The organism is Flavicella sp. IMCC45537, assembly GCF_057197705.1.
In genome coordinates, this window is the sequence record NZ_CM170067.1 from 1095755 (window position 1) to 1211097 (window position 115343).

Consider the following 115343-nt stretch of genomic DNA (forward strand, 5'->3'; position numbering starts at 1 on the left):
TAATTCCACTATAGAAAGACTTAACGCTAATCATCGCACTTCTTTTAAAATGTCTTCTAGACGCACAATTAATTTAAGTAACAGTTTTCAACAAACTAACTCCTTTTTAGCAAATCAGGATATCAAACTATTATCTACTTCTTTTGCTAATAACAGATTTAACATCACTAAGAAAACAAAACTCGGATCAGTACAAAACGGTTTATTTTATGATTTAAGAGACTATGCGACCTACAAATTTAAAACCAGGGGGTATGAACATAGATTTTCCATATACAAACCCGAACATAACTTACAAACATCTTTTAACTTTAGATTTGGTCTAACACAAGAAATTCTAGCTACTCCTACTGATAATTTATTTAATTTCGATTTTACGACATTAACGCGATATAAAATTTGGAATTTTACTTTCAAATACAATTATGGATTTACCTCAATTAATCCTAATCAAAATGTTGCTTTACTTACCAAAATTCCACAATTAATACGTGGATCTGTCCAAAACCAATATACATTTAAAAATAGACGCTTTATTTTAGAAACAAATACAAGTTATACTTATAGAAATACTGCAAATAACAACTCATTCGGGATCAGTCCAAGTTTATACTACTTTTCAAAAACTAACTGGAGATTTAGTTTTACATCTAGTTATTTTTATAATAGTTCCGACTATAGTTTTATCAATTTTGAACAACAACAATACTCAACTGCAAATATTGGTAAAACTCAATCGTCTAACTTCACCCTAGGGATGGGGATTAGAAAAGAATTTGGTATACCTATACCCTTTGCTAAAAAGCATACGGTTAATGTACCTTTTATAGCTTTTCAAGACAGCAACGGTAATGGTATCAAAGAATATGACGAAGTTATATTAGACAACATCGTAGTATCACTAGGAACTAAAGAAGTTATTACTAACCCAAGAGGAATCGCTAAAATTAACAAAGTCCCACTTGCAAAATACAAATTTAACGTTTTAGCATTGGAAGACTTAAAAGGCTGGTTTCCACAAGTTAATGATTCAATTAATATCGATAGTGAAGATGTTGTTTTTATACCTTATTCAAGGGGAGTTAAATTATATGGTGATGTTATCATTGACCGTCAAAAAATTGCCATCACAGATGAACAACCTATGGATTTATCTAGAATTAAAATAACAGCTACAAAAGAAAAAACTTACAGTACGTTAACTGATAGTAAGGGACATTTCGAATTTTATCTTCCAAATGGTGAATATACACTTACTATGGATGATTCAATACTTAGCAGTAAACTAAGATTGTCAAGAAACAATATACCAATTGTATTAAATAATAACCAAGACGGTTATTATACATCGTTTTATATTTTAGAAAAACGTAGAAAAGTTATTATACGTGATTTTTCTAAAAAGAAAAAGTAGCAAATTCTTCTTTACGGTCTGATTTAAGTACCTTTGCATTCTCAAAATAATGACTATGCGTTTACACAGAAATTTAGTATTCACAGTTATCGATTCATTAAATGCCATATTTAACGAAGGTATATACGCTGATAAAGCAGTTGAAGCTGCACTTAAAAAAGACCCGAGATGGGGAGCTAGAGATAGAAAATTTGTTGCAGAAACTATTTATGAAATTGTCAGATGGAAGCGTCTTTATAATGAAGTTGCTGAAACTAAAGATCATTACTCTAGAGAAAACCTTTGGAAACTTTTTACTGTTTGGGCGGTTCTTAGAGGTATAGAATTACCTGATTGGAAATACTTTACTAATGCGCCTGTTAGACGTATCAAAGGCAGATTTGATGAAGTACAATCAATACGTAAAATAAAAGAATCTATACCTGACTGGTTAGACGAATTAGGTGTTCAAGAGTTAGGGAAAAATTGGGATAAAGAAATTAAAGCCTTAAACATCCAAGCTCCCGTTGTTCTTCGTGCCAATACATTGAGAGGGTCTCGTCAAAACTTAGAAAGAACATTAAATGACAATGAAGTTGAAACTACTGTCGATCCTAAATATAAAGACGCTTTAATTCTTAAAGAACGAAAAAATGTTTTTAGAACCGACGCTTTTAAAAGTGGTTTATTTGAAGTTCAAGATGCCTCTTCACAACTCGTAGCTGAATATCTCGAAGTTAAACCGGGAATGCGGGTTATTGATACTTGTGCCGGAGCAGGAGGTAAAACATTGCATCTTGCTGCACTTATGGAAAACAAAGGCTCTATTGTAGCAATGGATATCTATGGTGGGAAATTAAAAGAGCTTAAAAGACGTGCCAAACGTGCTGGTGCACACAATATAACACCAAAACAAATAGAAGGTACCAAAACCATTAAAAAACTCCATAATAGCGCGGATAGAGTTTTAATTGATGCGCCTTGCTCAGGATTAGGGGTTCTTAAAAGAAACCCAGATGCCAAATGGAAATTACAACCAGAGTTTATCGAGAACATCAAACGTACACAAGAAGAAATCCTTGCCAACTATTCAAAATTAGTTAAAAAAGGTGGTAAGTTAGTTTATGCAACTTGTTCTATTTTACCATCTGAAAACGAAAACCAAGTAAAGAAATTCCTTTCTAACAATGATGAATTTGTATTCATAAAGGATAACAAAGTTCTACCTTCAGAAAGTGGTTTTGACGGTTTCTATATGGCTCTGTTGGAAAGAAAACAATAAGCTTTAGTCATTTATAATTCATTAAATCCCTCTTATTAGATAATAAGAGGGATTTTTTTATAGGATTGTATTGTTTCAATATCAGCTTTCGTGTATACATTGTTCAATAGTATCGATGCAGTAAAAAGTATTTTAAGTTTATCACAAAAAAAAACCTCAATCATTTTACTGATTGAGGTTTCAAAAAAAGGCGGTGACATACTCTCCCACCGGTTAGGCAGTACCATCTGCGCTGATAGGTTTAACTTCTCTGTTCGGAATGGGAAGAGGTGAGCCCTATCGCAATAACCACCTTAAGGTCTTTGCTAGTCTAATTTCTTAAACCAGTATTTAATAATTAACATATTGAAATGCATCACAGATGCCATAAATATAATATTCAAATTAGAAGTGCTATAATATTTGGAGTAATAGAATGTATAAAGAGTTTCCCTCCCGCTAGTTGCCTAGCGGAAGTTCTTTGTACAAAAGCCTATGGGTTATTAGTACTACTTGGCTATGACATTACTGCCTTTACACCTATAGCCTATCAACGTGGTAATCTTCCACGACCCTTTAAAGAAATCTCATCTTGTGGTGGGTTTCGCGCTTATATGCTTTCAGCGCTTATCCCTTCCCAACGTAGCTACTCTGCAATGCCCTTAGCAGAACAACAGATACACCAGAGGTTAGTCCAACTCGGTCCTCTCGTACTAGAGTCAGATCCACGCAAATTTCTAACGCCCGCTACAGATAGAGACCGAACTGTCTCACGACGTTCTGAACCCAGCTCGCGTGCCACTTTAATGGGCGAACAGCCCAACCCTTGGGACCTTCTCCAGCCCCAGGATGTGACGAGCCGACATCGAGGTGCCAAACCCCCCCGTCGATGTGAGCTCTTGGGGGAGATCAGCCTGTTATCCCCGGAGTACCTTTTATCCTTTGAGCGATGGCCCTTCCATGCGGAACCACCGGATCACTATGCTCTTGTTTCCAACCTGATCGACTTGTTAGTCTCGCAGTCAAGCACCCTTATGCCATTGCACTCTACGCACGGTTACCAAGCGTGCTGAGGGTACCTTTAGAAGCCTCCGTTACTCTTTTGGAGGCGACCACCCCAGTCAAACTACCCACCAAGCACTGTCCCCTTCGCAGGGTTAGGCTCTAGACAAGCAAAGGGTGGTATTTCAAGGACGACTAACATACGCCTGGCGACGCATGATCGATGTCTCCCACCTATCCTACACATTACTTATCCAAAGTCAATACTAAGCTATAGTAAAGGTTCACGGGGTCTTTTCGTCCCGTAGCGGGTAATCGGCATCTTCACCGATACTACAATTTCACCGAGCTCATGGCTGAGACAGTGTCCAGATCGTTGCACCATTCGTGCAGGTCGGAACTTACCCGACAAGGAATTTCGCTACCTTAGGACCGTTATAGTTACGGCCGCCGTTTACTGGGGCTTCATTTGAGAGCTTCGCCGAAGCTAACTCCTCCACTTAACCTTCCAGCACCGGGCAGGTGTCAGGCCCTATACATCAACTTTCGTTTTAGCAGAGCCCTGTGTTTTTGATAAACAGTCGCCTGGACCTATTCACTGCGGCCCATCATAGATGGGCGCCCCTTCTCCCGAAGTTACGGGGCGATTTTGCCTAGTTCCTTAGCCATGAATCACTCGAGCACCTTAGAATTCTCTTCCCAACCACCTGTGTCGGTTTAGGGTACGGGCTGCTTCACTCGCTTTTCTTGGAACTCGCTTCGCTGTATTATCACCTTGACCGAAGTCTCAGTGTACTATCGGGGTGTTACCACTCCCTTCAACGTACTATTCTGTCAGTACGCAACAACTATACGAATCCGTCACTTTTAACGTGAGCAGGTACTGGAATATTAACCAGTTGTCCATCGACTACCCCTTTCGGGTTCGCCTTAGGTCCCGACTAACCCTCAGCTGATTAGCATCGCTGAGGAAACCTTGGTCTTTCGGTGGGCGGGTTTCTCACCCGCCTTATCGTTACTTATGCCTACATTTTCTTTTCTAGACGCTCCAGCATTCCTTACAGAACACCTTCAACGCAACTAGAATGCTCCCCTACCACTTATGATAAATCATAAATCCATAGCTTCGGTAATATACTTATGCCCGATTATTATCCATGCTCGATCGCTCGACTAGTGAGCTGTTACGCACTCTTTAAATGAATGGCTGCTTCCAAGCCAACATCCTAGCTGTCTATGCAATCGAACCTCGTTAGTTCAACTTAGTATATATTTGGGGACCTTAGCTGATGGTCTGGGTTCTTTCCCTCTCGGACATGGACCTTAGCACCCATGCCCTCACTGCTGTGTATATTTATTAGCATTCGGAGTTTGTCAGGAATTGGTAGGCGGTGAAGCCCCCGCATCCAATCAGTAGCTCTACCTCTAATAAACTAAACCACAACGCTGCACCTAAATGCATTTCGGGGAGTACGAGCTATTTCCTGGTTTGATTGGCCTTTCACCCCTACCCACAGGTCATCCCAAGACTTTTCAACGTCAACGGGTTCGGTCCTCCACTGTATGTTACTACAGCTTCAACCTGCCCATGGGTAGATCACCAGGTTTCGCGTCTACTACTACTAACTATACGCCCTATTCAGACTCGCTTTCGCTACGGCTGCGTGACTGAATCACTTAACCTTGCTAGAAACAGTAACTCGTAGGCTCATTATGCAAAAGGCACGCCGTCACACAGTAAATGTGCTTCGACCGCTTGTAGGCGTACGGTTTCAGGATCTCTTTCACTCCCTTACTTAGGGTTCTTTTCACCTTTCCCTCACGGTACTAGTTCACTATCGGTCTCTCAGGAGTATTTAGCCTTACCGGATGGTCCCGGTGGATTCATACAGGATTACTCGTGTCCCGCACTACTCAGGATACCACTATCAATAATTAATCTTACCCGTACGGGGCTATCACCCTCTATGGCCAAACTTTCCAGTTTGTTCTGATTCAATTAACATCAAATGTCGTGGTCCTACAACCCCAAACTTGCCGAAACAAGATTGGTTTGGGCTAATCCGCGTTCGCTCGCCACTACTAACGGAATCACTATTGTTTTCTCTTCCTCCGGTTACTTAGATGTTTCAGTTCACCGGGTTCGCCCTCCTTGCGGAGTAACATGTCTTCAACATGCTGGGTTGTCCCATTCGGAAATCTTCGGATCAATTCTTATGTGCAAATCCCCGAAGCTTATCGCAGCTTATCGCGTCCTTCATCGCCTCTGAGAGCCTAGGCATCCGCCATACGCCCTTACTTAGCTTTTTGTACTTTTTGCTCTTTTATTCTATTATTTGTATCATGTAATTAGTAGCAGGAAATAAGTATTAATACTTATCCCAAACTAAATACCTTCTACGGTTTGCATGCTATGCATGCCTCTATTTGTATTATAGCTCGTTATTAATTTTAGTTTTTCTAAAATATAACTTCTAATATCATACGATATCAGTATTTCAATATGTCAATGAACTCTTTGCAATAAACAATTCTCAAATAACAAATAACAATTATAAAATTGCTAATTGTCAACTGATAATTGTCAATTGACTTTTGTGGAGAATATCGGAGTCGAACCGATGACCTCCTGCGTGCAAGGCAGGCGCTCTAGCCAGCTGAGCTAATCCCCCAAAATTACTAGTAGCTAGTATTGGGTAGTTAGTCGTTAGACTTCTAACGAATACTCAACTTCTAAAATTTCCTATATGTTATATACCTAACTCTTTTTTAAAAAAGTAGTCTCGGGCAGACTCGAACTGCCGACCTCTACATTATCAGTGTAGCGCTCTAACCAGCTGAGCTACGAGACTCTGTTTCTTTTAGTCTTGTATATAATATAAAATTGAACAGCAATTAAAGAATTAAACAATTCTTAATTTTCATAACCTAACATCTCTTTCTCTAGAAAGGAGGTGTTCCAGCCGCACCTTCCGGTACGGCTACCTTGTTACGACTTAGCCCTAGTTACCAGTTTTACCCTAGGCGGCTCCTTGCGGTGACCGACTTCAGGCACTCCCAGCTTCCATGGCTTGACGGGCGGTGTGTACAAGGCCCGGGAACGTATTCACCGCATCATGGCTGATATGCGATTACTAGCGATTCCAGCTTCACGGAGTCGAGTTGCAGACTCCGATCCGAACTGTGATATGGTTTGTAGATTCGCTCCCTGTCGCCAGGTGGCTGCTCTCTGTCCATACCATTGTAGCACGTGTGTAGCCCAGGACGTAAGGGCCGTGATGATTTGACGTCATCCCCACCTTCCTCACGGTTTGCACCGGCAGTCTCTTTAGAGTCCTCAGCTTAACCTGTTAGCAACTAAAAATAGGGGTTGCGCTCGTTATAGGACTTAACCTGACACCTCACGGCACGAGCTGACGACAACCATGCAGCACCTTGTAAGAAGTCCGAAGAAATAAGTATCTCTACCTAATGCATCCTACATTTAAGCCCTGGTAAGGTTCCTCGCGTATCATCGAATTAAACCACATGCTCCACCGCTTGTGCGGGCCCCCGTCAATTCCTTTGAGTTTCAATCTTGCGACCGTACTCCCCAGGTGGGACACTTATCACTTTCGCTTAGTCACTGAGATAAATCCCAACAACTAGTGTCCATCGTTTACGGCGTGGACTACCGGGGTATCTAATCCCGTTCGCTCCCCACGCTTTCGTCCATCAGTGTCAGTATACTCGTAGTAGACTGCCTTCGCAATCGGTATTCTGTGTAATATCTATGCATTTCACCGCTACACTACACATTCTATCTACTTCCAAGTAACTCAAGACTAACAGTATCAAAGGCAGTTCCATAGTTGAGCTATGGGATTTCACCTCTGACTTATTAGTCCACCTACGGACCCTTTAAACCCAATGATTCCGGATAACGCTCGGACCCTCCGTATTACCGCGGCTGCTGGCACGGAGTTAGCCGGTCCTTATTCATATAGTACCGTCAAGCTCTTACACGTAAGAGTGTTTCTTCCTATATAAAAGAAGTTTACAACCCATAGGGCAGTCTTCCTTCACGCGGCATGGCTGGATCAGAGTTGCCTCCATTGTCCAATATTCCTCACTGCTGCCTCCCGTAGGAGTCTGGTCCGTGTCTCAGTACCAGTGTGGGGGATCTCCCTCTCAGGACCCCTACCTATCGATGTCTTGGTAAGCCGTTACCTTACCAACTAACTAATAGGACGCATAGTCATCTTGTACCCATAAATGTTTAATAATTAAATGATGCCATTCAATTATACTATGAGGTATTAATCCAAATTTCTCTGGGCTATCCCTCTGTACAAGGTAGATTCTATACGCGTTACGCACCCGTGCGCCGGTCGTCAGCAGAAAAGCAAGCTTCTCCCTGTTACCCCTCGACTTGCATGTGTTAAGCCTGCCGCTAGCGTTCATCCTGAGCCAGGATCAAACTCTTCATCGTTATTTTTTTTAGTCACCGAAGTGACTTATTTTTATACGATACTAGCTTACTCTAATCAGAATTCGTGTTACTAAAAACACGTAATTTAATCTTTAATTTTACGCTGTCAATTTCAATATTTTCAATGAACGTCAGATCATAGATCTGGTTTGTTTCTTTTTTTACTAACAACGCTTGGCGTGTTAGCGGCTGCAAATCTAAAACCTTTTTTCGTTATAAAAAAATAAAATTTAATTTATTTTTTAAAACTCTTAATCCTAAATTTTACCAGCATTTTAAAGAACTCCTTGCCTTCCAAAACAACAATAGCTGTTTTCCTTAGCGGATGCAAAACTAGATCTTTTTATCGTTACAACAATGAAAAAAATCGCTTTTTTTGAAATTATTTTATTCCCTAAACCTACACCCCTTAAAACATGCGTTTTAAAACAAAATCTTTTTTACATAAATAGAAACAATACTTGAAACTATAGCCAATTCAACCAATAGTATCAGCATGTAAACCCAGAAAAACGCAAACATGAAACTTCACAAAAAAATCCACCCTTTATTACAAAAAGTGGATTGCATCTATTTTTTTAAATTTCTTACACCTAGATTTTAATTTTATTGTTTTGAAAAATTAAACCCGTAAAGAATAAAGCCTTTTTCTTTCTCCTTATTTGCGGGCAAATCTTTATTGTAAAAAAACTGAACAAGGTTATTACCCTCTACAAAATATTTTTTATCAATAGCTATTGAAAACAACTGAGGTTTATTCATAACTGTATTTTTCTTCAATTTCAATCTAAACTTTCTATTTAAAATCATCGCCGCTTCCTGGTCACTGTCTATATTTTCGGATACCAAATTAATTTTTAAGTTTTTTTTGTCATTAATATATACATTGTATTCTGCTGAAAAGTGAGCAACATCACTCTTACCAAGATCTTCTACAATTACTTGATATCTGGGGACTTTTTTAGATTTATCCCAAGCAAAAACCTGTACTCCCCCATCAATAGTTCCATTTTTATGATACCTCATATGACTGAAAACCCATTTCCTGGCTTTATCAGAAGTCAATTTATTCCTAAAATAGGATTGATCTGCTAATAACCAACCTCGATCATTCTCTTTATAAAGCTTTTTAATGGTATTCATATTTCTACCTAATTCTGAATACTTATTACTTATAGGGTAATTTTTAAATTGCTTCGCTTTCCTATCATAATACACTTGTCGAAACTGAATTACACTATCCCCTAAATAATGCTTCCCTGAATTTACATGCGTTGCAAAAACAACATCTCCCTCCTTTTTAAAATGATTTACATAGGTTGACGCATATTTATAATCCATAAAATACCATTGCGACAATCGTTTATCCACCAAATTTCCAGATTTTAATTTTACCGTAACTAGACTGTAAATCTCTCTGTACTTTACCTGACTTAGAAATAGTATCACAACAAAGAAGGTCATTGATAAAAACCCTTTGTTCGTTTTTAATATTTCAAACTTAGACGAAATAAAAAAACAAAACTCGTACACAAATACCCCAATAAACAAATGAACTAAAGGCAATAAGTAAACAAAGTACCTAGGTGCAAAAGCCTCTCTAAACACAAAACTCATCAATATAAATGGGACGAAAAAAAATGAAGACAAGTACAAGGTAGATTTAAATTTCTTAATAAATCCCCAAACAACACCTATTGCTGCAAACACTAAAAGAACGATCCCAACTTCATACAGCAATACATCCTTATATACACCAAAGACCTTATAAGGAGAAGTTTCCCATAAATAGCCCAACCTTGCAAGATCTGGCACTATCCAATCAACAATTTCTTGATGTAATAATAAATTAAGAACAGATCTCGTAAAATTTAAAAATGCCGGACTAACAAGCAACAGCAAAATAACAAAGAGAGAAAATAAGCCTACATAACGATATTTTATAACGTTCTTCTCTGATTTTACAAAATAGGTTTTTAGCCCCATGACCCCTAAATAAAAAGACAATGCAAAAAGTGAGACAAAGACCAATTGATGGCTTAAAAAAGCAAGCGTAAATGAAATTATTACATAGATTAAAGAGGGTACATCAATATTTAACTTCCTCAAATACTTGTTTTTTGTGGTAAGTCCTTTCGGCTCTATAAACAAGTACAAACACAACAAAAACCAAAGAAAGAAAAATTCGAAAAACGAATAATTACGAAGCACCCTACTCCAATAAATCAAAATCAATGAGGATACATTTAAAAATGCAGCTATGACTCCTACATATTTATTATACACTTTTTTCCCTAAACGATAAACCATATAAACACTAAGGGAGCCAAAAATAACGCTTGGCAAGCGAGCTACTATTACAGAGGTAGAGATAAATTTGAAAAGAGGTAATAATATGAGCGTATACAAAACTCCATTATTGTCCCCTGGAAACAAATTACCAGTTCCCTTTAAAAATTTCAATGCCGTATTATAAAATACAAATTCATCCCCCCAAATTGCCAAATCTGCAACAAACAAATACCTCAATAAAAATCCTGCTGCCAGCAATACTGCTATTATTCGACTTTCTTGCTTTTGAAAAACTCTCATTAAACCATTTATTTGATTGTGAAGTGCGAAAGTATTATAATATTTCTAAAACAAAAAAGTCCGAGTTTATAAAACCCGGACTTGTGTTTAGAGTTCGTTACAACTTTAGTGCTGTATCATTATTCTTTTAACGGTCCTCTTATTTGATTTTGATATAACCTCAACAAAATACACTCCAGTATTTAAATCACTTACATCAATTGGAGCAAAATATTGATTGCTATTTAGAACAACTGAACCTGCAGAGTTCATAATTCGAACAGACAAAACCGACTCTGAACTTTCAATAAATAGAAAATCACTAACAGGATTTGGAAACATTTTTATTGAAAAAACATCTGTATCCAACTCATTTTTCAAAACTTTCGCAGTTTTACTTAAGGTAGAACTGGTAGTTAATATAAATTTATCCATATTCCATTGCCAATTATCCGTTCCTGAAGCAATAATTTTCAAAACATGTTGTCCTGAGGACAAATAGACGCTATCTTCCGCCTTTAATCTTTGAAAACTTCCCCAAGAACCAACATTTATAACAGCGTCTTTACTTATCAAAACGCCATCTACATAAATACTTATTTCAGCATTTGACATCGGAGTTGCAACATCATATAATATATGATATACAGCAGCTTCATCAATCATTGCATTATATATAGCTTCGTCATTTTTATTTACATAATTCACCAACGTTTCTGCTTTATTCATTCCAAAAGGCACCAAACCATCATTAAAAGTTCCTGTAGTTGAAGAAAAACTCTCTGCCTCAATTACAATCTCTGCAGAAACAGGAGCCGATATGCCACCAATTTTATTTAAAACGATTTTATCTAGATTCCATTGCCAACTATTACTCCCAGAGGCAACTATTTTTACCTGATGTACGCCTGCTGTTAATGAAATATTATTTGCACCTTGCAAATCTTGATAATCACTCCAAGAACCATTATTCAACACAGTATCAACATTAAGCAAAATACCATCCACATACATAGAAACCTCAGCATTATTTTGAGGTGTTGCTATTTTATAAATAACACTGTACTCACCAGCCACAGAAACATTCAAATTATACTCTGTATAATCTTGTGCATTTACAAAATTTATAATTGAACTTCCTCTATTTACGCCATAAGGCACTGAGCCATCATTAAAGGTTCCTCCCGTAGTAACAAAGGACTCTGCTTCTAAAACTAAACTCTCAGCATCACCGTTTGCAACAGTAATGGTACTTGTTGACATAAAACCACCATCAGTACTTTTTACGGTTATAACTGCAGTACCTATTGAGTTAGCCGAAACAACACCGCTTTGATTAACAGAGGCAATTATTGGATTACTAGAAGTAAATGTCATCGTTTTATCCGCTGCACTTGAAGGACTCACAGCTCCTGTTAGATACCCTTGATTTCCTGGCTCTAAACTTAACGTAGCCGGACTTACAGAAACCCCCGTTACGGATTCGGTAGCAACAGGTTTATAAACACGTACCCAATCCACCTTCATTTCATTTTTACTCGTATTATTTAAATCTTGTGTAGTTGGAGCATGGTCATTCGCTAACCAAGATTGGGATTCAAAATTTATAATGATATCCATTTCCTTATTAAACCCAGTTCCATTCTGATAATTTCCAGGATCGATAACATTAATTCCATTAGAAGCATTGTTCGCCGCCTGTAATTTGGAAAAATCATATGTTGTAGATGTTCCATGAACGGTAACATCTGAATAGCCATTTACCTCTGTGGGTCTTCCACCAATATTCGCTCCCCACTGATCCGTCGTTCCTGCTGGATTTATTGAATTATAATAGGTATACTTCCAAGTACCATTAAAATTAGTAGCAATCGCATTTTGATACATTACTCTAACAATCTCTCCATCAATATAGTATTCAAAATGATTTGGAGTTATCCAGTACACACCTAATCGAAGATACCTTCTGTTACCACCATTCCAAGCCCAAGCTCCCCATCCTCCTGAGGCATCAGAAACTCTTGAGTCTGGCCACCAGCTATTTATATCTCTAGGCTGATAATCATGAAAGGGGTTTCTAATAAATGAATGATGACTGATATGAGTAAATTGTCTAAACCAGGGTGTACTACCATAATTTTCTATTATATCAATTTCTTGAGTGTCATCTGGACTTAATAACCAAAAACATGAAGCTAAGTTGATGTTTGCGACACTAATTGCAGACTCTACAAAAACAGGATATTTAACTCTATTATTTGAAGTGACACAACCTAAGTTCACTCCCTCATATTCTTTACCCATTTTAAAAGCTTCTGTTGCTCCTGGATACGGGTATTGAGGATTTGATTGGTTATTTTTATCCCATCTCGAACCACGTAAAACTAGATTATCTCCATCTACTTTTACATGATCATTTTTCCAATATGTCACTCCTGGTCCATCCCATTGATTGTGGTAAAAATTATACCATTTGTTACTTCCAAAATTCGTCTGATAATTAACAGCATCGAAGCTATAATTAAAATCATCTGATACATTTTCTTGGAGACTCCATGTTTTTCCGGAACCAGCATTGGCAGGAACTACAATCCCAGACCATTCCTGAGATTGAACGGAAAATACGACGCTAAAAAATAAGGCTGAAAGAATTGTGTTTTTAAAGTACCTATATTTAAGATTGTCTAAAATAATTGATTCGGTTGTTTTTTTCATTTTTTCAATAATTTGGTTAGTTTAGTTACCAACAAAACTATATCAAATTTTATCTTGTTTATATGCTATTTTAACCCTTTGCTAGACAAGACATAAATGTCTAGTTAAAATCCCCTATAAAACATGCGCCGAATAAGATGATGTCAAGTTTTTATAAAAACTTGACATCACAAAATCAATAAAGCATCTCCACTGAAAAGAACAACATCTGAATAATGGCACATAAAATTTCATCATAAAAAAAGCCCGAGATTATATCTCGGACTTAAGATTAAAAAGGAATATTTTGTACTAGGATACATTATTCTTTAATCAAATAGTACCTTTTTTGAAATCGTCCCCGAATTAGTAGTTGCAACAACAATATATACTTTTGCTTTGTCAAAGTTAAATTCAAATTTTTCGTTTGACTCAACCACCTTAGATGCTATTAATCTCCCCAATAGATCAGTTATTCTAATATCACCTGAATTACCATCAATACGAACACATTCGTTCGACACAACAAGAGAGTTCTTATTTAATTCAACATTTCTAACGGAAGCCGTTTCCGGTAAACTTTTCGTTAACACATAATCGTCTACATAGAATATAGTCCTATTCGCACCATCATTCGTAACGGTCAACCTTAAATAAACTGTCCCTCCTCCAGTATCATCAGAGATAAACAGAGGTGTTGTTATTTCTACCCAATCGGATGCATTAGTTACATTTGTTGTGATTCCAGTAGCTACTTTAACATTATCTACAAACAACTCTGCAGTAAAATCTGCGGCAGGTGACTCATCCGCCACCTTCACCCAAATACTCCCTTGGTATTCCATTGATACCGCCTCTCTAACATATCGATAATTAGGATTTTGTTGAAAATATGGAGATACAGATGTAGTCGTACATTTAATAGAGTTATTACCATTCCTTTTTACCGATGTTTCTCTCTCCATGGGATTGATTCCGCTTTTCTGATAAATTTGAGTTTGCGGTGTTGTCTTACTGTTCCCCATAAAGTCAATTTCCATATCACCGTTTACTGTTAATGGGTTTTGAACAAGTTCAGCAGTATCATAATGAATAATATCGTTAGCAATAGGGTTATCTATTTGAACACGCACACTTTCTTCTGAAACAGGTGTATATTTTGTCATTAATACTTTATGCCAAGAGTTTATATACTCCGCATTACTCCAAACCATTGCCGAACCTCCAGCAATATTTGAAGTACCGTCAGAACTCACTAGTCTGAGAGCAGTTCTATCATTGAGTGCAGTTGGTTTTACCCACACTGTAAAATAAGTAGCCAAGCTAGTTGATAAAACACTTACAGTTTCGTTTAACAATTCACTATTTGGACTTCCTGCACTGCTCGTAAAAAGTACACCATTAGCCCCAGTATAAGCATCACCATCAGCTGAAGTTCCCAAATTGACATTCCAATTTGTAGGTACCCCACCTGAACTTGTTTCAAAATCTTGATTTAACAAAACGTGATTCGTTTGTGCACCAATATATACTGGTATTAAAATCATTAATAGTTTAAAGAGTAATTTTGTTCTCATAATTAATAGTTTAATTAGTTAAAGAACAATTTTACTTACATCAACCTAAGAATCGATAAATATAGACTCTACAATAAATTGACAAAAATCTTTTAATTGTATTACCAAAAACAATCAACTCTAGACACAGCCCCTACAGAAAACAACCCAAAACACTATATATCAGTCAATTTCACTTTTTTTAGTTTTTAAAATTTCATCTTAAAAAAAAGCCTAGGTTTAACACCTAGGCTTATATAATCATTTTTATTTCCTTTTCACTTACTCAAGAACTCCCATTTTACCAGATTGATAATCCAGCATGGCTTGATGAATTTCTTCCTGGGTATTCATTACAAACGGACCATATGTGGCTACCTTTTCTTTCAAAGGCTCTCCCGTCAAAATAATAAATTCGCTTTTACTATTTGCTACTATAGAAATACCTTCTCCTTCTCCAATAAATGTAAGCATTCGATTTGCCTCTTCATTTAAAGGCTCCGAACCATTTACTGTAAGTTGACCACTAATCAAGTAAATAAGAGCATCGTGACCTGTTTCTATCTCAATTTCTTTTTGAGCCTGCTCATCCGCATAACCCCACAACATATTTATTGGCTTTTGAGTTTCAATTTTCCCCGTTTTCCCTTCAAAACTTCCTGCAACCACTTTTAAAATCAACTTCTTATCAGCACTTCTAACCGATGGCATATCTTCTCCTTTCACATGTTGATACGCTGGATCCATCATTTTATGAGAAGCTGGCAAGTTTAACCACAATTGAATACCTTCCAATTTACCTCCTTTCGCAACAAATTCTTTGGTTGGCCCTTCTGCATGAATGATTCCCTTTCCCGCAGTTGTCCATTGCACATCTCCACCAACTACAACACTATTATTCCCTAAAGAATCCCTATGAAGTTGCTCTCCTTGAATCAGGAAGGTTATCGGTTCAAAACCTCTATGCGGGTGAGGCCCTAAATCAAACGGATTGCTTTCTGGGCTTATATCATAAGGTCCGTAATGATGTAACAAAATAAACGGATCTACATCATTAATTTGAAAACTTGGCAAGGGCTGTCTTAATCGTATTGGCCCCATGTTTACAAAATTGCTTTTACTTTTTGCTTTTATATTTTTAAGTTTCATGTCTATATTTTTATAATTGATTCTTAAATATGTCTCTCTATGACATCATATTTCTCTTAAAAACCGCAAATTCTACCTAATCTTATCTAATAACAGATTGAGTTGTTCTGCCTCAGCATCTGTTAATTTATTCATTGTTTCTCCCACTCCATCCATTTTTATATCCTGTAACATTTTCAATCCTAAATCCGCGATCTGAACGTAAACAACACGTCTATCATTTTCACAACGTACACGTTCTATCAGATTCTTTGCACAAAGCTTATCCATCAACCTTGTTGTATTCGGAGATTTTTCAATCATCCTATCCTTTACGGTCTGTACTGTTACCTTTCCTTTTGCTCCACGTAATATTCTTAATATATTATATTGCTGAACACTAATTTTAAAAGGCTTTAATACAAGGTTTGATTTCCCCTCAATCCAATTGGCAGTGTATTTAATATTAATCAAAGCCTTTACATGTTCTGACGGAAAAGTAGAGTTAATATCTTTAGCTAAATCTCCCATATAATTTTAAATTGCGTTTTGAAATTTTGTTATTTCTTTTTCTAAGGCTTCTTTCAGTTCCACATTCACAACCTCACCTTCTTTAAAGTTTTCAAAGAAAGACGGAAAAGCCATACTTCCTGTAACTTTCGCTCCTAAATGAGGAAAACTGTTTACTGCGATTTGTAAAACCGTTTGTCCACCTCTACCTCCTGGAGAAGTAGCCAATAACAGTACTGGTTTTTCTCTCCATACCTTACCATTAATTCTACTCAACCAATCGAAAGCATTCTTAAATGCTGCTGAATAAGCACCGTTATGTTCTGCAAGTGAAACAACAAAACCATCAGCCCAATCAAAAACACCACTCAACCTTTTGGCTTCTTCATGTATTCCATTCTCTGTCTCTAAATCTATTCCATATAATGGCAAATTAAATTCATTAAGATCTACAATGGTAAGTACAACTTCTTCTAATTGTTCCGCCGCATATGTTGCCAATGTTTTATTTATTGAGTTTTTACTGTTGCTTCCTCCTATTACTATGATATTTTTCATCTTTTAATTTTTTATCGTTCTTATTATTTCTGTGGGGGTATTCACCATTTGTGCTACGGGACAACTTTTAGCCCGTTCCTTAAGTGCCATTAATTGTTCATGAGAAATTTTATTTTCTATTGAAATTTCTTCATGAATCTTCTTTACAATTCCCTTTTGCGTCAGTTTCGTTTCCTCTGTAACCTCCACAATAATCTCTCCCAAATCCCACTCCATTTTATCGGCATAAGTTCTAAGTGTGATGGCGACACATCCTCCAATTGCAGCTAAAAAAAACTCAACTGGTGTAGGCCCCGTCCCACTACCTCCTTTTAATTTTGGTGTGTCAATTTCATAAGAAAAGTTACTACTACGAACTTTGGCCATAAAGTTCTCGGTACTTAGCGAAACTTTAGAACTTGGTTTTACTTTCATTAAGCCAATCTTTTTCTAAAAACATAAGAAACAATCAAAAAAATCATAGCCATCAAAGCTCCATAATGCTCACCATCTCCAATAGAAACGTGCGCACTAAAGGCTAATAAAAAATTAAAAAAGAAACCTGTGTATGCCCACTCCTTCACTGTTTCCCATTTTGTCAAGGTAATCACAGCAATTCCTGATAACTTAAAAAAGGCCAATGGATAAATAATGTATGTTGGAAAACCTAAATTCAAAAAAGTTTCACTAATCATTGCATTGTTAAAGACATACATCCCAGACGACATTAACATCATTAAAGACAATAAACCCGTTGCAACCCAAAAAATAATTTTATTCGTTTTCATATTATAAAGTTTTAATTACAGTGCAAATGTAATAAAAATATTTTTATTTACCATGGTAAATAAAACCAAGGTATATAAAAAATGATAATTAACTACATTTTTGTACTTTAGCCGCGCAAAAATCAGCAATACTAATGGATATAAAATTCAACGCAAACGAAGATTCTAACAGACTTCTTTCAACAGATTTAAAGAAAAAACTTTTAAAAGTTTATGAAGGTGGTGGAAAAAAACGTATTGCTAAAATTCATGCAAAAGGAAAACTTACTGCACGTGAACGCATTAGCTACTTATTAGATAATGATGCGAATGCAATAGAGATTGGAGCTTTTGTTGGTGAAGATATGTACGAAGAACACGGCGGATGTCCGTCTGGAGGTGTAGTAGTAAAAATCGGGAAAATAAAAGGGATGCAATGCATCGTAGTTGCAAATGACGCTTCTGTAAAAGCTGGGGCTTGGTTCCCTATTACTGCTAAGAAAAACTTACGTGCACAAGAAATTGCCATGGAAAATAAAATTCCTATTATCTACTTGGTTGACAGCGCTGGGGTATACCTTCCTTTACAAGATGAAATTTTCCCTGATAAAGAACACTTTGGACGAATTTTCAGAAACAATGCTATTATGAGCAGTATGGGTATTACTCAAATTTCTGCGGTAATGGGAAGTTGTGTTGCTGGAGGAGCCTACTTACCAATTATGAGTGATGAAGCCTTGATTGTTAACAAAACGGGAAGTATTTTTTTAGCAGGTAGCTATCTTGTAAAAGCAGCTATTGGTGAAAGTATTGACAATGAAACTTTAGGAGGAGCAACTACTCATTGTGAGATTTCAGGTGTTACCGATTACAAATCTAAAGACGATAAAGACGCCTTGGATACCATCAAAAACATCATTGACAAAATAGGAAGCTCAGAAAAAGCAGGTTATAATAGAAAAGAAGCGCTATTACCGAAGGAAAATCAAGAGGATATATTTGGTATTTTACCAAAATCAAGAGCGGACCAATATGATATGAATGAGATTATCAAAAGATTGGTTGATAACTCTGAATTTGAGCCTTACAAAGAAGAATTTGGTAAAACCATTATTTGTGGATATGCACGTATTGACGGATGGGCTGTTGGAATTGTAGCAAACCAGAGAAAAGTTGTAAAAACTGCAAAGAAAGAAATGCAGTTTGGTGGAGTGATCTATTCAGATAGTGCTACTAAAGCAACTCGTTTTATTTCTAACTGCAACCAGAAAAAAATCCCACTAGTCTTTTTACAAGATGTTACAGGGTTTATGGTTGGTAGTAAATCTGAGCACGGAGGGATTATAAAAGATGGTGCAAAAATGGTAAATGCAGTAAGTAACTCTGTAGTACCTAAATTTACTGTGGTAATTGGTAACTCTTACGGAGCAGGAAACTATGCCATGTGCGGTAAAGCCTATGATCCTAGATTAATTTGTGCTTGGCCAAGTGCAAGACTAGCGGTAATGGGAGGAACACAAGCTGCTAAAGTATTATTACAAATGGAAACAGCTTCACTTAAAAGTCAAGGAGAAGTAATTACTCCTGAACGTGAGGCTGAAATACTAAAATCTATTGAGGAAAAATATGACAAACAAACATCTCCATATTATGCAGCCGCAAGGCTCTGGACAGATGGAGTCATCAACCCATTAGACACCAGAAAATGGATTAGTACAGGAATCGATATAGCAAATAACGCACCTATTGAAAAACAATTTAATCTTGGTGTTATTCAAGCTTAAATTGGTTTGAAAACAAAATTAAAAAAGGTCAATACTAAAAAGTATTGACCTTTTTTTATTCCCTCAAAATAAAAACATCATAAGATAGTTTCCATAAATACCCTAATAATAGTTTACAGATTATGATATGCATCATAAAAATAATAAAGACTCAGTTTTATTTTTGAAGTCGAATATTTTGTAAATTCGAATCACAAAACACACAACGGATGAGTAAAGCTATTTATATTGCTACGATAGAGTCACACACTGGAAAATCACTAGTTTCGCTGGGACTTTTAAGAATGATGTTAACGAAATCGATTAAGGTAGGATATTTTAGACCTATCATTAACGATACTGAAAGTGGACATTTCGACAACCACACTAAAACCGCTATTAATTTTTTCAATTTAGATTTAAAATTATCTGACTGCTATGCCTACAAGCAAAGTGAAGTTTTGAAATTATTAAGCAAAGGAAAGGTTGACGAAGTTATCCAAACGGTGATTGAAAAATATAAAAACCTAGAAGAACGGTTTGATTATGTACTTGTAGAGGGAACTGATTTCTCTGAAGAGGGTAGTTTTCTAGAACTCGATCTTAATCTTGCAATTGCTAAAAACCTTGGAATACCTTGTGTTATTGTGGGATCTGGAAAAAACAAAACCACGGATGAGTTTATCAACAGTATGGAAATCACTTACAAAGCTTTCAAAAGAAAAGAGGTGGATATACTTGGTTTGATTGCAAATAAAGTTAAACTTGATGATAGAGATTTAGTTGCTACAGAACTTCAAAAAGTAATCCCAACCGAGATCCAAATAGATGTAATCCCTGAAAGTCTTTATTTAGAAAACCCAACGGTAAAAGAAATTAATGAAGCCCTTGAAGGAAAGGTTTTATTTGGTGAACAATTTATTGACAATACCATTGGTAGCTTTAGTTCAGGTGCTATGCAGCTGAGAAACTACTTGACCCGTATTAAGGAAAACGCTTTGGTGGTAACACCAGGAGATAGAGCCGATATTATTTTAGGAGCATTGCAAGCAAATGCATCCTCTAACTACCCAAAAATTGCAGGACTTATTTTAACGGGTGGTTTGTTGCCTGAAGCATCGATCCTCAAATTGATTGAAGGAGTGCAATCTACCGTTCCAATTATCTCTGTTCAAGGAGGTACTTTTAGCACTACAAATAAAATTGGAGCCGTAAAGTCAAAAATATATTCAACCAATTCAAAAAAAATATTGCTAGCATTAGATACTTTTGATTCTTATGTAAATGCAGAGGGAATAGCCAATATTCTTACACAATATAACTCAGAAAGAATTACTCCGAACATGTTTCAGTACAACCTGATGCAAAGAGCAAAACTAAACAGAAAACATATTGTGTTACCAGAAGGAAATGACGATAGAATAATACAAGCAGCTGCTCGTTTACAATTATTAGATATTGTTGACCTTACTATTTTAGGAGACAAAAGCACCATCCAATTAAAATGTGACCAATTAGGACTTCAAATAGATTTGGATAAAATCAATATTCTAAACCCTGAAGATTCAATTAACAACAAAGAATTCTCTCAAACTTTATATGAAGCCCGCAAACATAAAGGCATGACGGAAACAACGGCCAATGACCTTGTTAAAGATGTATCATATTACGGAACCATTATGGTTATGAAAGGAATGGCAGATGGAATGGTTTCTGGTGCAGCACATACCACTCAGCACACCATAAAACCTTCGCTTCAACTCATAAAAACAAAACCAGGAGTATCCGTGGTATCCTCTGTCTTCTTTATGTGTTTACCTGATCGTGTTTCTGTTATGGGAGATTGCGCTGTAAATCCAAACCCGAATGCAGAACAATTGGCTGAAATCGCTATTAGTTCTGCTCAATCCTCAGAAGCTTTCGGAATCAATGCAAGAGTAGCAATGCTATCTTACTCTTCTGGAAGTTCTGGAAAAGGAGAACAAGTTGAAAAAGTTAGACTTGCAACTGAAATCGTATCTAAAAAACATCCTGAATTAAAAATTGAAGGACCTATACAATACGATGCCGCTGTTGATATGAACGTTGCAAAAAGCAAAATGCCGGATTCAAAGGTAGCCGGACAAGCTTCGGTACTAATTTTCCCAGATCTAAACACTGGTAATAACACCTATAAGGCAATACAAAGAGAAACAGGTGCATTGGCAATTGGACCTATGCTGCAAGGGCTTAACAAACCTGTTAACGATTTGAGTAGAGGATGTACAGTTGATGATATTTTTAACACTGTTTTACTAACCGCAATACAAGCAAACCAAGAATCATAATGAATATATTAGTACTGAATGCAGGATCTTCATCGTTAAAATACCAATTGATTTCAATGCCTTCTCAGCAAGTAAAGTGTGTTGGTTTGGTAGAAAGGATTGGAATGGATGATGCAATTTTCACACATGAAAAAGAAAACCAGAAACATAATGAAGTCTGCCCTATTCCTGATCACTCCATCGCATTAAAAAAAGTGGAAGCTGCGTTAATGCATACCGATTATGGAGTGTTAAAAAATGTTGATGAAATTGATGCTGTTGGTCACAGAGTTGTTCATGGAGGAAGTAAATTTGCAAATACCGTTATTGCAACTGAAGAAGCTAAAAAAAATATCAAAGAATTGTTTGCCCTCGCTCCTTTACACAACCCTGCTAACTTAACAGGAATTGAAGTAGCGGAGCATATTTTTACGAACGCAACGCAAACTGTAGTTTTTGACACAGCCTTTTTCCAAACAATGCCCCAAGAAGCATATCAGTATGCTATTCCAAAAAAATATCTAGAGGAAGATCAAATTAGAGCCTATGGTTTTCATGGAACAAGTCATAAGTATGTTTCTGAACAAGCGATTGAGCATTTAGGAGAAAACTCTAAGAACATAATTACCATACATTTAGGAAATGGTTGTAGTATATCAGCAATTAAAGATGGTAAATGTATTGAGCACTCCTTGGGGTTAGGGCCTACAAGTGGTTTGGTAATGGGAACGAGAGCTGGAGATGTGGATTTATCCGTTGTAATACACTTACAAAAGAAGTTTGGAAAAACAGCAGATGAAGTAAACCATATTCTACAAAAAGAATCTGGAATGAAAGGTTTAACTGGCCATTCTGACCTAAGAGATATAGGAAACTTAGCTGCTGAAGGAAATGAAGATTGTATCAATGCCTTGAATTTAGCAGCTCATCGAATTAAAAAGTATATCGGTTCCTATACAGCAATATTAAATGGTCTTGATGCAATTGTTTTTACAGCAGGTATTGGAGAAAACTCAAGTTTAATGCGTGAATTGAGCTGTAAAGGAATGGATTATTTAGGAATTGAACTCGACACAGATAAAAACAATACACGCGCTAAAGGAATTCGAGAAATTCAAAATACTAAAAGCAAGGTTAAAGTCTTAATCATTCCTACCAATGAGGAAATTGAAATAGCAAAACAAACCTACGAACTATTACAGAATTAAAACATTTTACTCCACAAAATCATTCAAATGGAAATTACATCATTCAACAACGAATTAGAATTTGAAGACAAAGTTAAAACGAAAGTAATTTTAGAAACTGACTTTTCTAAAGAGATTCGTATTCTAATGAAGAAAGGCCAGGTTATGAAAGAACACAAAACCAAATTTCCAATTATTGTGCATGTCCTTGAGGGATTGGTTGATTTTGGAGTAAAAGGAAAAGTACATTCCTTTAATTCAGGGGCTATCATCAGTCTTGAAGCTAATGTACCGCACGATTTATTCGCTCAAGAAAATAGTATTGTTCGATTGACATTATCAAAGCAAGATACTATCGATAGAGTTGAGCAGGTTATTCATGGAGTTGAAACAAAATAGATCATGAAAGCAATTGAGTCAAGAAAAGATATAGCATTATTGGTACATAACTTTTATGATAAAATTAGAACCGAAGCAACCTTAGGTCCAATCTTTAACAAGCATATCCCTGAGAATAGTTGGCCAGAACACTTAGAAAAACTTACTGATTTTTGGGAAACAAATCTATTTGGTATTCCAAAATTCAAAGGAAGTCCGACCATGAAACATATCAATGTTGACAAAAACTTACACCACAAAGTAGATCAAGTTCATTTTGGGTTGTGGTTGCAACTTTGGTTTGAAACTATAGACGAGCTCTACTCAGGCGATTTAGCAACCAAAGCAAAGGAAGTGTCCAGACGTATGGCTCATGGTCAATTTATGGCTATTTGGAATCATAGACCGAAATAATTTTATAGAAGTATTCTACTTGAAATAAAAGTATTTGTAGAAATTTTCTCCCCTCCTAACCTATAATAATTGACAACCATCAAGTATAAATAAAAGTTGTAAACTAGGGCAGTAATTTTTACATTTGCTTCACAAATTTTAACAGAAGTAAATTACATTTAGAAATGGGTAGAGCATTTGAATTCCGTAAAGCAAGAAAAATGAAACGTTGGTCAGCAATGGCCAAAACTTTTACACGTATTGGAAAAGATATCGTGATGGCTGTAAAGGAAGGTGGACCAAACCCTGACACCAACTCTAGATTAAGAGCTGTAATGCAAAATGCAAAGGCAGCAAATATGCCTAAGGACAATGTAGAACGTGCTATTAAGAAAGCAACAGATAAAGACACAGCTAATTACAAAGAAGTTTTGTTTGAAGGTTACGCACCTCATGGAATTGCAATTGTTTGCGAAACGGCAACCGATAATAACAACAGAACGGTAGCCAATGTACGTGCCGCATTTAATAAATGTAATGGTACTTTTGGAACTTCTGGGTCTGTAATTTTTATGTTTGACCATACTTGTAACTTTAGAATAAAATCTGAAGGTATTGATATTGATTTAGAAGAGTTAGAATTAGAATTAATGGACTTTGATGTAGAAGAAGTATTCCAAGATGAAGACGGAATCTTAATATATGGTCCGTTTGAACAATTTGGTGCCATTCAAGGATACCTTGAAGAACATAACTTAGAAATACTTTCTTCTGGTTTTGAGCGAATCCCGACTACAACTAAAAAATTGGGAGAAGCTGAACAAGCAGAAGTAGAAAAATTATTAGAAAAATTAGAAGAAGATGATGATGTTCAAAATGTCTATCATTCTTTAGAGATGTAAAATACTTCTATCAAGATAAAAAAACCGCTTTTCAAAAAAAAGCGGTTTTTTTATGGGTAAAATTCGTCAAATATTGACTCATTTCCGTCAAACTAAAATTTATACTCCAAAAAAAATGTAGTTTTACCCAACTACTATTTTAACGGCATTATTTGTATGAAAAAAATACTTTTTACACTACTACTTCCAATTCTTTTTGCTTTTACAACATTCATGAATAATGACAACCCTGAACAACCTTTATTGCTCAGAGAACCTTATTTACAAATGGTAAGAGAAAAATCCACAACAATTACATGGAAAACAAATAATATTGCGGAGAACTGCTATGTTGAAATACATAAAGAAAAATCGGATAAGACAATACGAGTATCAGGATCACTGAGTCTGCATGAAAATAATAAGTTTAATGAAGTCGTACTTGACAAACTCAAACCAAACACAAAATATTATTACAGTATTTACTCTAACGGTTTTAAACTAGCTAGTGGTGAAGATTATTATTTCATCACAAACCCAAAAGGGAAAAAAAATGCATTTAGCTTCTATGCATTAGGTGATATTGGAGCCAAATTACCTCAAAGTTTTGCAGACGAGCCTGCGAAGCGTATTGAAAATTTAAAAAACAAACCTAATTTTGGATTGGGGTTAGGAGATATCGTATATGCAAAAGGAGAAAGTAAATTTTACGACAAACAATTGTTTGAGCCATTTCAAGAAGTCTTCAAAAATATTCCGTTTTATCCAGTCCCTGGGAATCATGATTGGTATTCGGACCCAGAACACAATTTTGAAAAAGAATGGTCATTACCAAATAACGAACATTATTATAGTTTCTCATATTCTAATGCACTTTTTATTGGTCTAGATTCCTCTAAAGGAGAGTTCTACAATTACAAAGAGCAAATAAAATGGCTACAAAAAACACTAGAATCTAATAAGGGAAAATTTGATTGGACCATCGTCTATTTACATCACAATGGAAAAACATGCTCGTACAAACCCAACTATGAGTCTGTCATTTCTATATACAAGATTCTAGCAGATTACAATGTAGATATACTTTTAAACGGACATGCGCATACCTATGAGAGATTGAAGCCTTATAATGAAAACGGCGACATAGATCCTGAAATTAAGAATCAATCCTCTTACAAAAAATTAGACAAAAGCTTTATTTCTATTACCGTGGGAGCAGGTGGAAAATTGAATAAAAAATGGAGTCCTGATCCAAGTGACACAAAAAACTGTGAAGATGGAAGCATCGTAGCACATTTTGAACATGTACCTAGTTTTTCTTTAATTTCCATCGATGGAAAGATATTAAAATTTGAAGGTATCAACTCTATTAGCGGTAAAAGTTTTGACAGCTTTATCATCACCAAATAATTATAGTAACAAGTCTAAACAAGCAGTATACAATTCTTTTTTATCTATTTTTGATTTTATCCATGCATAAAAACAAAGAATAAAAACATCTTCTGTTTTGGTATCTTGGTTTATCAAATCATTCACTTTTCCCTTAAAAGAGTCATTTTCGACACAGGAGTTATCTTTGTAATAAACAGTAATCAATTTGACAAATTCAAGAACCCGATCCTCATTTTTATTTTTGAGTAAACTTTTATGTTTTTTTCTAAAACTCATTAATCTTACTTGAAACAGATCGTAAGAATCCTGTTCTAGAAGCAACAATAGTTCAATTAAATTTTTCTGAATAACCCAAAGAGTCCCTACTTTTTGAGTATACCAAACATCACTATGATAAAATTCCGAATAAACTCTGTAAGCCTCAAGAATTTCTCCTTTAAAAAATAAAACAACAACTCTTGCTAGTAATAGATCATAATATTCTTCTGTTTTAGAAATTTCCTTAGGCAAATCATCTAAAGTGATTAATGCCACGTCTATTCTATTTGAAAAAAGTGCTATTAAAATTTTCAATAACTTATATCTTAAAACAAAATGATTGTAATACCCCCCTTTCTTTAGCAACATATGAGCGTGCATTTCCTCCAAATATTTATTGGAAGCCTCAAAATTTCTCGTCCTAAAATTAAAGTTTGCCAAATAGAATAACAACTGTATTTTTTCGGGAAGATAACGCTCTACTTCTATATGTTTTTTCTCTATTTCAGCCATCATGTTCTCTACATAAGACCATAATTTGATGTGTTTACCCGTGACATGAGCCACTGTATTGAACACCTCTATAATCTTTATCAATGCTGCAAAGTGCAATCCATTAGAAGCAGTAATGGCAAATTTCTCTAAATTATATTCTAAGACTTCTTCGGGGCTTGCAGTAGTATTTTCCAACTCGAATTGAATTGTTGCATAAAACAATTGCAAATTCTCTTGCTGCTGTAACTGCAATTTATTTTTCTCAAAATCCTGTTTCACTTCGGAAAAATGATACACCTTGGATTTATGTAAATTTTGCATTTTAAGCAGATATATCTCATGTAACAACAGAAAGAGGTCATGCTTCTGAGCTTTTAATTCAGCCTTTTTTAAGGTCTTAAATGCAAGTTCAGTTCTTTTACATAAAAAAAAGTACTTACTAGCTTCCAACAGTTTTGAAACAAAAGTTTCATTGGAATTTCCCTTAGAGAAATTATCACTTGCAATAAACTCAATCAAAGAATCATGTAGTCTTTTACTTATGGCGTGATAAGCACCTTTGTTAGATGCACCATAAAGAGCAATATCCATAGATTTGTCCTCTTTACCATGTGATAACATTAAAAACAATTCTATATTCTTAACATCTCCCCTTCTGTTCTTTTTCTTTAGAATCGATAGAAACTCTTTTTTTTGATCTAAAGAAAATGTGTCAATAATGGTTTTATTTACATTCATTATATCGTAAGTTTAAGAAATATAAACATACTAAAATAGATCAATATAAATATTTTTAAACATATTAAATCGTAAGTTTTTCACCTAAATAGAATTTACAATTCATTAAATGTCAGGCATCTTTGCATCAGTATTAACAACCTAATAAAATAATATGCAATTTTTAAATGTCATTTGGCCTGCTGTTTATGTGAGTCAAACCTTTCTAGAGTTTTGGTTTATCATAATTGGAACCATTGCTATCGAACTCATCACAATTAAATATTTTTTAAAAACTTCGTGGATAAACTCGTTTTTTATATCATTTATAGGAAATCTAGTTTCTGGAATCATTGGAACATTTATTATGACCTTTGGTATGCTTCTATGGCATTTGGTAGCCGACACACTTTTTTTCAAAGGATCTTTTAACTCTATTAACTGGATCATGACTTTTGTTTTAATGTGTTTTGGAAGTGTAATTATTGAAGCTTTTGCCGTAAAATTTATTCTTAAAAAAAATATCAAAAAAATTTTCATTCCACTTTTTATTGGAAACCTCATCAGCTACATTTTTATAGCTGTTATTATGTAAACAAACATCGCAACACGTTCTCATTCAAAACAACAAGAGAAAATAAACAAACAACTATTAACGAAAAACATCAATTATTATGGACTATAATTTTAAAAGTGACGTAACAGAAGAAAATTCATCAAATAAAAAAATAAAATCATCTAAAAAGGAAAGAACGCTGCAATTTGATCAAAAACCAACACCGGCATTTATCGGAGCATCTTGGTTCGCTCTATTAGCCGGAACTCTTGCCTACTGTATTGGTTTATGGAATTCCGACATGTTATTAAACGAACGTGGCTATTATTTTACCATTCTATTATTTGGATTATTCTCAGCCGTGTCGCTTCAAAAAAGTGTAAGAGACAAATTAGAAGGATTAAAAGTGACAGAAATGTACCATAATATAAGCTGGTTTTCTGCACTCTCCGCTCTTGTATTATTAACAATCGGACTTTGGAATGCAGATCTATTAGCTAGTGAAAAAGGATTTTATGCAATGTCATATCTACTAAGTTTATTTGCCGCGATAGCAGTTCAAAAAAACACCAGAGATAAGGCATATATAGAATCTCTAGAGTCTGAGAGTACTGACCAAAAGACAACTAGTTAATCTCACAGATCCAAAAATTTTCAAGCCACTTCAAAATAGAAGTGGCTTTTTATTTTAAAACAAATGCTCCATCTTTTTGTGTATCATGAAAAGTAATTCTATACTTTGAACAAGTTTTTTTCCATCTTTCTTTTAAATAGGGATAATTGGAGCCATCAGCAATAACCATGTTTGGTTTCACAAAATCTATACACCTTTCCAAATTTAATTTGGGTGAGTCTTTCAATACAAGGATTCCGTCAGTAAAATTTAAAACCTTGTAAACTGCGTTCGCATCAATGATCAATATCTTTTTATCTTGAAAAAAAATCACTGGTGGTACTTCTTTAAACAAGCTGTCCAAAGTTACCCCCGTTTTATTTACATAATATTGAACTAGCTTGTCTTCTTTTTCAATATCAGGACCATAAAAATTTAATCGCCCTCCTCTACTAATTGAGATACAGCTTTTTTTATACTGCTGATAGATAATCAACTCCTCTAAATTTTTACGTTGAAGCATTTCATAATATATGACACCCTGAAAAGCCAATACTGAAAACCCTAAAGCATATAAACGCTTTGTATTAATTTTATAAAACGTGCCCAAAGCCAAGAATAATATTACATATGAACTTAACAACATAGCACTTGAAAAATATATATTCTCTAACAACCATTTTTCTTGAACAGAAATCCATGCAATAAAATCGTTCAATAATTGCACAACACTGCTATATATGTGATAACATACGTCTATATCAATTCTAAAATAGGACAATAACAAAACAAAAAAGCCAAATGTTAAAACCAAACCTAAGGCTGGCAATACGACTAAATTTGAGATTATAAACAAACCGGGGAATTGATGAAAATAATACAAACTTAACGGCAACAAGCCCAATTGAGCACTCATAGAAACAGTCGACAGGTTCCATAAATATTTTATTACGCTGTTTTTTGGTTTCCATAGCCTAGAAATAATAGGCTGTAAAATGACAATCGAAAATACAGCTATATAACTCATTTTAAACCCAAGATCAAATAAATAAAAGGGATTTACCAAAACTAAAATTAAAGCAGAAGTAATAAGTGAATGAAAAACATTGCCTCTTCGGTTTATCACCCGGCCAAATGAAATAAATGAAAACATAACCACCGCTCTTACAATAGATGGAGACAAACCAGCTAAAAAGGCATAACTCCATAAAAGCAGAAATATTAAAACAAACTCTATTATTACACCATGTTTGATTCTTTTTAAGGGCTGAAATATAAAATATAACAACAGTACAATGATACCAATATGCAATCCACTAACTGCTAATATATGTATGACGCCAGCGTTTGCGTAATTCTTCTGTAATTCTGATGAAATGTATTGACGTTCTCCTAACAATAACGCCAAGGATACAGAAAGCACCTCTTTGTTCTTTATTTTTTGAGTCAAGGAACCTATCAGTTTATGCCGCAATTGAAATGCAATTCGTTTCAATGAAAATCGATATCCGTCTAACCGCTTCCATCTTCCGTGTTTTAGTGAAACTTGTCTTTTTATATTCTGTTTCTCTAAATATTTTTTATAATCAAAATCGTATGGATTTCTTTTAGATGAAACTACTTCAATTTTAGAATAACCTATGAGCTGATCTCCGATCAAAAACTGGAAGGTTTGATGCCTTTTTTCTACTCTAAGCAATATTTTTTCAGAGCCCCTATTTCTTTTAGGATTCTGATATAAGGCGATATAACTATATGAATAATCAGTTTCTTTTAAAACATCCTCAATAACTAGAGTGATCATTGTTTTAACCGTTTGCGATTCTTGAACAGGACTGTTTCTCAGATGTAAAGACAGCATGCCAAAGGTAAAAATCAACAAACAAAAGAAATATTGATAATACTTATATAGTCTCAGTCCAATGAGACAAAAAATGACTATCCAAAATAGAATAATTGTAGAATTAAACAAAGGGAAATAGTACTGAAATAATACTCCAGCACTATATAACACAAAAATATGTGTTGGGATAAAATGTAAAAAAGATTTCATAGCAACTTTAAGTTACTAAAAATAGTTTTGGACCAACAAAAAAGTCCCTGTAAAATTTACAGAGACTTTTTTTGACATTTAATTCTTTAGTAAAATCTATGAATTACAACAACTGAATTCCTTTATCAGAAATTTCAATTTTCTTTGCTTTATACAATCCACCAATAGCACTTTTGAAAGATTTTTTACTCATTTTAAAATGATACTTGATATCTTCTGGACTACTTTTATCATTATAACCAATAAATCCACCATCTAAACTTTGTAATTTCTCTAAAATTACAGTTTCATTCGGACCAATTTTATTTAAAAATCCAATAGGCTGCAATGAAACATCAATCCCTCCATCTTCTCTAAGTTTTTTTATGTATCCAACTACCTTCTGGCCTTCTCTAACACGTTTAAAAACTTCGTTCTTATATAATAAGCCCTCGTACTCGTCATTTACCAAAACGCTGATTCCAACATTTGTAAAACGACCAATAACCAAGTCGACCTTTTCTCCTACTTCTAATTCCATTTCTTCTATTTTAAATTATTAAAATATTCTTTTAAAATTCTATCATTTATTTCTGAAGGTGTATGTATTTCTAACAATTTTGGTTGCTCAGAAACGTCATAAAATTCCTTCAAGGCTTCTTTTAAATTCTCTTCATCAGAAGCAGTACTATATGCTAAGCTATGCATTTTACACAAATACTCAGCTGTTAGTCCATGTGGAGTTTCAAAATAATCTAACGCTCCACTATTAGAAGGACCAGGAATAAATTTAAATATCCCTCCTCCATTATTATTTATAATTATTATTCTAAAACTTTTTGGAATATACTGATTCCATAAGGCATTACTATCATAAAAAAAACTAATATCTCCAGTAACAAAAACAACTTGTTCTTTGGTAGACATTGCCGCACCAATAGCGGTTGAAGTACTTCCATCAATCCCACTCGTTCCTCTATTACAAAAAACTTTAAGAGAAGAATGTAAATCAAACAATTGACTATAGCGCACAATCGAACTATTACTCAATTGCAATTGAATAGATTTAGGAAAAGATTTCAATAACATATCGTGAACCATAAAATCAGAGTATGGAATCTGGTTTAAATACTCCTCATGTTTTATGCTATTTCGCTTATTTACTCGCATCCAATCATGATGAAAAGAACTTTCTTTCTCCTTTGTTAAAAAGAAAAATTGACTAAAAAATAATTGAGCAGAAATTTCAAAATGACGTGTCATACAATGAAAAGAATCCAAAGCTCTTTTTTCGTTCACATGCCAATGCTCTTTAGGTTGGTATTTTCTAAAAAACTGTTTAATTCTTTTAGAAACTACTAGTCCACCTAGAGTAATCAAAATTTCTGGTTGCAATTTTTCGAAATCCTGTTCTTCTAAAGGAAATAATAACTGGTCTATAGAATTAAAAAAACGTTCATGTTTTATATTCGAAATAGTCTCAGTAAAAACCAATACAGACGGATCTTTCAATAAATGCTCCATTTGAACTTGCAATAAGTCATCTGGAAAATTACTTCCGATCAGAACTATCTTTTTCGAGGCACTATTCCATTTATCCGCATACAATTGTAACATGTCTACATCTAAAGGAGTCTCCTTTAAAAAACTTTTAGAAAAATCATAATGTTCAACTGTATCCAATGATAAAATAGTATCTACTGTTTCATACAGAGGTTCATCGAAAGGAATATTTATATGCACAGGTCCTTTATTCACAACCGCCTGAAATAAAGCATTTTTTATTTCTTCTGCATTGTGCTCCCTTTCACCAGTAATCAAATTCGCATTGTAAATAGCATGATTTTCAAATACATTCTTTTGACGAATTGTTTGACCATCTCCAATTTCTAACAAATTCTCAGGTCTATCTGCTGATAGAATTACCAAAGGAATATCACTATAAAATGCTTCGGAAATCGCTGGGTAATAATTTAATAAAGCGGAACCTGACGTGCAAACCAAAGCTACAGGCTTTCTTTTTTGTTGCGCCATTCCCAGTGCTACAAAAGCCGCACACCTTTCATCAACGATACTATAAGTTTTTATTTCAGGATGACTTGTAAAGCCAATCGTTAAAGGAGCATTCCTAGACCCTGGAGATATTACAACAGAATCAATGCCATTGGCAAGGCAAGATGCTATTACTAATTGAGCAAGATCATTTTTTGGGTATTTCATCTATTACAAAACCTAAAATTATTTTCAAGAAACTTGAACAAAACGCCCAAACAACTTAAAATTTTAAGTGTGTAAAATTACAAAATAGATTCCATTGTTTTACACTTTGCAACGGTTTCTTCCCATTCCTTCTCAGGGTTACTTTTATCTGTAATACCACCACCAACGTACAAACGAATAGTTTTTTTCTCCAGCAGTTCCATACAACGTAAGTTTACATATAAAGAAGACATTTGGTTTACATTCAATTCTCCAAAAAAACCTGTATAAAATGATCTATCAAATTTTTCTTCTTGAAGGATATAAGCTTTAGATTCTTCTCTAGGAAAACCACAGACTGCTGGCGTTGGGTGCAACACATTAATCAATTTAGAAACAGAATTTTCTTTATCAAATTGTCCTTGTATATCAGTTCTTAAATGCAACAAGGCACCTGCTTTTGCAGTATAGGTTTTAGAAACTTCTAAAGTACTGGTAACTGACTCTAAATTTGACAGTACATAATCCGTAACCAACTGCTGTTCTTCTAATTCTTTGCCGCCCCAAACAACATCAAGTGTATCAATATACCGCTGTGTCCCGGCCAAAGACATTGTTTTAAAATGAGTTTTTTTTGTTTCCAACAAAGTTTCTGGTGTTGCTCCGATCCACAAACCAACTTTAGGATGAAACCAAATATAACAAGTAGCATGCTTGTACTTTTGTACCAATCTTTCAAACACCTCAAAAACATCTATTTCTATATTCGAAACTTCTTTAGCTCTTGCAATCACAATTTTTGAAACATTAGAACTTTGAATTTTCTCTCTTGTTCGCGTTACAAAATCAATATGATTTTTTTTTACTTCTTCAGATTCTCCAACCCTAATAGCATTACCTTGGTAAGCTCTTTTATCAAATTTCACCTCAGCAGAAAACGACACTTCATTAGGGATCAATACTGTCTTTTCCTTAGCATCAAAAGGAGAAAAAACAAATCCTTCCTCAGAAAAATCTTTCACATAATGGAGCGTATCGTCCTCCTGAAAAAAACTATTAATTACTGATGAATTGGGTTTGTTATAACCTACAAAAGGCAATCCATTCTCGTATGCTTCTGCTAATTTTTTAAGCAGTAAATAAAATTGTATCAAGCTAGAATTCTTATTTTTTTGTTTTTGGTAAAACAATATTTGTTAGTTTACAAAACGAGACTAAATTATCCTCTTGGTCACGAATTTCTATTTTCCACAAATGTGTTGTTTTTCCTTTATGTAAAACACTTGCTTTGGCAGTTACAACTCCTGATCGCACACTTTTAAGATGATTTGCAGTAATCTCTATACCTCTCACCTCAAAGGAATTTGTATCAATCAATAAATGTGAAGCAGCACTTCCTACACTTTCTGCTAAAGCAGCTGTCGCCCCACCATGTAACAAACCTAACGGCTGATGAACTTTTGGTGTTACGGGCATGGTTGCAATCAAATAATCAGGACCAACATCTATATACTCAATCTCTAATGTTTCCATCAAAGTATTCTTAGTAATTTTATTCGCCAGCTCCAGCATTTTAGCACGATCCATACCTTAGTTTTTAGAGCATAAAAATACAATTTATGTTGCAATCTTATTTCATATCGGATGAATTATTTCATGAAATATTCTCTTTTATTTTTTGATTTGTACCTAGGGATAGCCTAATTTTGCAGTATCAAAAATGAAAAAATTATGATCTATAAAATTAGAGTTGTACTAGATGTAAAGGAAGATGTTATCAGAACTATTGCTATAGATTCTAAAAATACTCTTGAAGACCTACATAATACCATTGCCAATGTATTTGGTTTTAATGGTCAACAAATGGCGTCATTTTATAGAACTGATGATGACTGGAACCAAGGTGAAGAAATTCCATTAATTAATATGGATGATAATCAAGGTGCGCTATCTATGGCAACCACCACTATAGAACAAAACATAGAGGACGAAGGTGAAAAACTTATCTATGTTTATGACTTTTTAGAAATGTGGACTTTCTTTGTTGAGATAGTTGAAGTCTCTGATACTTCAGAAGATAAACTTCCTAAATTAGTCTTGACGATTGGTGATGTACCTGAAAAAGCACCAGAAAAAGAATTTACATCTGATAAAGAACCAGGATTTGATAATGACCCTTATGGATTAGAAGATGATTTTGACAACTTTGGAGAACATCAAAGTTTAGATGACTTAGATACCGATATCTATTAGTTAGATATTCCTCAAAATAAAAAGCGCCCAAAAACGATAGTTTTGGGCGCTTTTTATCTTATTCTAATTCTTAATGTATCAAAAAGTGATTCTCATTTTCATAATTCCTAACAACAAACTCAAAGGCAACGCCAAGTAAATCTCCCATACTTTTACATTTTTTGAATTTTACATCTTTGGTATACACCAACAAATCTGCTTTCAATTGCTCCACTTTTTCGGGCGTAGAAATTGCATTCTCAGACATACAATCTAATAAATGCAATACACGATCATGTACCCGTAAAATTCTTTTTGAAATAGCCGATCGTTCCTCAATTTTATACTGATTAATAGATTGTTCATGCAAATTTTCATGTACCATTTGCACAAACAAATTATTTTCTTTTAAAAACTGTGGCATGTATACCTTAAACTTACCCTCATAACACTGTTGGTCAAAATCTATTGCCCTAATTCTATACTGTACTTGATCAAAATCATGCGTTGGTACAATCACATAATTATAAGAACGCATATCTCCTAACAAACGAATAATACATCGTTCATTAAATTTTACAAATTCTTTAGAAAGTTGCTTCTGATCACGTGAAGAAAAATTCTTGTATCCCTCATTCATAAAAACATCTCCAGGAATCCCCTGAATATGCTCTTCTACAATCGTATCTTTGTATACTAAAAAATTAATCCTATCGGGAGATAAAAGATGTTCTAATTCCAACCCATAAACACGAGATGCATCTGCCTTTTTAATGTACATATACATATAGTTATCATTGAGGATGTTTCTTACTTTTACCCTAAAAGGTTTAGAGTTTCCAAAGGTGCAAAAATCTACAGCATCAATGTTCAAAAACGGTATAGAGTCTTCACTACCATCGGCATGCAGAATACTATAAATTCTTTTTAAACTTCTATCTATTTCCTCACGCTCAAATTCAGGATAATAAACCCGGATCCAAAAGGTATCTGCACCAGATTTATCATATACCTCAATTCCACCAGAATAACGCAACAAATCATCATACAACACAGGCATGTGTACGTTTCTACTATATTTTTTTAAATAATCTTTTAACTTATCACTGATCGGAAAACTCGGCTTCTTCTTAGAAATTAATTTTTCTTCCATAATTCTATAGTCTAATTCTTCTTGAAAAAAATCACAAGAAGCTACCACAAACTTACTCAAATAAAAGGACTTTTAAGTCTCTTTTAAATCAAAAAGATCTAAAAATATAGATGCTCTTAACTCTATCTTTAAATGGTCAATCTTTCAAAGATACTGGTTAGATTCAATTTTCAAGTGGACAAAATAAGAAAAGGCTCGAAATAAATTTCGAGCCTTTTTAACTGAGAGAAATAATTAATCTTGAATAACCTCTGTAAAAGATAATTCAAATTTTTGACCATATAATAATTCATATTCCTTTTCAAATTTCGCATATGTTAATTTTGCAGAACTATGCTTCCCCATAAGATTTTGCGCCTTACATTTAAAGGCCATGGCTTCTTCGTTGATAGAATCAAAATTAAAGACACAATCAGATAGCTTGATAATGAATTCCGGATCCTCCTTAATGTCAAAATTTTCTGCAAATGTAACTAACGCATCAATTATTGAATCTGAAACATAAGCTTTAAAATTATCTAACCATTCATAATTTACGTTTAATAAAAAAGGCCCTTTCTCTGTAATTTTCATCAAGTAATCAATATCATTTTTAGTTAGTTCTGATTTTGAAGAGGCCATGTTTACAACATCAAAATAATCACATTTGATATTATTATTTCTTTCGATTATTTTCCAATATCCTGTTTTTTTACTTAATTCATAGTCTCCTATCGAACTCAAAATCGTTCTTAGTTTTGCTACATTTACAGCCCTGTTATTTTGAGCACTCTTTGGAGATTTATCATACCATAATATTTCTACAATCTTTTCAGATGAAATTCCTTTATTATTCTTTACCGTAAATACCCATATAAGCAAAAACAACTCTTTTAGAAGTGGAGAAAATTTACTTGTTATATCATTAGACGATGCATCAAAAACCTGAAAGCCGCCAAATAATACAAAATCATACTCTGATAATTTTTCCTTACTTGAATCCTGTATTTTAATCCTCGTTTTGTTAACCGAATTTTCTATCTCAGTATTAGAGAAAGTCTCTTCTTTCGATAACGGTTCAGCATCTAATATTATGTTATTCTCCTTAAGCTTCATTTTTTTATTCTTCCAAAAATAAAACAATAAAATCATGGCAGTCAACAAAATGACGGCTAACGTAAAATACAAAATACTGAAGTTACTTTCATCTAGCTCTTCATTATTTTGCAAGGCTAATTTATTTGGAGGATAATTAATAGTATGTAAGCTATACTTCGTTTTCAAGGAATCCGTTATATAGGACTTAAAACCTAACAATTTTTTAGCCTTTTTTGAATAAAACAGCTTTGATTTCGATTTTACATCAATAAAACTATACGGAAGTTCTTGACCTAAGATCTCCAACTCTCCGTTAATTAAAGAACCTTTTATTAGCTGTAAATTTCCGATAAAACTATTTTTATCATAAACAAGTGCAAAAAAATCCTTCGTGTTTTTATCTATGTAAAAAGTATTCGAAACACTCATTCCATCAAAAAGTTCGGTAATTTTTTGTTTTTCAAACATTGCTTCATTTTCCAATGAATACCCAACTAAATCATAATAACTTTTGGGATTCATAACTTGATCTCCTGAAACACTTCCATAGCCTCCTAATAAATAAATAGAGTCATTTAAAACACCGATTCCTGCGAGGTATCTAGGTGTAAATAGCGAATCTCTTTTATTGAAACCAGACCATGTTTTAGTATCTATTTGATACTTAATTAAATCGTTCCTGTAGCGATATTGTCCATAACCTCCAAAAACATGTATTGAGTTATCCAATGCACTATAGTAACTATTGTGCTGTTGGTATTCTTTCTTATTGATATCAACTGTATCATCAAGGGGAAAATCTGGTTTCCAATCACCTGTGCTTGGATTTACAATATAAATTTTTCGTTCATCAATTGAGTAACAATATATTTTATTGTTTTTTATATTGTAAACGGCTTCAAAACTTTCTGAAAGAAATGGAGGTTTTGAAGAATAATTTATCTTTTTAAATTTATTTCCTTTTACATCATATATTCTCAATATATCTTGTTGCAATAAATAAACTTCTGACTTTAACTCATTATAGACACTTAAGACATAGCCGTCCACCTCTTGCTCTGCAATTTCCTTCCAATGATTGTGTAGATGAGCAATCCAATTAGGGTTTTTAAGTGTCGCTTTGTGATTGCTTATTTTATCATGAGCAATATTTCCATCATTTTCATCAAAAGGGAAAAACAATTGCAATTTACCATTCTCAAATATTTTTAAATCTCGAATGGACATGGACGGAATATCTGTGTTCGTAAATGAATTGTAATCAGTACCACCAAAGAAAATCTTAAAACGATCTACAGATTTAAAATTTACTCCATGCATCACATAAATATCGTCATATAAGTATAGAATGACCTCGTTTTTTGACAATAAAAATTTTACCCTAACATCAATCCATGTATCATCGATATATTTTTCTTGAAAAATAGATAAAACATTAGGTTTCTCGTTGTTATTACCTACTAAACTAAAGTTTATTCCTTTGTCTATATTATTAATTAAATCAAGATTATCACCTTCTTCATTTATCACCCTAAAAATATATCCAAAGCTGTTATTTTTAAGATTCAAGTTAAATTTCATCTCGAATTCATTGTCAAATGTTCTAAATCCATTAGGAAAAACATTTAAGCTTGTTCTTTCGTCCAAAATTACATCTTGACCTGAAAATTGAACACCGTAAGACTGTGAGCAAACTTCATTTAAACAAAATAAAACACTTAAAAATAATATTAATCGCAATTTTAAAATCATGGAAAAAATGGAATATAATTTACGCTTTATAATTAAGATATCTCTTAATTATTTTTAGCCTACTGTCTGACAGGCAATACAATTTTACAAATAAAAATTTACATTTTAACAAAAGTATTGTGTTTAGTTCTCTATCAATATCACAAAAAAAATAAACATTTCGATACGTGACAAGCATCTAAACGTTGCATTAGCACTAAATAAAACACTACCTTATTTCAAAGATAGTCAAATATCGATATGATAAAAAGCATCTTCTATTTTTCACTTCGAAAATAAAACTAATTTTTATCTAGAAATTGCAAAGTTTCAATCGTTTAAATAAAAATAAATAATTTTAAAAAGTTAAGTAGCCTCTCTAACTAAACACCTTTTCGTATAATTACTAAATGCCAAAATGAAAATATAAAACTTCAAAACCAATATCTATCATAAATGCACTAAACCGTAATTATTTTTAGTTAGGTATTATTTATTTACACTTTAAGCGACTTAATTTTTAAGGTATCTGATTTTAAACTCTTAAAATAGTTTAAATATACTTTTACAGAAAAAAAACCACAGTCCTTACAACTGTGGTTTTTAAACTAAACTAATTTATTATGAAGCTCTATGAGACAATAAACTTGATTGTTACCGACTCCCCATTAATATTTATTTTTAAAACATAAATACCTGCTAACATACTTGATGTATCTAAAGTATAGGCTCCGTTCATTTCAAAAGAAGTAATGTTTGTACCTAATAAATTATATACCTCTCCAGAAACAATACCTGGATACTCAAATTTCACATTACCATTCGATAAATTTTTCACTACGAAATTATTTAAAGCATCAATAACATTTACTGATAATGACGGTTGCGTTAACCCTGAATCCCAAGCTCCAACATCCTCACCATCTGAACCGTAATCAATTGGCGAATTACCTGAAGTAGCAATACCATATGTAACTGCTCCTAGCCCTTCACTTGGACTCCATGTTAACATTGAACTTGCCAAATCTGCTTCCAAATCAGAACCTATATCTGTTAGAGTGAAGTCAACAATCTTACGATAGCTACCTGAAAGTACATGTGTTACCGATGCTGAATTCCCTAATCCACCAAAAGCAATATCTGCTGATGTCGTTGCATTTGGAGATGTGTTTCCATATATCAAACTATTCGTAATACTAACAGTTCCAGTTGAATCTGTTCTAAATGCTGATCCCCTTTGCGAAAGCGTTGTAGTTATCGTATTTTCAAACATGGTTACATTTGTCATTGATAAATTACTGTCTCCAGTCGTATAAACTGCACCACCTTGACGATCTGCTGAATTATCGTAAAAAGTAGACCCCGTAATCGTAACGGAACCTGTAGAAGAATTTGAAATTGCACCACCAGTAGAAGTATCACTTGCATCTGTTGCACTGTTGCCTTTAAACACGCAATCTACAACAGTTACATTTGCTAGAGAACCAACATAAATGGCTCCTCCGCTTCCGTTAGCTGTGCTATTGCTGTCAAAAACACAATTTGTCAAAGACACCGTTGAATTAGTAATATAAATATTCCCATTTCCTGCCGAATTACTATTATTGGTAAAGGTACAATCCGTAAAACTAGTGTTTGACCCAGAACCAACAGTACTAAATAAGCCACCTCCATTACTAGCACCAGCAATATTGGTAAACTCCAAACCTGAGAATACCGATGTAGCCACGCTCGAACTATTCAGGTTAAATACTTTAATACCACCAGAATTAGAAATTACCCCCTGAACTCCGGAAACAACATCCACATCATCATGACTAATAAATGTTATTGTACCACTAGTATCATTTACATTCAATGAAGAAGCAACAGTTAGGGTACCACTAATGATAATCCTATCATTTTCAGCTAAAGTCCCTTTCGCCATTGTATAGGCTGCATCTAAAGTAGCTAGTGCATTGTCAATGTCTGCACCAGAATTTGAATCATTACCATCTGATTTTACATAAATATCAGCCGCCGCAACAACAGATGACACTAGTAGTGCAGCACTAAGTAAGAATACATTTTTAAATTGTGTAATTTTTTTCATGATTAATATTTTTTAATTAATAATTAGTAAAATTATGCCGCTAACTTAATTAAGTCTTATTATTATATTAATAGACTAGAAAAATTTAAAAAAATGTCTATTTTTTTTAAAATAAAAAATTAATGTCAGAATAACCTTTTCGATTAATTCTATCAAATAACTATAAATTAAGACAAAAAAGATGCATACTATGTATCACTCTTTATTGCATAGGGTTACTTGCGCAAGACCTCTTGAACCATACACACGGCGGGCATTAAGGTTGTTTCACCACAAAAGGAGATTCTTTCAAATTAAACAAATGGACTCATTGGGGAACAGGGCCAAAAGATTTAAATGCTGAAACACTTACCATAGATAGGTTTTCAAAATTAATAAAATATTTAACTAAAAAACTTTATGGCACTTGGCTAAACTTGTAAAAATGGTGAATCTGTAAAGTTATACTCCTCAAATGATTCTCAAACCATAGACCTTCATTTTAAATGGATGCAGACTTATGGTATCGATGGAGTTTTTTTACAACGATTATTAATGTCTTTAGAAAATCCTAAATTAAAAAATCACAGAGATAAAGTTTTAAAACATGTTTTAGCAATTTGGGAGCTTGGTTTCATTGACAGACCTTACACCGTAAGATATGTTACAGATGTTTTGGATTTATTCAAATCTAAAAATGGAAAAGGGAATAACAAAACTTATGTAATTTCTGGAGTCCTTTCATACAGGAGAACTCATATTAGAGATAGTGAATCAGAGCCTTATAGGAATAAACCATTAAGAGCATTTGATATGTTTCCCCCATGGTCTGTTGGGAGGTATAGAGACACTACATCTTATAAAAATTAGATCGAGTAAGTTACACTTCCTGATATTTGGAAACAAAAAAACGTTCCGCAATAGAGCAAATGCACTATTGCGGAACGTTTTTACATTTCTTTTTATTAGTACTTATTAAAGAATAAGAAGCTTGTGGGTTTTTTGATAGCCTTTGGTATTAATCTGAACCAAATACATACCAGAAGTAGCAACATTACTTAAATCAATTTGTTGAATGACTGAATTTATGTTATCCTTATTATATATTTCTCTACCATTTATATCATAAACTTTTAAAGAAACTTCTTTAAGATCATTTAAATAAATACTCACTACAGATTCAGTTGGGTTTGGTGCTATATAAGTTGCATTTAAAAGTTGTTCCTGTTTATCTGTATGCAGTGTACTCTCAGTAATTGAAACTGAAAATGACATATCATAGCTAGGGTAACTCAATCCACAAGATGTGCTAGTTTCTTCGTCTGTATAAGTTCTTAAATTCCCTATTATTTGGTCAGAATCACTATAGCGAACACGCCATTCTTCATCTAAATCAGAACTAATATTGATATAGTAATTGTGTTCCCCGTTTAAGTAAATTTGATTTGACAATAGGACTGTGTTATCTCCATCGGTAATGGATGAAATACTTTGATTAAGAAGCTCTGTTGCATAACAATCTGGACCATTTCTTATTGAAATTGTAAAGGAAGAATTTATTGTTGATGCTGAATCGAACGTTAACTCTGACAAAAATCCAGAACAATCTGGTTTGAAAGATTGACCCCATGAAACATTTGCCTTTGTTTGATTCGTCCCTGAGGATGAAACAACGCAATTTTCAGAGGGTTTTTCTGATGAAAGCAAAATATTGTAGTTATCAAATAAATGTTCTCCATGTGCTACCAAACCATGAGGTGTAAGATGAGATCCATCTGCTTTAGGAAAACCATACATTGAAGTAAACTTTATATTTACATCATTTTGCGCAATATTCTGGTGAGCATTATGAATCGCCGGATAATCAACGACATTTCTATGTTGTTCATCAACACCTAAAACTACGGGTAATACACTATTTCCAACAAAATTACGAATATTCAATATCAGTGAAGAAAGTCTTGTTTCATAATCTTCAGGGAAGGTATGAGCCTGAGCATCATGTTCTCCTTGAATCCAAACAAAAGCTTTAATATTAACCGTATGTCCTTCGGCTTCTAATTCATCAATAGCTTCAGTTAGTTTACTGATCATTCGATCATAATTCATTCCATCCCCAGGACCTTGCCAATCCTCATACAAACTTGATCCACCTTGTCCAAACTTAAAAATGGCCGGATTATAACCTGCTTGCTTGAGTTTTCGACTAAAGGTAACTTCAGGACCAAAATGCCCATCATCAAACAATCCTTCTTGAGCTTGCATAGTAACCCAACCATCAGTTGTAAACGGTTTATCCGGATTATTACTTCTCATTAGTGTCTGATTTAATCTGATTGAAGTATCTAAATTGTCCGGATCTGCAGGGTAAAACGCACCATCTCCTTTCCAGCCCATGGCATTTGATTGCCCAGCCCAAATATAAAGATCTATGTTTTCCTGAGAATTGGCAGAAACAATTATTCCGAAGAATAAAATTAATAATAGTAATGTCTTGCTTTTCATTTGAGAAATTGTTTTAGTTAAAAGTTTAAAGGTCATTAGAGAAATACTCTCATTAAATACATGCCCCATAAATTTGTTAGTATTGAAATACCATACCTGAGTTGTTAGAACCCATTATTTGTATTTTATTAAATATTAAAAAACTCTTTTTCATTTTTTTGCTTTTATTAATTGATGTATCCCATTTCTTCTTTTTCTTTGATTTCCTTCAAGTTCATTCTATCCAATTAATTGAATATGTCATCCTTAAAACTACAAAACACAGCTCTTTTTTTTTAAATTAACTCTCTGTTTTTCACTCCATTATAATGTTTTGATTTTTTATTTGCTAACCACTCTAATAAGCATTCCTTCAGTTCTTCTACTTTCTTCTCATATTGAGTTTTATTAGGGTTTTTCCCCAATAGATTATTCATCTCATACGGATCATCATTTAGGTTATACATCGCATTGATTACTTTGGATGAAACAGAATAGGGAATCATTAGTTTCCAATTATCTTTTACTATCATATAGTTTGGAGAAATATCTCCTCTATAATCCCATTCTGTAACCACATACTTTCCATGCTCCTTATCTTTATCTTCAATAATTCCTCTTAGGCTTTTTCCGTCAGATTTATATTCACCAGGAATGTTTAAATAATCCAAAATAGTAGGAAATAAATCAATAGTTGAAACATATTGATTCAATGATATTGCAGTTGAAATCGCCTCTTTATCTTTTATTATTAATGGGATATGAGACGATTCTTCATAAAACACATTTTTCTCTCTCATTCCATGGGCTCCCAACATTTCACCATGATCACTTGTAAAAATTATCAAAGTATTTTCTGTAAGGCCTTCTTCCTCTAATTTATTCAAGATTTTTCCGACCCAAATATCCATTTCTTTAACTAGTCCATAATAATTTGAAATCATATATTTTATTTTCTCCTGATCTGCAAACTGAGTTAAACTTTTTCTCCCATTCGCATTCGCATAAGGTGAGTTTTTCATATCATCATGAATACTTAACGGTGGAGCCATTTTCTTTGCTGGATACATTCCATAATAAGGCAATGATGGAAGCATAGGCGCATGAGGAAAATGAAACGAGCAGGTAATACTAAATGGCTTGTCTTTTAAACGTTCAATCGCATCAATCGTCTCCTTTCCGTAATATGCGGTAATTGTATGATCCTCAGGAATTACAGATTGCCCATGGTAATCAGGCTGAGTTAATTTTTGCTTCTCAGATCGAACCTCCTCGTAAGTTTTACCAAAATTCACATCTATTGGATCCGGAATATAGGGTCTTTTAGAGAATTTATCCATAAGTTGTCCTTTCTTCGGTTTTCTTTTAGGAAAGGCCTCATTCAAATAATCTTGGTACAAATAATTCTGACCACCATGATCGAACATCGATTTACCATTATCCGCTTTCTTTTTAGGATTCTTATACACTTTGGAATGAGTTGACATCGTATGCCATTTTCCATAGTATTCACATGTATATCCTTGCTCATCTAATATCTCATCGAAAGTTATAGAAGTCATTACTGGTGTTTCATTATAATGATACGTTTTATCATTTGTATTAACCCCAGTATTTTCAACAGTTTGACCTGTCAAAATAGAAGATCTAGCCGGTCCACATACAGCGCATGGGGTGTATGCATTCTTAAAGTAAGCACCTTCATTAGCCAATCTATCTAAATTTGGTGTTTCCAGAACTTCATTTCCAGCAATACTTAAAGCATCATACCTTTGTTGGTCGGTGATGATAAATAACAAGTTTTTCTTTTGTGCCTCACCGCTAAAACAACAAAGCCCTAAAGTCAAAAACAACAATTGATATTTAAAATTTCTCATAATTTATTTCTAATTTTATTAGATAAAGACTCAAGTATCTGAACTAATTAATTCTTAGCCTTTTTTGTTACTGCAGTCTCCATAGTTAATCTTTTCTTAGTTTCTCCTTAATCTTTTACTAAGCCAAAAGCATTTCACCTCTCTCATTTTTTGCATCCCTTACTATTGACTCAATATAATTCCATGTACCAAAGTATATTGCTTTTCTAACACCAGCATCTTTATGAACCTATAATCGACATTCATAATGTATAAAATGCCTTAAAACAGTCTTTTTAAAACTATAACTGTAAGCCGCATCTTCTTCTCTCCAATCCTTATCATTCCCGATATTTAGACTATTCATTTGAATTTATTTTGTTACTTCGTTTAGGCTGATACACTTTTACTCATCGATTTTCCATACCAGGCAATAAATACAAAACACAATAAAGGTAACACGAAAGAAAAATTCACTTCAGAAACCCCCATTATTTCCGTATCCGAAACACCTGATCCACCTGCATCAATAATTAGACCTTGCATTTTGGGCATTAATGCACCACCCACAATTGCCATCACTAAACCAGCAGAACCAACTTTGGACTGCTCTTCCGTCAAATTACCTAAAGCTATCCCATAAATAGTTGGGAACATCAATGACATAAAAAAGGAAACACCCACTAGACAATATAACCCATAGGCATTTTGGATAAAAACAGTCCCCAATAATGAAATCATTGCTAATACAGCAAAAGACATTAACAATCTTCCTGAATTCATAAACCTTAACATGTACGTACCAAAAGCTCTTCCTACTGTAAATAACACAAATGCAAACATTTGATAATATCCAGCTGTTACACTATCAATGCCTATTCCTTCAGCATATTGGTAAATATAAGTCCAACACATAATTTGTGCTCCTACATATAATATTTGTGAAACAACACCCAAAACATAAGACTTGTTTTCTCCAAGCGTAGCAAATGTTTCACCAATTTTTGGCATCGCTCCTTCTTCTTTAGATTGAGGCATTTTACTCATCAAAAACAACACAAAAACTCCCATAATCACTAAACCAAGTATCACATACGGATTTCTAATCACCAAAAGATCAGCTGTTTTTATCAATACTTTCGAAGCCTCTTCTAATGCAGAAAAATCCGCAATATCATCGGACTGTAAGTTTTTTAATACAAATTGTTGAGCAACAAACAAACCCGCAATCAACCCCACTGGATTAAAAGCCTGCGCTAAATTTAATCGTTGGGTTGCTGTTTCTTTTGCTCCCATTGCTAAGGCGTAAGGATTTGCAGCTGTTTCTAAAAAAGCCAATCCAAATGTTAATACATAAAGTCCCATACAAAAAAACCAAAATTCCTCCGAAATCGCAGCTGGATAAAACATAAGCGCACCGACAGAGTACAATCCAAGTCCAATTAGAATTCCCACTTTATAAGAATACTTTCTCATAAACATAGCAGCAGGCAAGGCCATACAAAAATAGCCTCCGTAGAATGCCATTTGAACCCATGCAGCTTCAGAATTTGATAATTCTAACACTTTTTTAAAAGCTTGTACCATGGGGTCCGTAACTGCATTCGCAAATCCCCATAGACCAAATAAAGATGTTACTAAGATAAAGGGAATAAGGTTTTCTCTTGAAACAACTGCTATTTTATTTTGTTTTTTCATTTACTTCTAGTTTAAGTCTTTGTTTGTTTTTTTTAACTCTACAAGATTAACAATTATGATTAATTTTTCATTAACATTGTCATAACCCCAAGTGTTAATGCACTGTTACCAAATAAAAAAAGAGGGACAAATCCCTCTTTTTTCCCTCTAACAGAATCGTCTTACTTCACTAACTTAAAACTAACGTAAAATCATTGTAGAGGCATTTCACTTTCCAGGGGTATCTCTTTCCTTAACATTTTGGCCGCTAAACCGGTTAACTTCAAATAGTGATCTGGAGCTACATCATCATTTCCTACAAAATAAGCATCTTTACTATTTGGAGGTTTGTTTAAAATAGGAATTATGGCAGTACCTTCATCCACTTCGTCAAACATACCAACAAATAACATCTCACCCCCAGCATTAATAGCATTGTAGATAAGATCCCAATAAAACTTACCGCCTAAACGGGGAATAGCTCCATAAGAGGTATGTTTTGCTAAACGTGGGTTCATCTTTGATAAATTACGCCAACTAAACCCTGCATACACTAAAGGCACATAGTCTACTTTATTTTCTTTGCACCATTTTATATCAGAAATTACATGGTCTCTATAACGAATTTCGTCTTGATGTAATAATGGGGTAAAGCGTTGAACCATCCAAGGTAAAACAATGTCTGCAGATTTTATAACATCATGTAAATATGGATCTGGCAAACAATCTTTATCCAATTCTCTAAAATACGTAGGTACACCTAACATTACAGAACATCCTCCGTATTCTGGATCATTCTTTAGAAAATCAATTAACCTATTAATTCCTATTTCACGAATATTATAAGGGCGATCAGGAAATCCTAAGCCCCAAATAGTTACTAATGGTTTACCATTGTGATGGATGTAATTCTCACTTGAGGTAACTTTTAAATTATCAACTAAATTTTTCCAATCCTCAATAACAACAGAACAATCTTCGCCATTTGCTTTTATACCAGAGAGGTCATACATGACACCAATCGCTCTATTATTATTTTCGGCTGCTGATACTGCATTCGCTAGAATAACATCATGGGATTTTTCAAGATTATGATGCTGCCTTGCAACTCCAAAAAAACGTTGCATAAACACACCATCAACACCATAATCTTTCATCCATTTAAAATGTAAATCTGTTGTACTTTTATCCACAGAACTAAACACTCTTGCTTTTGTACCATCAGGAAATTTAAACTTCGTTTCGTAAGTTTTTTCATATTGTGACACATCAGGCCAGAAGTCAATGGTATTATGTTCTTTATCAAATTTACCACCAGAACCGTAATGCCCCCATTTAGAATTTGCTTCATCCCCTGGTGCCCTAAACCAACCTTGATAACCAGCCATTACTAAGCCTTTATAGCTTGGAAACTTATAACTTCTAGCATGTTTACTTTGCCCATTTAATTGACTCGACAATAAGCACAATAATATGATGCCTGTTAAATATTTATTATTCATTTCTTATTTGTATTATTAAGTAATTCTGTGTTTATTTTTTAACCTTCAAACCAAACTCTCAAGAATAGACTTCCAATATTTATCCCTTTTATTTATTTCGAGGCAATAAATTGGTTTGTGTTTGATAGACTAATTATTATATACTTTTTATTCTAATGATGGAGGCACTTGACTTAAGGAGCTTCCCCAAGACTTATTGGCTTTATTACCCATCACCAATTCTAAAGTACCACCTTCCATAATATCAGAATGAGTAAACCAAGGCTTTTCCCAAGTTTTACCATTAAATTTTGCAGACTGAATGTATTTATTATCCGGTGCATAATTTGTTGCTTTTATGGTGAAATTTTCTCCGTTTTCTAAATGAATTATAGATTCTTCGAAAACTGGACTCCCAATCGTATATATAGCTAACCCAGGTGTTACTGGATAAAACCCTAACTGAGAGAATACGACAAAAGCAGTCATTCCTCCGCCATCTTCGTCTCCTGGAACTCCCATTAAGTCATCTCTAAACCATTGATTTAACAAAGTTCTAATTCGTTTTTGCGTTTTCCATGGCTGACCAGCATAATTATATAGATAAGGAATATGTAATGAAGGTTCATTTGCCATTGAAAATTGACCAACGTTACCTGTTTGATCAGGTAATTGAGCATAGAAACCAAATTTACTTCTACCTAAAGGCTCTGAAAATGTATTATTTAAATTTTCAATAAAAGATTCATTTCCTCCCATCAACTCAATTAAATCTTTTACATTGTGCTGTACATCCCATCGATAAGTCCAAGCATTGTTTTCTCCATAATACTTTCTTGCACCCATTCCTCCCGAAAACTTATAATCAAAAGGTTCAATAAAATTTCCCTTATTGTCTTTTGGATGGAAAAAACTGGTTTTATCATTGTATAAATTTCTATAGTTATAGGAATGTGCCTTGAAAGTTTGATATTCCTCAGCTTTCCCCAATTCTTTAGCTATTTGAGACAAACACCATTCATCATAAGAAGTACCTAAAGTTACTGCTACAGGTTGTCGACTTTCAAAGTGATGTACCTCTGGCACAGTTTCTTTTTCTCCATCATGAAGCGCAGGAAAATATCCTTTTTCTTTGTAAAACAAATCTATCTCTCCAGCCGGTAAACCAGACCAAGGAGCTAAAGTTTTTTCGTTAATTCCGTTTTTACAAGCTTCGTAAGCTTTTTCTAAATCAAAACCTCTTAACCCTTTTCTGTAAGCATCAATTACAGAGGCAACACCATGATTTGAATTCATTCGTCTACTATCTCCTGTAACTTCAGGAAAAGTTGGCATCCAAAAATTATCCATTTGTTCTGCCATAATGACAAAAGAATTAATAACATCTTCTTCTGTTTTAGGGTCTACCAAAATACGCAATGGGTGGTGGGCTCTATAAGAATCCCAAATCCAATCATCTGTATAGAAAGGACGGCCATTATCTTGATGAATGCTGTTATCAAAAGCACTGTAATATCGTCCATCTTCTGAAAGACATACGGGTCTTTCGTAAGTTCTGTATAAAGAGGTGTAAAAAACGCGCTGTTCAGCTTCACTTCCCCCTTCAACTTCTATTTTCCCTAAAGCATTATTCCAAATATTGCGTGCTGTATTTTGTAATGTTTTTAAGTCTTTTCCCTTAACTTCTCGCGATAAATTACGAGTTGCTTGTGCTTCATCAATAAATGAAATCCCATAACGTAGAGTTATTTTAGAAGTACCTTTTGGAAATTTCAAAACAAGACTTGCATTTTTACCTTTGATACTTGCTCCTTCCGATACTTTTCCTTCCTTCAAAACCGAAATCGTTTCTGGTTTTTCTTCAAACTCCATTGACAAAAATACCTTTGTTTCATTTTCAATAAGTTGAAACCCAGACAAACCTGAATCATTCCAAGATATAGCTCCATTTTTAGAATTTATTATCAAATAAGTATCTTCTTCTTTATTAAATACTAACGAATATATTGCTGATTGATGAGACAATCCAAAATTCACATCAATCTCATCATCATCCAAAAAAACATAGTAGGAATAGGGAGTCAATTTTTCATTATCATAACTATATTTCATTACAGATTTCATATCTTCAACCTTTCCTTGAAAAGGGCTTAGATTAAAAGCTGAGCTTCCTCTATGACTTGTTGTAATTAAGGGTAAACCATTCAATAAATCGCTAGTAAAATCCGAACGTTCTGGATATACGCGTAACATACTGTTGGGCAAATGCATTGTTGGAAAAGTTGGAACTAGTAAATGACTTATGTTACCCAAATAAGGGTTTACTAAGTCTATTGGTTTTGTTTTATTCTTATTCTGCTTCAAATCAGACAATCCATACCCTGATAAAATCATTATAATAAAGATTCCTATAAAAATTGAGTACTTAAATGTTTTATTCATTTGTTTAAATTAAATTATACGGTTTTGAATAAGCGTTTTAATTAAATCCTAATTCTCAATTTATTTTTAAAACAAAATATTCATATTAACTTTTTATAAATGTAAAAGCGAGTGATTAATGATTAAATAATAATTACTTAATTAAGTATTAATTTTAATTTCTTGGTCAACAAATAAAAAAAACAAAGTCAAAACACACATCTAACCTCTTAAAAAACAGAAATCTACCCCCATTCCTAAATCATAGATAAAATGGAATCGATAAATAGCTTTTTTTCATTCATACTTTTAAACATTGTTGATATTCTTTGTTCGACCAATCAATATTGCCTTAAATAATAATATGCAAAGTCATTGTTAGATTATTGCTATTTTGCTTTCAATTCCCCCCTTTTCAATTTCACTTTGCAAGTTATTTTTTAATAGCTATGAAAATTATACCGTTAGTTTTACAGTCTCTGACTTTGGTTTAAGAAAAAAATATTCTTATTAAATTTATCACTTATTGGAAGTTCCAATATTTTATCAAGTTCCTGAAGATCTAGAAAGTGCTTATAGTAATGTCTTAAGCTTTAAATAGTAAAAGCTAACAGTTGTGCAACATGATATTATAAATTGTTTTTATACAATCCGCGATAAATACTGGACAAAGGATGATTTAAGTAGTTCATCCTCTAATTATGTTTCTCTTGAATTTTAGCACATCATAAATACCTTCTAACGTACAAAAAACAGCATCGGGTGTAAAACCAAAATAGAATTATCAAAACAAATTCTAACGAAATTTCCCAATACACACGTTATCTTTCTCTTAACTCAAGAATTGTATAACTCTCTTCCATAGACTGTTAAGAATCTATTAACTAAAAATTAATGTATAAATCTTATCATTGTTAAAATAATAACACAAACAATATGAAACTAAACACATCAAAATTTATCGCATTTATAATATTTGTAATTGCTTTTTCATTTAGTACCATTGCACAAGAAAAAAAAGAGCCAAATTATGAAAAAAGGTTTGAACGTTGGGACAGTAATGGTGATGGAGTTATGACATTAGAAGAATTCAAATCAGTGAAAAGACAGAAGGAAATTCCTAATGACAGGTTAGAAAAACAATTTAACAGAATGGATAAAGACTCCAATGGCACGGTATCTTTAGAAGAAGCGATTGAAGCTTCTGAGGCTGCTGCAGAAAGAAAAAAGAAAAAAGAAAAATAGGCTTAAAAATCACTAAATAAAAAAAGCTCAAGTTTAAAACTTGAGCTTTTTTTATACCTATCTGTACGGAAGTCTGTAATTTTAAATTTAATTTACTTCTTTGTCCATTACAAAATCAATTAAATATTCCGTTTTCTTCTTTAAAATTCTATACAATGATCATAGCAAAAAGACTTTAGATAATACCTCCATGAGATTTTTTCAATAACGATAGATTTTTTTTGATCTCTAGAAGATTTATGAACAACTCTTGATATTTTAAATAACTTTATCTAATAATACATTTGAGGTTTTCCCCCATTTTTACTCTTCCAATACATGGTATCCTTCTCTATAATTAAATCAAGTGTATTCCTTGGTGTGGCAGATTCTCTGAACTCTTTCGGCGCCGCTTTTTTTAAATTATTTATAACCTCTTTATAATTTTCTTTAGTTGCTAAATTATACCACTCATTAGGATCTTTTTTTAATTCATAAAGTTCTTGCGTACCGTCGTTATAATGAATGTATCTCCAATCAGAATTAATAACAGAATAACTTCCTCTTATGTGGTAAGGAACAAACAAAGACCTATCCTTCATACTCTCTCCTCTTAAAGCCGGAACTAAAGACATACCATCCAAATTGTGTGACTTTGGTAAATTACAAAGTTCAGCAAATGTAGGGTATAAATCAATTAAGCCAGCTGTTGCATCAACATCAATATCTTTTTTTAAATCATTGCCAGCGAAAATAAAAGGAACATGCGATGTTTCATGCCATAAAGTATGCTTACCCCAATTTCCTTTTTCCCCATGATGATAACCTTGGTCACTCCAAACAACAACTATCGTATTATCTTTATAGGGGCTCTGCTCAAGTGAATCTAATATACGCCCCAGCATATCATCAGCATATGATACAGCTGCGAAATAGGCCCTATACGCCTCTTTCATTAAACCTAATTTAACTAGTTTATCGTGATGTTGCGCTTTTCTTTTTATTGCAGCATCTCTAATAGCAGGAGGTAAATCATCTAAATCATTTTCAAAAAATTCAGGGATCTCAATATTTTCCAAATCATACATATCAAAATATTTTTGTGGCACATAATTTGGGAAATGAGGTGTATACAAACCTATAGCAATAAAAAACGGATTTTCATGCTTTTTTCTAAGAAGGTCACAAACCCAATTAGTTCGCTTATTTTCTAACATTTGTTCACTAAGTTCGTTAGGGATAGGTGCCCACTCTAAAAAAGGACCACCTTTAATCTTTTTTCCTTGCTTTATATAGTAAGGGCTATAAGGAAAAGGTTCTGGAAATGGCAAGTCATTACCACGATATCCCATTTCATATCCTACTTCCTTAACTTCTTTGGTCCTGGTAAAATATTCATTCCATCCGCGTAAATCAACAAATCCCGCCCTGTGATGAAATAACTTACCCGCTCCATAAATATCATAGCCCCCCTTTTTAAAAGCTAAATGCAAAGGCAAAATATTTGGATAATCATAATGATATACTTCATTTTTATAACATCCCGTAGTAGATGATTGAAGTCCAGTCCAAATTGCAGTTCTAGAGGGCGCACAATAAGAATTTGGAGCATGTGAATTAGTAAAGTTAACCCCCGCATTTGCTAATCTATCTAAGTTCGGGGTTTTTAATTGTGTATATCCCAATGGGTTTATCCAATCATTTAAATCATCCAATGCCAGCATAATAACATTAGGCTGCTCTAATAATCCATTTTTTGTTATTGGCGAAGCTTCCGTATTTTTAATTTTTTTTTCTTGATTTGTAAAAAAGAACACTATTGAAGCAACAGCAAAAAGGGAAAGGATTAATACTCTTATTTTTATCATAGTTTTATTTAATATGTAAATGTTACAACTCCTTTTTATTCCATAAAAAAAGAGATAAAAACAAACGAGGTCTAATTGGAAAAACAGTAAACATTTTTAAAACTTCCAATTAAATTGACACAAATTATTAATTTCTTACTGGCATTTCATTAGAAAAAACAACCTCTCCTCTTAGTATTTTACCGGCCATACCTGTTAACCATAAAAAATGATCTGAAGGCACCCCCTCTTCTCTAGGAACAAACTTACTTTTCTCTCCAACAGGTACTTCCCTAGCTACTTTTATTATGGCAGTACCTTCATCAATTTCATCAAACATAGCTACATAAATCATTTCTGCACCGCTATTCATAGCTCCAGCTATTTGTTTCCAAAAGAATTTACCTTTATTTCTAGGTATGGAATTAAATTTAGCATTTGGTTTCATATTGTACCAAGAAAACCCGGGAAAAACGGTAGGTACATACGACACTTTGTGTTTTTTAGCCCATTCAACATCTCCAAGGATTACTTCTTTTCTAAACTTTTCATAACTTTTCTCATTATAACGTCCAACTAACCAAGGATGAATGATATCAGCTTGTTTTGCCAAGTCTAAAAGTTCAGGCTCACCAGATGTATCTCTTCCCAAAGTTCTCCAATAAGCAGGTAAACCCAAATGAATTGAACAGTTTCCATATTTAGGATCATTTTTAAAAAAATCCATCATTTTAGAAACCTCGGGAATATGACTGCTGTTTCTATCTTTGAAACCAACTCCCCACAAGGCTACCAAAGGTTTATCATTATGAAATAAATACGTTGTTTTATTTTTTTGATTCGTCAATTTAAGATCATCAACTAAATGTTTCCAATCTTTTAAAACCAGTTCATAGTTTTCGTCATCCATACCTCCAATATCATACATCAAACAAATAGCTATACCATATTTATTGGCCGCTTTGATGGCAGACTTAAGCACTTTATCATTGTGTTTTATTCTACCTTTTCGCGTCAATACCGAAAAAAACCTTTGAATAAATACACCATCAACACCGTATTCCTTCATCCATTTAAAGTGTAGGTCAACTGTACTTTCATCATATGAACTAAACACATAAGCAGGTGAACCATCTTCAAATTTAAACGCAGTCTTGTATTTCTTTTTGTATTCATCCATTTCTGGCCAAAAATCAATAGTGGTATAACCATCTTCAAATTTTCCTGATCTACTATAATGCGTCCACTTTCTATTTGCGCCATCAGTTGGAGTATTAAACCAACCCTGATAACCAGCCATAACAAGGCCTTTATAACTCATGAATTTACTTTTTTTAGCATGCTTTGTTTGAGCAAAGGAAAATGAACTTAATATTATTAGAACTAGGAAGAAAAGTATGTGTGATTTATTGTTTTTCATTGTTTCTATCTTTTAGGCTTTATAATAAGTTTTATTTATTGTTTGAGAATATTTTCAATCTGAAATAATTCATCAGTTTCAAAATTCAAATTATCTAATGATTTTAAATTATCTTCAAGTTGTTCCGTACTGCTTGCCCCCACCAAAACGGATGTCACTCGCTCATCTTTCAACAACCAAGAAATTGCCAATTGCGCAAGAGATTGATTCCTGTTTTTTGCAATTTTATTGAGTAGTTTTACTTTTTCAATTTTTTCAGGAGTAACTTCACCCGATTGCAAAAAACCAGTAGATTTGGCTGCTCTAGAGTTTTTCGGTATTCCATTTAAATACTTATTAGTTAATAGTCCTTGTGCAAGTGGTGAAAAAGGAATACAACCAATACCTTCATTCCCTAAAACATCCAGCAACCCATTTTCTACCCATCGTTCAAACATGGAATATTTGGGTTGATGTATCAAACAAGGAGTATCACTTTTTCTTAATAAATCCGATGCAGCTTTTGTTCTATCTGCCTCATAACTTGAAATACCAGTATATAAAGCTTTACCAGAATTTACAGAAGTTGATAATGCGCCCATTGTTTCTTCTAATGGTGTGTCATAATCTGGTCTATGTGAATAAAAGATATCTACATAATCCAAATCCATACGTTTTAAACTTTGGTCCAAACTCGCTATCAAATATTTCCTGGATCCCAAATCTCCATAAGGTCCTGGCCACATATCCCAACCAGCTTTAGTAGAAATAATCATTTCATCTCTGTGAGATTTAAAATCCATCTTAAGAATTTTACCAAAATTCTCTTCTGCAGATCCAGGAGGGGGACCATAATTGTTTGCTAAATCGAAATGGGTAATTCCTGAATCAAATGCTTTCCAAATTATTTTACGAAAATTCTCAAAAGTATCAACTCCTCCAAAATTATGCCATAAACCTAATGAAATGGCGGGCAAATTAATCCCACTTTTACCACTTCTACGATAAACCATGTTTGAATACCTACTCTCTTTTGCTTGAAAATGCATAATGCTTTTTATTTATATTAGTTCCATTGGTTCTATTTAGTAAACCAACAGTTGAAAAATTATTAAATCTTTGAACCTGTTTTTTCTTGCCATTCCTGAAAACAACTTTGCAACTCAGCAATTTTATTTTTGTATTTCTCCGACACAGGAACTAGCAAATTGTTTAGCTCATGTGGATCTTCATTAAGATTGTACAAGGCCATTTTCACATTTTTCCCGGTCGCATGTGGCAACATTAATTTCCATCCTCCTTTCAATACCATATGCGATGGTTTGGAGGTTAAATCGCTTAACCATTCAGTAACCACATAGGCGTTTTCATTATCACCATTTTCTATCAATCCACGTAAACTCTCTCCATCAGAAGGAACTTTATCCATGTTTAAATAATCCAAAATGGTAGCAAATAAATTCATATTTGAAGTAGGAGATTTAACCACTGTTCCCGGTTTTATTCTTCCAGGAAATCTAATCAACATGGGTATATGAGATGATTCTTCATAAAAATTAAATTTCCCAACCATACCATGGTTCCCAAGCATTTCTCCATGGTCACTTGTAAACACCACCAAAGTATTGTTACTTAAGCCCAATTCGTCTAATTTATTTAATATCAAACCAATCCAATCGTCGACTTCTTTTACAAGGGCGTAATATTCTGAAATAAAATATTTTATTTTTTCAGGATCTGAATACCCTTCTCTCGTTCTTTTCTTTGATTTGAAGTATGGGGAATTCAACATATCATCACTAATACTCTCTGGAGGAGTCATGTCCTTTACGGGAAACATTTCTGAATACTCTTTTGATGCCAAATAGGGAGGATGTGGATGATGAAACGAACAAGTTATACTAAAAGTTTTATCTTTTAAACGCTCCAATGCTTCTATGGTTTCACCTGCTTCAAATGCAGAAACATGATATTCTGGAGGAATAGTTGTAACCCCATGAATAGATGATTGCCCAACCTTTATATTATAATCTTTACCCTCTTTTTTTAGATTGTGCCTTACATCTAACGGATCTGGAGCATATGGACGAACCGTAAATGTATCCATTAATTGGTTTTCATTTGGTTTCTTTTTTGGGAAAAGAGGGTCTAAAAAATTAAGATACACTTGTTTTTGCCCTACTCCTAATTCTGATTTCGACTTACCAGCAACGGTAACAGAATTCTTATACACTTTTGCTCGAAAAGTTGGTGTATGCCACTTGCCATAATATTCACAATGATAACCGTTCTCATCTAAAATTTCATCAAAGGTTTTATTTGGCATAATACCTGTTTCTGGTCCAGAATAAGCCTCTCTATTTGATAATACCTTTGTATTTTCAACAGTCTGTCCGCTTAAAATTGATGCTCTTGCCGGTGAACATACCGCCATTTGAGTATGTGCATTTACAAAGTATACCCCTTCACGAGCTAATCTATCCAAGTTTGATGTTTTTAAAACTTTATTCCCAGCATAGCTCAACGCATCAAATCGCTGTTGATCTGTCATGATAAACAACAAATTTGGAGGTTTTTGCTTTTGGTTTTGTCCTAAACAAGCAAAAACATTACAGAATGTATAAAAAAGGACTAGAAATACCATTTGAAAATGGTTGCTTAAAAAACTAAATTTAAAATTATTCATATCATTATGTTTTAAACTTGTAAACTGGGTCAACATGCTTTATTTTACTTTAATAGATTGATTGCCTACAAAAGGATAGAAAAACACTTTTCAATACTTATAGAAAATAATTTTAAACTTCTCTGCTTTCCTATTATTTAATGATAGGTAATCTTACTGGCTAAAATAATGAGCTGTACTTAATTTAGGATTAATATTAGATTAACTAAAATTTCAAACCAGCATTACAATGTTTTCTTAAAAATTGAAAACTTTTTAGTAATTCGGATTTTTGCAACATCCCTTCAAATTCTTTTTTATCCAGTCCAACAACTGACTGCAAAGGAGTTTCAATATTTCCTACTCTAACCAATCTTAAAAATCCAACAATATCTTTAGGGGATAATTTAGGGAAACCGTGCCAAAATTCAGGTTTCAGATAAGGTATTGTAGTTGGTGAATTTGATATAGTTTCAACATGCAATGGTACATTTGGGCATAGTTTTGACATGGTTTTTGCATACATTTTATAATCCATCCCCCCCTCTCCTATTGCTTTACCTTGAAAAGTTGCTCCAGTTTTAGTTTCCCAAATAGCAACATCCCGAATACTTGTACATAAAATATTAGATCCCAGTATTTCTAAAGCTTCCATAGGATCTTCCATTGCCCATAAAGCATTGGCGGGATCAAAAAAAGCACCACAAATATCAGTACCTGTTTGATCGATGAGCTCTAATAATTCACTTGAGCGCAAATCTCCTGCATGATTTTCAAAGGCAAACTTAACGCCAGCATCTTTAGCCCTAGGAGCCACTTTTTTCATGAGTTTTACAACTCTTTCTATTTTAGCCTCTATACCTCCATCAATATAACGATCATTTATACTACCGATAGCACAACCAACGATAGGAGACCCTAATTCAGAAGCAACACGAACTCCTTCCTTAAGTAAGGCTTCAGGATTGCCATATTTTTTTGAAAATGAATTAGATGATTCACAAATACTACCAACACCAACATAAATACTTATGTCGTTTTCCTTTGCTCTTTTCTCTAAATCAACAAGATAAATACTTTCTAAATTATCAAATGAATGTAGTGTGTTAAATAAAACAGAATCAATATTTTGAGCAATAGCAAATGTAATAAATTGATCTGCGTTAAATTTTAGACTCCTTAATGAGTGATTACATATTCCTAAAGGAACTTTTTGGTTGCTATTTAAAATAGGAGTCCTAAATTTTGCAATTGCACCAACAGGCAAGGTATTTAACGCTAATAAACTTAATGCGGTATTTTTTGTAAACTCTCTTCTGTTCATAGTTTCAAAATTATTTTCTATATATGAATAATAGATTCTACTTTACTTAACAAAGACTTATTTAAAACCCATTATACCGTTATTTAGATTCCATTTGAAAAACTAAATTGCCACCACTCATAATCATATTATGTGTTATAATAAAGTCTTTAATTTTTTCACCATTAAAAAATACTGATTTTACATATTTGTTTTCAGCAGAGTTATTAATAGCAGTAACTTTTAATGTTTTACCATTATCAAGTTTTACAATAGCTTCATCAACTAATGGAGAGCCAATAGCATATTCTTTATCAGCAGGTGAAACTGGATAAAAACCAAGTGATGAAAAAATATACCATGCAGACATTTGTCCAAAGTCTTCATTATTAACCAAACCATCTGGTTTATCAGAGAAAAAATTAGTGGCTATTTGTCTAACCAATTCTTGAGTACGATGTGGAGCTCCCGCATATGTATAAAGGTATGGTGTATGATGACCAGGCTCATCACCAAAACCTAGTTTACCAATAAAACCTGAAATATCAGTATGCTTCTCTCCCGAAATAACAGTAGTATCCGTAAATATTTTATCTAACCATTTTACAAACTTATCTTTACCTCCTACCAACTCAATTAGGCCCTCCAAATCATGAGGTGCATAGGTTGAATACGCCCAAATATTACCTGAAATATAGGCACTTTTCAATCCCGTTTTTTCATCACCCCATTCTTTTAAATCTAATTCCATCCATTTACCATCTTCATATCGAGGCCACAGATACATTTTATCATTATTCCATAAATTGCGATATCCTTTAGATCTTTTTGAAAAATATTGATAATCCTCGATTTTCCCGAGTTTTTTAGAAACTTGTGCCAAAACATAATCATGATAATTATATTCTGTTGTTTTTGAAACCGCACATCCAATGTCTGCAGTTATAAAACCCTCGTTTTCAAGGTAACTATCCATTCCATTATTTTTCCCATAATTAGGACTAGCTCCAATTTTTGTAAAAGCAGCGTCATACATTGCAGCATATGCAGCTTCTATGTTTATTCCTTCAACATCTTTTAGTATCGCTTCCCCTAGAATAGCAATAGGAGAACGACCAATCATACAAAAATTATCAAACCCACCGCATTCCCAAATCGGCAAACTTACTTGGGCCTCAGTAAGTCGTGAAGCAATAGAATTTACAATTTCGGCATTTTTCTTATGTTCTACCAAGTTAAATAGCGGATGTAAAGCACGATATGTATCCCAAGTAGAAAGATTGCTGAATTGAGGTAAATCCGACTGTAACTCTTTAAATTCTACAATATATTTCCCATCAACATCCGATATTAAATTTGGACCAATAAAAGAATGATAAACAGCCGTGTAAAAAGTCCTCTTTTGAGATTCAGTTCCTTTTATTTCAAATTTTGACAACTTTTCTTTCCATAATCCTTGTGTTTCTTTTAAAACTTCCTCAAAATCTTTTCTAGTAGCCTCAGCATCAAAATTCTTTTTTGCGCCCTCATAGCTTATATATGATAAGGCTAATTTTACTTGAACTTGTTCTCCTTCCTCTAAATCATATGAAATAAAAGCCCTTGTACTTTTGTTGGTTGCCTTGTTGGCGTCAATTAAAATTTTATTGTTCACAACCAATCCTTTCGCTTTGAAAGGTTTAGAAAATTTTGAATAAAAAAATACAGTTCTCGACTCCGGACGTCCAGCTGCACCCGTAGATGCTTTCATCCCTCTAATTTCGGTATCTGATATAAACTCTATTTCAGCATTTTTAATATTTTCTCTAATGCTATGTGTAGGATCAATGATGATATGATTTTCGCCTTTCTTATTGAAAGTATATCGATGAAAACCAACTCGTTGGGAAGCTGTTAACTCTACCTTGATATCATAGTCGTCTAAAATTACGCTATAATATCCAGGTTTAGCATTTTCTCTTTCATGCGAAAATCTTGAACGATATGTTTTATCTGGTTCATTGGCATCCTCTCCTGGATTAACAATTAATTTGCCTGATGTTGGCATTATTAAAAAATCTCCAAATGCACCTAAACCAGGTCCGCTCAAATGATTATGAGCAAATCCTTTTATAATAGTATCGGTATAATGATAACCTGCAACCCAGTTTCTTCCAGGGTCATCATGTGATGGACTTAATTGAACCATACCAAAAGGGGTGGTAGCACCAGGAAATGTGTGTCCCCAACCATCAGTACCAATCATTGGATCTACATAATCAAAACTACTTAGCTTATTTTTATTATTAACTTTATCACTTGAATTCTTACAAGCCACAGCAAAAAATGATACTAATAAAACATAATGAATAAAACGAAAAATAACCATATCTATTTTTTTTCTAATAAAATCTTCATTTCATCAACAATATTTGAATATTCTTTATTCGCAGCCAAGTTATTATATTCTAGAGGGTCATTTTTTTGATCATATAGCTCTGTTCCTTTTTTGCCATTATCCCACTCTATATATCTCCATGATTTATTTTTAACCATACGTCCCATCATTTCCCCTCGTCTTGTTACGGCATATATTTGATCTTTAAATGGCTTTTCTGGATCTTGAAGTACTGGTGCAAAACTTTTACCTTCCAAATAATCTGGCGTATTTTTTAAGTTCAATATATCTGCAAGTGTTGGATAAATATCAATAAACTCAAACATTGCATCAGATTTTAGACCTTTTTTACCAACTGCATTTCCTGCTATAATAAAAGGTGCTCTAGTACCCTGCTCATAAACTGTTACTTTGTTCCACCACTTGTTTTCCCCTAAATGATAACCATGATCCCCAAAAAGAACAATAAGCGTATTGTCTAGCTGTCCTGTTTCTTTTAATGCCTCAATTACCCGTCCAACTTGTGCATCCATAAAAGTAGTGCACGCATAATAGGAACGTAAAAATTCACGTTTATCTTGTTCATCAAACTTATCAAACTCATTTGACCATGGTAACAAAGAATGATTATATGGTAATTCATATCCTTCTGGTAATTCTATAGGATCACAATCTTCTAAAGGATACATATCAAAATATTTTTTTGGAGCTACGTAAGGATCGTGAGGTTTTTTAAATCCTACTGCTAGGAAGAATGGTTTTTCTCTTTTTGTTTTAATAATCTCTACCGCTTTTTTAGCTATTTGTCCATCATCTTGGTCATCATCTGTACCTTCTGTTGCTTTCCAAAAACACCATGGCAGCTCCCCATCAGTTAAGTTGCGCTTTTCTCCCCTTTCGCCAATTTCAGTAGTTTTAAACTTATAATAGGCATCCCATGATTTAACATCTCCATGATCAGGCTTTTTATCGTGGAAGGTTTTACCAATACCAATGGTTTCATACCCGTTTTTCTTAAACAAATAAGGCAACGTGATTCTATCACCTAAAACAGATTGTAATGGTGTTTCATTATCTAAAACCCCTAAAGTTTCTGGGCGTAATCCTGTCATGAACGATCCTCTACTTGGACCACAAACGGCAAAATTACAATGCGCATTATTAAACTGAACACCTATTTTAGCTAAATTATCTATGTTTGGAGATTTTACCAAAGGATGTCCATACGTTCCCAAGGTTGGTTTTAAATCATCAACAATGATAAAGAGTACATTTTTATCTTTTCTCGCTTCTTCTGCTACTTTTGTTTTATCGATATTCTTGCATCCAAACGCTATTAGCAGAATTGTAATTGTTATAAATAGTTTTTCCATTTTTTTTATTAATGATTCTTAGATTTAATTTCTTGTTTATTATCTCCTAAAGTTGGTAAGCTTTTAAAAAATGCTTTATAATCTTGCATTAACTCATTTACTTTAGATGTATTTGTTTTTGCCAAATCTTCTGTCTCACTAGGATCTATTACTATGTTAAACAGTTGAATTTTATTCTTAGATTTTTGAGGAATTACACCCGGATATTGTTTTGGTGTTGGTTGCCCTTCCATTTGGGCGATGATATTAATTCCATCTGGAGCTTTTTTATCAACCCATGTTTCAATATTAACTAAATGATTATTAGGCTTATTTAAAAAGAGCTTAAAATCACCTTTTCTGATAGACATAATTTTATCGTTGTGTAAACTAAAAACTGGAGGGTGGTTTGCTTCATTTCCTTTCAAAATTTCAATTATATTTTGTCCATCCAGTGTATTCATTTTTTCTGGTGTGGTATTGGTTAGAGACAAAAGTGTTGGTAACACATCAGGAGACCATAATGGTACACTTACTTTTTGGTTTTTAGGAAAAACTTTAGGATAACTTATGATAAAAGGGACTCTTATTCCTCCTTCCCATGTAGTTGCTTTCATCCCTTTAAACCCACCGGTACTTCCTCCATAAAAAGGTCCATTATCAGACATAAAAATAACGATTGTATTTTCTAATAACTTTAACTCTGTCAATGTTTTCATAACCTCACCAACAGACCAATCTAATTCCATAATTACATCATTATATAAATCATTTGGTGTATCTGGTGTATAAAATTTATCTGAAACGGCCAATGGTTTATGAGGCATGCTATGTGCCATATATAAGAAAAAAGAACTATCTTTTTTTCTGTTTATAAAATCGACAGCTTGTTTTGTATAATTAGTTGTAAGTTGTCTTTGATCTACTGGATACTGTATGGTGTCTCTATCTTTAATTACCTGTATCGGAAGCATATCATTTGAGTATAGTATCCCGTAATACTCATCAAAACCATTTTCTACAGGAAAAAACTTTTCTTTATGCCCCATGTGCCACTTACCAATGGCTTTTGTTGCATAACCAGATGCCTTAAATATCTCGGACATTAAAATTTCGCTAGAAGGTATTCCTACATTAAAAGCTTCTTCTGTGGTATCCGGATGTGGATTTTTTATCATCCCATGCCGCAAAGGAAACCTTCCTGTTAATAAAGTTGCTCTTGAAGGTGCACAATAGGGCGTTGGAACATAAAAATCTGTAAGACTTATACCATGAGCTGCTATAGCGTCTATATTTGGTGTTTTATAACCTGTTTGACCATAGCAAGAAATATCACCGTACCCCATATCATCAGCTAAAATAATTACTACGTTTGGCCTTTGTTCTGTTTCAGAGGTAGAGTTAATACTATTTTCACAGCCAAAACTTAAAAACACTGTGGATAAGATAAAAATTAATTTAATTTTCATGTCTCTCAATAATTTATATTGGTTTATTAAAAAGAAGCTTCTATAACAATCCTTATTATTTAATAAGAATGAAAGCTTTTAGTTAGTATTAACATTTATGGAATTGGTAACAATAACTTTTTTACCTTTAATTTTTAATTGTTTTACAATTTCAATTTTATCATCAACTTGCCCAGGAGGAGCCGAATCTTCCCCGAGATAAAACTCTCCATAAGGACGACCAATTTTCATCAAATAACTCTTAAGAATATCTTGCATATCCAAGAGATCGTGCTTATAATTAATATCATAAGCTATATTAACATTTTCATTAGGATCGATTGTTAGGTTATATAGTTGATCTTCATCCCAAAAACCTGGATGACTTGCTCCTCGCAATCCAATACCCCAACGTTTAAGAGGATTCATCAATTTTGGGAGCATTTCAATCTTTGAATTCTGTATTCTTGTTATTTCTTTTTTGGTGAACCTCTTTACTATATATTTCTTTTTACTTGTCATTACAGCTCTGCTGTTTCCTAATTCAAAATATAAATGCTCTCTCCAATTTTTTGTTTTTCCATTTTTAAATAATCTTGTCAAACTTCTCCCGTCAATATGATAATTTTGAGGTGTTTTTACTTTGGCTAATTCAAAATACGTAGGAACTAAATCTATGTTTTGTACAAGGGCATCACTTTCAATTCCTGCTGGTATTCCATTAGGCCATCTCATTAACAAAGGTATTTTAGTACCATTGATACTATATAAACTAGATTTATCTGAACTACCATGATCCGGAGCAAATATCACCAAAGTATTATCATCAATACCTAACATTTTTAACTTGTCAAGTAGGTCTCCAATCATGGCATCAATCCAAGCAATCCCCCAGTCACCAGATTTTGGATCATAACCTAAATCTGTCAATTTTTTTCTAAGTTTTTTTCTTATTTCCATAATAGAAGGAGGAACTTCTATCTCTCCAGCTGCTGTGTAATTGGGATGATCAAACGACTTTACCCATTCCCCCACAGGGCCGTGTAATAATGTTGGGCATACTTGCAGGAAAAAAGTTTTATCATGATTCATATCTAAAAACTCAAACGCTGCGTTCACTGTCCACTCAGGGTTATGACTATCATAAGGTTTTTCTAAATTACCCTCATAAATATTTTTAGCCCAATCAAATCCAATATGTTTTAAATACGCTCTACCCCAAGCCTCATTCTTAGCAAACAAAGCAGACACTTCTGGAGTTGGTACTAATTTTTTTTTATTTTTATAAGGTGTATAATCTTTATACATCTCTGGCTGATCAAGCTCTGATGTAAGATGATATTTCCCTGTAAAACCAGTAACATAACCAGCCTCACTAAGAACTCGAGCTGCATTCATCCTATCATTTTCCATAGCTACATTAAAACCCGGTGCACCTTGTTTTATTTCTCCAACTTCTTTTTTATATAGATTACTATATGAATTCCCAGCATAACGTCCTGTTATAAAACTATACCTTGAAGGGGTGCATACGGTACTACTTACGTAAGCATTATTAAATTTAATTCCTTCTTTTGCTAACAAATCCATGTTAGGTGTATACACATTACCACCATAAGTAGCAATTTCATCCATATCTTGATCGTCAATAAGAATTAAAATTATATTTGTTTTTTTTAAAACCTTACTCTGAGCGAAAACTATTAATGAAAAACCTAAGCAGAAACTTAAACTCAACACAATATTTATTCTATTATATATCATGATTACATTTGGATTTTTATTTCATTAAAATTTATTTGTAATTAGGAACTTCTCCTGCTTTCCCCCATGCTTTATTAGGCAGTTCTCCTAAAACAAGTTTCAAGGTACCACCTTCCATAATTTGTTTGTGTGTTATAAAAGGACTGTAAATTTCCTCATCATTTATAAAAGCTTTTTGGATGTATTTTTTAGTTTTACTTGCTCCTTCAGCTAGTACTATAAATTTTTTACCATTTTTTAAATGAGTTGTAGATTTTTCAAAAATGGGACTTGTAATACTATAAAAAGGTAATCCTGGCGTAACTGGATAAAATCCCATAGAAGAAAATACCACAAAGGCAGTCATTCCTCCTCCATCTTCATCTCCTGGGATTCCAAAAATATTGTCTTTAAACCATACATCTAATAAAAACCTGGTACGCTTTTGTGTTTTCCATGGGGCACCAAAATAATTATATAAATAAGGAATGTGAAAAGAGGGTTCGTTCCCCATAGAAAACTGACCGACAAGCCCCGTTGAGTTAGAACCATTTACATAAAAATCCCTTTTCTTCATGCCTAAAGGTTCTCTAAACAATTGGTCTAGCCTAGCTTCTGCTTTTTCTTTACCTCCTAACAATCCTAGTAAACCTTTAACATCTTGTTGCACATCCCAGGCATACGTCCAAGCATTGTTCTCATCGTAAAAATGTCTATAACCAGCCCCCCCTGATGCCTTTGGATCTATATCTATCCATTGACCATCTTTATCTTTTGGTATAAACAAAAGAAGTTCGTTATGCCAAAGTTTCTTATAATTATTAGCTTTTTTTGTAAACTCTAGGTAATCTTTCTCATAACCTAATTCTCTGGCAAGCTCTGCTAGCGCCCAAAAATCGTAAGCTACACCTAAAGAAACAGCTACTGCTTGGCGCTTTTCAAAATCATCAACCATAGGTTCAGTTTCTTCTTCCATTATTTCTTTTAAGTCTCTACCATCCCCCTCTTTTTTTAGTATTTTAAGTCCAGGATAATAGCCGTTTTCATGGTAAAAATCATCAATGGGCAATTTCTTTGCACCTTGCCTCCATGGTATAAAAGTACCTTCTGTTAAATTCTTTTTGACACCTTGGTAGGCTTTTTCAATATCATAATCTCTTAAACCTTTTCTATAACCGTCAATAAAAATTGCTGAAGAATGGTATGAATTCATACACATGTGATTGCCATGTATCTGAGGAAATGTTGGCATCCAACCACTTTGATTATACATTAAAGTATATGAATTCAAAATTTCATTTTCCACTTGAGGATCAAGAATCGTACGCAAAGGGTGCTGGGCTCTAAAGGTATCCCAAATCCAATCATCTACATAAAAAGGACGATCACTCTCATGAACTCTACCATCATACCCACTGTAATATTTGCCCCCTTCATTTACATCTATCATTCTCTCATAAGTTCGGTATAAAGAGGTATAAAAGCTTCTTTTTTGTGCTGTAGTACCTCCCTCAACTTCAATTTGACTAATGACCTTTTCCCAAGCCTTTTTTCCTTCATTAACAAGTGCATTAAAATTATTTGATGCTACTTCTTTTTCATAATTAATTTTTGCTTGCTCAAAACTGATGTAGGAAATTGCATATTTTACAAATAATGTGGTAGCTACCTTTGATTTTAATGAAAGAGAAAACTTATTGTTTTTTGTATTAAATCGTAACCCTTTAATCGGTTTACCCTCCTCATTAGTTATCGTCGCGTAAACATAAGCTGACATTTCTCTAGTTATTGGATTTACACCTCTCGTTTTATATTTAATTTTTTCTTGAATCGTAAAGGCATTCTTGTCAAATGCGACACTTTCCATATCTCTTGTTCCTTGTATGATTACATTCTTTTGTTCTCCTTTAGGAAAATCTATTTTATACATTGCAGTCCTTTTTGAAGGAACAAAACTTACCTGAATATCATCATCAATTAAGTAAGTTGAATAAAACCAAGGCTTAACAACTTCCAAATCATGATCTATATGCATTTTAGCATTCCATGTATCATCAGTTATTTTTCCTTGTGAAACGCTCATTTGTAAGATTCCTTTTCTCCGATGGGAAACCACTTGTAATGGAAAAGCAGTTATTTCATCCGATAAATAATCATTTTTTATTGGAAACATTCTTAGCATTTGATTAGGCAAATGCATCGTAGGATATGTCGGAACTAAAAACTGTGCTACATTTCCAATTTTTGGATCAACGTACTTTGTATAATCCTCTTGACCAAAAGATACCTGTAACAAGCTAAAAAAGAAGATTATAATTAGAATAATTTTTTTCATATTTAAGTGATTTTGATTTCTAAAAATTATTTAAAACGTAATAAATAAAAGTCGTGTCTTTGTTTTTCAATATGGTTTAACATACTTAATTAACGAAAACGATGAATTGAATTCATATTGAAGTATGAAAACTAACAACATTAGACGTTTTATTCTGGTGGAAACGTGAGCAAAATTTCCATCTCATTATCCGATTGATATTGCACCATATGTGTTTGGTACGGTATAAAAAATTTATCTCCATATTTAACGGTATAATCGGTACCATTAAACACTATTTTCCCAGAGCCTTTTGTGACAATTCCAATATAAAAAGTTTCCGATTTTTTGATATAACTGTCCTTTACATCAATTCTATTTACTTTAAAACATGTTGTTTTGACTTTATCAATAAGGATATATTCTTTACTATTATTTTGAGAATTTAACAAACGAGGATGACAGAAAAACTTCTTTTTAATATCCTTGATAGAGATAGAGTTATAATTAAACATCGATAACGCAAAATCAATACCGCGATTCATAAACCGAGAGCCCTCTGGAAGTACATAGCCTCCTCTTTCAAACTCTACTCGCACGGCAAAATCTGTAGGTTCCATTATTTCTACCATAAAAACACCTTCTCCAATTGCATGTGGCATACCTCCGGGTACCTTAAACACATCGCCAGGTTTCACAGGAATTTTTTCAAAACAAGCTAACATCGCATCAATATCTTGTTCTTCAACAATTCTCTTAAATCTTTTTTCATCAGGAGCTTTCTGGAATCCGAAATAAATATATGGATCTTCAATTTCCTCTCGTACACTTAAAATAACGTATGCTTCAGTTTTTCCAGAGTCGCTGTTTAAATGTTTTTTAGCAAATGGAATTGTTGGGTGACACTGAATATGAAGACGAATTGCAGAGTCTAAAAACTTTAATAAAAACTGCGTTGTTGATCCGTATTTTTTATAATGATTTTCACCTAAAACTGCAATTGGTTCTTTCTCACAAAGTTCTTTTAGAGTAACCATGACGCCATCCACTTCAACTTCTGCTAAACCTTCATCGGTTAAATGCTCACGTCCTAAATTTACTGCTCTAGTTGTTGAACCAATCCAATCTTCTGGAAAATGATTGTCCTCAACTTTTGCAATACCTTCGAGAATATCTAGTTTTTTACCTCCTGGGTAAGTTCTCCATACGCGGTTGGCTGGTAAAAAAAGTATGTCAGGTATTTTCATAAATATCTAATTTTTATAATCTACTTAAATTGTCAATTAGGCCATTTACAGCTATAAAGGATGTAAACAATGAAAAGGCAAATATTAACCCTAAAAACAAATTCATTGATAAAGAATTTTTGTACTCTCCCATTAAGTCTTTCCTATTTGTTAGGTAAATAATAGCCCCAACAGTTGCGGGTAAAATAAAGGCATTTAATGCTTGAGATAAAAGCATTATAAAAACAGGACGACCACCAAAAACTGGTACAATCAGTCCTAATAACGAGATAAATGCTACTATAACTCTATATTTAGTTAAACTCATATCTCGCTCTGAATTATTGTAATCACAAATTAACCAAGGCAACATAAGTATGTTTGGTAATTGTGAAGAAACTCCAGCAGCAACAATACCTAAAGCAAATAGAGTGGTTGCTAAAGCACCCGCAAGAGGCTCTAAAATAGTAATCATTTGAGATGCATGATGCATAACAACTCCTTCCTTATAAAGCGTGCCTGCCGCCGCTGCCATTATAGCCGCACTTATAACAAACATAAGTGAGGCTGATACAATTGCATCCGTATTTTGCTGTTTAAGATGAGATATATCCCAATTTGCTTCCTTTACCAAAGTGGTACGAATAATGAATAATCCAGAGAATACAGTAGTACCAACAGTAGCTGCTATAAGCAACAATGGATCATCTCCTTGTTTAACATCCGGAACACTAGGCACTAAACCTGAAAGTATATCCCCTAAAGGGGGCATTGCAATAAAGAAATTTAATAAAAAACAAGCCGCCATTAATGTCACAATAAGTGCTAACATGCGTTCAAAGACTTTTGTTTTGCCTCTCCAAAAAATGATATACACCAAAGTGATAAAAAAACCTGCAAACCAAATCGAATCAATACCATCACCTCCCTGAGATTTAGACCATTCTTGACAAATTTCTGCAACAATACCAATAACCCCCATGACACTGCCGCTTACTCCAAAAGTTAAGGCGATAATAAAAAACAAGGCAAAGCTAGGATGGATATACTTTCTAAAAGCTTGTAAAGCTGTTTCACCGGTTACCACAGTAAATTTTCCATATATGCTGATTAATAAAAAAGTTGTCAAACAAGATGCAGCCACTGCCCATAATAACTGCATACCATAAGAAGCACCATTTCTTGCCATTGATGTCACACTCCCAGTACCAATATTAAATCCCAGTAAGAAAATCCCAGGAAGGAATAAGGCAAGTGTGTTCATAAACTTTTTTTTAAAACTCATGATTTCTAATTTTGGTTTCGTTTAGTTGGTTTAATTTCCTTTTCGTTTTTTTTAATAGTTTGTGTTATAAAATTTGTTTTTGAATTCTTGATTACGATGTAAATCTTCAAAGGGAGATTGTAAGGCTTTTGCAGGGGCTTCATCACCTATGCTCATTGCCATAATACGAACATATCTATCATCAGGTAAGGTTAGGCGACTTGTGCCTTCTGGAAGTTCTAGTCGGTAAGCAAACATATAACTTGTTTGATACCATTGATCTACCATAGTACCAGGTCTGTGATGATGCGAAGCGGTCCAAGCCACACGATGGTTCCTATAATACGCTGGACGAATAGTCTTTAAAGGATTTCTTAAAGAATAGGACAACTCAGCAACATGCCCTTCAAACAAGCGCGTATCCCACTGTCCTAGATGTCCTGTCCATGCACCAATGGTTAGAGGAACATCTTTTTCCCCCATCTTAAACACAACTTCTTTCTCAATATCAGCAGCGGCTAAAATATGAACAACTTTAGTTCCTACTGGCAAATCAACGGTTTGACCTACACATTGCATTGCATTATATTTCTTATAATCTCTAGACCCCATAACAAATTCTACGTTACCAACTTGTATTTTATCTGCTACTTGTTCTGCGGGGTAGGTTCCGCCTTTTCCATCAAAACTACCGCGGTACGCCTCAGATCTTGGTGTGGCAGTACCTAAACCATCTTCACGATAACCATCCTCCGGATCTTCGTTTACAGTAAAAACATCTGTATCAAATTCTAGTTTAACCGGTGTTGTTAATACCGGTTTCGTGGTAGCAACAGGCATCTTCAATAAGATAGATTTCAATTCAAAAGGCTTAAAGTTTAAATTAACCTTACCTTTTTTTACAATAATTTTTTTCCCTAATTTACGTTCTGCACCATCAATGAACTCAGCTGATTTAATCGGTTTTATCGCTGAAAGTGATAAATTAGAAACTCCTTTTCCATATAATTCTTGTAATCTTACAACAACACCAGATCCATCCTCAGCCATTTTAACTGCTTGAATATTCACCAAATCTGAATTGATTTCTAATAACGATAAGGTACTTTTGTTTCGCTTGTATTTCGGAACAACAAAAGCTGCAGGACGCTGTTCAGCACTCATTGCTTTTTTATGAAGTTTTTCGGTTATCCAATCACCCTTATGCCCTGTTATTCCATAGGTAAACTGATGTCTACCCCAATCTTGCCATCTTTGTTCAGACATTGTTCCATCATCCATAACTTCTTGTTGACATTCTTTTGTATTTGGACAATGAATTAAGGTAACTCGAATGGTATTATCATCTACTTTGTCACTTCCGTATTTATAACCTGTTAAGATAGATGTTCCAAACTCACCTGATTTGTCTGTTAGATCAATCCAACTATGTGTAGGCACTTCATATTGCTTTTTATTGCGATTTCCCCTTTGAATGACCCCTAAATCTAAATTATAAGTTGCTAAAGGATTCTCCGCTGATAAATGAAAAGCTGCCTTCAAGAAGTGCCCTCGGGTTTTCCAATCTACTTGACTAGCAATATCAACTCTAGCTCCATCATCTCCAGATGATAATCTTATCCTTTGCCAAACTTTTGTTTCTCCAAATTCTCTTACTACCTCAATAGCCACACGCACTGGGCCATTTTCAATAACTTTTACAGATATTGGATCTGATAACACATGAGCCGCAGGTTTTATAATATCCTTATAATAAATACGCCAAGCCGGTTTAGAATCTGGAAAATCTTCACCAAACTCTAATTGAATTGGTTTTTCAAGTAATTCTCGATTGATGCTTTTGTCAATAATACTAGAGATATCACCATTTTTATCAATAGTGACTTTAAAATCAGTATTTTCAAGATAATTTTCGCGAACTATTAAGCTTGATTTTTTTATTTTAGAGTTTCCCTCACGAATAGAAAACACGCTTGCACCAAGAGCAGGAAGTTTGCCTTGAAATAATATACGTTTTTTTCCATCAAAGCCCACTGTAATTTGAGAAGGTATTTCTTTTCCTTTTGCATTATAAACCGCTATCTTGTTGGCTTTCTTTAGTTCTTCTGGTATTAATGCTTCAACATCAGCTGTACGGGGTATTGACATTGGATTGTATACTACAACTGGTATTCCTTTGACATTTGTATTTAGCGATTGGGCTAATGTACCTACTGCGTCCTGATATACTCCATCAAATTGATTTAGCGCTATAATACCATCATTCCACCCATAAGAATGCGCTTCAGGAATGCAAGTTCCAGGTAATATATCGTGAAACTGATTACTTAACATAAGCCCCCAAGCTTGATTTACTGCTTTTTTGGGGTAGGCCATCCCGTTTAAAATATGTGCTGTAACTGCAGCTTTTTCAGCAGAAGGAGCAATTAATTCAGCCTCTCTATTAATTTTTTTCTGATATGCTTGAGAGGAGAGTACTCCTGTAGAATGCTTTACAAGTAGTAAATCTTTTTCCCACGTTGGAAATTTTTCTGCTTGCTTATCTGTGATTGCATTAAACATTAAGTCTGGTTGTGCCACAACAAGATTCACAGGACCCTCTGTTTGCAAAGAGTTCTTAATAGATTCTAAATTTTTCTGTCTTGGTGCTCCACCTCTATCAGCATTATTATGATCACCTCCACCGAAATAGAAGTAATCAATAGGTAAACCTGATTTTTCCTCATTCTTTTTTAGACGTTTGGCTACCTTTTCATCAGTACTATAAACAACACCTTCATGCTGTTTTCCAGCGTAATTTCCAGCATTTAATGAAGCAACAACCCAATTTCCATCAGGTCCAATCCATTTTCCAATATTAAAAGGAATTCCATTCGCAGATTCCCATGTTAGCTTTTGTGTAGAAAAACCTCTTATGCCACAATGACTCAAAACAGATGGCATAGAGTAAGGAAAACCAAAACAGTCAGGCAACATGTACTCACGACTTTCTGTTCCAAATTCATTTTTAAAAAATTGAGACCCCATAAGAATCTGACGGATAACAGATTCAGTTGTTGGTGCTAACACAACATTCTCAGTCCAAGAACTACCATTGGGATACCACCTTCCTTTATCGATCCATTTTTTTAATTCTTTATATCTATTCGGATAATACTCTTTCATCATAGCATATCGAAAGCCTCCTGTCCAGTTAAAATTAAAATCTTTGTATTGTTCAAAATATGCAAAATTCTCGTCTAGAGTATTTCTAAGAAACTCACGAGCTACTTGCGGATATGCCCACCTCCATTGATCGTCTAAATGCGAATATGGTATAGCAAATATAGTGGGCTTTGTTAAGTCAACAGAAGAAGGATCTATATATGTATTTACTATTTTTGATTTATTAGTTTGTCCAAAAGACATAAAAACTGAGAAAAAGAAAAATACAGATAGTTTAAAAAAACTTAATGTTCTCATATTAGAAATAATTATTATTTTCATTCTTTATCGATAGTTTTTGAAAAATGTCAATCTTTTGAAACATGGGTACTCATTATCATTGCAAATTCAGCAACTAAAAAGATGACTGATGACATTTAAATATTTAATTCAAGTTTAGATTGCTAATTAAATTTTAATGCATTAATATTTGATTAATATATCATTAAGAAGAAAACTGTAATCACAAAACTACACACAAACACATATACACACCTAACAACCAGTAACTTATCGCAAAAAAACAATTGCTTTTGATTTATAAATATTCTATTGAATTTTAATATAGCACTTGAAAATATTCTTCTAAAACTAGACTATGGTGGCGTTTAGTTTGTTTTTTGGCTATATGCATTCATCTCTTGTTCCCAATGAAACAAAAGTTGTTTTAATTTTTGGGTTTTTATAGGGTGATTGGTGATCTGATTAGATTTCTCTCCAATATCACTTTCTAAATAAAAAAGGTATTCTTTATTATCAACTTTCAAATATTTCCAATTCCCTTGTCGTATTGATTTTTGATTCTTATATCTCCAAAACAGAGCTCTTTCTTTTGGGATTCCCTCTGAAAGCAACACATCAGACATGTCTACACCATCAAATTCTTTATTAGTTTTAATATGAGCAATAGATAATATTGTTGGCAATATATCCATGCTCATTATAGGTGTATTGGACACCTTCCCTTTTTTAATTTTTTTAGGATAATACGCGATTGCTGGTACTCTATGCCCTCCTTCCCATAAGGAACCTTTGTAACCTTTTAAATTTGCATTGTTACCAGGTCTTCTAGCTCCATTATCAGAACAAAAAAAGACAAACGTATTAGATTCTAAGTTTAAATCTTTTATTCTCATCAGAATTAGTCCAATATTTTCATCCATTATTTCAACCATTTCTTTATAGGCTTTATCCTTATCTACACGAGACCCTAGCATTTCAAAATCTTGATTTTCTGACAAACGATCTGCTTTATCTTCTCTTCCTTGGTAAGGAAAATGAGGTGCTTCATGGGGAATGTAGAGTAGAAATGGATTTTTCTTGTTTTTTTCAATAAAATCCAATGCATGTTCTGTAATTAAATCTGTTACATACCCCTTATCAAAACTATATTGGTCATTTTGCCACCAATCATAAACACCAATTCCATCTCGATGAGAAATATAATCAATATTACCACTCAGATAGCCATAGAATTCGTCAAAGCCTGCATGAATCGGATTGTATTTTGGTTGGTACCCCAAATGCCATTTACCAAAAACTCCTGTTTTATAACCTGCTTTTTGGAATAACTCTCCCATTGTTGTTTCCGAATCAGACAAACCATAAATACGCTTTTCTTTTTGCACATAAATAACACCTTCTAAACCTGACCTTTGCTGGTAATTACCCGTCAAAAGGGCAGCTCTTGTGGGCGTACAGACAGATCCATTGGAATGGTAATCTAAAAACTTTACCCCATGTAAAGCCAATGTATCAATGTGTGGAGTATAAATCTCTTTATTCCCGAAAGTTGAAATATCACCATAACCTAAATCATCTGCCATAATAATTATGATGTTGGGTCTATTATCTCTATTTTGACTGTAAATATTACCCAAAAAAAACACGAATAAAAGCAGTAAAAACGGTCGTCTTTTTATGTTACAATTCATAATTAAGAAAACTTCAAATTCTTGATGAAAGGTTGTTTTCTAACGCGTATTCCTATGGCTGCATGAATTGCATTAGCTACTGCCGCTCCCGCAGGAGGTAAGGTAGGCTCACCTAATCCAGTTGGATTTTTATCACTCTTAATAAAATGAGTCTCAACTAAAGGAGTCTCCATCATTCTTATCAATCTATAAGTATTAAAATTAGAATTCTCTGGTTTTCCGTTTTTTAATGTCTGCTCACCATACATTGCATGCCCAATACCATCAATAATACCACCTTCTATTTGATTTTTTGCACCCGTTGGATTTACAACAACTCCGCAGTCAACTACGCAATATACCTTGGTTACAACTGGCATCTCATCTTTTATTATCACTTCTGCTACTTCTGCAACATATGTTTGATGACTGAAATACGAACTAAACCCCTGATAAACTCCTTCTTTAGCCTTACCCCAATTCGATTTTTCAACAACCTTCTTAATAACCTTTTCCATTCGAGATGGAACATATGCCATACTTCTTTTCGGGCTATTTTTCGCTTTTTGCAACATTTGTAATTGCATTTCTGTTGGATCTTGATTTAGTGTCTCTGCAAGCTCATCTAAAAAACTTTGTTCAGCAAATGCCAAAGTATTACTAACTGGAGCTCTCCAAGCACCAACAGTCACTTCAGTTCTTAATGAACCAACATCAATTTTATAATTCTCTATAGCTCCAGCAGGAAAATTACCTGCCCGACTTTTATTAATATTTACACGAACCGCAGCCTCTTTTAGATGGTAACCAACAACTTTTGAATCTTTAATAACTGCTTTTATCTTATACTTTACCTGGGGTTTGTATATTCCAGCAGTCATATCATCCTCTCTAGTGTACACCAATTTGATTGGTTTTTTGGATGTTTTGGAAATGAGAACAGCATCTTGTACAAAATCATTTTTTAATCTTCTTCCAAATCCTCCACCAATTCTTGTCATATTTAATGAGATATCTTCAACAGGTCTCTTTAACAATTTAGCAATTGTTTTTACAGTACCTTCCGGTGTTTGAATTGGCCCTATCAATTCTACCTTATCTTTTGTAACATGTGCAAAAAAATTCATTGGTTCCATACAGTTATGCGGTAAAAATGGACTTTCATAAGTATGTTCAATTACTTTATCTGCATTTTTTATGGACATATTAATATCTCCATCTGAACGTCTTGTTTTAAGCTTATCTGAGTCTAGTAAATTGAATAATTTATTATCATAATCTGTGGTGCTCATATAACCAGTATCATTACTCCATTCAGCTTCTATTGCTTTCTTACCAGATATAGCAGCCCAAGTATTTGTAGCCAAAATGGCTATTTTGTCATCAAATTCAAAAATCTTATTAACCCCATTTATGGCTTTAGCAGCTTTATCGTTATAACTTAACAACTTTTGACCAAAGGATGGACTTCTCAATACTGTTGCATAAAGCATTCCTTCTCGTTTAAAATCCATACCATATAATGGCTCTCCTGAAATTATTCTATCTATATCTACGTTTATTTTATCTTTACCAATAATCCTAAAATCCTTGGGATTTTTTAATGAAACATTTTCAGGAATTTCTAAACCAGCTGCAGATTCTACAATATCACCATAATTTAATGTTTTGCCACTTGAATGTTCAATAATACCTTCTCTTGTACTACATTGAGAAGGAGAAACACCCCATTTTAATGCAGCAGCATTTATTAGCATTTGTCTTGCTATCGCCCCAGTTTGTCTCAATGGAAGCCAAGAAGTTCTTATGGAACCACTGCCTCCAGCAACCTGTCTTTTAAAATTACCTGTATCTAAAACACCTTGTTCCACCACAACGTTTTTCCAAGCAACATCAAGTTCCTCAGCGATTAACATTGGCATAGAAGTTTTTACCCCCTGTCCAATTTCAGGATTCGGGGATATTATGGTTACAATGCCATTTTTTGCTATTTTAATAAAAGCATTAAATTCAAAAAAATTTAATTCAGCATTAGCTAAAATTAATTTGCTGTCATCCTTACAAGCATTTAAAAAATTAACACCAAATATAATACCTCCAGTAGAGAGAGCTGCCGTCTTAATAAACAACCTTCTACTGAACGAAGTATTCATTTCCTCTTTCTTGTTCTTTATCATAACTTATTATTATTTTTAGCTGCTTCACCCACTGCTTTTTCAATTCTGTTATACGCGCAACATCTACATATATTTCCATGCATTGCCTGCCTTATTTCTTCTTTTGTTGGATTATTATTTTGTTCTAGAAATGCAGAAGCAGTCATTATTTGACCTGATTGACAATAACCACATTGTGGAACGTCGAGTTTTTTCCATGCTTTTTGTACCGGATGGCTATTATCAACGGAAAGCCCCTCAATCGTTGTTATTTTGGACTCACCAATAACGGCTACTGGCAATACACAGCTTCTTATTGCATTACCTTCAAAATGTATTGTACAAGCACCACACATTCCAATACCACAACTAAATTTTGTACCAACCAGTCCCAGTGCATCTCTTAAAACCCACAACAAGGGAGTGTCTGCTTCAGCTGAAATCTTATACTTCTTGTTATTAATGTTTAACTCGTAATTTGGCATAGCGACTTTTTTATTATAATTCATATTCATGTGCGTAGAACAATTTAAAAGGAATCGATTATTTTTTTATTAATAAATCATTAATTTAAAAATTAGTGTTTTTCAAAGCAGACTGTTTCTTTGGTTTTATTTTATCTAAATTTAAGCTAAACTTATCGGAGATTCTTACACTACACAAAACTCCATCCCCTACCCACTGACAGCATCTCTTCACTTATAGAGATTTATAATTCAAACACTGATTTCATCTGCATAGAAAAAACAAAATACGTGATACCTAAAAAACAAAATGTTTATCGTAATTTTATTAAAAACACACTGTGTTAATGATTTGTTAAGACTTTATTAGATGTTATTTCTTTAATTGCTACCCAGAACATGCTAATTATTCATTTCGGTTGCTGTAACAATCGAATAACTAAACCAAAAAACGCAATATGAATCTAAAATTTAAAAGTGGTTATTATCAAAGCACTTATCAAAAAAAGAAAAAACTAAAATTAAAACTGTCGATATGTACGTTTCTAATAGTTTTTTTAAACATCAGTAAAACTCAAGCCATTACAAATGAAACAAATTCAGAAAGTATAAAAATTGTTTCATATGATAATCAAAATCAAATTACTGGAAATATTACGGATGAAAATAATCAGCCATTGCCTGGAGTAACTATTATTGTAAAGGGATCGGCAAGAGGAACTCTCACAGATTTTGATGGTAATTACAGTATCGCAGCAAAAACTGGGGAAATTCTTCAATTTTCTTATATAGGAATGAAATCCGAATCTATAACTGTAACAAGCTCAAACATAATAAATGTTCAAATGATGGTTGATGCTGCAGAACTGGATGAAGTTGTGGTTATTGGATATACCGAGGTTAAGAAAAGAGATTTAACGGGAGCTGTTTCCACTATAAAATCAAAAGATTTAGTTAGTAACCCTACTGGTGATGCATTAAGTGCTATTCAAGGTTCTATTGCAGGTGCCCAAATTACATCCAATTCAGGTGCTCCAGGAGTAGGTTTTGATATTCAAATTCGTGGTGCAAGTTCATTATCTGGAGCAACAAGTCCTCTTTATGTTATAGATGGTATTCAAGTAGAAGCTGATGGCTCAAATTTAGTTGGAGCAGATCCAGGTCAATTCCAAAACTTAGGGCCTTTATCATTTATAAACCCAGATGATATTGAAACACTAACAGTATTAAAAGATGCAAACGCAACTGCAATTTATGGATCTAGAGGAGCAAATGGTGTTGTTATTATTACCACCAAATCTGGTAAAAACGGTGTAAAATCTTTAAACGTAACCTATTCGAGTAACATAGGAATTAATCCAAATCCAGTAGATGTTTTAACTGCTGAAGACTATGTAGATTACAGATTTTATAAAAACCCAGAAGATCCAAACTTTAATGAAACTATTCCGGGTCCTGATGGAATTCCAGACACAGAAGATGATATTATTACAGGTCCACGAGAACTAGTCCCTGGGGAATATGTAGCTAGAAACTATCAAAAAGAAGTTATCAAACAATCTAGAACTCAGCAAATAGGAATCTCTTTTACAAGCGGTAGTGAAACTAGTAGATCGTCAGCTTCATTGGGTTACCTGAACAACATAGGATCAGTACAAAATACTAACTACCAAAGAATCACATCCGTATTGAATTATAGCGTCGATGTTACTGACAAACTGACTATGCAATCAAATTTAAACATGTCTTATGGTTTTGGAAACGGAACGATCTATAATTCTGATGGAAACAGTCAGAATACAGCAGGACCACTTAGACAATCTATTGGTAGAATTCCTATTCAGTTTACAAATGTAGAAGATGCTGAATCTATAGATGAAGATGAGCAATTAGATGATCCTCTCACCTATTTAAACGCTGTAACTAACAACAACACTTTAGCTAATATACTTGGAGCTTTAAGAGCGGATTACAAATTTACAGACAAGCTTACTTGGAGAAATCAAATTTCTGGAAGGTTTGCTTATTCCGAGGCAAATAGATTTTACCCTAACACCCCGAGTGTAAGACGAGGTTTTATTGTTAATGGAGAAGCAGATGTCAGATCTCAAGCTAGCACGAGATATGACTTTCAAAGTACACTTAGGTATCGCGATAACTTTTTTGGCAGAGACTTAAGAATGGATTTATTGGGTGGTATTGAGTCCAGGGTTGATGACAGGTCTAGCAAAAGAATTGTGAACCAATCATTTGAAGAAGGTATTGGGAGTGCTTATAATATTCAAGCTGGTTCTTCACCATTTATTCAGAATAGTAATAGAACTAAAAGTCAAGGATTATCTTATTTTGGTCGTGGACAGTTTGATTTATTTAGTAAATACATGTTTTCTGGCACTTTTAGAGCAGATGGGTCAAGTAAATTCGCAGCTGACAATAAATGGGGATATTTTTATTCTGTTGCCGCAGCTTGGATGGTCTCTGGAGAGAATTTCTTAAAAAATTCAAACACTATATCAAATTTGAAAATTCGTGCAAGTTATGGTACTTCAGGAAATGATAGAATTCCAAATAACCAAACGACATTAAATTTAAGAAGTACTATAATACCTACTAATGACGGTACTAGTATTTCTGTTTTTGCAATCGATAATATTGGAGATCCAAATTTGACTTGGGAGGAAACAGCTCAGTTTAATCTTGGTTTGGATTTAAGTTTGCTCAATAGAATAAATTTCACAACAGATGTTTACAAAAAGTCAACTACGAACTTACTCTATAATGCAGATTTACCAGGTATCTATGGAACCGATAGGTATATTACAAATATTGGTCAAATTGACAATGATGGTTTAGAACTTTCTCTTTCAGGAGATATTATCAGAAACAAGAAGTTTACTTGGAATGCCTTAATTACAGCATCAAGAAATGTATCTGTTGTTAAAGACATTGGAGCTGTAGATTTTAGAGTTCTGGATGGAGACGCGACCTTTGATCAACTCGGTTTGATTCGAGTTGGGGATCAACTAGGAAACTTTTATGGTTATGAGTACGTCGGTACCTATGGATACGAAGACTTTACAAATTTTGATGGCATGACTCAAGAAGAAGCCATTGCAGAATATTATGCAATTAGAAATGGTGTTTCTCCAGCTGATAACAGCCCGAACAACTATACTTTAAAAGATGGAGTTGCATATACTAATCGAAATGCGAATCCAGAACCTGGAGACCCAAAATATGCTAATTTGATTATAGATGATGATGACAATCCAAATAACGATTTTGAAGTAAATGAAAATGACAGAAAAATAATTGGTAACGCTTTACCGGATTGGTATGGAGGTATTAATAATACGTTTATCTATGGAAAATTATCGTTACAGGTTAATATGATTTATTCTATAGGAAATGATATTTATAATTCTTCAAGGTACTTAACTGAGGCGCATAAAAGCCTTAACGGTAATGTATCCTATGACTACTATAACAGATTCTGGCAACCAGATCGAACAGCTACTGACGTTCCTAGAACATTTAACGGACAAAATGGTAATATGGATCTTGCATCAAGTTACTATGTAGAAGATGGTTCATTCTTAAGACTTAAACGTGTAAACTTATCTTATTCACTAAGTAATGTATTGAATCAATACGGCATTAGCAACTTTACAATGTTTATATCAGGTTTTGATTTATTAACCATAACAGGATATAAAGGATTTGATCCTGAAGTTAGATCTAGTAATGCTTCTCAAGTTCAAGGTGTTGATAGGGCAAGCTACCCTAGATCTGCAAGTGTAACGATAGGATTAAACTTTAAAATTTAAAAAAAATGAAAAAAATATTCAAACATATAGTCCTTTTGATGATTGTTACCATGACAACACAAGGATGCAGCGACTTTCTTAATGAAGAAGTTTTTTCTACCTCTCAATCAGATATTGTTTTTGATGAATTAAGTAGAGCCGAATCAGTGATGCTAAGTTTATATGCGTTAATTGGTGATAACACAGTAACAGCAGATGGTAAAACTGGAGTATGGACTGGTAATGGCGGTAATGATCATTTATCTTCTTCAAATACGGATGAATGTATTGTGAGACCACAAAACTCAGGTTCATCAGAAGGTGTAATATCATTAATGTCTTATCGAGCTAATAATCCCCAAGTGCGTGCAACTTGGGTAGCAATGTATCAAGGTATTTTTCTTGCAAATGTTATACTTGAAAATATTAAAAACACCCCTGCCCCAAGCGATGCAGACATTATACAGAAAAATATAATTATTGCACACACCAAATTCATGAGAGGTCTTTATTACTTTTATTTAATGACTTATTATGGAGGAGTTCCATTGGTTACAAAAGCTGAGTCATACGACCCTAATAAATTACCAAAAAGAGCAAGTGTAGAGCAAATTTCTGAGTTTATTGAAAGTGAATGGCTTCAAGCTTTGGAAGACATTCCAAATAATGATATGACTGATGACGGTAAAATCGGTAAAATGGGTGTTTATGCCTATTTAGCAAAACTTAATTTGTACGCTGCAAGTATGAAACGCTATGGTTCTGGAACAAATATTGATAATATTGGAGGTTGGTTAGAAATCAATTCTTTTGATTGGGTTGATGACATAGCTCGTTACAATAAAGTAAAAGAATACACCGATGCAATTTATGCTGTTAAAGGAAATAGTTTAACAAGTGTATTTCAGCATTTGTTTATCACCGCAACTGAAAGAGATGCTGACGTGAGATCAGAAATGCTTTTTGGAATTAACTTTTCACCATTAAGACCTCGTCGTATGCAAAATGAGTTTTTATTTAGAGGAAATTCACTTTTTGGTGGTGGTGCAGGTGTTATGAGACCCACTGCTAAGCTTTATTATTTAATGAATCAAGCTATGGATACTAGATTTAATACAAATTTAATGGGTAGACCTCTTAATTCTGGTAGAGACAGCCGAGAAGTTTACAATGGCGTCATATACATTTTACCAGAACCTGTGAGACCAAATGGACCATTAGATAATAACTACCATATTGCAAAATACCGAAATCCTTCAAAAGGAGAAGGGCAATATCCTAACCTAGCAGATAAAGATACTGACATCAATCAAGCCTTAATACGTTATGCAGATATATTACTCATGCGTGCTGAAGCTTCCTATGAAATTAATGGTCAAACTAGAACACAGGAGGTTACAGATATGCTCAATATTGTAAGAGGTAGGGCATTAGGTTTGGACACTTCTGACCCAGCTTATGCAACTAATTTACAAGCATTAAATACTGAATATTTTAGAGCAGACACCATGCTTGAGTTATTAGAAGAGCGAACCAGAGAATTAGCCTTTGAAGGTTGGCGACGATTTGATTTGATTAGAACACACCGCTACCAAGAAATGATAGAAGGTTTGGTTGTTGATAATCACTCTAATTATATGAAACCTCAAATCCTTAGTTTACAAGCTAACTTCCAACCTTTTAAAATGTGGTACCCAATACCATTAAACGAAATCAGCACTGGTGACCTTATGCAAAACCCTGGTTTTTAATGCACTACAACTCTTATAAATTATAAAAAGAAAGACTAAGTTTAAATAGTCTTTCTTTTTACCTAGAATAAACAATTTTATCCCTATTAATAAAAAAACAATTGAAATCATGTTTTATAACTTCAAAACAAAATTGTCCTATGCTTTATTTTTTCTAATAATTGCAAACTATTTGTCGGCACAAATTCGCCCCAATATAGTTGTTATTGTAACCGACGATCAGGGGTATGCTGATATTAGCTACAATCCAGAACATAAAAGTTATGTAGATACACCAAATATGGATTTACTTGCTAATGAGGGAATTTTTTTCACTAACGCATATTTGACAGGAAATACGTGTTCGCCAAGTAGAGCAGCTATTTTGACTGGTCGTTATCAACACCGCGAATCTATCTACGATTCAGGAGAAGGTGGTAGTGGGTTATCATTAGATGCTACTATATTTCCACAATTTTTACCTGAAGAGTATACATCTGCTGCTTTTGGGAAATGGCACTTAGGTTTGACTGCTGAATACAGTCCTGCATCCCGAGGCTTTGATTATTTTTATGGTTTTTTGGGTAGAGGAGCCCATGACTATTATGAATTAGACAATCTTGATGATCCCTTGTATAGAAACCTAACTCCTATTACGGCTGAAGGCTATCTAACAAATTTATTAACGGATGAAGCTGTTGCTTTTATAGAACGTGAAAAAGACAATCCATTTTTTTGTTATCTAGCATACAATGCAGTTCACACACCAGCACAAGCCCCCGCTGAAGATATTGCCAAATACAATACTGGTAATGATACAAGAAATACACTTATGGCAATGCTTTTACACTTAGATGATGGTATTGGTGAAGTAATACAAACACTTAAAGACAATGATATTTTTAATAACACGATCGTAATCTTCCTTACAGATAATGGAGGTGCAAGTGCTATGGAAGCTGATAACTCTCCTCTCAAGGGAACTAAACAAACCAATTGGGAAGGTGGTATTCGTACTCCATTTATCTTTAGTTGGCCAGATCAATACCCCAATCATACTGAGATTTCGACACCAATTTCAGCAATGGATATTCTACCAACCATTCTTGACGTTACAGGTACTCCCCCCCCAACTAATAAACCTTTTGATGGTAAAAGTTTTCTTCCATTATTAGATGGTACAGTTCAAAAAACACATGATAAACTTTATTGGAATGAAGGTGGTATTGAAGGAGAATGGGCAATGAGAGATGGCAATTGGAAATTAGTTGCTATTGAAGACGAAATTGAACTATTTGACTTAAGTACAGACCCTAGTGAGACTACAGATCTGGCAAATCAGCAACCAGAAATTGTAACATCTATGATTTCTCAATATAATGACTGGCTCAGTGAAATGCCTGAACCAAAATCCCAAAGCAAACAATGGTCTCCTAATATAGGTGCTGGACAATTACTAACATTATTCGATGGATATTATTATGCAGGGAACGACCAAAGCTTTAACAGTGTTGGTGTTTATAATTCAAGTGATTTAACCGGTATCAACGATAATGAAACTCAATCTATTTTGTTGGCTCCCGGATATAGTGCCTATGGATTTACTGAAGACAATTTAGAAGGAGAAAGATATCTCATTACGAGTAGTACCCCATTTCTAGGTTCACTTGACAAAAAACTATCTTCATTATATATTTTTGAATCAAATGGTGTTGGTGGAAAAAGTGTAACTGTAACCAGCAGTGATGCTGATTCACAACCTGAGAATATTTTTGACAATGATAATAACACATATTGGGAATCTATCGGAGACGGGGAAACTATAACGTTTTCTTGGTGTGACCCTGAGAGCATCTCTGGTATTGATATGTCCTTTAAAATTAATGGTGATAGTCGTATTTATACTTTTGATATAGAAACATCATTGGATGGTGAGAATTGGACAAGGGTTTTAACAAATGCTCAAAATATCGGAACAAATACAACATCATTAGAAACATTTAATTTTCCAGAAACAACTGCACAACACTTGCGTATTATTGGAAGGGGAAATTCTAGTAACAATCAAAATTATTACACAGAAATATCCTTTAACTATGGTACTGTTACTACTTATTTTAAAATTGAAGCTGAAGACTATAGTTCTTCTGAAAATACTAATAACACTATTACAGAAGATTGTGATGGAGTATTGGATGTTTCTCAAACAACAGAAAACGCATCGTTCAATTACGATATAGATTTAACTAAAAGTGCTACTAGTATAGACGTTAGATGTAAACCTATAAACAGAGGGTTCATATATGTCCTTTTAGATGATATTAATATAGGTGAATTTGAAATTAATAATAGTATGATAGATGGCACCTATAAAATCTTGAATATTCCGGTTGATATTCCTACAGGCTCTCATACTTTGACATTAGATTTTGTGGCGAGAAGATCCAGCTTTCCTGTAATGGGTAATTTCAACTGGATCAAACTACAGGAGGCCAATGGATCTTTAGACATCGAAAAAGTGACTAAGTCACAATTTGACATCTTACTCTATCCAAATCCTGCAAGTAATTCTTTACACATTGAATCAAACACCACTATACAAGAACTACAAGTAATAGATGTACATGGAAAAAAAGTAAATGATCTAAAGATTAATTTAAAAAACTACACTTTAGACACGAATAACCTTAAATCAGGGATTTACATTTTATTACTTAAAAGTGAAGGAGCTATAAAACACAAAAAATTTGTAAAAAAATAGTATTCAAAAAAGTAAATAAGTACTCTTAAACATTAAGATAAACTTATCATTAATCATAAAACTTTCAAGATAGAATCTCACAAAGGAACATCGCTCTTGAAAGTGCTCAATCAAAAAAAAATCGAGAGTTTTCCTCTCGATTTTTTTTTGAATTTGTTCTCAATGCAGTATAAACATCTGTAAAGGAAAGTATTTTTAGTTTATGAAGTAGTTAAAAAGCACTTCTCACCAAACCACCATCAGCTCTAATATTCGATCCATTTATAATTGATGCTCTTTCACTACATACAAAGGCAACTATATCTCCTATTTCTTTTGGGTTGATAAAACGTTGTATTAATGAACTTGGTCTATTTTCTTTTATAAATTTATTTGCGGCTTCATCAGGTGATAATTCAGGATAAAGACTTTGAACAAACTTTTCTACATTATCTGTTCTAGTTGGTCCAGGCAAAACACTATTAACAGTTACTTTAGTTCCCTTGCTTAATTCAGCCAATGCTCTTGAAATTCCTAATTGCATCGTTTTTGTGGCGCTATAATGTACCATTTCTTGAGCTGGGCTTATTGCAGACTCACTAGAAATAAATACTATGCGTCCAGTGTTTTTTATTATCATTTTCTCCAAATAAAATCGAGATAACCGAACGCCACTCATCACATTGGTTTCAAATAGTCTTTGCCAATCCTCATCTGTTTCATTATAAAACCCAACAGATTCATAAATTCCAAGATTATTTACTAAAATATCAATATCAGGATATTTAGCTATAGCTTCATTACAGCCTACATCAGTTGAAATATCTGCGATTAAGGGTAATAATTCTGAATTTTTAATGCCTAATTTAATTAAATGCATCGCATTATTCACACTTTTTTGTGTGCGCCCATTAACAATAACAGTGGCATTAGCTTTAGCTAAAGATTTCGCTATTTCTAAACCAATACCTGAAGACGAGGCTGTTACTAAGGCTATTTTTCCTTTAAGTTCTAATTCCATAATTTCGAAATATTTAAAGCTTTATAAATAAAACTTGATCCGTTCCGTGCTGGGGAAAGGCTAATGTATTTAGTTCTTTTGAGTAGTTTGGATCTGTTGGGTGAGATAAACCACTAATAAAAGTGATAACAGAATTTTGTTCTGCATTTACCTTCAATACCCTTCCTGAAGCCCAATCTGTAATATAAAAATAATCGCCTGCTTTGGTGATGCCCTCTAGATTACCAAGTTCTTTAACTAAAACTGAAATTTCCTTCGTTTCTAGGTCAATACTTAATAAATCACCCAATTTGATAGTCTCAAAAGAATTTGGTTCTTTAAGTACCCCCCATGAGCCTACTATTAATTTGCCATTATCCATGTATAGACCATCCGGTGATTCCAACCGTGGTGTTTGTAACCATACTTCTGTTTTTTTTGTATCCGCTGGAATTTTATATATTTTGTTCCCAAAAAAATCTGAAATATACAAATCACCATTAGCTGCCATAGCAATGTCGTTTATAAACTCTCCTCCTTCTAATTTATAAAAATCCTTTATTTTCCCTTCTGAAATACTTATTTCGTATACGCCATCTCTATCACATGCAAACAATAAACTATCCGTCACAATCATACCTGAAACAGCATGTAAGCCTTGGTTTTTATCAATCCAAAAAGGATCTATAACATTTCCTTGAGCGTCCGTTCTCGTAATCCAAGAATAATTATCTCTGTCTAAAGAAATACCTCCTCCTAAACTAGAAACAAACCATGTTTTTGATGGTGCATGCCAAACCGCCTGGTCTGGCGCATCATATGTCTTTTCAGCGCCAGCTTTTTCTACTTCTTTGACCGAATCCTTTGAAGTTCCTTTTTGGGTATTTTTATTTTGACAACTAGTGCTAAAAACTAGGACTCCTATGAGTAAAGTATAATATATCTTATTCATTTTTAATAATTTAAATATTCCGTTTTAAGTTGATTCCACTTCGCTATTGATTTTGGTAAATAATCGTCGAGTGCATTGTCGATTTTAAAATTTATCATCGCAACTGGTCCTTTGAAATTGTTCACTTTAAGCGCTTTTATAAATTTTGTTATGTCATATGCATTATTATTAGATTGATTGGGATCTATACTTTCATCTCCCCAATATAATAACCGCAGTGTACTGGCCGTAAATTCTCTATTATTCTCCTCATTTGGAACTTTATCTGCTCCAGAAATACTGACATAAGCTAATAAATCTCCTACATTTTTGACAACTTCCTCTAAACGGTTACCATTTCCAGCACGTAACTCATGACATAAATGAATCGAAATTTTCATATATGGTTCACCTATCATTGTATTGGTTTTATTAACCACAGGGATGATTTGCTCCGCAGAATAATAAAAGGTACCACTATGAGGATATAAAGTGATTCCAATATCTTTTGACTTCGCATATTTGGCAATACTTAGCAACTTAGACTCTACAAAAGCATCATCAACATAGCTGTAATCAAAATTTTTATCTCTACCTACTTTACCAAAAATTAACCAAAAATTAGTTTGAGGTGATTTTTCAGCTATGATATCAATAACCTCTTCATATTTTTCTAGAAAGTCACCAAGCTCAAAATTGTATCGGAAGAATACGGATGTCAAATCGAAATTGTCAACCTTTGCAGCTTCAGTTATAACCTCTTTCATAAATTCAATTTGATCATCACTATCTATTTGAAAAGTCATACCTGTAAAACCATATTTACGAAGCTTTTCAACTTGTTCTTTGGCTGATAAATTTACCAACCCTTCTCCAAAATTATAGGCAAAGAAGGGGTTGATTGGGTCAGTAACATTTTCAGTAGATTCAGTAGACTCTGCAGGATCATTTGTCTCACTTTCAGCAACTTGATTTGCTGAACATGAAAAAAGCAAGAAATTTGTACAAATTAAAAATAAGATTTTTTTCATAAAGTTTTTTTTAGATTAGTATTTTTCCAATTCTATATAAAAAGGAAATATTTTTTTTTGTTTTACTGCGTAATAAGGAACAAGTTCTGTATCTATGTCAGAGATAAAAATTGAATCCATTTTTATAAAACCTGATTCCACATTTTTGACTTTCTTTTGATAAATAATCCCTGTTGTTTCTAGAATAATTTTTCCACCTTTTTCAATAGGCTTGATAAACTTAAATTTCACATTATAATACCCTTTTTTGAAGCTTACATTCCATTTCCCATATACTTCCTCTTCTTTCCAAATACCATGTTGTCCATCTGCATCATTTCTATTTAGGATTACAGGATTTTCAAATTCAGTCCCAATAATTGGTAAAGGAGGATTTACAAGGTTTTTAGATTTTATGAGTACTTTGTAAATACTGTCCATTTCAATTTTTAGAATCCGTGCAGTCGGTTTATGGTTTAAAATAATATTGTTTTGCTCATAAGGGTCTTTTCCAATATCATACAGTTCGAATTTTTCAATTTTAGCATTATAATCAGTTTTACCTACGAGTTTTAAACCATTTTTTTGAACCGCCATATTATTATATAGCTCTGGATAACGTCGGGTCCAATAAAAAAATAATAATCTGTTGGTCCATTCAACATTTCTCTTATTTATAAGGGGCACCAAGCTCTTCCCATCCAGGATACTTTCTTTTGATAATTCTATACCGCAAAATTCAGCTATTGTAGGAAGAATATCTATATGTGCCGTCATGGTAGAGATATCCCTATCATTTTTTAAAACCTTAGGGTATCTTATGAGCATTGGAACTCTCACACCACCTTGATATACGCTTGATTTTAGACCACGCATTCCTTGAATATATCGATTTTGTTGCGGTCCGTTATCCGTCATAAAAATGATTATTGTATTTTCGGAAATTTTCAAGTCCTCTAGTTTTTGTAGCAGTTTTCCTATATTATCATCAATATTAGTAACCATTCCATAGATCTTTCGGGCATCTTCTTTATCCTTTTCAGACATCTGTAGAACGGGTATATTTTCTTTTTTGAAACCAATTGAGGGGTCTGTTTTTTTATATCTGTTATAATATTTATCAGGAACTTGTAAGGGTGTGTGAGGTGCGTTAAAGGACAAGTAACAAAAAAAAGGGTTCGATTTGTTTTTTTCAATAAAGGAGATTGCGCCATCAGTAAAAATATCTGAGCAATATCCTTGGTAAGATTTTTTAGTATTATTATACCATAAAACAGGGTCAAAATAACTAGTATTTCCTTTAAAAAAATTTGTGATATCCCCAACTTGTCCCATTCCTCCAGCAAGGTGAATTAAAGATTCGTCAAACCCTTGTTCAGTCGGTCTAAACGGATAATTGTCACCTAAATGCCATTTTCCAAAAATACCTGTTTTGTAATTTTTCTCTTTTAATAATTCTGCAATCGTAACTTCATTAGTTGACATAGAAGCTCCTCCATTATAAGTATCTCTAATTCCAGTTCTTAAAGAATACCTTCCAGTCATTAAACTTGCACGAGTTGGAGCACATACTGGAGACACATAAAAATTATTAAATCTTATGCTTTTCTTAGCTAAGGCGTCCAAAATTGGAGTTTGAACGTGGGGATTTCCCGTAAAACCAAAATCACCATAGCCTTGATCATCTGTCATAATGATGATTACGTTTGGCGGTTTATTATGCATTGCTTTTCCAACAAAATTGAAAAACAAACACCATATTACAATTGGAATTATTTTTGATTCTTCACGAAAAATATTAGGAACTGAATACATACTGCTAAAAATTAAATTTTTACGACTTAAAAATTTAGTCATAATTATAGTGCAATTAACTTACTCGCTATGGTCTTCTGTTAATTCGCCAAGAGCTATGCTATAAATCATTGAAAACATGAAGAACTTAAAAAAAAATTGTATTGAACCTTCCCCCAGCCGCTTTCTATCAATAAAGATGCTCAGTTTGGAAGGAACAGTATTTTTAAAGACTTGTTTAGATTCTAAAAATGATAATTGTTTTTTACCCAAAATAATTAATACTAGATTTTGTAAAAGTTCATATTTTCAGCAAATTCGGATATCTGAGTTAATTTTGGGTTAATTTTTAATTAATTGAAATGATTCTTGAAAAAGATATGATCAAGAATTTTAAAGAACTTAGTACATCGGCAGTTTTAAATCCCCATTGTACTCAAGTAAATTGAACTTATTTAATTTAATAAGTTTAGTAATTCTAGTAATTTGTTTTTTATGTTTCGATGTGATCCAAAGCTTGCATTTTGATTTAATGGATAATGGCTCAATAGTTTTCTCTTTTGATACATTTTAATATCCCTTACATTCATAATGGCGACATCAGAAGTTGCGAATCATCCTTGATTATTTACAGCAAACAAAATTTTATGTGAGTAGGTATATCATAAAACTTCTCAAACCTATTGTAAGTTTCATAAAACTCTAATTGAATGTATTAATCTACTATTAATCAAATATTAATAACAACCTATCAAATTAGAGAAAAATATACTTTTTTAAAACTTACAACCATGAAACTTATAAACTTAAAACTAAAGAATTTGTTTATTATCCAAGCGATAATATTATTAACCTGCTCTATGCTACACGCTCAAAAAGATAAACATCTAACTAAATTCCCTAAAGGAAAAACACCAAAAGAAATTGGACTTAGAGTAACGGAAAATCTTCTTGGAAGAGATTATATGCTAACACATTTCCTCAATAATAAAGGCAAAGGATCAATTCACTATGCCGAAATAGTTACCGCCTATGGAGCTATTAAATTTTCCGATTTAATTAAAGACAAAAAACTACTCTTAAGCTTAGAGAAACGCTATCGTCCTATTGTAGATGAAAAAGATTCTCATTTAATTCCACAAGGTTTTCACGGAGATTTTACGGTTTTCGCATTAGTCCCTTTCGAATTATATAGACTTAGAGGAGATAAACGCTTTTATCGTCTAGGAAAAGAAATGGTAGACCTACAATGGAAAGACCCTAATCCTGAAGATGGATTAACTTGGCAAGCACGCTGGTGGATTGATGATGCTTATATGATTGCTTCAATAGACGCATTGGCAACACGTATTACAGGAGATCAAACATATGTAAATAACGCAGCTTTATTACTTCATGCATATTGTAGTAAACTGCAAGATAACAATGGGTTGCTTCCGCATACCGATGGTGTGCCCTTTTATTGGGGACGCGGTATAGGTTGGGTAGCTGCTGGTTTAACGGAGGCACTTACAACCCTTAAAGAAGATCATATATTATACCCTCGCTTAATGGAGTACTATAAAAAACTTATGGCTGGTCTACTACCATTGCAAGCAAAAAGTGGATTATGGCGTCAATTAGTTGATTACCCAGAGGCTTATGAAGAAACTTCTTGTACTGGCATGTATACATATTCCTATATTACGGGAATTAATAAAGGGTGGCTTGATGCTAAAACTTATGGACCTGCAGCTCGCAAAGGATGGTTGGCTTTGACTGAAAAGATTAATGAAAATGGAGAAATTTCGGACGTGTGTATCGGTACCAATGAAATGACAGGTGCAGAAGCATATCTTAAAAGAAAACGTCGTACAGGTGATTTTCATGGACAAGCACCTGTATTATGGTGTACGAATGCCTTATTAGAATTAAACAAAAATTAAATCCTTGAAATAATAGAAACCATGGCAAAAAATGTTATACCTATGTTTGGCAATACTCCAAAAATCAATAATCCACAGCTTCATACCTGCCGGAAAACAAAAAAAACATTAACGTATTTTAATTATCAATTTATAGTCATTTGCCCATACTTTAAGAATATGAGAAATAAGCTATCTGTAATATTGGTTTTAATAGTATGTCTGAACATTTTCAGTCAAAATAAAAAAACACTTAAGGATAATTTAATACAAATTGAAGCCCTAAAGCCAAAGGTTTTTTGTCGCTTTATACCTGAACGCAAAGATGATTTTATGTTTGAAAATAATTATATAGCTATGCGTTTTTACGGTCCAAGCTTGCGAAATAAAATTGAAGGAGCAGGTTGTGATATCTGGACTAAAAATGTAGAATATCCCATTATAAATAAGTGGTATAAATTACAACAAGAAGGCTATTCTTATCATATAGATCGCGGTGAAGGCTGGGATGGATACAAAGTCGGTAACTCAGCTGGTGCCGGCGGTACTGCAGTCTGGATAGAAAATGAACGAAAAGAATTAGATTGTTTTACAGCATGGAAAATTTTAGAATTAAGTGACAACCATTGTGAGTTTGTATTGTCTTATATCAAGGAAATTAAAGGTAATGTTTATATGGAGGAAAAGAAAATTTCACTTAAAATGAACCAGCGATTGTTTCAAGCTGAAAGTACCTTTTACAAAAATGGTAAAATTGCTAAAGATTTAGAAGTTTGTGTTGGTATTACCACACATGATGGTAATGCAATTACAACAATAAATACAGCTTTTGGCTGGATTTCCTGCTATGAATCACTCGATGATGGATATGGACTTGGGACCGCAGTTTCTATGAACCCTAAACAAATATCATCTATTGAAATGTTACCCGGAAAGGAAAAAACGGGTAAAAATAATACTGGGCATATTTTAATTATCGCTAAAACTAACGAGAAAGGAGCAATTACTTACAACGCGGGTTATGCTTGGGAAAAAGCAGGTGATATTACAACTCAAGACCAATGGACGACTTATCTAAATACATTTACGACAAAAAAATCTGAAAATTAAAACCGAGATGACTCGAAAAAAAATTAAGGATAAACTAAACTTTTTCACATCCAACTTGGGCATCACAAAACAACAAAACCTTAAAGTCCTTTAAATGACTTATCACAAACTATACATCATCTTTTTTGATGTATTCGTAATAAAACGATTCCATTTATAACCTAGGTCTTCGCTACTTTGGAAGTATTAAAATTTCCAAATTAAGCAAACAATTGTTTTTGACTTGATAGAAATTTTCTGAACGATACAGACTCTATTGATACGGTAAGAAAAAAACGTTTGATTAAAAAATGCATAAACATGAATTTAAGGCTGTTTATCTCCCTTAATTTTATCGAAAATTATTCATGTTAATCATTAATTAATTGAATTTTAACAAAGCAAAATTATCTTGCCGCTTTAAACCAAATCTTTAAAAAGTTCGAACTTAAAAGATTAACAAAATTATTAACCATTAATTTATAATTAAATTATTTTATCATGAAAAAACTTTACCAATTATTTTTATTATGTACCGCAATGAATTATGCACAAACAGTTACAATAACGAAGGTTGTTGAAACACAGTGTAGTTCACAAGCAAGACTTGTAGAACTTTATATTGACGGAACTTTAGATTTAGGAGATTTTGATTTAAACGTTACAAATGGAACCATTGATGCCTGGAATAATATTGGTCTAGGTACACTTAATGGTGTAATGGTTAGCGATCAATTTTTTTATATCATGAGATTAACTAGCGAAACTGATATTGCTGCTGAATTCCCAAGTACCACTTTTAACTTTACTTCCGGAACTTCTGGATATAATGCCATTGCGGTTTCAGCGACTTCTAATGGAGATAAAGCATATAGAGCAATTGTAGATGGCGTGATAACAGATCAATTTGGAGTTGGTTTAGAAGATGGTAATGATGGTGTCGGTACGGATTGGGATCACCGAGATCAGGTTGTTGTTAGACTAGATGGATCTCCAAATTACGGGAGTTTTAACCTAAGTAACTGGGTGTTTACGGGGTTTAATAGTGTAGACAGTGAGGTAAAATGTGATGCTAATGGCGGTGGCGGTATAGAAGCCTATTTAGCCGGTCTCGAAGTAGCATCGCCTTCTATCCCATATCCTTTAGGGTCATTTTCATTAACTTTATCTACCAAAGAATTTTCAAGTTCAGAATTATCAATTTATCCTAACCCTGTAAAAGATGGTTTAGTAACCATAAACTCCACTATCTTAGGAACTAAACATATTGAATTATTTGACGCAATTGGAAGAAGCGTTTACGATATACAGTTAAACTCAAATGTTTTAGATGTTCGTTCGGTTAAACCAGGACTATACTTTTTAAAAGTAACCATAAATGATCGATCTTCAACGAACAAAATACTTATTAATTAAATAAAGTAATGAGAATAAAAAAGGTGTTTTATATAATAAAACACCTTTTTTATTATATAAAACTACGACTCTTAAAACACAAAATGAAAACCAAGGGCACAATACTAAATAAATTCCTAATATCTAGCATATTTTTATTCTCTCTATCATCAATGTATACTTCAGCACAAAACCAAAAAGAAGTTACTCTGCCTAATATTATAATGATTATTATTGATGATTTAAGAGATCATGATTCGTTTACTCCTTTTGATGTTCAAACACCTAATTTTGACCGTCTAGCCAAACGTGGAGTTAGATTTGACAGAGCCTATTGTCAATTTCCCGTATGCAATTCTAGTCGCGCATCTATTCTTAGTGGCTTAAGGCCCCCCAGTACCAAAGTTGTGCAAAATACTAAGACTGATTTCAAACTTAGCAAAAACATTATAACACTCCCTCAATTTCTACGAACCAATGGTTACTATACGATATCTATTGGTAAAGTTTTTCATAATAATTCAGGGGATGGAAAATCATGGAATATGGATCTAGAGGATAAAAAAGAATACAAAGACCCCATAAATCATGAAAAAGCAGGTAAATATAATAATGACCCCAACTATATCAAATTAAATGGTAAATCTCGTGAATATGCCTATAAAGGACCAGAAGATTTAGATGCATACGGATATACAGATCATTTAGTAGCTTCTGATATTCAACAATTCTTAGACAAAGCCGTAAACCTACATCAACCTTTTTTTCTTGCTGCGGGATTCAAAAAACCTCATAACCCGTATATTGCCCCTTCTAGTTATTTCGATTTATACCCTACAAATCAAATGGTGCTGATTGAAGAGCCAAAAGATTTAATACCTCCTTATAATTGGGCAACTCCAAAATCTAGCAGAGAAAAATTCAATGCTATGGACATGAAGAAACGCAAACAATTTATGGCTGCTTATGCAGCAGCTACTACTTTTTCCGATAATCAAATGGGACGCCTTCTCGATAAGTTAGATGCTCATAATCTCTGGGAAAACACTATAATTATTTGTTTTGGCGATCATGGTTATCACCTAGGAGAACATCTTAATCATTGGGGAAAGGTAACCCTTTATGAACAAAGCGCTCGTGTACCAATGATTTTTTACGCCCCAAATTTGAAAACCAATGGAGAACGAACTAAAAGTATCGTGGAGTTGGTAGATATATTTCCAACAATTGCAGACTATCTTAATATTACACCACCTAAAAACCTTGAAGGGGAAAGTTTCAAGACTCTTGTTGAAAATCCAACTATTACATGGGATAACGAAGCGTTTATTTACGAAGGAAATGATGTAAATAATTTGCAATACAGCATTGTTTCCAACCGCTATCGTTTTACGGTATGGGCTGATAGAAATCCAGTACAATATGAATTGTACGATCATAGTAAAGACCCAGGTGAATATTACAATTTAATTAAGAATATGAATTGGGAAGAAATAAGTAAGTCTAAATATGCAACTGTAGTAACCGAAATGAAAAATCGAAAAATTAATCCTAGTAATCCTAATCAAAAAAGGTAGAATAAAATATTTCAACTCGGCACCCATCTCGTAAAACCACTCTAAATCTATGTTTTAAATTTTTTATTAAATAAACTTCCCTTATTTAAACAAATAGACGCTAAGTTATTTTAACTAGCTAAAAAATTACTTCATATAATGGTCATTGCATTAGCAAATTTTTCGTAGTTTAAATGAAGTAACTCTCGAGACGGGTATCATTTTTGCTAAAGCAGAACTCCCTTGAAGGAACTTAATTTAACCAAATAGGAGACCACTAAATTTAATTCTAAAGAAGCTTTACGTTACTCTAAATAAATTTTTAAATTTTGATTTTTCAAAAAAAACATACCTAACTTAAACCTTTAACCAAAACTTTAATATAATGTTCTTAATTATTTTACAACGGTGACTTAAAAGAACCTATTAATAGATTATTATTATTTTTTTAATCTATTCGGATATATTTGAGAAATTAATTTTATTAAACATGAACTACAACATATCAAAAACTTTGATTCTATTTTTTATGACTTTTGCAATTTTTTCTGCAAACTTGTCTAATGCGCAATCTAAAAACCCAAATGTTCTAATCATTCTAACAGATGATCAAGGATATGCAGATTATAGTTTGTCTGAATTTTCTCAAAAAGATGTAAAAACTCCAGAAATGGATAAACTTCTTTTGGATGGTGCACGTTTTACGAATGCACATACTAGTGGTGCTACTTGCTCTCCAACCAGAGGAGCTATATTAAGTGGTAATTATCAACAAAGAAATGGTTTGTATAATACACCTGATACACGCCAAGGTTTTGACAAAAACTTAAAAATTGCACCTGAATATTTTAAAGAATTAGGATATTCAACAGCAATGATTGGAAAATGGCACCTAGGTTTAACTCCGGAATACAACCCTGCCAACAGAGGTTTCGATTATTTTTACGGATTTTTAGGTCATGGGGGCCATAGCTATTTTGACCTAGGTCCAGTTGGAGATAAAAACATGGAGTACAATGGTATGAAAAAGAATTTAGACCCTATTAACGATCAGGGTTACCTCACTACAAGAATTGGAGATGAATCTGTTAATTTTATTAATAAAAACAAAAAGAAACCATTTTTTATGCAGGTAAGTTTTAATGCCGTTCACTCACCTGCTGAAGCACCTGATGAAGATATCGCTAAATATAATACAGGAGATAAAACAAGAGATATCTTAATGGCGATGATAGACCATATGGATTTAAATATTGGTCGAATTACAAAAGCATTAAAAGACAATGGAATTTATGACAATACATTGATCTTTATTCTAACCGATAATGGTGGTGCTCCTGGAATGAAAGCTGATAACACTCCATTAAGAGGAAATAAGCACACTTTTTGGGAAGGTGGACATAGAACTCCATTTGGAGTGATATGGAAGGATAAGATCAAACCAGGGGTTGTTGTAGAAGCACCGATTATGTCATTTGATATATTACCTACTAGTTTAAAAGCTGTTGGAATGGAAATCCCAGAAATCATGGTTGATGGAAAGGATTTAATGCCTCTAATAAAAGGAAAAGTGGATAAATTACATGATGAATTTATTTGGTATAATGGAGCCGCTAACTACGCAGTCTTAAAAGATGGTTGGAAATTAGTTTACGACAAAGTAAACAATAAATCTCAATTAAAAACACATTTATTCTATTTACCTAATGATGTTTCTGAAAAAAATAATATCGCAGATTCAAATCCTGAAAAAGTAGCAGAACTGCAGGATGTTTTCAAAGATTGGAGATCTCAAATGAAACCTTTCACCAAGAAACAACAGAAAAAATATGATCAAGCAATTGGTTTAGCTCCAAAGCAAAATAAAAAGAATAAGAAGAAAAACTCACATTAGTTCGTTAGTTGTTTCTATATATTATATTGTAAAAATCCGACTTTGATAGTTTTCAAAGTCGGATTTTTTTTCGTTTTCAAAAAATGAATTGGTATTTATTCCCTCTAAGTTATTGAATTAAACTTTTGATGTTATTGAATTTTATATTGCTTATCATTTTATTTACAAATTTATTTAAAAGATATTATTAAGGTAAAAAATTTCCTTTCAGCATATAAACCATATTAATCCCTGTATTTTTTACTTAATGGTTTGAATAGCTGGAATGCTACTCAATATTTTTTTTAACATAAGTTGATAAAAAAAAAGTGATTATCCATACCTCTCTTGACAAAGCCAACAACTCCAAAATCATCTTATTGGTAAAATGCAACTCGTCCGCGATGTTACCATCTATTTCCTGACTTTGTCAGTATTTATTGGCTACTGATATAATTATTTCTACTGCAGCGTGAGGTTATTTCGTTATACAAGTTTCATATTTAACTTTTTTATCATTTAGAATGTACAAACACAACTTATTTGTCCGCGAACTAAGCAAACAACTACCATACTATAGGTATCCGAATAGCCTTTTATAGAAACATTTTTCTTCCAACACAGAAAACCTCCTTATATTAAACTAAGCAAGTTCAATACAAGGAGGCTTTATTTGAATACCAGAAAATGTTTTTTGAAGTAAATTTTCAGAGTAGCATACTGAGGATTAAAGGTTATCTTCCTACTAGACTTTTACTTTCCTTTTTTAATTCAACCGTCGCTGTTCCGGATAAAAAGCCTCTCTTTACTAAAAAGTTATCTATAGTTAATAGTGTTGAAGGCATCCATTTTTGTTCTCTGTAAAACATATGAGGAGAATTTAGTCCAACCCACAATTCCAAATCTACCTCTTTCTGCTCCTTAAGTTTGGCTACGAGTTTGTCTGAGGCTTTTTTCCATTTATCAGTTTCTCCTACAATAAAGAGCATTGGTGGAAATTTTTTATCTAAATGATTGAATACATTTAGCTCTGGAGTTTTATCTCTTTCCAATAATGTAAATGCAGGACATATCAACACAAACGCTTTAACATCCGTTGTAATTTCTGTATTATCCTTTGGATTATTGAATTGGGTATCCATCATTTGCATCACACTTATATGCCCACCTGCAGATACTCCACTAACAACGATATTCTCTGGATCTATTCCTAAATCCTCATGATTCTCTTTGACCCATCTGACCACAGTTTTCCCGTCCGTAACACATATTCTTTTTTTTGACTCTCCATTTGGTAAATTCTTGGATTTTTCTTTTTCATGCATCGAATAATTGGCGGAAATAGCAACCATTCCTCTTTCAGCCATATAACTGCAAATTTCATTTCCTTGAGTTAAATTACCTTTGGTCCATCCACCCCCATGAAAAAAAACAAAACAGTTTTTCTTGTCATTTGTTTTATGATTTTTAGGAAAAAAGATTTGTATATCTTGATCCTTTCCATCTATTCCTACATAGGTTACCTTTTTTGTGTTATTTTGCGAATAACCCTCAAAACAGGCTATTAAAATAATTGCTAAAAAAGATATAACGATGTTTTTACTACTATTAATTGTCATTGTTGAATTTGTATTAATTTAATAATTTATTCTTTTGAGTTACCTTGCGCAACCATTTTCTCTAATTCCTGTTTCAATTCTTTTACTTTTTCAGGATAGTCAAGAGCTAAATTTTTTGTTTGCCCGGGATCATCTTTTAAATTAAATAATTCATTCTTTTGATTGTGTTCTTTGATTCCCCGTTCATTTATAAACCACTTTGGCTCACCCTTGCCTCCCGCAGGTGCATCAATATATACCCACTCGTCTTTACGTATTCCTAAATATTTACGAGGTGTATTGTATAGAATTGGTGGTCGTTTTTCCGTTGGTTTTCCATTTTTTAACAATTCTAGAATACTAAAACTATCTTCACCTGCATCATCAGATAAGTTACCCCCTACCAATTCTGCGAATGTAGCTATCATATCTGTCAAACAAAATTGATGCGTATTTATTGTATTCGGTTCAATTTGTCCAGGCCATCTAGCAATAAACGGAATGCGATTCCCTCCTTCCCAAACATCTAGTTTTAAGCCACGCCATGTCCCCATACCATAATGCTTGAATTTTTGAATTCTATCATACGAATATTTATCTGCACCATTATCTGAAGAAAAAATCACGATCGTATTTTTTGACAAATTAAGTTCTTCTAAAGTTTCTAACATCTTTCCAATATAGTGATCAATTTCATAAACATAGTCACCATATCTCCCAACCTTAGTTTTCCCTACAAATTCAGGAAGTGGTACGTATGGAGCATGAGGTCCTGGGGGATCCCAATAAATAAAAAATGGTTTACTTTTAACCATTCCATATTCTGGGTTCTCTTTTTTGCCTCCAAATACTTCTAAATATTCTATAACTTTTTTAGCACTGTTAGGCACCCAATTATACGGATTTTCAGGTTCCAAATCCTTATTGACTGGCAAACCGTTTACAAAAGGCATTTTACAATCCGATATTGGAGCCATACCTTTTATACTGTCAAAACCCTCCTTCTCATATATGTGTGTTTGAGTATAAGCATAATCGAATCCTGCTAAGTTTGAACCTAGTAGTTTTTTATTAGGAAAATCATAAGCATCTATTGACCCTGGTTCCTCTCCTTCTTTTACCGCATCATTGTAATTATTCTTAAGCCCCCATTTACCTATTTGAGCAGTGTTGTATCCCTTTTTCTTAAGTACAGAGGCAAGAGTTTCACGACCTTTTTCTATCATTACACTTTCATACATTTCTCCGTTTCCAAATCCTTCTTCGCCACGTCGCCAAGGATACCTCCCGGTTATTACCCCATAACGACTTGGACCGCATACAGGAGCAGCTGAATGCGCATCAGTAAATCGCACTCCTTGTGCCGCTAATTTGTTAATATTGGGTGTAGGAATCAATGATTCCGAATTATAACATTGTGGATCTCCTATTCCCATATCATCCATGTATAAGAACAATATATTGGGTAATTCAGCTTCATTGTTAGCCAAAAAATCAGTTGATTGATTTTTTTTACAGCTAAAAAGAACAGCCACAATACTTATGGCTAAAAGTTTTGACATTATTTTATAATTCATAATTGTTTTTTATTAAAAAATTATCAGGATAAATAATATTTAGATTATGGTTATTGATTTTAACCTTAATTCAATAATTTTTCCATTTGCATCTTGACATTACTGTATGCTTTATCATCCGCTAAATTTTCATACTCAAAAGGATCTGTATTCTGGTTGTACAACTCATCCCCAAACTTGCCATTATCCCACTGTACATACCTCCAGTTTTTATTTTTAACTGATTTCCCAAGTCTTTCACCTCTTTTAATTACTGCCCTTACTTCCGTTCTAAAGGGTGTTTTAGGATTATCTAATACCTTTTTGAAACTTTTTCCTTCTAAGTACGATGGTGTGTTTTCTAAATTAGAAAAATCTGCCAATGTTGGGTAAATATCGATATACTCAAACATAGAATTTGACTTTACTCCCTTATATTTAACCAAGTTTCCTGATACTATAAAAGGCGCATTTGTTCCTTTTTCGAACAGAGTAACTTTATTCCACCAGTTTTGTTCTCCTAGATGGTAACCATGATCACTTAAAAAAACAATTAACGTATTCTCATACGCTCCTGTTTCTTTTAAGACCTTGATTACTTTCCCTAATTGCGTATCCATGAAAGTAATACAAGCATAATAAGCTCTTATAAATTCTTTCTTATCCTGATCTGAAAACTTATCAAAAATTTTTGTCGCATCTGGGAGCGTTAGTTTATTCGGAGACTTCCAATCTTTAGGCAATTCATGAATTTTAACTTCATCCATTGGGTAATAATCAAAGTACTTTTTTGGTGCATTGAATGGATCGTGTGGCTTTTTAAAACCTAAAGCTAAAAAGAAAGGTTTATCTCTTTTAGATTTTAAGAATTCTACAGCATCTCTTGCAATCATACCATCTTCCTGATCTTCATCCGTACCCTCTGCCTCTAACCATCTGCACCATTTTAATGCTCCATCAGTCATGTTTCTCTTTTTCCCTGTATTTCCAATCTTGGTCGTTTGGTAATCTTTTATAATATCCCAAGCTTTTGGATCATTGTAACCTTTATTAGACTTATGAAAAATTTTACCATAGCTAGCAGTCTGATAACCATTGCTTTTATATAAAGCAGGTAGTGTAACTTTGTCTCCTAAAATAGAAAGCAAAGGTGTTTTGTTATCCATAACAGTGGTCGTTTCAGGAGTCAAACCCGTTAAGAAAGAAGTTCTACTAGGGTTACAGACTGAATAATTACAATAAGCGTTATTAAACAAGATACCATCTTTAGCAAGAGCGTCGATATACGGTGTTAATACTGCTTTATTACCATAACATCCTAAAGCTGTTGTTAAATCATCTACCACAATAAAAAGAACATTCTTTTTAGGATTATGTTTTAATGTTCTACTACTCGTATCTTGCTTTTGTCCTTTACAAGCAATCAATGAAACTGAAAATAATAGAATGATATTTTTTTTCATTTTTAAAATTTGAATTGGTTCATAAAATTAATTACTCTTTTATAATTATATCTTCTACTTTTATGACGATTTTCCTCGAAAAGATGCTCATAGATGTAGTTGTTATTTTTTCTCATGTAAAACACTTTTATCTCATGTTCTGCATCAAATACGAGTATTTTAGATTGTTCTATTTTGAAGGTAACTTATTCTTGTTTTTTGTTTATCACCGACATAAAACACTACATAACAACTATTTAAAAAACAACTTTGATATTTCTTGATAAGCTCATTTAAATTTATTGTATACTAGATAATTGTACTGCATTTACTTTTACATCTTTAAAGGCACTATTTTTTGGTGTCATCATAAAAGGTTTTTCATTCCACCTAGCGAAGGTATTGGATTTGTTTTGCCATAAAGGTATTTTAGATCCATCTTCACGAGTTACAACAATGTTATCTATATAAAAATGATAAACTCCTTCTTTTTTTCCTACCATTGCAATCACGTTAAAAGGAATTCTTAAAGGACAAACGTTTCCAACACCCAAAACTCTGTGTTCCCAAACACCTTTACCTCCCTTTATCTTTGGAGCTGTAGTCTGCAATCTTCCAAACTGATCGTATCCTGTGTTCTGTAAAAACATAGGGCTCCATCCAGTAGTTGGTGTATACAAAATACCATCTTCTCTACCATCTTTAGCCACGCATATATCGTATTCAATAACATCACCTGGTAATACAGCCTTATCTTTAGGGTATCCTAAAGCAAAAACAAATCTCAACCCTTTTCTTTGGTTGTTTACCTCTTTAACTTGCTCTGCATAAAACTCTAACACTTCTCCTTCAGGGGTTGCTTCGATATTATCATTTTCTGGTATTATATAGGTAGGTGCACATTTTTTTTCTTCCAACCAATTTTCGTGTTCTATTTTTAATTTTGCTACAATTTCAGGGTATATTTTAGCTACGTTTTTTTCCTCGCTGATATCTTTTTCTAAATCATACAACTGCATACTTTTCAGGTTGTAAATCAGTTTCCACTTTTCATTTTTAACAACTCCTTGTTGTCTCCAAACCCAATGCTTGTATCTTGATTCTAGCTTTGTATTCGCTAATATTTCTTTACTTAAGTCCTTTCCATCAATTTCTGAAAGTACATTGTGTTCAACCCCAGCCATTGCAGATAAACTAGGATACACATCTAAATAACCAAAGTCTCCCTCAAAATTTTTCCCTTGATTAATACCTCCATTTTCCCACAAAATAGCAGCAGGAACATGAATTCCGCCTTCAAATACAGTATGTTTCCCTCCTCTTAATGGTAAATTATTCCCTTCTGGCGTTGCTCCGTTGTCGGAAGTAAACATGATAATTGTATTATCATACAAGTTCTCTTCTTTCAAGAATTGAATTGTTCTTCCTATTGCATCATCCAAACTGATCAACATTGCTGATCGAATAATTTGTATTTGTTTTTTCGATAATTTTTTCCAGCTTACTTCATCTTTAAAGCAAGACATGTATTCTTCTTTTGATAATAACTTTTCACCTTGTCTAACCGATTCTGGAACTCTTAAAATATCTTCGTACTTGGCATGAATTGGATTGTGCATAGCTTCATGAGGAATGTAACAAAAGAAAGGCTTTGATTTGTTTTCTTTCATAAAATCTATCGCATATTTTGTTACCAAATCCGTTGTGTATCCCTTCTCATCTGGTTTGTTCTCATTATCATGGTACCAAGTATTGAAATAATAATAAGAAGTGTATCTCGTGAAGTAGTTACCACCACCACCATAATAACCAACAAATCTGTCGAAACCATGATTGTTTACACCATAACCTATACTATACTTCTTTTGAATCTTTGGGGTAGGATTCTTACCGTAGTTTGGAGGATTTCCATTGTGCCATTTTCCAAATGCTCCAGTTACATACCCTTCCTTTTTAAAGGATTCTGCAATTGTTGTTTCCTTTGGATCTAACTCACCTCCTGTTTGTGGGCCGGCGTTCACATCCACGTAATGTTTTCCTGTTAACAATCCGGCTCTAGAAGGAGAACAAACACAATGAGTTCCATAATTATTAAAAGTAGTACCTCTTTTAAAGATTTGGTCAATATTAGGGGTAGGAATTATTCCATTGTTAATACTTAAATCTCCCCATCCTAAATCATCCGCATAAAAGAGTAATACATTAGGTTTTGGATTTTTTTTCTTTGCTATAACGGTCATTCCTCCAAACAACATAACAAATGCAAGTAGCGTTATTTTTTTCATGTTTAATATGCTTAAAATTATTCTTTTATTTAATTTATATCTTAAACGGATTAATAATATTGGGGTTACATAATTCGTTTATAACTCACCACTATTTCTACCATTTAAATCATTAGTTTCCGACTTTTTCTGAAGATAAATATATCTATCTGATAGATTCAAAATGTTCAATATGCAGAAATTATTTTAGTATTTATTTCTGTATACTTTCAATCTTACTAACTGAAGTAGTAACTCTTTTAGCTAAGGATTCGTTTACCCCTTCTTTCATTAAAACAAATTGATCTAAGGCGATATATGTAGAGCGCATAGAAACCTCCATTTTATAGATCCCTGGTTCGTCAAAAACAACATAAATATCATATCCTCCTCCATCAGAAGTACTCCCAGTAAAAGACCAATTTGCAACGTTTTTAAAATATACTTTCATCCAACCATCTTTACTAGACCCGTCTACAACTGGTGTTTTACCAACCCCCTTAGGATAAACGATTTGCGGAGTAACAGTACCTTTATAACCATAAAAATCGTCGGCATCATGAAAACGAAGCCAAGCATCATTGTGCTCTGTATTCCCATCTATATTATTCATTATCAAAGCCCTCCATTGGAAATGGTATGTTCCAACATTGGTTATTTTAATATTGTAGGTTAATGTACCTATACCAGGTTCATGAAAATATTGAACACTAGTACCATTATACATATAGCCTTCACCTGTATAACCCGCTAAATTAGCGACTGACCTAAAATGATTATCCAAATCATTTGGAAAATTTTCTTGAGTTGAAACCGTCCAATCTAACGCATCCAATACGCTTTCCATTTCTACCTTAACAACCCCTTCTTCCTCTATATAGGCTAATATGAAAATTTCAGAATTCTCCTCATTAGGATCCCCATCATCATCGTTGCCTTCCTCATCATTGATAGCATCGTTGTCAGTTTCTAAATAATCAGTAGTTCCGCTATTTTCTGTCTCTATATCATTCTCACAACCAACAAAAAAAACTATACTCATTAACAATATTAATTTCAAAATCTGATTTTTCATAAATATTCATTTTTATAAATTACTAAATGAAATAACATCTCTTTCATAGAGTTCCCAAAAAATTTATCAATATTAATATTCCAATACTAATTCCAAAATCCTGAGTTTACAGTGAGCTCTCGAATACAATTGGGGACTACTAAAAATTTTATTTTCTCACTATCAGTACACCAATGTTCACTAACTAGTCCATTTAATACAGCTATTAATTATTTAACAACGCTAGCCCCCATTTCAAACTCAATCGTATCCCCATTGATTAGATTTGAATGAGTTATATAAGTTTGATCAACCTTAGTACCATTGATTTTTATAGACTGAATGTATTTATTTTTTCTGCTATTATTACGAGCAATCAAAGTTGCTCTTTTTCCATTTTCTAAGTTGATTTCAACTTTATCAAAAATTGGACGACCTATTGAATATTCAGCTTTTCCAGGGCAAATAGGATAGAAACCCATGGCGTTTAACACATACCAAGCAGACATTTGTCCACAATCTTCATTACCAGCCAAACCATTTGGATTATTAAAATACATCTCATTCATTACCATATCCGCGTAATGCTGAGTTAACCATGGTTTTTCTGAATGATTGAATAAATGAATGATATGATGACTTGGTTCATTTCCATGAACATATTGCCCAATCAATCCAGAAATATCACCAGGAACATGTTCTCCATCCTGTTTAGAACTTGTTGTAAACAAAGTTTCAAGCCTCTCAGTAAAAACTTTTTTCCCTCCCATAGTTTTTTGAAAACCTTCAATATCATGCGGTACAAACCATGACCATTGCCATGCATTTCCTTCACAGTAATCCGTTTTCCAGTGAGAAGAATTGTTTGGATTGAAAGGTGTTCTCCATGACCTGTCTGACATAATTCCTCTCATAAATTGTGTTTCTTTATCATAATATTTTTGATAAAATTTAGAGCGCTCTATATATTTTTCAAACACTTCAGTTTTCCCTAAATCCTTTGCCATTTGTGCAATACACCAATCATTATATGCAAACTCTAAGGCTTTGGCTACAGAAGCCACAGTTTTATCTCCAGGAATAAATCCTAATTCTGACACATATTTTTTTCCAATTTCCATTACGTTACCCGCCGCATTGTTATAACCCGAAACTTTTAACATAGATGGATCATAAATTGATGCTTCTATCATTGCCTCTAGAGCTTCCTCTGCATTGTAATTTGATATTCCTTTTTTATAGGCATCATAGATTACGGCTACAGAATGATATGCCAACATAGTACCTGTATAATTAGATGCCAGTTCCCATTTAGGTAAAATTCCACCTTCCTTTCTTTTTTGAAGCAACGTTTTAATTAACTCATTATCTTTTTCTGGGTTAATTATTGTCAATAAGGGATGTAAACCTCTGAAAGTATCCCATAAAGAAAATATAGTATGATTGGTAAACTCCTTTGAATTATGAGCAATTTGATCCATTCCCATATATCCACCATCTACATCCATAGCTGTATTTGGACTCAACATGGAATGATACATCGCTGTATAAAAAATAGTTTGTTCGTCATTTGTACCACCTTCTACATTAATCTTTGACAATTGCTTGTTCCACTCTTTTTTACTCTCAACAACAACCTCATTAAAATCCCATCCAGGAAGCTCTGCCAACATATTTGCTTTGGCACCATCTGTGCTTACAGGCGAAATCGCAACTTTTACTTTTACTGCCTCTTTCTCAGAAGTTGTAAAATTAAGTTTTGCTTTGACATTTTTATCTTTATTCCATTCTGTCAATCCTTCTCTTAATTGATTGTTTACAAAGATTTCTGACTTAAATGGTTTTGAAAATTTAGCATAGAAATAAATTACCTGATTTGTAGCCCAACCTTGCGTAATTTTCATTCCTTCTACTTCAGTATCACTGATAATTTTAATTTGTATTTTCTTATTATGATGCATTTGTAAACTATGTCCTAAGTCGATTATAATTGAAGACTCATCTGATTTAGGAAAAGTATATTGATGCATCCCAACCCTTGTGGTTGAAGTCAACTCAGCTTTGATGTTAAAATCTTCTAAATCTGCTGCATAATAGCCTACCTCCGCAATTTCTGTTTTTTTATTAAATTTTGATGTTACCCTTTTTTCGTCCGAAAAATAAACCTTACCAGTGGTTGGCAACAAAAGTATATCTCCATAATCCCCAATACCAGTACCTGATAAATGTGTATGGCTAAATCCATAAACTATATCATCAGAAAAATGATACCCTGAGCAAGCATCCCAACCTGTTAAGCGTGTATCCGGACTCAATTGCACCATTCCGTATGGTCTTGTTGGTCCTGGGTAGGTATGACCATGACCTCCTGTTCCAATAAAGGGATTTACATATGCAGAATAATCTTTTTTGATCTTACTATCCCTATTTGTTTCTTGATTGTTTGAAACACAAGAAGAGAAAATTATTATTGTAGCTACTAGAGCTAAAGATTTTAAATAATTAATTATTGCTATTAATTTGTGAGTGTAAAAAATCATATGAATAGAGTATTATTAAACTTAGTACTTGTTATTTTTTATTCCCCTAATAAAAAGAATAACAAATGACGCTATTTGACATTAATTTAATATTAACAAAACATGAATACCCCCAGGTATTAAGTATGATTTATAGAATTAAGTGCATTATTTTTACATCTTACACGACAAACCGTTCAAAATTATTTTTAAATGACTTTAGGAACTATTAGTAGCTACAGACAAACCATAACAATTCTTGCCTATTCGAGTTTAAAGGATAATTTATTACAAAACAACTCAGTTAGATTTTGACACACGAATACATTTTCAGAACGAAAGAAATTAAACCATCTTTGTCATGCTAACAGAAATGCAGTTTTTGTTATTTTATAAAAAAACTACGAAACATAAATTCAAATTCTAAACCTAGGAAACAAAATGATGTTCTATTTCTTAAGCCACTTGTACAGGATAGTTTCCAAACTTTTATTTTAGGAAAAATTTAATTCATAGTTATCTATCTGTTCCGGACATATATAAACGAATAACTAATTCTAAAGAATTTATTGAGTGTGTATTCTAAAAATAATTTCCTTTCTTTTTTAGTTTATGAATTTTTGGGAAGCGTAGCCCTAACGACCGACAAGAACTTGAAGACTCAAATATCGTTCGCATTGAATTAAATAATATTGGCTTAGAAGCTTTATTAAACCAGAGACTACAGTAAATCCAAAGCCTAAATTTAAACAGCATCAAGTCCCCTCAAACCTTTACAAATTCATCAGTAACATTTTCATTTCAATGACTTATACACTGTTCATATAGAAACCTAAACTCAAAAATGAGTCTCGGTATAAAGCTCTTTTAATTCCTGACGCCTCTGAAAAAAGCAATCTTTCCGTGATAATTTTTATTGTATGCACTATTTTTGTCCTTGAAAATGTTAGAACACACTGAATAATAAATGACCATAACTTTTATCTGAGCATATTAGAAAAAAAATGAATCGCATACCTATCATTAAGAGACAGATAAGTTTGCTTTAACAAAAAAAGCCTACTAATAATTAGTAGGCTTTTTGTTCTAAGTTCTTATATAATTTATAACGCTGCGTCAATTTTAGATGCATACGTTGCTTTTGGTGCAACTCCAACTTGCTTATCAACAACTTCACCGTTTTTAAACAATAAAACCGTAGGAATATTTCTTACTCCGTATTTAGCAGCAAATTCTTGATTGCTATCAACGTCTACTTTCCCAACAACAGCTTTTCCTTCATAATCATTGCTGATTTCCTCAATGATTGGTCCAACCATTCTACAAGGCCCACACCAAGTTGCCCAAAAATCAACCAATACTGGCTTATCTGATTTCAATACTACTTCGTCAAATGTTGCGTCTGTTATTTCTAATGCCATAACTATATATTTTTAAATTGTTATTTTATTTTTTTATCTATACAAATGTAGTCAAATAATTCACTTAAAAGTTTTAGTATGAATCACTTTTTTTTATAGTTGTATTTGAGATAATTATTAATTATTTGTAAGGAAAATTTAAGTGACTAAAACACCTCACTAGCTATCTTTACAATATTATCTGATTTACCCATAGAGTAATAATGAACCGTTGGTACCCCTGCACTCATCAATTCTTTACTTTGTTGTATCGCCCACTCTATACCAACTTGACGAATCGCTTTTTTATCACCCTTACAATCCAACACGGCTTTTTCTAGTGCCAAAGGCAAATCTAAACTAAACACCTTAGGTAAAATTTGCAAGTGACGTTCTACAGCTATTGGTTTGATACCCGGTATAATCGGCACTGTAATTCCTATATTTTTTGCAGCCTCCACAAACTCAAAATATTTTTTATTATCAAAAAACATCTGCGTTACCACATAATCAGCCCCTGCATCGACTTTTTCTTTCAAACGCAATAAATCAGAATCTAAACTAGGAGATTCAAAATGTTTTTCTGGATATCCTGCTACCCCAATACAAAAATCAGGTTTAGAATCCATCTCAACTGTTTCGTTTAAAAACTTTCCTTCATTCAAACGAGACACCTGATCAACCAACTCAACCGCATAATTATTACCTCCTTTACTAGGCACAAATTGAGCTTCATGTTTCATTGCATCCCCTCTCAAAGCAACTAAATTGTCAATCCCTAAATAATGTAGATCCACTAAAACATATTCTGTTTCCTCTCTCGTAAAGCCTCCACATAAAACATGAGGAACCGTATCTACGTTGTATTTATGCATTAAAGAAGCACAAATTCCAACTGTACCCGGACGCATGCGCGTAATCTTTCTCTCAAGCAAACCGTTTCCTTTATCAAGGTAAACATACTCCTCTCTTGAAGTGGTTACATCAATAAATTTAGGTTTAAACTCCATCAAAGGATCAATATTATCGTATAATTTCTGAATATTTTGTCCTTTAACTGGCGGTACAATTTCAAAAGAAAACAATGATTTCCCTTTTGCTGCTTTTATGTGATCTGTAACTTTCATTTCTGTCTTTTATTTGGGCGTTGCCTTTCGGCCGGGCTTTTCGTTTTATCTTTTTCACTTTTTATGACTTCAACCTGCTCCGTCTAAAAATTAAAAAAAGGATATCACTGCTATCCCTAACGCGCTTGCGAAAATAAACAATTCCATTCTATAAAAAAAAGCCTAACACTTTTAAAAATGTTAGGCTTCTTCGTATTAATAAAATAATATTTCCCTTTATTCATTTAAATTTGGTGCTAACCAACGCTCCATAACTTCATCGCTATATCCTCTACGTTTTGCAAAGTCATGCACTTGTTCTAAAGTGATTTTTCCAACACCAAAATACCTGGCTTTTGGATGTGCAAAATACAAACCAGAAACTGCAGCAGTAGGAAACATCGCCAAACTATCTGTAAGCGTTACTCCAATATTTTCTTCAACATTTAACAGTCTCCACAAAGCAGTTTTTTCAGTATGATCTGGACACGCTGGATACCCAGGTGCAGGACGAATCCCCTGATATTCCTCACGTATCAAATCTTCATTACTTAAATTTTCATCCGATGCATAACCCCAAAATTCCTTACGAACTTTATCATGCAAATACTCTGCAAACGCTTCCGCAAACCTATCTCCAAGCGCTTTAACCATAATACTGTTATAATCGTCTAAGTCGGCTTTATAAGTATCTGCAATTTCCTCAACACCAAATCCTGTTGTTACACAAAAACCACCAATATAATCCTCTAAACCTGTTTCTTTAGGAGCTACAAAATCTGCCAAGGCAATATTTGGTTTTCCGGCACCTTTCTTAGATTGCTGACGTAATGTCAAAACCGTCTCTAAAACTTCTGTTCTAGATTCATCCTTGTAAACCTCAATATCATCTGAGTTCTCAATTGTATTCGCAGGAAAAAGCCCGTATACAGCTTTTGCTTTAAACCATTTTTCTTTTAAAATGCGTTCAAGCATCGCTTGAGCATCCTTAAATAAATCTTTTGCTTGTTCTCCTACTATTTCATCCTCAAGAATTGCTGGAAATTTCCCATGTAATTCCCAAGATTGGAAAAAAGGAGTCCAATCTAAATAAGGAACCAATTCGTTAAAATCTAAATCTTCTATTACATGTACTCCCAATTTTTTAGGTCTGTACACGTCTTCTGCTTTCCAATCAATCTTAAATTTATTTGCACGCGCTTCTTCTAACGGCAAATACACCTTTTTACGAGCTCTATTTAAATAGCCTTCACGTAATTTATCGTATTCCGCATAGGTCTCTTTTAAAAAGTCTTCTCTTGTATCATCACTAATCAAAGTACTCACAACAGGCACCGATCTAGAAGCATCTAACACATGAATTACTCCATGGTCATATTGTTGTGCAATTTTAACTGCCGTATGCGCTCTAGAAGTAGTTGCCCCACCTACAAGTAAAGGGATATTAAAATCCAACCTTTTCATTTCTTTGGCTATATGTACCATTTCATCTAAGGAAGGTGTAATCAATCCACTCAAACCAATAACATCCACGTTATGATTTTTCGCTTCTTCTAATATTTTTTCTGGCGGAACCATCACTCCAAGATCCACTATTTCGTAATTGTTACAAGCCAATACAACCCCAACAATATTTTTACCAATATCATGTACATCTCCTTTTACAGTAGCCAATAGCACTTTTCCTTGTGCTCTAGAATTTTCATCTTTCTCTGCTTCAATAAACGGCATTAAGTGAGCAACTGCTTTTTTCATTACACGAGCAGATTTCACAACCTGTGGTAAAAACATCTTACCTTCACCGAACAAATCACCAACCACACTCATTCCAATCATCAAGTTCCCCTCAATAACTTCTAATGGTTTAGCAGCCAATAAACGTGCTTCTTCTACATCTTCTACAATATAAGTATCTAAACCTTTTACTAAAGAATGTGTAATTCTATCTTGTAAAGCACCTTCTCTCCATTCAAGGTTTTGAACCTGTACTTTTCCTTTTCCTTTTACTGATTCAGCAAAATCCAATAAACGTTCTGTAGCATCCTCACGTCTATCTAAAATTACATCTTCAACATGTTCCAATAAATCTTTTGGGATATCGTCATAAACCTCCAACATTGCTGGATTTACAATTCCCATATTCATCCCTTTCTGGATGGCATAATACAAAAACACGGAATGCATCGCTTCACGTACCACGTTATTACCTCTAAAAGAAAACGATACATTACTTACACCTCCACTTACACTAGCATTTAATAAATTGGTACGTACCCAATGTGTAGCCTCTATAAAATCTATCGCATTTTTTCTATGCTCTTCCATTCCTGTTGCCACAGGAAAAATATTTAAATCGAAAATGATATCTTCTGATGGGAACCCCAACTCATCTACCATGATATCATAAGAACGTTTTGCTATTTCACAACGACGC

73 protein-coding genes, 2 tRNA genes and 3 rRNA genes (2 of these 78 running past the window's edge) are annotated in these 115343 nt (G+C 33.5%); 22 read left to right on the top strand and 56 right to left on the bottom strand.

The genetic code is table 11. The features are described from left to right. Both AC2DGP_RS05115 and AC2DGP_RS05120 read left to right on the top strand, forming a co-directional pair. On the top strand, positions 1–1414 hold the end of the coding sequence (locus AC2DGP_RS05115; RefSeq protein WP_484491945.1) for a hypothetical protein. 1514 nt of this gene lie to the left of the window's left edge; only the last 1414 of its 2928 coding nucleotides appear in the window; the start codon falls outside the window, past its left edge; its stop codon occupies positions 1412–1414. A gap of 55 nt (positions 1415–1469) precedes the next feature. Then, positions 1470–2675 carry an RsmB/NOP family class I SAM-dependent RNA methyltransferase gene (locus AC2DGP_RS05120; RefSeq protein WP_484491946.1) on the top strand — a complete coding sequence of 402 codons (1206 nt, stop codon included), beginning with the start codon at positions 1470–1472 and terminating at the stop codon, positions 2673–2675. A 185-nt stretch (positions 2676–2860) separates the two neighbouring features. Here the strand turns inward: AC2DGP_RS05120 and rrf are convergent. The 13 genes from rrf to AC2DGP_RS05185 all read right to left on the bottom strand — a co-directional run bounded on the left by rrf (position 2861) and on the right by AC2DGP_RS05185 (position 17911). After that, positions 2861–2971 (bottom strand): 5S ribosomal RNA (gene rrf / locus AC2DGP_RS05125). Between the two features lie 166 nt (positions 2972–3137). Then, positions 3138–5967: ribosomal RNA gene (locus AC2DGP_RS05130) — 23S ribosomal RNA — on the bottom strand. A gap of 287 nt (positions 5968–6254) precedes the next feature. Next, a tRNA-Ala gene (locus tag AC2DGP_RS05135) sits at positions 6255–6328 on the bottom strand. Positions 6329–6434: 106 nt separating this feature from the next. Next, positions 6435–6508: transfer RNA gene (locus AC2DGP_RS05140), tRNA-Ile, on the bottom strand. A 95-nt stretch (positions 6509–6603) separates the two neighbouring features. After that, positions 6604–8127, bottom strand: a 16S ribosomal RNA gene (locus AC2DGP_RS05145). The 16S, 23S and 5S rRNA genes sit together here with 2 tRNA genes alongside, the layout of an rRNA operon. Before the next feature lie 606 nt (positions 8128–8733). Beyond that, positions 8734–10719 carry a hypothetical protein gene (locus AC2DGP_RS05150; RefSeq protein ID WP_484491947.1) on the bottom strand — a complete coding sequence of 662 codons (1986 nt, stop codon included), beginning with the start codon at positions 10717–10719 and terminating at the stop codon, positions 8734–8736. Positions 10720–10824: 105 nt separating this feature from the next. Beyond that, positions 10825–13413, bottom strand: a complete 2589-nt coding sequence (locus AC2DGP_RS05155) for a carbohydrate-binding protein (protein WP_484491948.1) — start codon at positions 13411–13413, stop codon at positions 10825–10827. 308 nt (positions 13414–13721) lie between these two features. Next, positions 13722–14969 carry a T9SS type A sorting domain-containing protein gene (locus AC2DGP_RS05160; protein ID WP_484491949.1) on the bottom strand — a complete coding sequence of 416 codons (1248 nt, stop codon included), beginning with the start codon at positions 14967–14969 and terminating at the stop codon, positions 13722–13724. A gap of 261 nt (positions 14970–15230) precedes the next feature. Next, on the bottom strand, positions 15231–16097 hold the full coding sequence (locus tag AC2DGP_RS05165; protein WP_484491950.1) for a pirin family protein: 867 nt from the start codon (positions 16095–16097) through the stop codon (positions 15231–15233). 72 nt (positions 16098–16169) lie between these two features. After that, entirely contained in the window at positions 16170–16607 is a 438-nt protein-coding gene (locus AC2DGP_RS05170) for a MarR family winged helix-turn-helix transcriptional regulator (RefSeq protein WP_484491951.1), read from the bottom strand. 6 nt (positions 16608–16613) lie between these two features. Further along, positions 16614–17144 carry an NADPH-dependent FMN reductase gene (locus AC2DGP_RS05175; protein ID WP_484491952.1) on the bottom strand — a complete coding sequence of 177 codons (531 nt, stop codon included), beginning with the start codon at positions 17142–17144 and terminating at the stop codon, positions 16614–16616. A gap of 3 nt (positions 17145–17147) precedes the next feature. Next, complete coding sequence (locus AC2DGP_RS05180) at positions 17148–17558, bottom strand: OsmC family protein (protein WP_484491953.1); 411 nt, start codon at positions 17556–17558, stop codon at positions 17148–17150. Then, on the bottom strand, positions 17558–17911 hold the full coding sequence (locus AC2DGP_RS05185; protein WP_484491954.1) for a DoxX family protein: 354 nt from the start codon (positions 17909–17911) through the stop codon (positions 17558–17560). Before AC2DGP_RS05185 ends, AC2DGP_RS05180 begins: the two co-directional genes overlap by 1 nt. 134 nt (positions 17912–18045) lie before the next feature. On the opposite strand from AC2DGP_RS05185, the gene AC2DGP_RS05190 reads away from it, so the two are divergent. The 7 genes from AC2DGP_RS05190 (at position 18046) to AC2DGP_RS05220 (ending at position 26208) form a co-directional block, all read left to right on the top strand. Continuing rightward, on the top strand, positions 18046–19674 hold the full coding sequence (locus tag AC2DGP_RS05190; RefSeq protein WP_484491955.1) for an acyl-CoA carboxylase subunit beta: 1629 nt from the start codon (positions 18046–18048) through the stop codon (positions 19672–19674). Between the two features lie 209 nt (positions 19675–19883). Next, on the top strand, positions 19884–21980 hold the full coding sequence (gene pta / locus AC2DGP_RS05195; protein ID WP_484491956.1) for a phosphate acetyltransferase: 2097 nt from the start codon (positions 19884–19886) through the stop codon (positions 21978–21980). Next, positions 21980–23167, top strand: a complete 1188-nt coding sequence (locus AC2DGP_RS05200) for an acetate/propionate family kinase (protein WP_484491957.1) — start codon at positions 21980–21982, stop codon at positions 23165–23167. Before pta ends, AC2DGP_RS05200 begins: the two co-directional genes overlap by 1 nt. 27 nt (positions 23168–23194) lie before the next feature. After that, positions 23195–23545 carry a cupin domain-containing protein gene (locus AC2DGP_RS05205; protein ID WP_484491958.1) on the top strand — a complete coding sequence of 117 codons (351 nt, stop codon included), beginning with the start codon at positions 23195–23197 and terminating at the stop codon, positions 23543–23545. 3 nt (positions 23546–23548) lie between these two features. Continuing rightward, on the top strand, positions 23549–23938 hold the full coding sequence (locus AC2DGP_RS05210) for a group III truncated hemoglobin (protein WP_484491959.1): 390 nt from the start codon (positions 23549–23551) through the stop codon (positions 23936–23938). A gap of 164 nt (positions 23939–24102) precedes the next feature. Beyond that, positions 24103–24819 carry a YebC/PmpR family DNA-binding transcriptional regulator gene (locus tag AC2DGP_RS05215; protein WP_484491960.1) on the top strand — a complete coding sequence of 239 codons (717 nt, stop codon included), beginning with the start codon at positions 24103–24105 and terminating at the stop codon, positions 24817–24819. A 156-nt stretch (positions 24820–24975) separates the two neighbouring features. Then, positions 24976–26208 carry a purple acid phosphatase family protein gene (locus AC2DGP_RS05220; protein WP_484491961.1) on the top strand — a complete coding sequence of 411 codons (1233 nt, stop codon included), beginning with the start codon at positions 24976–24978 and terminating at the stop codon, positions 26206–26208. On the opposite strand, the gene AC2DGP_RS05225 is transcribed toward AC2DGP_RS05220, so the two are convergent. After that, positions 26209–27681: a hypothetical protein gene (locus tag AC2DGP_RS05225; protein ID WP_484491962.1), complete on the bottom strand. Its 1473-nt coding sequence runs from the start codon at positions 27679–27681 to the stop codon at positions 26209–26211. A 154-nt stretch (positions 27682–27835) separates the two neighbouring features. On the opposite strand from AC2DGP_RS05225, the gene AC2DGP_RS05230 reads away from it, so the two are divergent. Both AC2DGP_RS05230 and yiaA read left to right on the top strand, forming a co-directional pair. Then, entirely contained in the window at positions 27836–28255 is a 420-nt protein-coding gene (locus AC2DGP_RS05230; RefSeq protein ID WP_484491963.1) for a hypothetical protein, read from the top strand. Positions 28256–28334: 79 nt separating this feature from the next. Beyond that, positions 28335–28850, top strand: coding sequence for an inner membrane protein YiaA (gene yiaA, locus AC2DGP_RS05235; protein WP_484491964.1), 516 nt, complete (start codon positions 28335–28337; stop codon positions 28848–28850). Positions 28851–28899: 49 nt separating this feature from the next. Here the strand turns inward: yiaA and AC2DGP_RS05240 are convergent, their stop codons facing one another. The 5 genes from AC2DGP_RS05240 to AC2DGP_RS05260 form a co-directional block, all read right to left on the bottom strand. After that, complete coding sequence (locus AC2DGP_RS05240; protein ID WP_484491965.1) at positions 28900–30882, bottom strand: ComEC/Rec2 family competence protein; 1983 nt, start codon at positions 30880–30882, stop codon at positions 28900–28902. 103 nt (positions 30883–30985) lie between these two features. Further along, the gene (locus AC2DGP_RS05245) at positions 30986–31402 is read right to left on the bottom strand and encodes a S1 RNA-binding domain-containing protein (protein WP_484491966.1); all 417 of its coding nucleotides are present in this window, start codon (positions 31400–31402) and stop codon (positions 30986–30988) included. A 5-nt stretch (positions 31403–31407) separates the two neighbouring features. Then, the gene (gene menD, locus AC2DGP_RS05250; RefSeq protein WP_484491967.1) at positions 31408–33081 is read right to left on the bottom strand and encodes a 2-succinyl-5-enolpyruvyl-6-hydroxy-3-cyclohexene-1-carboxylic-acid synthase; all 1674 of its coding nucleotides are present in this window, start codon (positions 33079–33081) and stop codon (positions 31408–31410) included. Positions 33082–33158: 77 nt separating this feature from the next. After that, positions 33159–34214 carry an isochorismate synthase gene (locus tag AC2DGP_RS05255; protein WP_484491968.1) on the bottom strand — a complete coding sequence of 352 codons (1056 nt, stop codon included), beginning with the start codon at positions 34212–34214 and terminating at the stop codon, positions 33159–33161. Between the two features lie 10 nt (positions 34215–34224). Further along, positions 34225–34647 (bottom strand): PaaI family thioesterase, encoded by a 423-nt coding sequence (locus AC2DGP_RS05260; protein WP_484491969.1) that lies wholly within the window; start codon positions 34645–34647, stop codon positions 34225–34227. Between the two features lie 144 nt (positions 34648–34791). On the opposite strand from AC2DGP_RS05260, the gene AC2DGP_RS05265 reads away from it, so the two are divergent. After that, the gene (locus AC2DGP_RS05265) at positions 34792–35313 is read left to right on the top strand and encodes an IS1096 element passenger TnpR family protein (RefSeq protein WP_484491970.1); all 522 of its coding nucleotides are present in this window, start codon (positions 34792–34794) and stop codon (positions 35311–35313) included. Positions 35314–35383: 70 nt separating this feature from the next. Here the strand turns inward: AC2DGP_RS05265 and AC2DGP_RS05270 are convergent, their stop codons facing one another. The 3 genes from AC2DGP_RS05270 to AC2DGP_RS05280 form a co-directional block, all read right to left on the bottom strand. Then, entirely contained in the window at positions 35384–36445 is a 1062-nt protein-coding gene (locus tag AC2DGP_RS05270; RefSeq protein WP_484492484.1) for a hypothetical protein, read from the bottom strand. Between the two features lie 234 nt (positions 36446–36679). Continuing rightward, positions 36680–39274 (bottom strand): hypothetical protein, encoded by a 2595-nt coding sequence (locus AC2DGP_RS05275; protein WP_484491971.1) that lies wholly within the window; start codon positions 39272–39274, stop codon positions 36680–36682. 610 nt (positions 39275–39884) lie between these two features. Continuing rightward, positions 39885–41345 carry a T9SS type A sorting domain-containing protein gene (locus AC2DGP_RS05280; protein ID WP_484491972.1) on the bottom strand — a complete coding sequence of 487 codons (1461 nt, stop codon included), beginning with the start codon at positions 41343–41345 and terminating at the stop codon, positions 39885–39887. Positions 41346–41834: 489 nt separating this feature from the next. On the opposite strand from AC2DGP_RS05280, the gene AC2DGP_RS05285 reads away from it, so the two are divergent. Next, complete coding sequence (locus AC2DGP_RS05285; RefSeq protein WP_484491973.1) at positions 41835–42194, top strand: hypothetical protein; 360 nt, start codon at positions 41835–41837, stop codon at positions 42192–42194. A 105-nt stretch (positions 42195–42299) separates the two neighbouring features. On the opposite strand, the gene AC2DGP_RS05290 is transcribed toward AC2DGP_RS05285, so the two are convergent. The 5 genes from AC2DGP_RS05290 to AC2DGP_RS05310 all read right to left on the bottom strand — a co-directional run bounded on the left by AC2DGP_RS05290 (position 42300) and on the right by AC2DGP_RS05310 (position 51264). After that, on the bottom strand, positions 42300–43829 hold the full coding sequence (locus AC2DGP_RS05290; RefSeq protein ID WP_484491974.1) for a T9SS type A sorting domain-containing protein: 1530 nt from the start codon (positions 43827–43829) through the stop codon (positions 42300–42302). Between the two features lie 275 nt (positions 43830–44104). Beyond that, complete coding sequence (locus AC2DGP_RS05295) at positions 44105–45685, bottom strand: sulfatase-like hydrolase/transferase (protein WP_484491975.1); 1581 nt, start codon at positions 45683–45685, stop codon at positions 44105–44107. A gap of 369 nt (positions 45686–46054) precedes the next feature. After that, positions 46055–47362 (bottom strand): L-fucose:H+ symporter permease, encoded by a 1308-nt coding sequence (gene fucP / locus AC2DGP_RS05300; protein ID WP_484491976.1) that lies wholly within the window; start codon positions 47360–47362, stop codon positions 46055–46057. Between the two features lie 191 nt (positions 47363–47553). Continuing rightward, positions 47554–48843, bottom strand: coding sequence for a glycoside hydrolase family 99 protein (locus AC2DGP_RS05305; RefSeq protein WP_484491977.1), 1290 nt, complete (start codon positions 48841–48843; stop codon positions 47554–47556). 147 nt (positions 48844–48990) lie between these two features. Continuing rightward, entirely contained in the window at positions 48991–51264 is a 2274-nt protein-coding gene (locus AC2DGP_RS05310) for a GH92 family glycosyl hydrolase (RefSeq protein ID WP_484491978.1), read from the bottom strand. A gap of 915 nt (positions 51265–52179) precedes the next feature. Here AC2DGP_RS05310 and AC2DGP_RS05315 point away from each other — a divergent pair. Then, the gene (locus tag AC2DGP_RS05315) at positions 52180–52488 is read left to right on the top strand and encodes an EF-hand domain-containing protein (RefSeq protein ID WP_484491979.1); all 309 of its coding nucleotides are present in this window, start codon (positions 52180–52182) and stop codon (positions 52486–52488) included. A gap of 272 nt (positions 52489–52760) precedes the next feature. Here AC2DGP_RS05315 and AC2DGP_RS05320 read toward each other — a convergent pair whose 3' ends face one another. From AC2DGP_RS05320 to AC2DGP_RS05395, 16 genes are all read right to left on the bottom strand, one after another. Beyond that, positions 52761–54335: a sulfatase gene (locus AC2DGP_RS05320; RefSeq protein ID WP_484491980.1), complete on the bottom strand. Its 1575-nt coding sequence runs from the start codon at positions 54333–54335 to the stop codon at positions 52761–52763. Positions 54336–54462: 127 nt separating this feature from the next. Next, on the bottom strand, positions 54463–55635 hold the full coding sequence (locus tag AC2DGP_RS05325; protein WP_484491981.1) for a glycoside hydrolase family 99 protein: 1173 nt from the start codon (positions 55633–55635) through the stop codon (positions 54463–54465). A 134-nt stretch (positions 55636–55769) separates the two neighbouring features. Further along, positions 55770–56762, bottom strand: coding sequence for an L-glyceraldehyde 3-phosphate reductase (gene mgrA, locus AC2DGP_RS05330; RefSeq protein ID WP_484491982.1), 993 nt, complete (start codon positions 56760–56762; stop codon positions 55770–55772). A 62-nt stretch (positions 56763–56824) separates the two neighbouring features. After that, positions 56825–58399, bottom strand: coding sequence for a sulfatase-like hydrolase/transferase (locus AC2DGP_RS05335; RefSeq protein ID WP_484491983.1), 1575 nt, complete (start codon positions 58397–58399; stop codon positions 56825–56827). 205 nt (positions 58400–58604) lie between these two features. Continuing rightward, positions 58605–59702: a sugar phosphate isomerase/epimerase family protein gene (locus AC2DGP_RS05340; protein WP_484491984.1), complete on the bottom strand. Its 1098-nt coding sequence runs from the start codon at positions 59700–59702 to the stop codon at positions 58605–58607. Between the two features lie 79 nt (positions 59703–59781). Then, the gene (locus AC2DGP_RS05345; protein ID WP_484491985.1) at positions 59782–62049 is read right to left on the bottom strand and encodes a GH92 family glycosyl hydrolase; all 2268 of its coding nucleotides are present in this window, start codon (positions 62047–62049) and stop codon (positions 59782–59784) included. Between the two features lie 2 nt (positions 62050–62051). Continuing rightward, entirely contained in the window at positions 62052–63431 is a 1380-nt protein-coding gene (locus AC2DGP_RS05350) for a sulfatase (protein ID WP_484491986.1), read from the bottom strand. 8 nt (positions 63432–63439) lie between these two features. Beyond that, positions 63440–64879 (bottom strand): sulfatase-like hydrolase/transferase, encoded by a 1440-nt coding sequence (locus AC2DGP_RS05355; protein ID WP_484491987.1) that lies wholly within the window; start codon positions 64877–64879, stop codon positions 63440–63442. A 78-nt stretch (positions 64880–64957) separates the two neighbouring features. Continuing rightward, complete coding sequence (locus AC2DGP_RS05360; protein WP_484491988.1) at positions 64958–66622, bottom strand: sulfatase family protein; 1665 nt, start codon at positions 66620–66622, stop codon at positions 64958–64960. Positions 66623–66653: 31 nt separating this feature from the next. Next, positions 66654–68936 (bottom strand): GH92 family glycosyl hydrolase, encoded by a 2283-nt coding sequence (locus tag AC2DGP_RS05365; protein ID WP_484491989.1) that lies wholly within the window; start codon positions 68934–68936, stop codon positions 66654–66656. A gap of 149 nt (positions 68937–69085) precedes the next feature. Continuing rightward, positions 69086–70162 (bottom strand): class I mannose-6-phosphate isomerase, encoded by a 1077-nt coding sequence (locus tag AC2DGP_RS05370; protein WP_484491990.1) that lies wholly within the window; start codon positions 70160–70162, stop codon positions 69086–69088. 13 nt (positions 70163–70175) lie between these two features. After that, a complete protein-coding gene (locus AC2DGP_RS05375) occupies positions 70176–71405 on the bottom strand; it encodes an Nramp family divalent metal transporter (protein WP_484491991.1) in 1230 nt (409 codons plus the stop codon). 72 nt (positions 71406–71477) lie between these two features. Further along, a complete protein-coding gene (locus tag AC2DGP_RS05380; RefSeq protein WP_484491992.1) occupies positions 71478–74891 on the bottom strand; it encodes an alpha-mannosidase in 3414 nt (1137 codons plus the stop codon). 326 nt (positions 74892–75217) lie between these two features. After that, the gene (locus AC2DGP_RS05385) at positions 75218–76543 is read right to left on the bottom strand and encodes a sulfatase-like hydrolase/transferase (protein ID WP_484491993.1); all 1326 of its coding nucleotides are present in this window, start codon (positions 76541–76543) and stop codon (positions 75218–75220) included. A gap of 2 nt (positions 76544–76545) precedes the next feature. Continuing rightward, positions 76546–78699, bottom strand: a complete 2154-nt coding sequence (locus tag AC2DGP_RS05390) for a xanthine dehydrogenase family protein molybdopterin-binding subunit (RefSeq protein ID WP_484491994.1) — start codon at positions 78697–78699, stop codon at positions 76546–76548. Next, complete coding sequence (locus AC2DGP_RS05395) at positions 78696–79163, bottom strand: (2Fe-2S)-binding protein (protein WP_484491995.1); 468 nt, start codon at positions 79161–79163, stop codon at positions 78696–78698. The genes AC2DGP_RS05390 and AC2DGP_RS05395 overlap by 4 nt, the downstream gene beginning before the upstream one ends. A 437-nt stretch (positions 79164–79600) precedes the next feature. Here AC2DGP_RS05395 and AC2DGP_RS05400 point away from each other — a divergent pair, with 437 nt between their 5' ends. The 3 genes from AC2DGP_RS05400 to AC2DGP_RS05410 all read left to right on the top strand — a co-directional run bounded on the left by AC2DGP_RS05400 (position 79601) and on the right by AC2DGP_RS05410 (position 87439). Beyond that, complete coding sequence (locus AC2DGP_RS05400) at positions 79601–82969, top strand: SusC/RagA family TonB-linked outer membrane protein (protein WP_484491996.1); 3369 nt, start codon at positions 79601–79603, stop codon at positions 82967–82969. A gap of 5 nt (positions 82970–82974) precedes the next feature. Then, a complete protein-coding gene (locus AC2DGP_RS05405; protein ID WP_484491997.1) occupies positions 82975–84699 on the top strand; it encodes a RagB/SusD family nutrient uptake outer membrane protein in 1725 nt (574 codons plus the stop codon). Between the two features lie 109 nt (positions 84700–84808). Then, positions 84809–87439: a sulfatase-like hydrolase/transferase gene (locus AC2DGP_RS05410; protein ID WP_484491998.1), complete on the top strand. Its 2631-nt coding sequence runs from the start codon at positions 84809–84811 to the stop codon at positions 87437–87439. Positions 87440–87650: 211 nt separating this feature from the next. Here the strand turns inward: AC2DGP_RS05410 and AC2DGP_RS05415 are convergent, their stop codons facing one another. From AC2DGP_RS05415 to AC2DGP_RS05430, 4 genes are read right to left on the bottom strand one after another with little or no spacing between them, the layout of a single operon-like run. After that, positions 87651–88439, bottom strand: a complete 789-nt coding sequence (locus AC2DGP_RS05415) for an SDR family NAD(P)-dependent oxidoreductase (RefSeq protein ID WP_484491999.1) — start codon at positions 88437–88439, stop codon at positions 87651–87653. Positions 88440–88452: 13 nt separating this feature from the next. Continuing rightward, a complete protein-coding gene (locus AC2DGP_RS05420) occupies positions 88453–89370 on the bottom strand; it encodes an SMP-30/gluconolactonase/LRE family protein (protein ID WP_484492000.1) in 918 nt (305 codons plus the stop codon). Between the two features lie 2 nt (positions 89371–89372). Beyond that, complete coding sequence (locus AC2DGP_RS05425; RefSeq protein ID WP_484492001.1) at positions 89373–90380, bottom strand: hypothetical protein; 1008 nt, start codon at positions 90378–90380, stop codon at positions 89373–89375. 15 nt (positions 90381–90395) lie between these two features. Beyond that, complete coding sequence (locus tag AC2DGP_RS05430) at positions 90396–92216, bottom strand: arylsulfatase (protein WP_484492002.1); 1821 nt, start codon at positions 92214–92216, stop codon at positions 90396–90398. A gap of 728 nt (positions 92217–92944) precedes the next feature. Between AC2DGP_RS05430 and AC2DGP_RS05435 the strand changes: the two genes are divergently transcribed. The 5 genes from AC2DGP_RS05435 to AC2DGP_RS05455 all read left to right on the top strand — a co-directional run bounded on the left by AC2DGP_RS05435 (position 92945) and on the right by AC2DGP_RS05455 (position 99991). Further along, a complete protein-coding gene (locus AC2DGP_RS05435; protein ID WP_484492003.1) occupies positions 92945–94078 on the top strand; it encodes a glycoside hydrolase family 88/105 protein in 1134 nt (377 codons plus the stop codon). 21 nt (positions 94079–94099) lie between these two features. Beyond that, positions 94100–95167 (top strand): DUF4861 family protein, encoded by a 1068-nt coding sequence (locus AC2DGP_RS05440; protein ID WP_484492004.1) that lies wholly within the window; start codon positions 94100–94102, stop codon positions 95165–95167. 480 nt (positions 95168–95647) lie between these two features. Further along, on the top strand, positions 95648–96562 hold the full coding sequence (locus AC2DGP_RS05445; RefSeq protein ID WP_484492005.1) for a T9SS type A sorting domain-containing protein: 915 nt from the start codon (positions 95648–95650) through the stop codon (positions 96560–96562). Positions 96563–96714: 152 nt separating this feature from the next. Next, positions 96715–98118, top strand: coding sequence for a sulfatase (locus AC2DGP_RS05450; RefSeq protein ID WP_484492006.1), 1404 nt, complete (start codon positions 96715–96717; stop codon positions 98116–98118). Between the two features lie 469 nt (positions 98119–98587). After that, on the top strand, positions 98588–99991 hold the full coding sequence (locus tag AC2DGP_RS05455) for a sulfatase-like hydrolase/transferase (RefSeq protein WP_484492007.1): 1404 nt from the start codon (positions 98588–98590) through the stop codon (positions 99989–99991). Between the two features lie 713 nt (positions 99992–100704). Here the strand turns inward: AC2DGP_RS05455 and AC2DGP_RS05460 are convergent. From AC2DGP_RS05460 to metH, 9 genes are all read right to left on the bottom strand, one after another. Next, positions 100705–101589 carry an alpha/beta hydrolase gene (locus AC2DGP_RS05460; protein WP_484492008.1) on the bottom strand — a complete coding sequence of 295 codons (885 nt, stop codon included), beginning with the start codon at positions 101587–101589 and terminating at the stop codon, positions 100705–100707. Between the two features lie 26 nt (positions 101590–101615). Continuing rightward, positions 101616–103145, bottom strand: coding sequence for a sulfatase family protein (locus tag AC2DGP_RS05465; protein ID WP_484492009.1), 1530 nt, complete (start codon positions 103143–103145; stop codon positions 101616–101618). A 65-nt stretch (positions 103146–103210) separates the two neighbouring features. Then, positions 103211–104587, bottom strand: coding sequence for a sulfatase (locus AC2DGP_RS05470; RefSeq protein ID WP_484492010.1), 1377 nt, complete (start codon positions 104585–104587; stop codon positions 103211–103213). A 278-nt stretch (positions 104588–104865) separates the two neighbouring features. Then, positions 104866–106851, bottom strand: a complete 1986-nt coding sequence (locus AC2DGP_RS05475; RefSeq protein ID WP_484492011.1) for a sulfatase-like hydrolase/transferase — start codon at positions 106849–106851, stop codon at positions 104866–104868. A gap of 193 nt (positions 106852–107044) precedes the next feature. Next, positions 107045–107905, bottom strand: a complete 861-nt coding sequence (locus AC2DGP_RS05480; RefSeq protein WP_484492012.1) for a hypothetical protein — start codon at positions 107903–107905, stop codon at positions 107045–107047. 209 nt (positions 107906–108114) lie between these two features. Further along, positions 108115–110424: a GH92 family glycosyl hydrolase gene (locus tag AC2DGP_RS05485; RefSeq protein ID WP_484492013.1), complete on the bottom strand. Its 2310-nt coding sequence runs from the start codon at positions 110422–110424 to the stop codon at positions 108115–108117. A gap of 1082 nt (positions 110425–111506) precedes the next feature. Further along, entirely contained in the window at positions 111507–111824 is a 318-nt protein-coding gene (gene trxA / locus AC2DGP_RS05490) for a thioredoxin (RefSeq protein WP_484492014.1), read from the bottom strand. Between the two features lie 146 nt (positions 111825–111970). After that, the gene (gene metF, locus AC2DGP_RS05495) at positions 111971–112930 is read right to left on the bottom strand and encodes a methylenetetrahydrofolate reductase [NAD(P)H] (RefSeq protein WP_484492015.1); all 960 of its coding nucleotides are present in this window, start codon (positions 112928–112930) and stop codon (positions 111971–111973) included. A 216-nt stretch (positions 112931–113146) separates the two neighbouring features. Next, on the bottom strand, positions 113147–115343 hold the 3' portion of the coding sequence (metH, locus tag AC2DGP_RS05500; RefSeq protein WP_484492016.1) for a methionine synthase. Its footprint extends 491 nt past the window's final position; 2197 of the gene's 2688 nt are visible here — the last part of the coding sequence; the start codon falls outside the window, past its right edge; its stop codon occupies positions 113147–113149.

Coding starts and splice junctions, on each gene's coding strand:
- AC2DGP_RS05120 (WP_484491946.1), top strand. CDS start 1,470: ATGCGTTTACACAGAAATTTAGTATTCACAGTTATCGATTCATTAAAT.
- AC2DGP_RS05150 (WP_484491947.1), bottom strand. CDS start 10,719: ATGAGAGTTTTTCAAAAGCAAGAAAGTCGAATAATAGCAGTATTGCTG.
- AC2DGP_RS05155 (WP_484491948.1), bottom strand. CDS start 13,413: ATGAAAAAAACAACCGAATCAATTATTTTAGACAATCTTAAATATAGG.
- AC2DGP_RS05160 (WP_484491949.1), bottom strand. CDS start 14,969: ATGAGAACAAAATTACTCTTTAAACTATTAATGATTTTAATACCAGTA.
- AC2DGP_RS05165 (WP_484491950.1), bottom strand. CDS start 16,097: ATGAAACTTAAAAATATAAAAGCAAAAAGTAAAAGCAATTTTGTAAAC.
- AC2DGP_RS05170 (WP_484491951.1), bottom strand. CDS start 16,607: ATGGGAGATTTAGCTAAAGATATTAACTCTACTTTTCCGTCAGAACAT.
- AC2DGP_RS05175 (WP_484491952.1), bottom strand. CDS start 17,144: ATGAAAAATATCATAGTAATAGGAGGAAGCAACAGTAAAAACTCAATA.
- AC2DGP_RS05180 (WP_484491953.1), bottom strand. CDS start 17,558: ATGAAAGTAAAACCAAGTTCTAAAGTTTCGCTAAGTACCGAGAACTTT.
- AC2DGP_RS05185 (WP_484491954.1), bottom strand. CDS start 17,911: ATGAAAACGAATAAAATTATTTTTTGGGTTGCAACGGGTTTATTGTCT.
- AC2DGP_RS05190 (WP_484491955.1), top strand. CDS start 18,046: ATGGATATAAAATTCAACGCAAACGAAGATTCTAACAGACTTCTTTCA.
- pta (WP_484491956.1), top strand. CDS start 19,884: ATGAGTAAAGCTATTTATATTGCTACGATAGAGTCACACACTGGAAAA.
- AC2DGP_RS05200 (WP_484491957.1), top strand. CDS start 21,980: ATGAATATATTAGTACTGAATGCAGGATCTTCATCGTTAAAATACCAA.
- AC2DGP_RS05205 (WP_484491958.1), top strand. CDS start 23,195: ATGGAAATTACATCATTCAACAACGAATTAGAATTTGAAGACAAAGTT.
- AC2DGP_RS05210 (WP_484491959.1), top strand. CDS start 23,549: ATGAAAGCAATTGAGTCAAGAAAAGATATAGCATTATTGGTACATAAC.
- AC2DGP_RS05215 (WP_484491960.1), top strand. CDS start 24,103: ATGGGTAGAGCATTTGAATTCCGTAAAGCAAGAAAAATGAAACGTTGG.
- AC2DGP_RS05220 (WP_484491961.1), top strand. CDS start 24,976: ATGAAAAAAATACTTTTTACACTACTACTTCCAATTCTTTTTGCTTTT.
- AC2DGP_RS05225 (WP_484491962.1), bottom strand. CDS start 27,681: ATGAATGTAAATAAAACCATTATTGACACATTTTCTTTAGATCAAAAA.
- AC2DGP_RS05230 (WP_484491963.1), top strand. CDS start 27,836: ATGCAATTTTTAAATGTCATTTGGCCTGCTGTTTATGTGAGTCAAACC.
- yiaA (WP_484491964.1), top strand. CDS start 28,335: ATGGACTATAATTTTAAAAGTGACGTAACAGAAGAAAATTCATCAAAT.
- AC2DGP_RS05240 (WP_484491965.1), bottom strand. CDS start 30,882: ATGAAATCTTTTTTACATTTTATCCCAACACATATTTTTGTGTTATAT.
- AC2DGP_RS05245 (WP_484491966.1), bottom strand. CDS start 31,402: ATGGAATTAGAAGTAGGAGAAAAGGTCGACTTGGTTATTGGTCGTTTT.
- menD (WP_484491967.1), bottom strand. CDS start 33,081: ATGAAATACCCAAAAAATGATCTTGCTCAATTAGTAATAGCATCTTGC.
- AC2DGP_RS05260 (WP_484491969.1), bottom strand. CDS start 34,647: ATGGATCGTGCTAAAATGCTGGAGCTGGCGAATAAAATTACTAAGAAT.
- AC2DGP_RS05265 (WP_484491970.1), top strand. CDS start 34,792: ATGATCTATAAAATTAGAGTTGTACTAGATGTAAAGGAAGATGTTATC.
- AC2DGP_RS05270 (WP_484492484.1), bottom strand. CDS start 36,445: ATGGAAGAAAAATTAATTTCTAAGAAGAAGCCGAGTTTTCCGATCAGT.
- AC2DGP_RS05275 (WP_484491971.1), bottom strand. CDS start 39,274: ATGATTTTAAAATTGCGATTAATATTATTTTTAAGTGTTTTATTTTGT.
- AC2DGP_RS05280 (WP_484491972.1), bottom strand. CDS start 41,345: ATGAAAAAAATTACACAATTTAAAAATGTATTCTTACTTAGTGCTGCA.
- AC2DGP_RS05285 (WP_484491973.1), top strand. CDS start 41,835: ATGCAGACTTATGGTATCGATGGAGTTTTTTTACAACGATTATTAATG.
- AC2DGP_RS05290 (WP_484491974.1), bottom strand. CDS start 43,829: ATGAAAAGCAAGACATTACTATTATTAATTTTATTCTTCGGAATAATT.
- AC2DGP_RS05295 (WP_484491975.1), bottom strand. CDS start 45,685: ATGAGAAATTTTAAATATCAATTGTTGTTTTTGACTTTAGGGCTTTGT.
- fucP (WP_484491976.1), bottom strand. CDS start 47,362: ATGAAAAAACAAAATAAAATAGCAGTTGTTTCAAGAGAAAACCTTATT.
- AC2DGP_RS05305 (WP_484491977.1), bottom strand. CDS start 48,843: ATGAATAATAAATATTTAACAGGCATCATATTATTGTGCTTATTGTCG.
- AC2DGP_RS05310 (WP_484491978.1), bottom strand. CDS start 51,264: ATGAATAAAACATTTAAGTACTCAATTTTTATAGGAATCTTTATTATA.
- AC2DGP_RS05315 (WP_484491979.1), top strand. CDS start 52,180: ATGAAACTAAACACATCAAAATTTATCGCATTTATAATATTTGTAATT.
- AC2DGP_RS05320 (WP_484491980.1), bottom strand. CDS start 54,335: ATGATAAAAATAAGAGTATTAATCCTTTCCCTTTTTGCTGTTGCTTCA.
- AC2DGP_RS05325 (WP_484491981.1), bottom strand. CDS start 55,635: ATGAGTTATAAAGGCCTTGTTATGGCTGGTTATCAGGGTTGGTTTAAT.
- mgrA (WP_484491982.1), bottom strand. CDS start 56,762: ATGCATTTTCAAGCAAAAGAGAGTAGGTATTCAAACATGGTTTATCGT.
- AC2DGP_RS05335 (WP_484491983.1), bottom strand. CDS start 58,399: ATGAATAATTTTAAATTTAGTTTTTTAAGCAACCATTTTCAAATGGTA.
- AC2DGP_RS05340 (WP_484491984.1), bottom strand. CDS start 59,702: ATGAACAGAAGAGAGTTTACAAAAAATACCGCATTAAGTTTATTAGCG.
- AC2DGP_RS05345 (WP_484491985.1), bottom strand. CDS start 62,049: ATGGTTATTTTTCGTTTTATTCATTATGTTTTATTAGTATCATTTTTT.
- AC2DGP_RS05350 (WP_484491986.1), bottom strand. CDS start 63,431: ATGGAAAAACTATTTATAACAATTACAATTCTGCTAATAGCGTTTGGA.
- AC2DGP_RS05355 (WP_484491987.1), bottom strand. CDS start 64,879: ATGAAAATTAAATTAATTTTTATCTTATCCACAGTGTTTTTAAGTTTT.
- AC2DGP_RS05360 (WP_484491988.1), bottom strand. CDS start 66,622: ATGATATATAATAGAATAAATATTGTGTTGAGTTTAAGTTTCTGCTTA.
- AC2DGP_RS05365 (WP_484491989.1), bottom strand. CDS start 68,936: ATGAAAAAAATTATTCTAATTATAATCTTCTTTTTTAGCTTGTTACAG.
- AC2DGP_RS05370 (WP_484491990.1), bottom strand. CDS start 70,162: ATGAAAATACCTGACATACTTTTTTTACCAGCCAACCGCGTATGGAGA.
- AC2DGP_RS05375 (WP_484491991.1), bottom strand. CDS start 71,405: ATGAACACACTTGCCTTATTCCTTCCTGGGATTTTCTTACTGGGATTT.
- AC2DGP_RS05380 (WP_484491992.1), bottom strand. CDS start 74,891: ATGAAAATAATAATTATTTCTAATATGAGAACATTAAGTTTTTTTAAA.
- AC2DGP_RS05385 (WP_484491993.1), bottom strand. CDS start 76,543: ATGAATTGTAACATAAAAAGACGACCGTTTTTACTGCTTTTATTCGTG.
- AC2DGP_RS05390 (WP_484491994.1), bottom strand. CDS start 78,699: ATGATAAAGAACAAGAAAGAGGAAATGAATACTTCGTTCAGTAGAAGG.
- AC2DGP_RS05395 (WP_484491995.1), bottom strand. CDS start 79,163: ATGCCAAATTACGAGTTAAACATTAATAACAAGAAGTATAAGATTTCA.
- AC2DGP_RS05400 (WP_484491996.1), top strand. CDS start 79,601: ATGAATCTAAAATTTAAAAGTGGTTATTATCAAAGCACTTATCAAAAA.
- AC2DGP_RS05405 (WP_484491997.1), top strand. CDS start 82,975: ATGAAAAAAATATTCAAACATATAGTCCTTTTGATGATTGTTACCATG.
- AC2DGP_RS05410 (WP_484491998.1), top strand. CDS start 84,809: ATGTTTTATAACTTCAAAACAAAATTGTCCTATGCTTTATTTTTTCTA.
- AC2DGP_RS05415 (WP_484491999.1), bottom strand. CDS start 88,439: ATGGAATTAGAACTTAAAGGAAAAATAGCCTTAGTAACAGCCTCGTCT.
- AC2DGP_RS05420 (WP_484492000.1), bottom strand. CDS start 89,370: ATGAATAAGATATATTATACTTTACTCATAGGAGTCCTAGTTTTTAGC.
- AC2DGP_RS05425 (WP_484492001.1), bottom strand. CDS start 90,380: ATGAAAAAAATCTTATTTTTAATTTGTACAAATTTCTTGCTTTTTTCA.
- AC2DGP_RS05430 (WP_484492002.1), bottom strand. CDS start 92,216: ATGACTAAATTTTTAAGTCGTAAAAATTTAATTTTTAGCAGTATGTAT.
- AC2DGP_RS05435 (WP_484492003.1), top strand. CDS start 92,945: ATGAAACTTATAAACTTAAAACTAAAGAATTTGTTTATTATCCAAGCG.
- AC2DGP_RS05440 (WP_484492004.1), top strand. CDS start 94,100: ATGGCAAAAAATGTTATACCTATGTTTGGCAATACTCCAAAAATCAAT.
- AC2DGP_RS05445 (WP_484492005.1), top strand. CDS start 95,648: ATGAAAAAACTTTACCAATTATTTTTATTATGTACCGCAATGAATTAT.
- AC2DGP_RS05450 (WP_484492006.1), top strand. CDS start 96,715: ATGTATACTTCAGCACAAAACCAAAAAGAAGTTACTCTGCCTAATATT.
- AC2DGP_RS05455 (WP_484492007.1), top strand. CDS start 98,588: ATGAACTACAACATATCAAAAACTTTGATTCTATTTTTTATGACTTTT.
- AC2DGP_RS05460 (WP_484492008.1), bottom strand. CDS start 101,589: ATGACAATTAATAGTAGTAAAAACATCGTTATATCTTTTTTAGCAATT.
- AC2DGP_RS05465 (WP_484492009.1), bottom strand. CDS start 103,145: ATGAATTATAAAATAATGTCAAAACTTTTAGCCATAAGTATTGTGGCT.
- AC2DGP_RS05470 (WP_484492010.1), bottom strand. CDS start 104,587: ATGAAAAAAAATATCATTCTATTATTTTCAGTTTCATTGATTGCTTGT.
- AC2DGP_RS05475 (WP_484492011.1), bottom strand. CDS start 106,851: ATGAAAAAAATAACGCTACTTGCATTTGTTATGTTGTTTGGAGGAATG.
- AC2DGP_RS05480 (WP_484492012.1), bottom strand. CDS start 107,905: ATGAAAAATCAGATTTTGAAATTAATATTGTTAATGAGTATAGTTTTT.
- AC2DGP_RS05485 (WP_484492013.1), bottom strand. CDS start 110,424: ATGATTTTTTACACTCACAAATTAATAGCAATAATTAATTATTTAAAA.
- trxA (WP_484492014.1), bottom strand. CDS start 111,824: ATGGCATTAGAAATAACAGACGCAACATTTGACGAAGTAGTATTGAAA.
- metF (WP_484492015.1), bottom strand. CDS start 112,930: ATGAAAGTTACAGATCACATAAAAGCAGCAAAAGGGAAATCATTGTTT.